We start from the raw sequence: 110,424 nt of genomic DNA, 5'->3' as shown, positions 1-110,424 counted from the left end.
TGCCCAGCAGGTCCTGGAACTCCTCACCCGGCTGCGCCTGCACCTCGCGCTTGAGCATGTTGGTGTAGTTGCCCGAGAACTGCAGCGAACCGAAGCGGCCGATCTCCTGCAGGTACTTGAAGCCGACGGTGACGGCCTGCAGGTTCTGGCGGGCGACGTTCATCTTCGGGGTGTACAGCGCGCTCAGATTGCCGGCGCTGTCACGGGTGACCCAGTCAGCCACGTTCTGGCAGGTGGCCGAGGAACCGTTCGGCAGGCCGTTGCGGCAGTAGTACTCGGCCAGCAGCAGCTGGTCGGTGCTGGCGGTGTCGACTTCGTTCTCGATCTTCCAGTTGTAGTAGTCGGCCGAGATCGACAGGTTCGCCATCGGCGCCCAGACGATGCCCGCGTTCCACACGTCGGCGGTGATCGGCTCCAGGTCCGGGTTGCCGGCGCGCTCGGAGTAGACCGAGACGCTGTCGGCGTAGCGGCAGGCGTCGGTGTTGCCCGGCACGTAGCCCAGCTCGCCGCAACGGTAGTAGTCGGTCGAGTTGGCAGCGTAGTAGCCGCTGCGGCCCTGGAAGGCGTCAGGCAGGGTCGGGGCGCGGAACGCGGTGCCGTACTTGCCGCGGAACAGCAGGCTTTCGATCGGGCGGAACTCGACGCCGACGCTGTAGGTGGCCTTGTCGACGGTGTTGTCGGCGATCTTGAACGCGTCGTAGCGACCCGAAGCGGTCACGGTCAGCGATTCCAGCAGCGGCATGCGCAGTTCGCTGGTCACCGCATAGTTGCTGCGATGGCCATTGCCGGCCACGGCCGACGAACCCCACACGTCACCGTCCAGCAGGCGCTGGTCGGGGCTGTAGTCCCAACCTTCGCTGCCACCTTCGACCACCACGGCCAGGCCGGCATCGCCGCCCGGCAGCGAGAACAGCGAACCATTGGTGACCTGGGCGCGGGCCAGGTTCTGCCAGGTGCGGCTGTGGTTGGTGGTGTAGCCGGTGAAGCCAGCGAAGTCTTCCGGCGAGATCGGGGCGTAGAACGCGGCCCAGTTGGTGTTGTAGATGCCGAAGCCATCGGCGGCGGTGCCCAGCTGCGGGCCCAGCACCTTGTCGGCGAAGTAGCTGTTGATGGCGTTGCCGAAGCGCTGGAACTTGCTTTCGTCCAGGCGGTACTCGCCACGGGTGAAGCTCAGGCTGTAATCCCAGTTGCCGACGGCGCCCTTGCCACCCAGGGTGACCTGGTAGGCGCGGCTCTTGTCGTTGTTCAGGATGCCCTTGTAGCCTTCACCGCCGATGTCTTCCGGAGCGAACGCGCGCTGCAGGTTGATCAGCTTGCCCGAGGCCTGGTCGTAGAAGCCGCCCATGCCGCTCTTGGTGCCCCACCACAGGTAGTTCGAGCCCGAGGTGTATTCGGTCTTTTCCTTGCTGTAGAGCACGTCGGCGAACAGCTGGAAGTTGTCGTTCACGTCGAAGGTCATCGACGAGTAGAACTGGCCGCTGTCCTTGCCGTTCTTCAGGGTCTTGTAGCCGGCGCCGTACACCGAGCCGCAGGACTGGCCGGTCGGACGGTTGCCCAGCACAGTGGTGCCACCGAACTGGCCTGCGACATTGGCGCAGTTGCTCGGGTCCATCATGTACAGCGCGTTGGTCTTGGCGTCGATGACGGCGAAGTCGTTCGACGGCAGCTGCGCGGTGTAGCCGTTCGGGTTGTTCTGCTTGGTCAGGTCGCGCTGGTAACCCCAGATCGGGTTGCTGCTTTCAACCTGCACGTTGACCAGGGCATTGAAGCGGTTGTCCAGCGCCGAGAAGCCATGCGCACCGCTGACGCGGAAGCTGCTGCCGCCGCCTTCGGTGCTGGTGCCGCCGCGCACGGACAGGCTGCCGCCTTCCATGTGGTCCTTCAGGATGATGTTGACCACGCCGGCGATCGCGTCCGAGCCGTACAGGGAGGACTGGCCGCCCGGCAGGACTTCGATGCGTTCGACGATGTCGATCGGAATGCCGCTGATGTTGTTGAACGCGTCGCCGCCGTTGTACAGCGCCGGGTAGGACATCATCGGGCGGCCGTTGATCAGGTACTTGGTGTACCCCGGATTCAGGCCGAACATGCCAGCGGCTTCAGCGCCCTGGGTGAACGAAGCGGAGGTCTGGCCGCCCTGGATGCCGCCGGTGGTCAGCGAGGACTGCTGCAGCACTTCGGCAACGCTGTTGAAGCCGCGCGACTGGATGGCTTCGGCGCTGATGGTCATGACCGGGGTCTGGGTCTCGACCTGGGTCTGCGGGATCAGCGAACCGGTGACGGTGATCTTGTCGAGGTTGGTGGCCTTGTCCTGGGCCATTGCCGGCGAGGCGGCGACCAGAGCGGAGATCAAGGCGACAGCGAGGGTGTTGCGACGTGCGAAATTGCGAAGGTCTTTCATGTAGTTCCGTTCAGAGAGCAAAAACGAGTACGGCACTGCGCATGCGCCATCGTGCGTGCTGCGGATCCAGCCGCGGAGCCCAAAACCAGTGCTCTGCGAACGTAACATGAACTTAACAATCTGTGCACGAATCTGTAGCAATCCTGAATTTCAGTCAGCGTACGTCCAGCTTGTATGATGTCGGGTTCAACTTTTCGATTTGCCCCGGAGCCCGCAGTGAACAGTCCCGCACGTCGTCCGCATGCCAGCCAGGTCCAGAAGGGACTGGCGCCGCATGCGCGCATCCGCAACGTGATCGCGGTGGGATCGGGCAAGGGCGGCGTGGGCAAGTCGACCACGTCGGTCAACCTGGCGGTGGCGCTGCAGGCGCTGGGCGCGCGCGTGGGCGTGCTGGACGCCGACATCTACGGCCCGAGCGTACCGGCGATGCTGGGCTTGTCCGGCCGTCCGGAAAGCCCGGACAACAAGAGCATCGAACCGATGCGCGCGTTCGGCGTGGACACGATGTCGATCGGGTATCTGGTGGAAGACGAGACGCCGCTGATCATGCGTGCGCCGAGGGCCACCGCCGCACTGACCCAGCTGTTCGAGGACACGTTGTGGGATGACCTGGACTACCTGCTGATCGACCTGCCGCCGGGCACCGGCGACATCCAGCTGACCCTGGTGCAGAAGATCCCGCTGGCCGGCGCGGTGATCGTCACCACCCCGCAGGACATCGCCACGCTGGATGCGAAGAAGGCGCTGAAGATGTTCGAGAAGGTGGAGGTGCCGGTGCTCGGCATCGTCGAGAACATGGCGGTGCACACCTGCAGCAACTGCGGCCACGTCGAGCACCTGTTCGGCGAAGGCGGCGGCGAGCGCATGGCCGCCCAGTACGGCGTGCCGCTGCTGGGCTCGCTGCCGCTGCAGATCGGCATCCGCGAGCAGGGCGATGCCGGCACCCCGATCACCGCCGCGCAGCCGGATTCGGCGGCGGCGCAGGCCTACCACCGTGCCGCCCAGCGCCTGGTCGAGGAAGTCGGCAAGCGCCCGCGTGCCTCCATCCCGATCCTGTCCTCCCTGCTGTAAGGCCACGGCGGCCGGGCTGCGGCGGCAACGCCGGGGGCCCTGCTAGAATCCTCGCGCGCCCTCGCACCCCCTCGCACCCAGGACAGAGCATGAGCATCAAGAGTGACCGTTGGATCCGCCGGATGTCCGAACAGCACGGCATGATCGAGCCGTATGAGGCCGGGCAGGTCAAGCAGGCCAATGGCGAGCGCATCGTCAGCTACGGCACGTCCAGCTATGGCTACGACGTGCGCTGCTCGCGCGAGTTCAAGGTGTTCACCAACATCAACTCGACGATCGTGGACCCGAAGCACTTCGACCCGGGCAGCTTCGTCGACATCGTCGGTGACGAGTGCATCATTCCGCCCAACAGCTTCGCGCTGGCACGCACCGTCGAGTACTTCCGCATTCCGCGTGACACGCTGGTGGTGTGCCTGGGCAAGAGCACCTATGCGCGCTGCGGCATCATCGTCAACGTCACCCCGCTGGAGCCGGAGTGGGAAGGCCATGTGACGCTGGAGTTCAGCAACACCACGCCGCTGCCGGCGCGCATCTATGCCAACGAGGGCGTGGCGCAGATGCTGTTCTTCCAGTCCGACGAAGTGTGCGAGACCTCGTACAAGGACCGCGGCGGCAAGTACCAGGGGCAGACCGGGGTGACCCTGCCGCGCACCTGAGCAACCTATCGGCAGCGCCGGGCCATGCCCGGCGTTTTCATAGGGGCCGCGTGTCGCGCTCGCCGGGCATGGCCCGGCGCTACCTTATTTGCCGCGACCGAACAGGATCGCGATGCCTACGGCCACCAGGCCCAGCGGCCACCAGGTCAGCAGCAGGCGGGACAGGTTCAGGTTGGTCCAGCCGAGATTGCTGGCCAGCATGAACAGGCCGATCAGGATCAGCAGGATGGCGGCGACGATATTGAATCGCATCGGGTCGGCACTGGCTCAGGAATGGGCCGGATATCCTAGCCGTTCCTTCCAGTAGGCGACATGCTGGTCCAGCGCCGCCGGTTCATAGCGGTGTGCCGGGCCGCTGCCCCAGACCGGTCCGGGCCACGCCGGATCGCCATCGTGGCGGCCGATCACGTGGAAATGCAGCTGGCGCACGATGTTGCCCAGCGCACCGATGTTGATCTTTTCGACCCCGTCGGCGCCCTTGAGCGCCTTGCAGGCGCGGTTGAGCTCGGTGCGCAGTTTGTCCTGCTGCTCGCCGTCCAGTTCGATCCATTCGGTCACCCCGCGCAGGCGCGGTACCAGCACCAGCCAGGGGAATCGTTCGTCGTTCATCAGTCGCACTTGCGACAACGGGCCTTCGGCCACCAGTACGCTGTCGGTGGCCAGACGTGAATCGAGTTCGAAATCGCTCATCCAAGATGCTCCGAGAAGAAGTCCAGGGTGCGTTGCAGCGCCAGGGTGGCGCTGTCTGGATCATACGCATGTCCGACCTCGCGGTTGAAGGCATGGTCGGCCGGATAGACGTAGGTGGCCATCTGCGGCAGCTTCTCGCGGTGCGCCTGCACGGCCTCCGGCGGGATGCTCCTGTCCTGGGCGCCGAAGTGGAAGATCACCGGGGCCTTGGCCGGTTCATCCAGGAACTGCACGTTGCGCGCGCCGTAGTAGCTGGCCGAGGGCAGGCCCAGGCGCAGGGCTGACAGCATCGCCACGGTGCCGCCCCAGCAGTAGCCGACCGTGCCGACCTTGCCGTGCGGCGCGAGCCGGGTCGCCGCGGCCCGGACCACCTCCAGTGCCCGCTCCATGCCCAGCGCGCCGACGCGTTCCAGGCCCTGCTTGACGCCCTCGGCGTCGTAGGCCAGGGCGTCCGGGTCGGCGTCGAGGCCGTCCAGCAGGTCGAAGAACGACGGCGCCAGCACCGCATAGCCTTCGGCCGCGAAGCGCTCGGCCACGCTGCGGATGTGCGGATTGGCGCCGAAGATTTCCTGCACCACCACCAGCCCGCCGCGCGGGGTGCCTTCGGGCAGTGCCTGCCAGGCCCGTACCGCGCCGTGGTGCGTATCCAGGGTGATCCACTCGGCCATCGTCTTCTTCCTCGTTGCTGGGAACAGAGCTGCATTGTCGGCGCTGCGCGGGTTAGCGCGGTGTCAGTGGCTGTGCGCGATCAGGCGGCTGGCCGTTCAGAGCGAGGCCGCCAACCCCGGTATACTGGCGCCCTTTCAGGCCCCGGCCCCCAGGAACCCCTGCCAAGACGGCAGGGGCCCAGGCCCCCAGAGTCCCGCGATTCCATGTCCCAGCTGAACCCCAAAGTCGGCTTCGTCAGCCTTGGCTGCCCGAAGGCCCTCGTCGATTCCGAGCGCATCCTCACCCAGCTGCGGTCCGAGGGCTACGACATCGTCCCGTCCTACGATTCGGCCGACGTGGTGGTGGTCAATACCTGTGGCTTCATCGATTCGGCGGTGACCGAGTCGCTGGATGCCATCGGCGAGGCGATGAACCAGAACGGCAAGGTCATCGTGACCGGCTGCCTGGGCAAGCGCCCGGAGCAGATCCGCGAGGCCTACCCGAACGTGCTGGCGGTGTCCGGCCCGCAGGATTACCAGAGCGTGATGGAAGCGGTGCACGAAGCGCTGCCGCCCCGGCACGATCCGTTCGTGGACCTGGTGCCCGACTACGGCATCAAGCTGACTCCGCGTCACTACGCGTACCTGAAGATCTCCGAAGGCTGCAACCACAAGTGCAGCTTCTGCATCATCCCCTCGATGCGCGGCAAGCTGGTCTCGCGTCCGGTCGACGAGGTGCTGCGTGAAGCCGAGCGGCTGGTGCGCGGTGGCGTGCGCGAACTGCTGGTCGTGTCGCAGGACACCTCCGCCTACGGCGTGGACGTCAAGTACGCCGAGAAGATGTGGCGCGACAAGGCCTACCAGACCCGCCTGAAGGCGCTGTGCGAAGGCCTGTCCGAGCTGGATGCGTGGGTACGCATGCACTACGTGTATCCGTACCCGCACGTGGACGAGGTGGTGCCGCTGATGGCCGAGAACCGGATCCTGCCGTACCTGGACATCCCGTTCCAGCACGCGAGCCCGCGCATCCTGCGCCTGATGAAGCGCCCCGGCGCGGTCGAGAAGACGCTTGAGCGCGTGCAGAACTGGCGCCGCATCGCGCCGGACATCACCGTGCGTTCGACCTTCATCGTCGGCTTCCCCGGCGAGACCGAAGCCGAGTTCGAGGAACTGCTGTCGTTCCTCGACGAGGCGCAGCTGGACCGTGTCGGCGCGTTTGCCTATTCGCCGGTCGAGGGCGCCACCGCCAACGATCTGCCGGACCCGGTGCCGGAACACGTGAAGCAGGAGCGGCTTGCCCGTTTCATGGAGAAGCAGGCGCAGATTTCCGCTGCGCGCCTGGAGGCCAAGATCGGCACGGTGCAGCAGTGCCTGGTCGATGCGATCGAAGGCGATATCGCCGTCGCCCGTTCCAAGGCCGATGCGCCGGAGATCGACGGTCTGGTGCACATCCAGAACGCCGACCAGGTGGCGCTGCGCGTGGGTGAGTTCGTCAACGTGGAGATCACCGAGAGCGACGAGCACGATCTGTACGGCGATGCCCTGCCGTCGAGCACGCGCCCGGCATTCGACCTCAAGGTGCTGTGACCGCATCGATGGCCGCCGGCGGCCATCGACGCTTCGTTCCGCCACCGCGCGCGGCGGTCGAGGCGCGCGTGTTCGGGCACCCACTGTTTGCCGGCTTGCAGGCATTCGCTGATCTGCTGGCCAGCCCGCGCTGGCCGTCCATCGCAGCACTTGATGCACGCCTGGCGCTGCCAGGCCTGCAGCTGGTCGAACAGGATGCCGCGCTGCTGGCCGATGGCCTGCACTATGAAGCCCGCATCGCGCAGGGGCGCATCGCCACCCGTGCCGACAACTGGCACGACCTGTTCAATGCGCTGGTGTGGGCATCCCACCCGCAGCTGAAGCATGCGCTCAACGAGCAGCAATGCCGCCATATCCAGACCGTGCCACCTGGCCAGCGCAACCGGGCGCAGGCCGCATTGACCCAGTTCGACGAAACCGGCGTGATCGTGCGCGTGCGCGATCACACGTTGCTGGCTCTGTGGGATGCGCATGACTGGCGCGCGTTGTTCGAACCTTCGCATTGGCGAAGCGGTGCGCTGGCCATCGTGACGGTGTTCGGCCATGCATTGATGGAGCAGGCGCTGCTGCCCCATCGCCGGCTGGTGGGCAAATGCGTGGTGGTCCAGGCGGACGCGGGCGACGCCTGCATCGACGCGGTTGCCGCGGCCATTGCCGCAGGCAGGGCGGTGACCGATCCGCTGCAGCTGCGCCCGCTGCCGCTGGCGGGCATCCCGGGCTGGCATGAAGGGCAGGTCCCTGCCTTCTACGCAGATGCAGCGTACTTCCGCCCACTGCGTGCCGGCCGCGCGTACCCGCCGCCGTTGCTGCTTGTGTAGCGTCGAGCCACGCTCGACTGCCTCAAGTTGTAGCGTCGAGCCATGCTCGACTGCCTCAAATTGTAGTGTCGAGCCATGCTCGACTGATGGATGACGCAGTCGAGCATGGCTCGACGCTACAACGGCTCGTACTCCACCCCGATCACCGCGAAGGTGAACTGCCCGCCGGGCAGCTCCACCGAGAATTCATCATCCAGCCGCTTCTTCAGCAGTGCGCGCGCCAGCGGCGAATCGATGCTGATCCAGCCCAGGCCGGCATCGGTCTCGTCCGGGCCGACGATGCGGTAGCGGCTGGTGTCTCCGCTGTCCACGTTCTCCAGCTCCACCCATGCGCCGAAGAACACCGCCTGCGGATCGGCAGGCGTGGTATCGACCACGCGCAGTGCTTCCAGCCGCTTGGTCAGGTAGCGCACGCGCCGGTCGATCTCGCCCAGCTGCTTCTTGCGGTAGGTGTACTCGGCGTTCTCGGAGCGGTCACCTTCGGCAGCCGCGGCGGCCAGGGCCTTGACCACTTCCGGCCGGCGCTGGCGCCACAGCTCGTCCAGCTCGGCCTTGAGCCGGGCATGGCCGTGCGCGGTGATCAGGGCGGTACTTTTTTCTGCGGGGGGACGCCAACGCGACATGCGGTACGGTTTCTTCTCAGGGCAACGAACGGGGTGGGGGGCGGACGGTCAGCGCTTGCCGCCGAAGATGCCGCCGAGGATGCCGCGCACGATCTGGTTGCCCAGCTTGGTGCCGACCGTGCGCGTGGTCTGCTTGGCCATGGTCTCGATCATGCCCTGGCGGCGCTTGGTGCCGAAGATCGCATCCTTGATCGCCTGGCCGAAGCCGCCTTCCTGCGCCTCGTCCTGCTCGCGGCTGCGCGCCGCAGGTGCCTCGGCCTTGTCCACGGCCTTCTGTGCACGCTGGGCCAGCCGTTCGGCGGCCGATTCGCGGTTGACCGCGGTGTCGTAGCGGGTGCCGACCGGACTGCCGGCGCGGACCTGCGCGCGCTCAGCCTCGGTGACCGGCCCCATCCTGCAGCGCGGAGGCGCAATCAGTGTCTGCTGCACCGGCATCGGCACGCCCTTGTCCTGCAGCGTGGAGACCAGCGCCTCGCCGGTGCCGAGCTGGCTCAACACCTTCACCACGTCCAGCTTCGGGTTCGGCACGAAGGTTTCGGCTGCGGTCTTCACCGCCTTCTGGTCGCGCGGGGTGAACGCACGCAGCGCGTGCTGCACGCGGTTGCCGAGCTGGCCCAGGATGTTGGCCGGCACGTCATCGGGGAACTGCGAGCAGAAGTACACGCCCACGCCCTTGGAGCGGATCAGCCGCACCACCTGCTCGATGCGCTGCACCAGTGCCGGCGGCGCGTCGTCGAACAGCAGGTGCGCTTCGTCGAAGATGAAAACCAGCTTGGGCTTGTCCAGGTCACCGACCTCCGGCAACTGCTCGAACAGTTCCGACAGCAGCCACAGCAGGAAGGTGGAATACAGCTTGGGCTTGAGCACCAGCTGGTCGGCGGCGAGGATCCCGATGACGCCGCGGCCGTCGTGATTGACCCGCATGATGTCGGCCAGCTCAAGCGCGGGCTCGCCGAAGAACTGCTCGCCACCGTCCTGCGCCAGGCGCAGCAGGGCGCGCTGGATCGCGGCCACCGACTGCGCGCTGACCAGGCCGTACTCGGTGGAGATGTCCTTGCGCTCCTCGGCCACCAGGCCGAGCAGGGCGCGCAGGTCATCCATGTCCAGCAACAGCAGGCCACGGTCGTCGGCCAGCTTGAATACGATGTCCAGCACGCCGGACTGGGTGTCGTTCAACTCCAGGATGCGCGCCAGCAGGGTCGGGCCCATTTCGCTGACGGTGGTGCGCACCGGATGCCCCAGCTTGCCGTACAGGTCCCAGAACACGGCAGGGCTGGCGGCGGGGGCGTAGTCGGCCACGCCGATCTCGGCGGCGCGCGCCAGCAGGTTGTCGGCGCCTGTGCCGGCCACGGCGAGGCCGGAGACATCGCCCTTCACGTCGGCCAGGAACACCGGCACCCCGATCCTCGAGAAGCCTTCGGCCAGGGTCATCAGGGTCACGGTCTTGCCGGTGCCGGTGGCGCCGGCCACCAGCCCGTGACGGTTGCCGAGTTTCGGCAGCAGGGTGACAGCCACTTCGTCGGTGATGCCTTTGCCGAGCAGAATCGGATCCATGGTCCAGCCCTTGTGATGAATGCGCCAATGTTAACCGCCGGCAGTGACGGGCCGATGGTCGGCTTGCCCCGACCTTGGCGGCGCCGCTACTCTGCCTGCCTGTTTCGCACACAGTGCCACCAATGCCCGTTCCTGTCCTGATTTCCCGCACCTGGCCGCTGCTGGCCCTGGCCGGCCTGGTTTCCCTGGCGCCCGACGCCCACGCACAGCGGGTCTCGGCCCGGGACAAGGTGAAGGTGGATGCGCTGCAGCAGCGCATGACCGCCGCCGAGAAGCGCTACAGCGACGCCCTGCTGCGGGTGGCCAACGCCGACCCCAAGGGCAGCAACGAGGCCGACGCCGCGCTGGAGGACATGGAAGATGTCATCAGCGAATGCGTGAAGCAGAAGGGGTGCCAGATGAGCAACATGCTGGCCACCTACAAGCGGCTGCTGAAGCACGATGCCGACGCCGCTGCCGACGATGCGGTGGCTGACGAGGCCGGCGACCGCCTCGAAGCGGACCCGGACCATGTCGGCCCGCTTGCCGCCGATGTGCCTGAAGCGGCGCGCGCCGCGGCCCTGCTCAATGACAAGCGGCATGCCTTCGACAGCATGGTCGAGTACAACCCGGCGGTGCAGGCCGGCATCCGCCGCTGGCTGACCGACATGCGCCCGGCGCTGATGACCACCTACGAGAACTACCAGAACCTGCGGGCCGTGATGTGGCCCGAATGGGAGAAGCGCGGGCTGCCCGAAGCGCTGCTGTTCGGCATCATGGCCAAGGAATCCAACGGCCGCGTGCATGCGTCCTCGCGCGCCGGCGCGGCCGGCCTGATGCAGTTCATGCCTGCGACCGGTCGTCGCTTCGGCCTGGGCCCGGACGGCACCGGTTTCGACACCCGCTTCGACGCGCGCAGCGCTGCCGAAGCCAGTGCGACCTATCTCAACGAGCGGATGCGCGAGCTCAACAACAATGTCGAGCTGTCGCTGGCCGGCTACAACGGCGGTGAAGGCCGGGCGGGGCGGGTCTACCGGCAGAACCCGGGGCAGAGCTTCTGGGTCGACAGCGTCTACAACCAGTTCCCCGGTGAGACCAAGGACTACGTGCCGATGGTGATCGCCGCCTCGTGGATCTTCCTGCACCCGCAGCAGTACGGCGTGGAGTTCCCGAAGATCAACGCGCAGCCGGCCACCATCCGCCTGGCCCGCTCCACCACCATCTACGAACTGACCATCTGCCTGGGCAGCCACGGTACCCGTGATGGCTACATGCGTGCATTGCGCAACCTCAACCCGCGCTACGAGGCCGATGGCTGGATTCCCGGCGGCACCCTGATCAATGCGACCACCCGCATTGCCGGACTGTATGCGCGCAACTGCGTCAGCGGCCCGCGTGCGGACCTGGCCCGCGCCCTGATCACCGCCGACCTCAACGCGGCGATCATTCGACCCAGCGCGGCCAGCTACACCGGCAGCGTGGCGGTGGGGGGCGTGGTGCCGGTGGTCGATCCGGGCGCTGCCAGCAGCGTGCCGACCACCCCGGTGGCGCCCGTGGCGGCGCCGCGCGCCGCGCCGGCACCGCGTGCCCGGCCGGCGCGCAGCTACAAGGTCGGCAGGGGCGACACGCTGGGCCGCATCGCGGCAAAGTTCCAGTGCGATGTCCCGGTGCTGGCGCGCGCCAATGGCCTGAAGGCGCCCGGCTACAGCCTGCGCCAGGGCCAGACCCTGAAGCTGCAGGGCTGTGACAGATAACCCCACTGGAACCGGTACACATGGACCTCGAAGACACCCGCAACCTGTTCGCCAACCTGCGCGAAAACACCGACTGGAACCTGGATGCGCCCTTGCTGTGGGGGTACTTCTTCGTGCACTCCAGCGCTGCACCGCTGCAGGCGCTGGCCACCCATCTGCAGGAACAGGGCTACGCCCTGGTCGAACTGTTCGAGCAGGACGCGGAAGAGGGCGATGCGCCGTTCCACGTGCTGCACGTGGAGCGGGTGGAAGTGCATGACGAGTCGTCGCTGGACGCGCGCAACCAGGAACTGGCGGCGCTGGCCACGCAGATGGGCGTGGAAGACTACGACGGCATGGATGTCGGCCCGGCACCGACCCTGCAGTAACCGCGCCATCGGCTGGCGCCGGCTGCGGCCGGCGTCAGCATGAATCCCTCGGAGCAGGGCGTGCGCCTCTCGGCCAGGCCCGGGCCGGCGCAGCCCGCCGGCATGCCGTCGTCAGCGCAGCCTTGCCAGCGCCTGGCCCAGCTGCACCGGATGCTCGGCGTCCAGGTGCGCGGCGAACTCGGCCACGCCCGGCGGCAGCAGCACGATCACCGTCGAGCCGTAGTTGAAGCGCGCCATCTCCTCGAAACGCTCCAGCCGGATGCCGCGGCCGCGGTAGTCCTTGCGGGTGATGCGGTCGCCGTAGTGCGGGATTTCTTCGCCGCTCCACACCGTTTCCACGCCGGATACCAGCAGTGCACCGACCATCACGCTGACCATCGGGCCAAAGCTGGTGTCGAAATGGCAGACCAGCCGCTCGTTGCGCGCAAACAGGCCGGGCACGTTGTTGACCGCGGCCGGGCCAACGCTGAACAGCCGGCCCGGTACATGCACGGTCTCGCGCAGGGTGCCGGTCCACGGCATGTGCACGCGGTGGTAGTCGCGCGGTGACAGGTACACGGTGGCGTACAGGCCGTCGTTGAAGGGCTTGGCATCTTCAGCGCTGCCCAGCAGCTCGGCGGCGGTGAACGACTGGCCCTTGGCCTGGAAGATGCGGCCGGCGTCGATTTTCCCGAGCTGGCTGATGCGGCCATCGGCCGGCATCACCAGGGTGCGCGGATCGGCATCGGCCACGCGCGCGCCCGGCTTCAGCGCGCGGGTGAAGAACTGGTTGAAGGTCGGGTAGCTGCGCGGATCCGGGTTGGCCGCTTCCTCCAGGTTGACGTTGAACTTGCGGGTGACCGTATCGATCAGCCAGCGCGACACGCGCGGGTTGTCCGAGTACGCCAGCGAACGCGCCATCGAGGACAGCAGGCGGTGGGGCAGGGCGTACGTCAGGGCGGTGGTCAGGCTCATGGGGCGGATTTCTCGGTCAGCTTCTGCAGGTCGCGGGCGATGGCCGGCGCGTTGAACGGGGGGCGAACCAGGCCGGCAAGCCGGCCCTGCGGGTCGAGCACGGCCAGGCTGGCCGAATGCTCGACGGTGTAATCCTCGAGATTCTCGTCGAAGTGCTTGCCCGGCACCTTCTGGAACACGAAGCCCAGGGCGGTGGCGAAGCGCTCCAGCGAGGGGATGTCGGCGGTGGCGGCCAGGGTGTCCTTGTGGAAGCCGTGCACGTACTCGCCCAGGCGGGTGGCGTTGTCACGGTCCGGGTCCACCGAAACGAACAGCACCCGGGGGCGCAGGGTGTCGGGCAGGGCTTCCCACTGGTTCTGCGCAGCGGCCAGATCGGCCAGGGTGGTCGGGCAGACGTCCGGGCAGAACGTGAAGCCGAGGAACACCAGGGTCCAGTGGCCCTTCAGCTCGCCGGGAATCAGCCGGGTACCGTCGGACTGGGCCAGGTTGTAGTCGGGCAGCGCGCGCGGCTGCGGGTACAGGGTGATCGCTTCGGTGGCCGGCTGTCCGGCTGGCGGCTTCGGCGCGAACACCTGCTGGGCGGCTAGCAGGCCAAGGCCCGCCGCCAGGGCGATCAGCAGGATGATGCCGACGTTGCGATTGAACATGGGATTCCGCCGCAGGAAGTGGCCACCATCATACCGGCTGCGGCCGGATCGTTTCTGCCGCAACGGATGCCGCCGCTGCCGGCAACCCCTATAATCGGGGGCCACTTTGCCCGCAGTACCGCCATGACCGCTGAAACGGCCGCCGAACTCCACACGATCATCGATCTGATCCGCTACGGCACCAGCCGTTTCAACGCTGCGGGCCTGACCTTCGGGCACAGCTACGACAATGCCCTGGACGAGGCCACCCAGCTGGTGCTGCACGGCCTGCACCTGCCGCACGACCTGGGCCCGGCCTATGGCCAGGCGCGCCTGCTGAAGGACGAGAAGCTGGCCGTGCTGGAGCTGTTCCAGCGCCGCATCGACGAGCGCATTCCGGCAGCCTATCTCACCGGCGAGGCCTGGTTCGCCGGGCTCAGTTTCAAGAGCGACACCCGTGCGCTGGTGCCACGTTCACCGATCGCCGAACTGATCGAGTGCGGTTTCGAGCCCTGGCTGGCTGGCCGCGATGTGCACCGCGCGCTCGACCTGTGCACCGGCTCGGGCTGCATCGCCATTGCCATGGGCCACTACTACCCGAACTGGGAGGTGGACGGCGTGGACCTGAGCGATGACGCGCTGTCGCTGGCCGAAGAGAACAAGGAGCGCCTGCAGGCGCACAACGTCACCCTGCTCAAGTCGGACCTGTTCAACGGCCTGACCGGTCGCCATTACGACCTGATCGTCACCAACCCGCCGTACGTCACCAACGACGAGACCGATGCGCTGCCGCAGGAGTACTCCTACGAGCCGGAGATGGGCCTGCGCGCCGGCGATGACGGCCTGGACCTGGTGCTGAAGATCCTGCGCGACGCCCCGCTGCACCTCAGCGAGGACGGCCTGCTGATCTGCGAAGTGGGTGAGTCCGAGCAGCACCTGATCAAGCTGCTGCCGGAAGTCGACTTCGCCTGGATCGAGTTCAAGGTCGGCCAGATGGGGATCTTCGCGGTCGAATGCCGCGAGCTGATCGCGCACAGCGCGCGCATCACCGAACTGGCGGCGCAGCGCCCGTGAGCTCCAATGCGTTCGGCAAGCTGTTCACCGTCACCACGTTCGGCGAATCGCACGGGCCGGCCATCGGCTGCGTGATCGACGGCTGCCCGCCGGGGCTGGCGCTGGACGCGGCCGAATTCGCCCACGACCTGCAGCGCCGTGCGACCGGCAAGAGCCGGCACACGTCGGCCCGCCGCGAGGCCGACGAGGTCGAGATCCTGTCCGGCGTGTACGAGGGTTTGACCACCGGCACCCCGATCGCGCTGCTGATCCGCAACACCGACCAGCGCAGCAAGGATTACGCCAGCATCGGCCAGCAGTTCCGCCCGGGCCACGCCGACTACAGCTACTGGCACAAGTACGGCATCCGCGATCCGCGCGGTGGCGGCCGTTCCTCCGCCCGCGAAACCACCATGCGCGTGGCCGCCGGTGTGGTCGCCAAGAAGTGGTTGGCCGAGCGCTTCGGCGTGACCGTGCGCGGCTACCTGTCGCAACTGGGCGACATCACCCCGGCCGGTTTCGACTGGTCGGCGGTGGAGGACAACCCGTTCTTCTGGCCGCACGCCGCGCAGGTGCCCGAGCTGGAGGCGTACATGGATGCGCTGCGCAAGTCCGGTGATTCGGTCGGTGCGCGCGTGGATGTGGTCGCCGACAACGTGCCGCCGGGCTGGGGCGAGCCGATCTACGGCAAGCTCGATGGCGAACTGGCCGCCGCGCTGATGAGCATCAACGCGGTCAAGGGCGTGGAGATCGGTGACGGTTTTGCCAGCGCCGCACAGAAGGGCACCGAACATCGGGACCTGCTGACCCCGCAGGGCTTCGCCAGCAACCACGCCGGCGGCATTCTCGGTGGCATTTCCACCGGCCAGCCGGTGGTCGCGTCGATCGCGTTGAAGCCGACCTCCAGCCTGCGCCTGCCGGGCCCGTCGCTGGACACGGCCGGCAACGTGGTCGAGGTGGTCACCACCGGCCGCCACGATCCCTGCGTCGGCATCCGTGCCACGCCCATCGCCGAGGCGATGGTTGCCCTGGTGCTGATGGACCAGGCGCTGCGCCATCGCGCGCAGTGCGGCGATGTCGGCACCATCACCCCGCGCATTCCCGGGCAGATCGATGGCTGACACGCGGCCGACCGTGTGGGTGAGCCAGCCGCTGATCGACGCGGCCATCGCGCCGCTGCGCGATCGCGTGCAGCTGCGCAGCACCGACACCGTCACCGCCTGGTCGCCCGACCAGATCGCCGGACAGCTGGCCAGCGCCGACGGCGCGATCATCACCCTCAACGAGCGCGTTGGCGCGGCCGAAGTGGCGGCTGCGCCGCAGCTGCAGGTGATCGCCAATGTCGGCGTGGGCTACAACAACCTGGATGTCGATGCGCTCAGCAGCGCCGGCATCCTGGCCAGCAACACGCCGGACGTGCTCACCGAAACCACCGCCGACCTCGGCTTCGCACTGCTGATGGCCACCGCGCGCCGGATCACCGAATCCGAACGCTGGCTGCGCGAAGGCAAGTGGGGGCAGTGGTCGTTCCAGACCATGCTCGGTGCCGATATCCACGGCAGCACGCTGGGCATCCTCGGCATGGGCCGCATCGGCCAGGGCATCGCCCGTCGCGGCGCGCACGGGTTCGGCATGAAGGTGCTGTACCACAACCGTTCGCAGCTGCCCGCCGCGACCGAAGCGGAGGTGGGCGCCACCTATGTGGACCTGGATACGCTGCTGGCGCGGGCCGACCATCTGGTCGCCGTACTGCCCTATACCCCGGCCTCGCACCACATCATCGATGCGGCCGCGCTGGCGAAGATGAAGCCCTCGGCCACGCTGGTGAACATCGCCCGCGGCGGCATCGTCGACGAGCTGGCGCTGGCCGACGCCCTGGCGCACGGCCGCCTGGCCGCCGCCGGCCTGGACGTCTACGAAGGCGAGCCGCGCGTGCGCCCGGAGCTGCTGGCACTGCGCAACGTGGTGTTGACCCCGCACATCGGCAGCGCCTCGCTGGCCACGCGCACGGCGATGGTACAGCTGGCCGTGGACAACCTGGTCGCAGCGCTGGGCCTGGATGGCAGCCCGTCGCGCATGCCGAGTGCGATCAACGCCGATGCGGCCATCGCCGCGCGCGCGGACCTGGGCAAAAAAAGCGGGAAACGATAGGGAACCTCCACGCGTCCCGTCCGAGGAGGTTCCCCGAACCCAGCTGTCGTGCGTGAGTTTTCCCCTTCCCGTTTTTCGTGAGAGTTCCCCCATGAGCAATGCACAACGCAGCTTCCACGTCGCGATCGTCGGCGCCACCGGTGCGGTCGGCGAGACCATGCTGGCCATCCTGGCCGAGCGCAACTTCCCGGTTGGCACCCTGAGCCTGCTCGCCTCCGAGCGTTCGGCCGGTGGCGAGATCGAATTCAATGGCGAGAAGGTCAGGATCCAGGACCTGGCCAGCTTCGACCCGAGTGGTGTGGAGATCGCGCTGTTCTCCGCCGGCGGCAGCGTGTCCAAGGAATACGCACCGAAGTTCGCCGCCGCCGGTGCGGTGGTGATCGACAATTCCTCGGCCTTCCGCTACGACGACGACGTGCCGCTGGTGGTGTCCGAGGTCAACCCGGACCAGATCGGCAACCGCCCGCGCGGCATCATCGCCAACCCGAACTGCTCGACCATGCAGATGCTGGTGGCGCTGGCGCCGCTGCACCGCAGGTACGGCATCGAACGCATCAATGTCTCCACCTACCAGTCGGTATCCGGTGGCGGCCGTTCTGCGCTGGAGGAGCTGGGCAAGCAGACCGGCCAGCTGCTGAGCTTCCAGGAGATCGATCCGCAGCGTTTCCCGGTGCAGATCGCCTTCAACCTGATCCCGCACATCGATGACTTCCAGGACAACGGCTTCACCAAGGAGGAAATGAAGCTGGTCTGGGAGACCCGCAAGATCCTTGGCGACGACAGCATCCTGGTGAACCCGACCGCCGTGCGCGTGCCGGTGTTCTACGGCCACTCCGAATCGGTGGCGATCGAAACCCGCGACAAGGTCACCGTGGCCGAAGCCCGTGCGCTGCTGGAACAGTCGCCGGGCATCGAGGTGGTGGACCGCCATGAAGCCGGCGGTTACCCGACCCCGGTCACCCACGCCTCCGGCACCGATGCGGTGTACGTCGGCCGCATCCGCGAGGACCTGTCGCACCCGCGCGGCCTCAACCTGTGGATCGTCTCGGACAACGTGCGCAAGGGCGCAGCCCTGAACGCGGTGCAGCTGGCCGAGCTGGTCGCCGCCGAACAGCGCTGATCCGCGCTTCCGTAGAGTCGAGCCACGCTCGGCTCTACGGGGCATCGCCCGCAACCAGTGGGTGCGGACCCTGGTCCGCACGCTTTATAGTGTCGCCCATGAATAAACGGGCCAAGGGCGTGAAGCGCCCGCTCACCTATCTTTCCGCCGCGCTGCTGGCGCTGGCCAGCAGTTCGGCCCTGGCCCTGGGGCTGGGCGACATCCGCGTGCTGTCGCGGCCGGGGCAGCCGCTGCTGGCCGAAATTCCGGTGATTTCCGCCGATCCGTCCGAGCTGGAGAACCTGCGCGTCGCGCTGGCCTCGCCGGTCACCTTTGAACGCGTCGGCCTGCAGCGTCCCAGCGGGCTGGTCAGCGAACTGCAGTTCGAACTCACCCGCAATGCGCAGGGCAGGGCGGTGGTGCGGGTCACCTCGCAGACGCCGGTTGAGACCCCGTCGCTGAGCTTCCTGGTCGAAGCCGACTGGGGCCAGGGCCGCCTGGTCCGTGAGTACTCGGCGCTGGTCGATGCGCCCGCCAGTGCGCTGGCCGTTGCCGAACCGGAAATCGTCGCGCCAGCCGGCGTGCTGTCGGACACCATCGTCCGTGAGCCACCGGCAGCCGCCAGTGCCGTGCCGGCGCCGGCCGTGGCCGCGCCCGCATCCACCGCAGCAGCGGCACCGCGTCCGCGCGCGGCCGCTCCGGCAACGCCGGCCGCTCCGGCAACGCCGGCTGCGCCGGCTGCCGATGGCAGCGTCACCGTGCAGCGCGGGCAGACCCTTTCGCAGATCGCCGGTTCGCTGGCGCGCAGCAGCCAGATCAGCCGCGACCGGGCGATGATCGCCCTGCTGCGCGCCAATCCCGAAGCCTTCATCCGCGGCAACGTGAACCTGCTCAAGCAGGGCGCGGTGCTGCGCATGCCGGGCAGCGAGGCGCTGGCGGCCGTGGATGCCGCCGAAGCCTCCGCCCTGGTCCGCGAGCATGCCGCGCAGTGGCGGCAGGCGCGCACGGTACCGCAGCCGGCCGGTGCGCCGCAGCCGCTGGCCGAGGCTGGCAGCAGCGCTGCCTCCGCCCCGGCGCAGGCCAGTGGCGCACGTCTTGAAATCGCTCCGGCGCTGGCGTCCGACGCCGCGCGCGCGGGCACAACCACCGGCACCAGTGCCGGCAGCGAGGGTGACATGCTGGGCAACGAACAACTGCGTCAGGCCCGCGAGGACATTGCCACCCGCGATGCCGAGATCGGCGATCTCAAGCAGCGCGTGGCGGAGCTGGAAAAGCTCAAGGAGCAGCAGCAGTCGCTGATCGCGATGAAGGACAACGACCTGGCCGCGGCCCAGCAGCGCCTGGCGCAGGCACCGGGCGCGCCCGGTGCCGGCACGCCGTGGTACTGGCTGGGTCTGCCGCTGGTGCTGCTGGTGGCTGTCGGCGCCTGGCTGCTGCGCCGCCGCAAGCCCTCGCCGCTGCCACCGCTGCGTGAAGAGCATGATGCCGCCGGCCTCGCCGCTGCGGTACCGGCCGGCGCTGCGCTGGACGCGTTGGCCGAGCAGGACCCGGGCAGTTTCGACGGTGCAGGGCGCCAGGAGCCGGCGATGCCGGCCTGGGCGCAGCATGCCGATCATGATGCCGCCGATGAGGCTGCCCCGGACGCGCCGCTGTCGCCCGACTGGCGCGCCGGCGAACTGGACGATGAGGCCGTGGTGGAACTGCCTGCGGCCGTGAGCGATGCGCCGCGCTGGGACGAGCCGGCTGCGGCCGAGCCGGCCGAGCCGGCCGCGCCGGTCGATGTGGCCGTACCCGATTACGCGCTGCAGGCCGAGCAGGATCCCGAGTTCCGCGGTGTCTTCGACCTGCCTGCCGGATCGCACGATGGCCATGACCAGGCCGAGGCCCCGGCGGCGCTGCCGGAGCAGGGCGCCACGCCGGCGCCGGGCAATGCCCACGACTGGACGCCACGGGTCGGCCAGGAGCGGCTGGAGCTGGCGATCGCCTATCTGGACCTGGGCGACGCGCAGACCGCGCGCACCCTGCTGCAGGAAGTGGCCGAGGGCGGCGACGTGCACTGCCAGATCCAGGCCCGCGAACTGCTGGCCCGCTTGCCCTGATGACCCACCACAAGGACCCGGCATGACCCGCGAACGCCGCATCGACTACGTTGAATTCGCCTCGCGCGATCCGGCCGCGAGCCGCGCCTTCTTCGAGCAGGTGTTCGGCTGGTCGTTTGTCGATTACGGCGCCGACTATACGGCCTTCGATGATGGTCGCCTGCAGGGCGGCTTCTTCCGTGGCCAGCCGCAGCGCGCCAGCGAAGGCGCGGCGCTGCTGGTGCTGTATGCCGAGCAGCTGGCGCCCATGCAGGCGGCGGTGCAGGCGGCCGGTGGCGGGATCGTGCGCGGTGTGTTTTCTTTCCCCGGAGGCAGCCGGTTCCAGTTCGTCGAACCCGGCGGCAACGAACTGGCCGTCTGGTCCGAGCGCGACCCGGCCTGAGCGCCGCCCATCCGCAACATCGAGGTAGCACATGCGTTACGCGCTTGGCGTCGAGTATGACGGCAGCGATTACAGGGGATGGCAGAACCTGGGCGAGGGCGGTCCCAGTGTCCAGGCCAGCCTGGAACAGGCCCTGTCATCGGTGGCCGACACGCCTCTGCAGGTGGTCTGTGCCGGCCGCACCGATGCCGGCGTGCATGGCCAGTGCCAGGTCGTGCACTTCGACACCGACGTGGTGCGCGACCCGCGCGCCTGGATGCTCGGCACCACCACCCGCCTGCCGCGGTCCATCGCGGTGCGCTGGTGCGTGCCGGTGGCCGAGGATTTCCACGCCCGTTTTTCCGCGCGTGCCCGCCGCTACCGCTACCGCCTGCTCAACCGCGAGGTGCGGCCGGCGCTGGGGCGGCAGACCCTGAGCTGGGAGCGCCGGCCGCTTGACGCTGCGCGCATGCACCTGGCCGGGCAGGCGCTGCTGGGCGAGAACGACTTCAGTGCGTTCCGCTCGGTACAGTGCCAGGCCCTGCATGCCCGGCGTGAACTGCAGTCGCTGCAGGTCAGCCGCCACGATGAAGTGATCGAGGTTGCCGTGCGGGGCAATGCATTCCTTCATCACATGGTCCGCAATATCGTCGGATCATTGATACTGGTCGGTAGCGGCGAACAGCCGGTGGAGTGGATCGCCGAACTGCTTGCCGGACGCGACCGCACCGTGGCCGGTCCCACCGCACCTCCGCAGGGGCTGGTGTTCCTGGGGCCGCTGTACCCCGACAACTGGCATCTGCCCGCCGAGGTAACGCTATGAGCCGCTCCTACTACCGTACGCGCATCAAGTTCTGTGGCATGACCCGCGCCGGCGATGTGCGCCTGGCCGGCGAGCTGGGCGTGGATGCGGTGGGTTTCATCTTCGCCCGCGAAAGCAGCCGGCGGGTGGCTCCGGCCGAAGCGCGTGCGATGCGCCAGGCGATCGCGCCGATGGTCGACGTGGTGGCGCTGTTCCGCAACAACAGCAAGGAGGAAGTGCGCGAAGTGCTGCGCACCGTACGCCCGACCCTGCTGCAGTTCCACGGCGAGGAAGACGAGAGCTTCTGCCGCAGCTTCAACATGCCGTACCTGAAGGCGATCGCCATGGGCGGTCGCGAGGACGTCAATGCGCGCACCCTGCAGCTGCGCTACCCCAGCGCGGCCGGTTTCCTGTTCGACAGCCACGCCCCGGGGGGCGGTGGCGGCACCGGCGTGGCCTTCGACTGGGCGCGCATTCCTACCGGCCTGCACCGTCCGTTCCTGCTGGCCGGCGGGCTGAACCCGGAAAACGTGAAGGACGCCATCCTTGCCACCCTGCCGTGGGGCGTGGACGTGTCCAGTGGCATCGAGGTCGAGCCGGGCATCAAGGACGGCTACAAGATGCGCACGTTCGTCGAAGAGGTGCGCAGCGCCGACTGCACCGTGCTGGAGTGACCGGGCGCGACCCCACGCGCGCCGTCGCCTGCGGGCGGCACGCGTCTTCACATTTGTCCCTGTACGCCCTCTTCACATAGGATGAAGGGCGAAGCCATGGCCATGAGGGCCGTGGCGGGATCGACGGAACCGCGTCCGGCGGATTCCGAACGGGGCGTCACGCGCCCATGGCCCAGGAAGGCAAAACGATGCAGGAGTTCCTCACCGTCGTATTTGGCTACCCGACCCTGCCGTACAGCGTCCTGCTGGCGGTGTCGCTGGTCTATTGGGGGCTTGCCGCTTCTGGCTTGGTCGGCGACGGGTTCGGCGATCTGGGCGCCGACGGTGCGCTCGACGGTGGCGCCGATCTCAGCGGCCTCGCGGCCCTGCTGCAGCGCTTCGGCCTCGGCGGCGTGCCGGTCATGGTCGTGGTCACCCTGCTGGCCTTCTTCGGCTGGACCTTGACCTACTTCGTCCACCTGTTTGTACTGCTGCCGCTGCCGGACCTGCTGCGCTGGGGCCTCGGTACGCTCGTGGCGGTACTCGCGCCGCTGCCGGCGGTGCCGATCACCGCGCTGCTGCTGCGGCCCATCCGCCGTTTCCTGCTGCGCCTGCAACCGGTCGCACAGGCCTCCCTGCTGGGGCGCGTGGGTGTGGTCGCCTCGCCCAGGGTGGATGCACGCAGCGGCCACGCCAGCGTCGATGACGGCGGCGCCGGGCTGGTCCTGCAGATCCGCAGCGACATCGAACTGCAGCGTGGCGAGCGCATCGTGCTGGTCGAGCACGTGGCCGCCCAGCACTACTACCGGGTGGTCCGCGCCGATGCGGTCGCCCTCGACTTCCAGGACAACCTGCTTCCGGGCAACAAGGAGAATCATCAATGACACTGGCTTCCGCGATCCCCTTCCTGATCATGGTGGGCGGCTTCCTGGTCCTGCTGCTGGGCATAGCCGGCCTGTTCAAGGCGTTCTACCGCAAGGTCGACCAGGGCGTGGCGCTGATCGTCAACGACATGAGCTCGACTCCGAAGGTGCACTTCACCGGCGCGCTCATCATTCCGGTGCTGTACCGCGCCGAACTGATGCGCATCAGCCTGATCACCCTGCAGATCGACCGCCGCGGCAAGGAAGGCCTGATCTGCCGGGACAACATGCGCGCCGATATCGCGGTGGCGTTCTACCTGCGCGTCAATGAGACCCAGGCCGATGTGCTGCGCGTGGCCAAGGCGATCGGTGCTGACCGCGCCTCCGACAAGCACGCCGTCGATGAGCTGTTCAACGCCAAGTTCTCCGAAGCGCTGAAGACGGTCGGCAAGAAGTTCGACTTCACCGAGCTGTTCGAGAAGCGCCAGGAGTTCCGCGACGAGATCATCGCGGTGATCGGCAATGACCTCAACGGCTACGTGCTGGAAGACGTGGCCATCGATTACCTGGAGCAGACACCGAAGGCGCTGCTGGACCAGTTCAACATCCTCGACGCACAGGGCATCCGCAAGATCACCGAGCTGACCGCCGCGCAGAACGTGGTCACCAACGAGCTGGAGCAGAACGAAAAGCTCGCCATCACCAAGAAGAACGTGGAGGCCCGCGAGGCGCTGCTGGCGCTGGAGCGTCAGCAGGCCGAGGCGGAAGCACGCCAGAAGCGCGAGATCGAGACCATCCGCGCGCGCGAGGAAGCCGAGACCGCCAAGGTCCAGGAAGAGCAGCGCCAGCTCTCGGAGAACGCGCGCATCGAGGCCCAGCAGCTGATCGAGATCCGCGATCAGAACCGCCTGCGCGAAGTGGAAGTGGCCGAGCAGAACCGCCAGCGTGCGGTGGCCATCGAAGCCGAGCGCGTGGAGCGCGCACGCCAGCTGGAGCAGGTCACCACCGACCGCGAGGTGCAGCTGCAGGGCGTGGAGCGTGACAAGGTGGTCGAGCAGGGCAAGATGGATGTGGCCAACATCACCCGCGAACGCATTTCCATCGACAAGACCGTGGCCCAGGAAGAAGAGCGGATCAAGGAAGTGCGTGAAGTCTCCGAGGCCGATCGCCAGAAGCAGGTGCTGATCCTGGAAGCCGAGGCCAAGGCACAGGAATCGCTGGTGCGCGAAGTGAAGGAAGCACAGGCGCGCGAGACCGCATCCCGGCATCGTGCGGTGGAACTGACCACGCTGGCACAGGCCGAGCACGAGGCGGCCGGCAAGCAGGCCGAAGCCAAGCGCCTGCTGGCCGATGCATTGCGCGCCGAGCAGGCCGCGCCGGGCCTGGCCGAAGCGCAGGTGCGCGAGGCGTCGGCGCTGGCCATCGAAAAGGTGGGCATCGCCGAGGCTCGGGTGATCGAAGCCAAGGCCGAGGCCGCACTGAAGCAGGGCAGCAACGAAGCACAGGTGCTGGCGCAGACCCTGCAGGCGCAGGCCCAGGGCGAAGAGAAGATGGGGCTGGCGCGTGCCACCGCCACCGAGTCGCTGGGCAACGCCGAAGCCGGCGTGGTGCAGAAGAAGCTGCTGGCGGAAGCCGAAGGCCTGGTCCGCAAGTTCGAAGCCATCGCTTCGCTGAGCGATCAGGCGCGCGGCCACGAAGAGTTCCGCATGATGCTGGACAACAGCCTGAAGCAGGCGCTGGCCTCGATCGAGGCCGGCAAGGAAGTGTCCCGCGAGAACGCCGGCGTCATCGCCAGCGCACTGCGCAACGCCGATATCGACCTGGTCGGCGGCGACGGTGGCATGTTCGAGAACCTGATCAAGGCGGTCTCGCTGGGCAAGTCGATCGAAGGCTTCGCCGGCAAGAGCCCGATCGTGCAGGAACTGATGCAGCGCTATCTCGGTGTCAACGCCACCGAGGCCGCACCGCGGCAGATCACCGAGGAGGTGGAGACGGTACCGGTCGTGACCACCGCCGTGGTCGAAACCGCCCGCTGATCCACCCGGCGATGGCTGCGGCCATCGCCCGTCCGTGCCGGCCGCACCGTCGGCCGGCCGTCCGTGAGCCGGAACCCTGCCGATGTCCGAAATCCGATCGTCCCCCGAATCCACCGTGCCGGAGGGCACCGCCGCTGGCGTCGACCAGGCCGTCGCACAGGGCGGCGCCTATGAGGTGCTGCGCCGCCGCCTTGGCGAGCAGGGCCAGCGCCTGCAGGCCCTGGCCGAGCAGCTCAACCGCCAACGCCTGGCCGAGTTCGGCGACAGCCGCCTGGAGGTGGCCGGACGCTTCCGCATCCGCAGCGAGAACAACTGTGTCGGCCGCGATATCGTGCAGGTCGGCCCGGACCGTCTGCTGTTCGGCTACAACGTGTTCATCGGGCTCAAAACCCAGACCCGCATCGAGGACGTGTTCGGCCTGTACCGGCTGGTGCAGGGCGGCGACGGCTACGACGTTGCCGCGCTGGAGCTGAAGGGCAGTTTCCTTGACCAGCCCGGTTTCGTGCACGACTTCAACGAGCTGTATGCCTACTACAAGCACGCGCGCCTGCTGCAGCTGATCGTGGTCGGGGACAAGCTGCTGGCCTCGTTCCAGATCGGCGAGCGCAGCAGCGATGTCCGCGTGTTCCGCTGGGCAGTGTCGGCTGATGGCGAGCTGACCTATCTCGATGCGCGCGGCGAGCGTGACATCGCTCTGCCGCCGCCGTTCGATTTCGAGTGGACCCGAGCCACCCGCGACCTCGCCGTCAACGGTCGTCATTCGCATCTCAACATCCTCGACACCCTGTTCGTTGAAACCACCGGCGGCGACCTGACCATCAAGGTCGAGAACAACACCGAGACGGGGCAGGGCATCTACAGCGAACCGGTGGAAGACAGCACCCAGTCGCTGGATGATGCCCAGTTCGAATTCGCCCGGGTCGGCTCGCTGGTGCTGCTGAAGGTGCTGCCGTACCGCGAGACGGTCTGGCGCGGGCTGATCTACAACACGCTCAGCGGCGACATCGTGCGCAACGATGCGATCGTGCAGGCCTGCGTGCAGCTGCCCGAAGATCACGGCATCATCTTCCCCGGCGGTTACTACCTGCAGGGGGGCGAGCACAAGGCGTTCGACGCCTCGATGGACGGCATGCAGTTCAAGCGCAGCCTGCGCTCGCCCAATGGCGAGGACGTGCTGTACATCTTCTACGAGCGCGAAGGCGGGCGCTCGGCGTTGTTCGTCTACAACACCATCCAGCGCGTGCTGCAGAACCCGGTGTTCGGTCACGGCTACGCGTTCCTGCAGGATGGACGCATGGTGCTGTTCCATGCCGAAGGCAGCGAGCCGACCCGCATCCATCCGATGCAGGTCTGGCAGACCCCGTTCAGCAGCGACGAGTTCGCCGCCAGCCGGCCACCGGGCAACACCTTCATGGGGCGCATCGGCAATGCCGAACTGGTGCGCGGCATTTCCAACCTGTTCAACCTGGCGCGCGCGATCGATGGCCAGGACGTGTCGGCGCAACGCTACCAGCGCCTGGTGGCCGACACGCGGCGACTGTTCGACAGCCATCACTGGCTGGGGGACGACGCCTGCGACGGCGCCGAGGCACTGCTGCGACAGATCAGCGCCACCGGCGAGGCGGTACTGGACGAGTACGAGAAGGTGCAGTCGATCCGCCAGCAGTCCGCGCAGGCGATGGCCGAGGCCGAGGCCACCTACAAGGCACTGCGGGGGCGGTTGCAGCCGGAGAACTGGAGCGATGTCCAGTCCTTCGTCGAGGCGCTCAATGCGATCACCGCGCTGCGTGGCCGCCTGCTGACCCTGCGCGAGCTGCGCTACATCGACAACGACCGCATCGACGTGATGGCTGCCGAGCTGGTGGCGGCGCATGATCAGGTGGGCGCCGCCACCGGCAGCTTCCTGGCCGGTGATGCGGCACTGGCGCCGCTGACCGCGCGCCTGCAGGCACTGGACGAGGCTGCGCAGCAGGCGCAGAGCGCACGCCAGCTGGATGAGCAGCTGCAGGGCCTGCGCGGCATGGCCACCGACCTGGACATGCTGTCCGAACTGATGGCGGGCCTGAAGGTGGATGACGCCACCGCGCGTACCCGCGTGGTCGAGGCGATCTCACTGTTGTACGGCCGCCTGAACCAGGTCCGCGCCCGGGCCGAGCAGCGCCGGCGGACACTGGGCTCGGCCGAAGCCGTGGCCCAGTTCGCAGCGCAGTTCGCGCTGTTCTCGCAGTCGATCACCAGCGCACTGGCGATGGCCAGCGACCCGGAGCGCGCCGACGAGCAGTTGTCGCGCCTGCTGGTGCAGCTGGAGGAGCTGGAGAGCCAGTTCGGCGAGCATGAGCAGTTCCTTGGCGACATCCTGAGCAAACGCGAAGAACTGGTCGAAGCGTTCGATACCCACAAGCAGGCCCTGCTGGATGAGCGCCAGCGCAAGGCGCGCTCGGTGCTCGACGCCGCCAACCGCATTCTGGATGGGCTGGGCAAGCGCACCGAACGGTTCGGCAGCGCCGACGAGCTGAACGCCTTCTTCGCCGGCGATGCGCTGATCCTCAAGCTGCGCGAACTGGCCGAGCGCCTGCGTGGCCTGCGCGACAACGTCAAGGCCGACGACATCGAGGCGCGCCTGAAGGGCGTGCGTGACCAGGCGGTACGCCAGCTGCGCGACCGCAGCGACCTCTACGAAGCCGGTGGCAACGTGGTGCGCCTCGGGCCGCGCCATCGCTTCAGCGTCAACACCCAGGCGCTGGACCTGACCCTGCTGCCGCGCGGCGACACGCTGGCCATCCACCTCACCGGCACTGATTTCCTGGAAACCCTGCACGACCCGGAGCTGGAGGCGCTGAAGCCATTCTGGCCGGTGACCCTGGATTCGGAATCGGAGACGCTTTACCGCGGCGAGTACCTGGCCGGCTGCCTGCTGCGCGCCGCCGAGGAAGGACGCGAGGGGCTGGATCTGCCGCAGTTGCTGCACGATGCCGCCGAGCCGGACGCGCTCGACCAGCGGGTGCGTGCGTTCGCCGCACCGCGCTACCGTGAGGGTTACGAACGCGGCATCCACGACCACGACGCCGCATTGATCCTGCGCGCGCTGCTGCCGCTGCAGCAGGCCGCCGGACCGCTGCGGCATGCGCCGCGGGTACGCGCCCTGGCTCAGTTGTTCTGGGCCGCGCGTCAACGCGACGATGCCGTGGCGCAGTGGCCCAGCCGCCAGGCCGGCGCTGACACCATTGCCCGTCTGTTCGGCTCCGACGAGGGCCGCCAGGCGCTGCGCGTCGAAATGGCCAAGGCCCTGCACGACTACGCGCAGGCGCAGGCCCTTCCGTGCGACGCCGACCTGGCAGGTGATGCGGCAGCCTATCTGGCCGATGAGCTGCGCAATGGTGAACCGGTCTTCAGCATCAGCCGACACGCACAGGCCTTGCTGGACGCCTTGTCCTCGCAGTTGGAGCAGGCCGGTCAGCGCGATGCGTTCGAACGCGCGCTGCAGCGCAGCCAGGACCCCTTGGCCACGCGTTGGGCCTTGGCCGGGCAGTGGCTGCGTGCGCTGGCCGGCCTGCCGGCGCACGCCGCGCACGCCGGCTACGTCGATGAAGCCGCCGCACTGCTGCTGGTGCACCGGCAGCTGCGCACGCGCGCCAGCGAGGCCACGCTGCGCGCCGAGGTGAAGGGGCTGCTGGGCGAACACCCGCGTATCCACGGCGGCACGCTGGTGCTGACGCTGGACGATTTCCAGTCGCGGCTGCAGCAGCACCTGCAGCACTTCGTGCCGGCCTTCCATGCCTACCAGGCAGTGCGGCAGGGCATCATCGGCCGCGAGCGCGAGGCGCTGCGGTTGTCTGAGTTCAAGGCACGTCCGCTGTCATCCTTCGTCCGCAACCGGCTGATCAACGAGGTCTACCTCGGCGTCATCGGCGACAACCTGGCCAAGCAGATGGGCACGGTCGGCGAGAACAAGCGCAGCGACCTGATGGGCCTGCTGATGATGATCTCACCGCCCGGGTACGGCAAAACCACGCTGATGGAATACGTGGCGCACCGCCTCGGCCTGGTCTTCATGAAGATCAACGGCCCGGCGCTGGGGCACGAGGTGCGCTCGCTGGACCCCGCGCAGGCACCCGATGCCACCTCGCGGCAGGAGCTGGAGAAGCTCAACCTGGCACTGGAGATGGGCAACAACACCATGCTGTATGTCGACGACATCCAGCACACCCATCCCGAGTTCCTGCAGAAGTTCATTTCACTGTGCGACGGTACCCGCCGCATCGAAGGCGTGTGGCGTGGGCGTACCCGCACCTACGACATGCGCGGCAAGAAGTTCTGCGTGGTGATGGCCGGCAACCCGTATACCGAGTCCGGCGAGGTGTTCAGGATCCCGGACATGCTGGCCAACCGTGCCGACATCTACAACCTGGGCGACGTGCTTGGCGGCATGGAGGCGGCATTCACCCTCAGCTACATCGAGAACAGCCTGACCTCCAACCCGGTGCTGGCACCCCTGGCCACGCGCGATATGGCCGACCTGTACCTGCTGGTCGACCGCGCGATGGGCAAGGACGTATCCAGCAACGGCCTCAGCCATGCCTACAGCGGTGCCGAGATCAATGAAATCACCGCCACCCTGCAGCGCATGCTGCAGGTGCGCGATGTGGTCTACAGGGTCAACCAGCAGTACATCGCCAGCGCGGCGCAGGACGACCGCTACCGCACCGAGCCGCCGTTCCGCCTGCAGGGCAGCTACCGCAACATGAACAAGCTGGCCGAGAAGATCTCGCCGGTGATGAACGAGGACGAGCTGCAGCAGCTGATCTCCGACCATTACCTGGGCGAAGCGCAGCTGCTCACCACCGGTGCCGAGGAGAACCTGCTGAAGCTGGCCGAGCTGCGCGGGGTGCTCGACCAGACGCGCGCGCAGCGCTGGGCGCAGATCAAGCGCGACTTCCTGCGCAACAAGGCGATGGGTGCCGGGGACGCCGATGTGGGCGGACGCGTGGTCGCGCAGCTGGCCGACATCGCCAGTGCGCTGCAGCTGCCCGCACCGGCGCCCACCGTGGTCGCCGCCCCGGACCCCGCACCGTGGCCTGCGCTGCTGGCGGCACTGCAGCGCCTGGCCGAGGCAGGCTCAACCCAGCAGACGGTGGCGGCCGCGCCGGCGGCCATGCCGCTGGCCGCAGACCTGCAGGCCGGACTGGCGCCGCTGCTGCAGCTGCTGGTTGCCTCGCAGGAGCAGCAGGTGCAGCTGTCGCAGACGCTGGCCGCATTCGCCGGATGGGCACGGCAGCAGGTCGGGACCGAGCTGGCCGGGGCCGACGCGCGTCGCCGCCCACGCGTGCGTCGGGCCGCCACGCCGGAGGAGCGCGCGCTGGATGAAGCGTTGATGCGCCACTTCTACGGGGAATCACTGCCCGCCGAAGCCGGGGGCGATGACAGCCCACGGCCGCCACCGCTGCCATGACGCCTGCATCGCTGCCGGCGCCCGTGCTGCCGCCGCCGGCCGATGTGGCGGCGCTGGCTGCGTATGGCGCGCCGCTGCTGCAGGTGCTGGAGGCGCCGGCGGTGGTGCCGGCCGACACCGGCGGCGAGCGCCTGGTGGCCGCGCTGGCGCGCATCGCCCTGGCCCTGCAGGCCAGCGATCCGGTGCGGCTGCGTCGGCAGGCGGGCTGGTGGGGACGTCTGCTCGGCCGCGATGTGGCGCGCGAAGCGCAGGCGCAGGCCCTGCAGGCGCAGCTGGGTGTGCTGGCGCTGCAGGCACGGGAACAGGCGCAGGCGTTGGCGCAGCGTGTGCAGCAGCGCGCGCAGGCGATCATCGACAACGACGCCGCCGCCAGCGCGCTGGATGCCTGGGCCGGTTTCGGCAGCACGCAGCTGCCGGGCCTGGCGGACGCCGCGCGGGCGGCACTGGCGCCGCGCGTGGACCATCTGCACCGGTTGGCCACGCTGCGGCGCATCGAGGGCGCGCAGTGGCAGCTGTTGCAGGCCCAGGATGAAGCCCTGCTGCAGCGGTTCGCGCGCATCCACGATGTGCTGCTGCCGGCCTGGCGCCAGGCGGCGCTGGCGCGCCTGGCGCAGGAGCAGGCCGCCCACGCCGGGCACGCGGCACAGCTGCAGGCGCAGATCGACGACGAAGTGGCCGCCGCTCAGGCTAGACTGCGCTGAGCCGGCCGCCGCTGCCGCTTATCCACCGCAAGGACACTGCCCGATGACCCAGGACAGCCAGAACGCCGGCACGCTCGTGCCTGCCACCACGCCCACCGCCGAACTCGACGACAGCACGCTGAAGGCCCTGGGCCTGGCACCCGACGATCTGCCCCGCATCGCCGAGATCGGCCGCGAGCTGCAGGACCTGCGCCCTAGCAACCTGCAGGTGTTCGGCCGCGAGGCAGCGGGACGGACCACGGCGTTCTCCAGCCAGCTGCTGGACCAGGTGCGCAATCGTGACCTGGATGCCAACGGCGAAAAGCTGGGGGAAGTGGTGCGCATCGCCCGTGAACTGAAACTCGATGGCTTCCCGCAGCGTTCGAAAGTGCCGCTGATCGGCGGCCTGATCGATCGCCTGCGCGCGTCCAAGGGCGAGCTGGTGCAGAAATTCAGCGATACCAATGCGCAGATCGAGCAGCTGCTTGGCGACGTTGGCGCGCAGCAGGCACTGATGGGCAGGCGGGTGAGCGATTTCGACCGCATGCACGATATCGTGCGTGAGGAACGCCACGCGCTGGGCCTGTACGCTGCTGCCGGCAAGCAACGCCTGGCCCAGCTGCAGAGCGAGCAGCTGCAGGGGCAGGGCAGTGATGATCCGCAGCAGCGCATCCGCCAGAGCGAGATCGACAACGCCATCCGCCTGATCGAAAAGCGTGTCTCCGACCTGCAGCTGATGCAGCACGCGGCCGACCAGTCGCTGCCGATGATCCGCCTGATCCAGGCCAATGCGCTGCAGCTGATCGAGAAGTTCAACACCGTCCGCGATATCACCATTCCATCGTGGAAGCGCCAGTTCGCCATCCAGCTGTCGCTGGGCGAGCAGAAGAACGCCGCCGAGCTGGCCCATGCCATCGAGGATGCGACCAATGAACTGATGCGGCGCAACGCCGACCTGTTGCGGCAGGCCTCGGTGGACACCGCGCGCAGCAACCAGCGCGGCGTGATCGATGTGGCCACCCTGCGCCACGTGCACGATCAGCTGATCGCCACCGTCGAGGAAGTGCGCAGCATCCATCGCGAGGGCATGCAGCAGCGGCAGCAGGCCGAGGTCGAGCTGGCGCGGCTGCGCGACGACCTGCAGCAGCGGCTGGCAGCACCGACCGAGGCGTAACCGGCGGCGCCATCGAAAGGGAAGCGGCCGGGACCGCGCGGCGGGCCCGGCAAGGCGCGGCGACGCGCCGCAGGGGTCAGCGCAGCTGTGCGCTCACCCAGTCAGCCAACGCGTCGACCCGCGCATCGGCCGGGCCCTCCGGCCGTGCCAGCACCCAGAAGCCGCCGGTGGCGGCGAACCCCCACGGCGCAACCAGCCGGCCCAGGGCGAGGTCTTCGGCCACCAGCGGCTCCGGTGCGATCGCCGGCCCCAGTCCCGCCACGGCCGCCTCCAGCAGGTAGTACAGATGTTCAAAACCGGTGCCCAGCTGCAGCCGCGCCGGATCCAGCCCGTGTGCCTGCGCCCAGGCCGGCCAGGCCTGGGGCCGGGAGCCGGTGTGCAGCAGGGTTTCCTGCAGCAGCGCCGTCGCGGGCGCGTGGCGCAGGCGCTGCGCGGCCGGATGCGAAGGCGCCACCACCACGCCGACCCGCTCCGGCGCCAGTTCGCGCACCTGCCAGCCACGCGGCCAAGGGCCCTGGGCCAGCAGCAGCACCGCATCCAGGCCGGCCTGCGCCTCGGTGAAGCTGCCGTCCAGGGCAGACCACTGCAGGCGCACGCCAGGCAAGGCCGCCTGCAGCGCCGGCAGGCGCGGAATCATCCAGCGTGCCAGCACGCTGCCGCTGCACCCCAGTACCAGCGCCGGAGAGGCCGTGGGGCGGCGCAGTTCGCGCACGCAGTCCTCGATACCGGTGAAGGCGTCACTGCAGGCGGCCTGCAGTCGCGTGCCTGCGGCGGTCAGGCGCAGGCCGCGCCCGGCGCGCTGGAACAGGGCCAGGCCGAGATGGTCCTCCAGCAGCTTCAGCTGCCGGCTCACCGCACCATGGGTCACATGCAACGCCTGCGCGGCGCGGCCGACCCCGCCCAGCCGCGCGGTGGCTTCGAACGCGCGCAGCGCATTGAGGGGCGGTAGCAGGGAGGTGCTCATGTGAGATTTCCTGACAATATGCGCCAGATAATATCCATTTTCCGGTCATGACCCGTGCGCTAGAGTATCCACCTGTCTGAACCACCGGTCGTCTCCATGCCTGCCTCCCCCATCGCCGACTACCACGCCTTCCCGGATGCCCAGGGCCACTTCGGCCGCTACGGCGGCAGTTTCGTTGCCGAAACCCTGGTCGGCCCGCTGCAGGAACTGGCCCAGGCCTATGATCAGGCCCGGCAGGACCCAACCTTCCAGCAGGCCTATGACCGCGACCTGGCGCATTACGTGGGCCGCCCCAGCCCGATCTATCACGCCCAGCGCCTGAGTGACCATGTCGGCGGTGCGCAGATCCTGCTCAAGCGCGAGGACCTGAACCACACCGGCGCGCACAAGATCAACAACACCATCGGCCAGGCCCTGCTGGCGGCACGCATGGGCAAGACGCGCATCATCGCCGAGACCGGCGCGGGCCAGCACGGCGTGGCCAGCGCCACCGTCGCCGCCCGGCTTGGCCTGGAGTGCGTGGTCTACATGGGCGCCACCGACATCGAGCGGCAGAAGATCAACGTCTATCGGATGAAGCTGCTGGGCGCGACCGTGGTCCCGGTCACCTCCGGCTCGGCCACCCTGAAGGATGCGCTCAACGAGGCGATGCGCGACTGGGTGACCAACGTGCAGGACACCTTCTACATCATCGGTACGGTGGCCGGCCCGGATCCGTACCCGCGCATGGTGCGCGACTTCAACGCCATCGTCGGTCGCGAAGCGCGCGAGCAGATGCTGGCCGAGTACGGCCGGCTGCCCGATGCGATCACCGCCTGCGTCGGCGGTGGCAGCAACGCGATCGGCCTGTTCCATGCCTTCCTCAATGACCGCCAGGTGGAGATCTTCGGCGCCGAGGCGGCCGGTGATGGCATCCACACCGGTCGCCATGCCGCCTCCATCGCCGCTGGACGCCCTGGCGTGCTGCACGGCAACCGCACCTACGTGCTGTGCGACGACGACGGCCAGATCATCGAGACCCATTCGGTGTCGGCCGGCCTGGACTACCCGGGCGTCGGCCCGGAGCACGCGTTCCTGGCCGACAGCGGCCGCGCGCGCTATCTGGGCATCACCGATGAAGAGGCGCTGCAGGCGTTCCACCTGCTGGCGCACACCGAAGGCATCCTGCCGGCGCTGGAATCCAGCCATGCACTGGCGCAGGCGATCAAGCTGGCACGTGAGCGTCCGCGCGACCAGATCGTGTTGTGCAACCTGTCCGGCCGTGGCGACAAGGACGTGCACACCATCGCCGCGCGCGAAGGTCTGGTGCTGTGAACTGCATGCTGCGCCACGGTGGCGCGCTGGTGCTGGCGGTCGGTCTGGGGGGCTGCACGCCGCCCGACCCGCCGGTGCTGGCGCCCGCGCCGGCCGCGCCCGCAGCGATCGCCCCGGCGCGGCAGGTGGCCAGCAATGATGATGACGCGGCCCATCGCCCCATCGAGGATGCACCGGAACCCCCGCCAGCCAGCGATGCCGTGGACGAAGCCGCCCCGGCGGTGGTCTCGGTGGCGCTGGACCATGCCGGCGAGGTGCTGATCGGCCAACCCTTCAGCGAGCTGGAGGGGGAGGCGCAGTGGTACTCGGCCGGCCTCGGCGAGGCGACGGCCGGGCGCTGCGATTACTACGAGCGCGGCACGCTGCCTGAAGGCGTGGCGATGATGGTGCAGGACGGCGACGTGGTGCGTTTCGACCTGGCGCCCATCGACGATTCGGGCCAGGTCGTGGTGCAGCCGGGGCCGTTCGGCCTGCACCTGGGCATGCCGCGCGCGCAGGCCCTGCAACACCTGCCAGCGGGCGCCACCGCCGAGCCCCATGGCGAAGATGCCGGGGCCGGCGAGACCCTGCTCTGGCAGGACCCCGGTTCCGACCTGGCGATCCGCGTGGAGATCGTCGACGGCACCGTATCCCGAATGTACTGGGGCGCCAGCGGCGCCGTTGACCTGATCGAAGGATGTACCTGACATGTCCGTTTCCCGACTCGATGACTGTTTCCAGCGCCTGCGCGCACAGCAGCGCAAGGCGCTGATCCCCTTCATCACGGCCGGTGATCCGTCGCTGGAGGCCACCGTGCCGGTGATGCACGCGCTGGTCCAGGCCGGCGCCGATGTGATCGAACTGGGCGTACCGTTCTCCGACCCGATGGCCGACGGCCCGACCATCCAGCGCAGCTCCGAGCGCGCGCTGGCCCGTGGGGCCGGCAGCCGCTACGTGCTGCAGGCGGTCACCCGGTTCCGCGAACGCGACGCGCAGACGCCGGTGGTGTTGATGGGCTATCTCAACCCGGTGGAGATCCACGGCTACGCGGCCTTTGCCAAGGCGGCGGTGGATGCCGGAGTGGATGGCGTGCTGCTGGTGGACCTGCCGCCGGAAGAGGCCGGCGAGGCACAGCAGGCGTTCGACGCGGCGGGCCTGGCGCTGGTGCTGCTGGCCTCGCCGACCACCAGCGAGGCGCGCGCCGGCAAGCTGCTGGCGCTGGCCCGCGGCTATCTCTATTACGTCAGTTTCGCCGGCGTCACCGGCGCCTCCGAGCGGCTGGACAGCGAGGCCGCCAGTGCGCGCCTGCAGGCGCTGCGCGCGCGCGCGTCAGTACCGGTGGTGGCCGGTTTCGGCATCAAGGATGCGGCCAGCGCCGCGGCCATGGCCCGCCAGGCCGATGGCGTGGTGGTCGGCAGCGCGCTGGTGGAGGCCCTGGCCGGCGCGCAGTCGGCCGAAGATGCCGCGCAGCGTGCCGGTACCTTCCTGGCCCCGCTGCGGCAGGCACTGGACCGCTGACCTTCACGCCGGGCGCGGCGGCGGCGGCCCGACCGCCGCGCACGGCCCGGCCCTCGCGGGCGCTGCTGCGGCGCTAAACGTACGTCCCAGCATGGTTTTTTCCGGCCTTGCACAGGCAGGCAAGGGGGTGCACGGGCGGGGAAAGCGGAGCTAGACTGTCCGCCTTTGCGGCCCCCGGGCCGCCCTGAACGGAAGTGTCCTCCCGCATGAGTTGGCTCAGCAAGTTGATGCCGTCTGGCATCCGCACCGACAACACCCCCAGCAAGAAGCGCAGCGTCCCCGAGGGCCTGTGGGAAAAGTGCAGCAACTGCGGCAGCGCGTTGTACCGTCCGGAGCTGGAAGAGAACCTGGAGGTCTGCCCGAAGTGCGGCCACCACATGGCCATCCGCGCCCGCGCCCGCCTGGCAGCGCTGTTCGACGCCGACAGCAGCACCGAGATCGCCGCCCGCCTGGGGCCGACCGACCTGCTGAAATTCAAGGACCAGAAGAAGTACGGTGAGCGCATCAAGATCGCGCAGAAGAACACCGGTGAGTACGACGCGCTGATCGCCATGCGTGGCCTGCTCAAGGGGCGCCCGCTGGTGGCCTCCTCGTTCGACTTCGCCTTCATGGGCGGCTCGATGGGCTCGGTGGTCGGCGAGCGTTTCGCGCTGGCGGCGGAAACCGCTGCGGAAATCGGCGCACCCTACGTGTGCTTCTCGGCCAGCGGTGGCGCGCGCATGCAGGAGGGCCTGTTCTCGCTGATGCAGATGGCCAAGACCTCGGCCGCGCTGGGCAAGCTGCGTGAAGCCGGCCAGCCGTACATCTCGGTGCTGACCCATCCGACCACCGGTGGTGTGTCGGCGTCGTTTGCGATGCTTGGCGACATCAACATCGCCGAACCGCAGGCGCTGATCGGCTTCGCCGGCCCGCGCGTGATCGAGCAGACCGTCCGCGAGAAGCTGCCGGAAGGCTTCCAGCGCTCGGAGTTCCTGCTCGAGCACGGCGCCATCGATCAGATCTGCGACCGCCGTGAACTGCGCGACCGCCTGGCCGACCTGCTGGCGATGCTGCGCCGCGAGCCGGCACCGGAGGTGGCTTGATGGCAGGCCGCAAGTACTTCGGTACCGATGGCATCCGTGGGCGCGTGGGGCAGGGGCCGATCTCGGCCGACTTCGTGCTGCGGCTGGGCAACGCCCTGGGCCGTGTCCTGGTCGCCCAGCGCGGCGCTGACGGCCGCCGCCCGATCGTGGTGATCGGCAAGGACACCCGCATCTCCGGCTACATGTTCGAGGCGGCGCTGGAGGCCGGGCTGGTCGCCGCCGGCGCGGACGTGCAGCTGCTCGGCCCGATGCCCACGCCGGCGGTCGCATTCCTGACCCGCACGCTGGGCGTGGATGCCGGCATCGTCATCAGTGCTTCGCACAATCCGCATTACGACAACGGCATCAAGTTCTTCTCCGCCCAGGGCGAGAAGCTCGACGATGCCACCGAACTGGCGCTGGAAGCGGCGCTGGACGTGCCGTTCTCCACGGCCGTGTCGGAGAAACTGGGCAAGGCGGCGCGTGCGCGCGAGGCGGTCGGCCGCTACATCGAGTTCTGCAAGTCGAGCGTGCCGCGTGCGTTCGACCTGCGCGGGGTACGCCTGGTGCTCGACTGCGCGCATGGTGCCACCTACCAGATCGCGCCGCTGCTGTTCCGCGAACTGGGGGCGGAGGTGATCGGCATCGGCGCCGAGCCCAACGGCCTGAACATCAACGACGGGGTCGGTTCGACCCACATCGACAATCTGGCCGCCAAGGTGCGCGAAACCCGCGCCGATCTCGGCATCGCCTTCGATGGCGACGGTGACCGCGTGCTGATGGCCGACGACCAGGGCAATCCGGTCGATGGCGATGACCTGCTGTACATCCTGGCGCGTGCCTGGCAGGCGCAGGGACGCCTGCGTGGCCCCGTGGTCGGCACCCTGATGAGCAACTTCGGCCTGGAAAAGGCCCTGGCCGAGCTGCAGATTCCCTTCCTGCGCAGCAACGTCGGTGACCGCTACGTGCACCAGGCGCTGGTCGAAGGCGGTGGCGTGCTCGGCGGCGAAGCGTCCGGCCATCTGCTGTGCCTGGACCGGGCCACGACCGGTGACGGCATCGTCAGTGCCCTGCAGGTGCTGGTGGCGCTGCGGCAGCAGGGGCAGAGCCTGCGCGAGGCGCTGCAGGCGCTGGAGAAGGTGCCGCAGAAGACCGTCAACGTGCGCCTGGGCGATGTGTCGGCGCGCTCCACGGTGCAGGCCGACAGCGTGCAGGCTGCGCTGGCCGAGGCGCAGCGGGCGGTCTCCGGGCGTGGGCGCGCGTTCCTGCGTCCGTCCGGTACCGAACCGGTCGTGCGGGTGACGGTCGAAGCCGACGATGCGACGTTGATGCAGGAGACCCTGGATCGCCTTTCCGCAGCGGTGACGGCAGCGGCAGCCTGAGCGTCGCGGTACCTGCGCTGATCCGAGCAACGCCCCGGGCAACCGGGGCGTTGCTGCATGTGCCGGGTGCTGCGGCCGTCAGGGGCCGGGCACCATCTTCTTCTGGCGCGCCTTGAAGCCGTTGAACAGCGGCGCGATCAGCGGGTTGTAGCTCCAGGCGATGCGCTTGCGCAGCCAGCTGGCCGGCCGGTTGCGGATGGCGAACCGGTAGATGCGCTCCGGATCGCCACCGACCACGTTGCGGCCGAACGGATGGGTCGTGTGCAGGTAGCGGAAACCCTGTTCACGTGCCACCTCGACATGGTCCTGGTCGAAATCGCCATAGGGCCAGCACAGCGTGTCGGAGACCTCGCCCAGTTTGTCCTGCAGCACCTGCCGGGCCAGGGCCAGGTCGCCGCTGAGGCCGGCGCGACGCTGCACCCGGTCCAGGTCCTGGCGGCGCAGCCAGCGGGTGTGGGTGTGGGTATGGCAATGGACCTCGAAGGTGCCGGCTGCAATCGCCGCGCGTGCTTCACTCCAGCGCATCATCACCTCGTCGCTGCGGCCGTGCTCGTAGATCAGCGCTTCGCAGGCGCGATGGTCCGGCGTCTGCGGCAGCGCGGCCCCGGCGATGCCGGCGTGCGGCCGCAGCGGGCCATCGTGCATCCAGCCGGTCACCACGAACACCACCGCGTGCATGCCGTATTTCTGCAGGATGGGGTGGGCGTAGACCCAGTTGTCCAGGTAGCCATCGTCGAAGGTGATCACGATCGACTTGCGCGGCACCGGCTTGCCGGCCAGGAAGCCGGCGTACTGCTCCAGCGTCAGCGAGGTCCAGCCGCTGCGCGCCAGCCAGGCGATCTGGCTTTCGAAATTCTCCGGCGACACCGTGATCATGCCGGGGGAGTTGCTGACGTGGTGATGCATCAGCACCGGTACGGTTCGGGCATTAGCCATGACCCAGCTCCTTCAGCCACTGGTGGTAATAGTATTCGGTGGTTTCGCCATGGCCGGCCGGGCTGAAGCAGTGCGCGTTGCGCATCCAGTCCCAGCCCGCGCGGCCCATCAGCTGGCGCCGCTGCGGGTCGTCCACCAGCAGGCGAAGCGCACCGGTCAAGGCCGCATTGTCGCCCAGCCGGGTGAGGATGGCATTGCTGCCTTCCACCACCATTTCCGGAACGCCGCCGACCCGCGTGGCCACGATCGGCACGCCGACATAGGCCGCTTCCAGGAACACGGTGCCGGCGGCCTCCTTGTGCGAGGCCAGGGCGAAGATGTCGAATCCGGCCATCAGCCGGCAGGCACCGTCGCGATAACCCAGCAGGTGGACCTGCTGCTGCAGGCCGTGCGCGTCGCGCATCGCCAGCAGGCGCTCCATGACCGGCTTGCCGTCGCCGACCACCACCAGGTGCAGGCGCGGGTTGGCCTTGCACAGTGGCGCGATCGCGGTCAGCAGATCGGCATGGCCCTTGGGTTCGCGCAGCACCGCCACGCATCCCACCACCACGTCCTGGTCGCCGAACCCCAGCTCGGCGCGCACCTCGGCACGCACGCTCTGCAGGCACTGCCACGGATCGTCCTTGCGCACGTCGCTCCAGCGCGGCGGCACCGCGATCGGCGGCACGATGCCGATGCGCTCGCCCGGCACGCCACGCTCGGCCAGCAGCTGCTTGACGAAGCGGCTCACGGTGATGACCCGGTGCGGAAGGCCGGTATAGGTCAGCAGCGAATTGACCGGGCTCATCAGATGCCGTGAGCGCACCACCAGCGGCGTGCCGCCCAGGCGTGCACCCGCGGCGGCAATCAGCGCGTCGCGCCGGCTGGTGGTGTTCACCACGTCGTAGCGCTCGCGGCGGACCAGCCGCGCGACCGACCAGATGCCACGCAGCATCCGCGCCATGCCGCCCATGCGCAGCGTGTGCACGGTGAAGCCATCATCGCGCGCAAGTGCAGCCAGGCGGGCCTCGGGCTGGCACAGCAGCGCGACATCATGGCCACGCGCACGCATGACCTGCATGTGGCGGAAGATGTAGACCTCCTGCCCACCCATGCCTTTGGCGGCTTTGGTGTGCAGGATGCGCAACGGGCGGTTCATGGTGGATCGTTCCTTGCAATCAGCGGTTGCGGAAGCGCGTCAGCGCTTCCCAGGCCGCGCGGATGCCGGCGGCGTCGGGGGTCTGTTGCGGCAGCGGCCGATAGCGCGCATCCAGCGCGGTGGCGTTGCCGAACTTGTCGAACACATAGATCGCGTCGCCATGACGGACCGCGCGCTGCGACCAGCTCTCCACCACCAGCGATCGCCCGGCGGCCGGTGCGGCCAGCAGGTCGTGTCCGGTGCTGTAGTCGGCCAGCGCGTTCTCGCAGCCCAGCCCATGGCGCATCAACGTCGGTACCCAGTCCTCATGCGAACTGACGCGCAGGTCGCGGCCACTGTCCTGGCCGGGCCAGTGCAGCACGAACGGCACCTGCAGCTGGTAGTCGGAGAAGTTGCCGTTGTGGCCCCAGTAGTTGAGCTTGAGATCGTTGAATTCCTCGGCGTGGTCGCCGGTCACCAGCACGATCGTGTCCTGCTCCAGGCCCTGCGCACGGAGACTGTCGAGCAGCGATCCGACCAGGCTGTCGGCGTAGTGCACGGCCGTGTGGTAACGGTTCAGTTCGGGTGTCGGGTCGTGCTCCGGCCCGAACTTGAGGAAGTCGATGTCGGACGCCATCGGCGTCGCCGTCGGCGGGTAGCCGTCCGGCATGTGATAGGGCGCATGGGTGGAATCGAGGAACACGAAGCCGAACCACGGGCGCTGCGCAGCCTGGCTGCTGCCGATGTCCTTCTGCAGTGCCTCGACGATGGCGCGGTCGCGGCCATCGGAGCCCAGCGCGGGCGGCCCCTGGTGCAGCTGGTCGCGGACGTCGGCGAAGGCCGTGCGGTCGAACTCGGGGCTGTACAGCGGGGCGCTGCCATACAGGTGCAGGTCGTAGCCCTGTTGCTGCAGCACCTTGAACAGCTGCGAGCCGCGCTGCTCGTCGAGCATGCTGGGCCAGTAGCCGCCGGGCAGGCCGTACAGCAGGCCGAACAGGCCATAGCGGGTGGCATTGCCGGTACTGAAGTGGTGCGCGTAGACGCGTGAGGTCTGTGCCAGGGCCGAAGTGTTCGGCATGAACTGCGGCGTCAGCACGTCATGGCGCAGTGATTCCAGCACCACCATCAGCACGTTCGGGCGCGTGCCACTCTGGCAGCGCAGGGGCTGCAGCGGGTAATTGAGCTGGGCATGGCGCGGGTCGGGCAGGCCCGCCTGTTGCTGGCTGACCACGCCGATCCTGCGCATCGCGCTCTTGGCGGTGATCGGCTGTGCCCAGGGCAGGTAGTTCCATTGGCTGATCACGGCGCGCTCGCCCAGCGCGTCGTAGTAGGCGGTGGCGACCTGGCCGCCGCCCATCAGCAGGGCGACCACCGCCCAGGCCTGCAGCACGCGCCGGCGCTGCGGTGCGGTCGGCAGCAGCTTCCAGCAGGCCCAGGCCAGCAGGCCCTCGGCGGCAAAGATCGCCGATACCATCGCGACGGCCTGCAGCCATGTCTTCCAGGACAGGCTGACCTGGTCGTGCAGGGCACCGCCGAACACCATGTTGGCGACCATGGCGTTGAGGTGGAAGCGATACAGCGCGAAGACCTTGGCGTCGACCAGCAGCAGGCACAGCCACAGGCCCTGGCAGACCACGGCCGAGATGCTCAGGGCGCGCGCGCTGCGCGGCCACAGCCCGATGGCCAGCGGCAGCAGGCCGGCCAACGCGCCGAAGGCCAGCAGGTGCCCGGGCAGCGCGACCGCCAGATAGGCCAGGCCGAGGGCGCCGCCGGGGTTGTCGCGCAGTGGTACGTTGCCCAGCGCGATGAGCGCGGCCAGCAGGGCGTTGGCGGCGATGAACAGGGACCACCAGGCCAGCCGGCGCCAGCGCCGGGCAGGTCCAGAAGCGACATAAGTGGGGGCGTCGAGGAAAGCGGCGTCCATGCGGAAGGCGGCAGGCAGGTTCAGCGGGGGGGCGGGGAGGGGACGGTGCCGGCACGGAAAATGGCCGTGCACCGCGCGCGGGTCGCGCATTGTATCGGTTTGTTTCAATGTACCGGTGGCGTACTCCGGTCGATCTGTCACAATGTTCAGGTGGGCCGCAGCCGATCGCCGGCCTCCATCGACCCAATGACAAGCCAGGAACCGCTGTGAGCCAGATCCCCACCCTCGACATCACCCGTTTCGACAGCGACCGCGAGGCCTTCGTGGCCGAGCTGGGCGCGGCTTACCGCCAATGGGGATTCGCGGGCATCCGCAACCACGGCATCCCGCAGGCCGACATCGACGCGGCCTACGACGTCTTCAAGGCGTTCTTCGCATTGCCGGATGAGACCAAGCGCAAGTACCACGTGGCCGGCAGCGGCGGCGCCCGCGGCTATACCCCGTTCGGCGTGGAAACCGCCAAGGGCTCCAAGCACTTCGACCTGAAGGAGTTCTGGCACATCGGTCGCGAGATCGCCGATGACTCCAAGTACCGCGAGGTGATGGCGCCGAACCTGTGGCCGACCGAGGTCGAGGGTTTCCGTGAGCGCGGTTACGGCCTGTACCAGGCGCTGGACAACCTGGGATCGCGCGTGCTGTCCGCGCTGGCCCTGCACATCGGCCTGCCGGAAGACTTCTTCGCCGACAAGACCAACTTCGGCAACTCGATCCTGCGTCCGATCCATTACCCGCCGATCACCACCGACGACATCCCGAACGTGCGTGCCGGCGCCCATGGCGACATCAATTTCATCACCCTGCTGGTCGGCGCCAGCGCGGCGGGCCTGGAAGTGCAGTCGCATGAAGGCGAGTGGGTGCCATTCACCTCCGATGCCGACACCATCGTGGTCAACATCGGCGACATGCTGCAGCGCCTGACCAACCACGTGTACCCGTCGACCATCCACCGCGTGGTCAATCCTCCGGGCGAGCTGGCCCGCCAGCCGCGCTACTCGGTGCCGTTCTTCCTGCACCCGAACCCGGACTTCCTGATCGACGTGCTGCCCTCGTGCATCACCGCCGACAACCCCAGCCGGTACCCCGAGCCGATCACCGCCCACGGGTTCCTCGAAGAACGCCTGCGCGAGATCAAGTTGAAGTAATGAAAAGGCCGCCGGAAGGCGGCCTTTTCATTACGGTAGCGCCGGGCCATGCCCGGCGAGCGCAGCGGAAGGCGGCCTTTCCATCCCGGTAGCGCCGGGCCATGCCCGGCGAGCGCAGCGGAAGGCGGCCTTTCCATCCCGGTAGCGCCGGGCCATGCCCGGCGAACGCAGCGGAAGGCGGCCTTTTCATTACGGTAGCGCCGGGCCATGCCCGGCGAGCGCAGCGGAAGGCGGTGGCCAACCCCCACGCCCCGCCACAATGGCTGCGCCCCTCGCTGAAAATCCATGTAACCGCTTACACGGAAACGGATTTTTGCCGTAACGGGTATCATGCCCGGCTGACTTCACACAGGAGCCACCCGCTCATGCGCCGCAAGATCGTCGCCGGAAACTGGAAGCTGCATGGCAGCCGTCAATTCGCCAATGAACTGCTGGGGCAGGTGGCCGCCGGGCTGCCGCTGGAGGGGGTGGACGTGGTGATCCTGCCGCCGCTGCCGTACCTGGGGGAGCTGGTCGAGGACTTCGGCGGGACCGGCCTGGCCTTTGGCGCGCAGGACGTGAGCAGCAACGAGAAGGGGGCCTACACCGGCGAGGTCTGCGCGGCCATGCTGGTCGAGGTCGGCGCCCGTTATGGCCTGGTCGGCCACTCCGAGCGCCGCCAGTACCACCATGAAAGCAGCGAACTGGTCGCGCGCAAGTTCGCCGCCGCCCTGCACGCGGGCCTGGTGCCGGTACTGTGCGTCGGGGAAACCCTGGAACAGCGCGAAGCCGGGCAGACCGAGGCGGTGATCGCCGGCCAGCTGGCGCCGGTACTGGCGTTGGTCGGGGCCGAGGGCTTCGCCACGGCCGTGGTGGCCTACGAGCCGGTGTGGGCGATCGGCACTGGCCGCACCGCGAGCAAGGAGCAGGCCCAGCAGGTGCATGCGTTCATCCGTGGCGAAGTCGCGCGCATCGATGCTAGAATTGCTGATTCACTGCCCATTCTCTATGGCGGTAGCGTGAAGCCCGACAATGCCGGGGAACTGTTCGCGCAGCCGGATGTCGATGGTGGGCTGGTTGGTGGTGCCTCGCTGGTGGCTGCCGACTTCCTGGCCATCGCACGGGCGGCGGCAAACACTTAGTTCAGGTCGCCGGTCCACAGCCGGCACTACAGTCCGAGGGCGGATTCCCAATGCTGATGTTGATCCTCAATGTCGTCTACGTGCTGGTTGCCGTAGCCATGATCGCGCTGATCCTGATGCAGCGTGGCTCGGGCGCGGCGGCAGGCTCGGGCTTTGGCGCTGGCGCCTCGGGGACCGTGTTCGGCGCGCGCGGCGCGTCCAACTTCCTGTCCAAGTCGACCAAGTGGCTGGCCGTGGTGTTCTTCGGCATCAGCCTCTTCATGGCCTGGTATGCCGGTCATGGCAGCCGTCCGGCCGCCGACCAGGACCTGGGTCTGATGTCCGCCCCGGCGGCCAGCGCCCCGGCCGCTCCGGCGGGCGAATTGCCGGCCGTTCCGAAGGCCGATGCGGTCCCGGCTGCCCCGGTTCCGGCCGCGACTGTGCCGGCCAAGGCGGAATCTTCGGTTTCTGGTGAAGAAAAGCCGTCGGAAGGCTCCCAGAAAGACTGAAGCCGGTTACAATACGCGGCGCATCGGGAAGATAGTCTGATGTGATCGTTTGCCCAGGTGGCGGAATTGGTAGACGCACTACCTTGAGGTGGTAGCGACTTAGGTCGTAGGGGTTCGAGTCCCCTCTTGGGCACCATTTGTAAGTAAAGCGGGTTCGTCTGGCGCGCAAGGCGCCAGGCAGATTCCCGTCCACTCCCCCATGCCAAAGCGCCTGCAGGCGCAGCGGCAGAGGCAAGAGAGAATCGCTGTGCTGGCCGAATATTTGCCGTCTCTGCTGTTTCTGATCGTTGCCACCGGTATCGGCATTACGCTGATGCTGGTTGGTCGATTCCTCGGTCCCCGCCGCCCCGATCTGGAAAAGCTGTCGCCGTACGAATGCGGCTTCGAGGCTTTCGAAGACGCACGTATGAAGTTCGACGTGCGCTACTACCTGATCGCGATCCAGTTCATCGTCTTCGACCTGGAAATCATCTTCATCGTGCCGTGGACCCAGGTCTTCATGGAGCTGGGCGCGCGTTCGCTCGTCACCATGGGCCTGTTCGTCGGCATGCTGTTCCTCGGTTTCATTTACGTCTGGAAGAAGGGAGCGCTGGAATGGGAGTGATTCAGACTCTCGATGGCCTGATGACCAATCCTGTCCCGGAAGGGCGGGTTGATGACATCCTGCGGCCGGAAGGCGACAACCCCTTGCTGGAAAAGGGTTTTGTCACCACCAGCGTCGACGCCCTGCTGAACTGGGCGCGCACCGGCTCGATGTGGCCGATGACCTTCGGCCTGGCCTGCTGTGCGGTGGAAATGATGCATGCGGGCGCGGCCCGTCTGGATCTGGACCGTTACGGCGTGGTGTTCCGCCCGTCGCCGCGTCAGTCCGACGTGATGATCGTGGCCGGTACCCTGGTCAACAAAATGGCCCCGGCGCTGCGCAAGGTCTATGACCAGATGCCCGACCCGAAGTGGGTGATCTCCATGGGCAGCTGCGCCAATGGCGGTGGTTATTACCACTACTCCTATTCTGTGGTGCGCGGCTGTGATCGCGTGGTGCCGGTGGACGTCTACGTCCCGGGCTGCCCGCCGACCGCCGAGGCGCTGGTGTACGGGATCCTGCAGCTGCAGAAGAAGATCTGGCGTACACAGACCATCGCCCGCTGACCCCTTCACCTGACAAGAGCGCGCCAAGCCCCCATGGCAGAGCAAGCATCCTTCATCGACCGACTTTCCGCACGTTTCGCTGCTGCGAAGGTCATCGTGGTCGAACCCCGCGGCGAAGTGACGCTGGAAGTGCCTGCCGCCGAGTGGCACGCCACCGCCCTGGCGCTGCGTGACGAGTTTGGTTTCGAACAGGCCGTGGATCTCTGCGGTGTCGACTACCTGGGCTACGGCTCGGACGAGTGGGACACCGCCGATGTTTCCTCGCAGGGCTTCAGCCGTGGTGTCGAAGGCAAGGCCCAGGGCCGCTTCGCCTGGGGTGAATTCCCCAGCGAAGAGAGTGCTGACGGTGCCCGTCCGCAGCACATGCCGACCCAGCGTTTCGCCGTGGTCGCCCAGCTGCGTTCGTACCAGCACAACCTGATGATGCACCTGCGCTGCTTCGCCCCTGACGAAGCGCTGCCGGTGGTGTCTTCGCTGACCGGCATCTGGCCGGGCCTGAACTGGTTCGAGCGCGAAGCATTCGACCTGTACGGCGTGATCTTCGAGGGCCACCCGGACCTGCGCCGGATCCTGACCGACTACGGTTTCGTGGGTCATCCGTTCCGCAAGGACTTCCCGCTGATCGGCAACGTCGAAGTCCGCTACGACGAAGAAAAGAAGCGCGTCATCTACGAACCGGTCACCTCGGTGGAGCCGCGTGTCGGCGTGCCGCGCGTGATCCGTGACGACGCCCGCCTGCAGACCGCTGCCGGCGAGCGCGCGCAGGAGGCAGTGAAGTGAGCAGTCAGTTCCACCAGGCAACCGAAGCGTTCGCCAGCAATCCCGCCGAGAGCCGGCAGGAGATCCGCAACTACACCATGAACTTCGGCCCGCAGCATCCGGCCGCGCATGGCGTGCTGCGCCTGATCCTGGAAATGGACGGCGAGACCATCATGCGTGCCGATCCGCACGTGGGTCTGCTGCACCGTGGTACCGAGAAGCTGGCCGAGTCCAAGCCGTTCAACCAGTCGATCGGCTACATGGATCGCCTGGACTACGTGTCGATGATGTGCAACGAGCACGCCTACGTGCGCGCGATCGAGACCCTGATGGGCATCGAGGCGCCGGAGCGTGCGCAGTACATCCGCACGATGTACGACGAGATCACCCGCATCCTGAACCACCTGATGTGGCTGGGTTCCAACGCGCTCGATCTGGGTGCGATGGCGGTGATGCTGTACGCCTTCCGCGAGCGCGAAGAGCTGATGGACTGCTACGAAGCGGTCTCCGGCGCGCGCATGCATGCGGCGTACTACCGTCCGGGCGGCGTCTACCGCGATCTGCCGGATCAGATGCCGAAGTACAAGGAATCGCGCTGGCACAAGGGCAAGGCCCTGAAGAACCTCAACGCTGCGCGCGAGGGTTCGCTGCTGGACTTCCTGGAGAACTTCACCGTCGAGTTCCCCAAGCGCGTCGACGAGTACGAAACGCTGCTGACCGACAACCGCATCTGGAAGCAGCGTACCGTGGGTATCGGCGTGGTCACCCCGGAGCTGGCCCACCAGTGGGGCATGACCGGCGTGATGCTGCGCGGCTCGGGCATCGCCTGGGATCTGCGCAAGAAGCGTCCGTATGCCAAGTACGATGCCGTCGATTTCGACATCCCGCTGGGCAAGGAGGGCGACTGCTACGATCGCTACCTGTGCCGCGTGGCCGAAATGCGCGAGTCCAACCGCATCATCAAGCAGTGCGTGGCGTGGCTGAAGGCCAACCCCGGCCCGGTCATGGTCAAGAACTTCAAGGTCGCTCCGCCCAAGCGCGAGGACATGAAGGACGACATGGAAGCGCTGATCCACCACTTCAAGCTGTTCAGCGAAGGCTACTGCGTGCCGGCCGGCGAGACCTACGCAGCGGTTGAAGCGCCCAAGGGCGAGTTCGGCTGCTACCTGGTGTCCGACGGTGCCAACAAGCCGTTCCGCGTGCACCTGCGCGCACCGGGCTTCGCCCACCTGTCCTCGATCGATTCGATCGTGCGCGGCCACATGCTGGCCGACGTGGTGGCGATGATCGGTACCTACGATCTGGTGTTCGGCGAGGTTGACCGGTAATGCCGTCCGCCACGCCAACGCCTGCTGCAGGCAGCCGGCGCAAGCCGGCGCCGCAGTTTCTGCAATTCCACGTTATGCATTTCGCTGAGGTCGGCCGATGAAGGCGACAGGTAATTTCGAGGCGGCGCGCGACGTCGACCCGATGGTGGTGTTGAGCGACAAGACCCGTGCTCACATCGATCACTGGCTGTCCAAGTTCCCGCCGGACCGCAAGCGCTCTGCCGTGCTGCAGGGCCTGCATGCGGCCCAGGAGCAGAACCAGGGCTGGCTGACCGACGAACTGATCGCCGGCGTGGCCAAGTACCTGGACCTGCCGCCGGTGTGGGCCTACGAGGTCGCCAGCTTCTACTCGATGTTCGAGACCGAGAAGGTGGGCCGCCACAACGTGGCCTTCTGCACCAACATCAGCTGCTGGCTGAACGGTGCCGAGGACCTGGTCGCGCACGCCGAGAAGAAGCTCGGCTGCAAGACCGGGCAGTCCACCGCCGACGGCCGCGTCTACCTCAAGCGCGAAGAAGAGTGCCTGGCCGGCTGCGCCGGTGCGCCGATGATGGTCATCAACGGCCATTACCATGAGCGCCTGACCGTCGAGAAGGTCGACGAGCTGCTGGACGGGTTGGAGTAAGACATGGCACATCATCACGCACCCAAGGGTCCGGTCGGTCCTGCGCCGTTGCCGCACCAGGTGGTCTACACCACCCTGCACTACGACACCCCGTGGTCGTACGAGAACTACCTGAAGACCGGTGGTTACGCTGCCCTGCGCAAGATCCTCGAAGAGAAGATCCCGCCGGAGCAGGTCATCGAGATGGTCAAGCAGTCGAACCTGCGCGGCCGCGGCGGCGCGGGTTTCCCGACCGGCCTGAAGTGGTCCTTCATGCCCAAGGGCAACATGCAGAAGTACATCCTCTGCAACTCGGATGAATCCGAGCCGGGCACCTGCAAGGATCGCGACATCCTGCGCTACAACCCGCATTCGGTGGTGGAGGGCATGGCGATCGCCTGCTACGCCACCGGTTCGACTGTGGGCTACAACTACCTGCGCGGCGAGTTCCACCATGAGCCGTTCGAGCACTTCGAGCAGGCCCTGGCCGACGCATACGCCAACGGCTGGCTGGGCAAGAACATCCTCGGCAGTGGCGTGGACATCGACATCTACGGTGCGCTGGGCGCCGGCGCCTACATCTGCGGCGAAGAGACCGCGCTGATGGAATCGCTGGAAGGCAAGAAGGGCCAGCCGCGCTACAAGCCGCCGTTCCCGGCCAACTTCGGCCTGTACGGCAAGCCGTCGACGATCAACAACACCGAGACCTATGCCTCGGTGCCGGCGATCATCCGCAATGGTCCGGAGTGGTTCCAGAGCCTGAGCCTGACCAAGAACGGCGGCCCGAAGATCTTCTCGGTCTCCGGCTGCGTGCAGAAGGGTGGCAATTTCGAAGTGCCGCTGGGCACCACCTTCGACGAGCTGCTGGAAATGGCCGGCGGCCTCAAGCCGGGCCGCACGCTGAAGGGCGCGGTCCCGGGCGGCGTGTCGATGCCGGTGCTGAAGGCCGAAGAGCTGAAGGGCCTGCAGATGGACTATGACACCCTGCGTGCCCTCGGCACCGGCCTGGGGTCGGGGGCCATCGTGGTGCTGGACGACAGCGTCTGCTGCGTCAAGTTCGCCTGCCGCATCAGCCAGTTCTTCCACAAGGAATCCTGTGGCCAGTGCACCCCGTGCCGTGAAGGCACCGGCTGGATGCACCGGGTGCTGGAGCGCATCGTCGCCGGCAAGGCCACGATGGAAGACCTGCACCAGTTGAAGGCCGTGGCCGGCCAGATCGAAGGCCACACCATCTGTGCGTTCGGCGAAGCGGCGGCATGGCCCATCCAGGGTTTCCTGCGCCAGTTCTGGGACGAATTCGAGTACTACATCGTCAACGGTCATTCGATGGTTGACGGCAAGAAGGTGGAGGCAGCCGCTGCATGAGCGCGCAACCCATAAACCCGAGCGTGCCACCGGACCACGTCACCATCGAGATCGATGGCAAGTCGCTGGTCGTGCCGAAGGGTTCGATGATCATCCAGGCCGCCGACAAGGCGGGCATTTCGATCCCGCGCTTCTGCTACCACGAGAAGCTGCCGATCGCTGCCAACTGCCGCATGTGCCTGGTGGACGTGGAAAAGTCGCCGAAGCCGGCGCCGGCCTGCGCCACGCCGGTGATGGACGGCATGAAGGTCGCCACCCGCAGTGAAAAGGCGCTCAAGTTCCAGCGTTCGGTGATGGAGTTCCTGCTCATCAACCACCCGCTGGACTGCCCGATCTGCGATCAGGGCGGCGAGTGCGAACTGCAGGACGTGTCGCTCGGCTACGGCCGCTCGGTCAGCCGCTTCAACGAGCGCAAGCGCGTGGTGCCGGACGAGGACATGGGCCCGCTGGTCGCCACCGAGATGACCCGCTGCATCCAGTGCACCCGCTGCGTGCGCTTCACCGCCGACGTGGCAGGCACCTATGAACTGGGTGGCATGTACCGCGGCGAGAACCTGCAGATCGGCACCTACGACGGCAAGCCGCTGACCACCGAGCTGTCCGGCAACGTCGTCGACGTCTGCCCGGTCGGTGCGCTGACCAACAAGGTGTTCCAGTTCCGCGCCCGCCCGTGGGAACTGACCGCGCGCGAATCGCTGGGCTACCACGATGCGATGGGGTCGAACCTGTTCCTGCACGTGCGCCGCGGCGAAGTGCTGCGCACCGTGCCGCGCGACAACGAAGCGGTGAACGAGTGCTGGCTGTCCGACCGTGACCGCTACTCGCACCAGGGCCTGTACAGCGAAGACCGTGCGGTCAAGCCGCTGCGCAAGGTCAATGGCGAGTGGAAGGAAGTGAGCTGGGCCGAAGGCCTGGCCGCCGCTGCCGACATCCTCAAGGCGAACCAGGGCGACAACCTGGGCGTGCTGGTGCACCCGTCGACCTCGAACGAGGAAGGCGCGCTGCTGGCCCGCCTGGCCAAGGGCCTGGGCTCGAGCAACATCGACCACCGCATCAACAACCGCGATTTCTCCGACGCCGCCACCGCCGAAGTGTTCGGCCTGCCGCTGGCCGAGATCGAAGGCGCCGACCGCATCGTGGTTCTGGGCAGCAACATCCGCCACGAACTGCCGCTGCTGCACGCCCGCCTGCGCAAGGCGCAGACCACCAACGGCGCGAAGATCCACGTCGTCAACCCGGTGGACTTCGACTTCGCCTTCAGCATCGCCGGCAAGCAGATCGTGGCACCGTCGAAGTTCGCCGATGCGCTGGCCAACGCCGAGCTGCGTTCGGCAGTGCAGGGCGGCAACAACACCGTGCTGATCGTCGGTGGCATCGCCGAAAACCACCCGCAGGCCGCCGCGATCCGCGCTGCCGCGCGTGACTTCGCTGCCGCCACCGGTGCCAAGCTGTGCCGCATCCCGCAGGGCGCCAACGCCGTTGGCCTGACCCGCGCCGGCGTGTTGCCGGCCGGCAGGGACGTCGCCGCGATGCTCGCCGATCCGCGCAAGGCCTATGTGGTCTATGGCCTGGAACCGGGCCTGGACTTCGCCGATGCTGCCGCTGTGCGCAAGGCGCTGGCCGGCGCCCAGGTCGTGGCCTTCAGCCACTTCGCCTGTGCTTCGACCCGCGATGTCGCCGACGTGATCCTGCCGATCGGGGCGCTGCCGGAAATCGACGGCACCCTGACCAACCTCGATGGTCGCGAGCAGTCGGCACGTGCCGGCGGCAAGCTGCCCGGCGAGGCCCGCGAAGGCTGGCGCGTGCTGCGTGCCCTGGGCGGTGAACTGGCGGTAGCCGGTTTCGAGTTCGTCGACCTGGCAGGCCTGCGCGCCAGCCTGGCGCCGGTGACCGTGCAGGTGGCCGCGTCGGCCCAGCCGGTGTCTGCGGGCGAGGGGCTGGAAGTGGCCTCGACCGCCGCGATCTACCGCACCGACGCCGTGGTGCGTCGTGCGCCGGCGCTGCAGTCGCACCCGCTCAACAACGCGCCGCGCATCGTGCTCAACGCCGAAGACGCCGCCCGCCTGCAGCTGCAGGAAGGGCAGATGGCCAAGGTCGGCACCGATGCCGGCAAGGCCACCCTGCCGGTGGTGGTCGACGCCCGCGTCGCCGCGGGTTCGGTCTGGATTGAATCGGGCCACGGCGCAACCGCGCCGCTGGGTGCCGCTCGTGTCTCGGTGGTGGCTGCATGAACGAATTGCTGATTAACGCGGTCGATCCGCTGCACCAGTGGCTGCTGGGCCTGGGTGACATCGGCGCGCTGCTCTGGATCATCCTGAAGATCCTGGTGATCACCGTTCCGGTGATCATCGCGGTGGCCTTCTACGTGGTCTGGGAACGCAAGCTGATCGGCTGGATGCATGTCCGCCATGGCCCGATGTACGTGGGCATGGGCATCTTCCAGGCCTTCGCCGACGTCTTCAAGCTGCTGTTCAAGGAAGTGGTCCAGCCGAGCAGCGCCAACAAGGCGATCTACCTGCTGGCCCCGCTGATCACCCTGGCCCCGGCGTTTGCGGCCTGGGCGGTGGTGCCGTTCGACCAGCAGCTGGTGCTGTCCAATGCCAATGCCGGTCTGCTGTACCTGCTGGCGATGACCTCGCTGGGCATCTACGGCATCATCCTGGCCGGCTGGGCGTCCAACTCGAAGTACGCGTTCCTGGGCGCCATGCGCGCCTCGGCGCAGATGATCAGCTACGAAATCGCGATGGGCTTCGCCCTGGTCGGCGTGATGATCGCTTCGGGCAGCCTCAATCTGAGCAGCATCGTGATGGCGCAGGCCGGCAACTCCGGCTTCTTCGACTGGTTCCTGCTGCCGCTGTTCCCGCTGTTCGTCGTGTACTGGGTGTCCGGCGTGGCCGAAACCAACCGCGCGCCGTTCGACGTGGTGGAAGGCGAATCGGAAATCGTCGCCGGCCACATGGTCGAATACTCCGGCGGCGCGTTCGCGCTGTTCTTCCTGGCCGAGTACGCCAACATGATCCTGATCAGCTTCCTGATCTCGATCTTCTTCCTCGGCGGTTGGCTGAGCCCGATCCAGGGCTGGATCAACCCCGGCGAGATCTCGCCCTTCGTGGACTGGATCTGGAAGGGCGGCTGGCCGTGGCTGTTCATCAAGGTGTTCTTCTTCGCCAGCGCCTACATCTGGTTCCGTGCGAGCTTCCCGCGCTTCCGCTATGACCAGATCATGCGCCTGGGCTGGAAGGTCTTCATCCCGCTGACCATTCTCTGGATCGCGGTTACCGCCGTCATGGTGTTCTTCGGCGTGATTCAAAAGGGCGTCTAAGTGATGAACAGAATTACCCATTACTTCAAGAGCCTGCTGCTGCTCGAACTGCTGGCCGGTCTGTGGCTGACGCTGAAGTACAGCTTCAAGCCCAAGTACACGATGATGTACCCGATGGAGAAGTTCCCGCAGTCGCCGCGCTTCCGTGGCCTGCACGCCCTGCGCCGTTACCCCAACGGTGAAGAGCGCTGCATCGCCTGCAAGCTGTGCGAAGCGGTGTGCCCGGCCCTGGCCATCACCATCGATTCGGCCAAGCGCGAAGACGGCACCCGCCGTACCACCCGCTACGACATCGATCTGTTCAAGTGCATCTTCTGCGGCTTCTGTGAGGAAAGCTGCCCGGTGGACTCGATCGTCGAGACCCACATCCTCGAGTACCACTTCGAGAATCGTGGCGAAAACATCGTTACCAAGCCGCAGCTGCTGGCCCTGGGCGACCGTCTCGAAACCGAGATCGCCGAGCGTCGTGCCGCCGATGCCGCTTACCGCTGAGGTCGAGAGATGGATTGGGTAAATATCGCTTTCTGGGTCTTCGCCATCGCGGCAACGGTTTCGGCCGGTGCGGTGATCAGCGTGCGCAACCCGGTGCACGCCGTGCTGTGCCTGGTGCTGACCTTCTTCTCCATCGCCTGCGTGTGGCTGCTGGTCGGCGCCGAGTTCCTCGGCGTGGCACTGGTGCTGGTCTACGTCGGTGCGGTGATGGTGCTGTTCCTGTTCGTGGTGATGATGCTCGACATCGACCCCACCAAGCTGCGCGAGGGCTGGGTCCGCTACCTGCCGGTCGGCCTGGTGGTGGCGGTGGCGATGCTGGCGCAGATGCTGATCCTGATCGGCGTGAAGGGCAGGGCGGTCAACCCGTTCCCGGCCGACAACGCCGCCGCGCTGGCCGCCGACAGCTCCAACGTCACCTGGCTGGCACGCAGCCTGTTCACCGAGTACCTGCTGCCGTTCGAGTTCGCCGCCGTCATCCTGACCGTGGCCGTGGTCGCCGCCGTCATGCTGACCCTGCGTCGTCGTGAAGGGCTGAAGACGCAGAACCCGTCGCAGCAGACCATGGTCAAGGCGCACGACCGCCTGCGCGTGGTCAGGATGGATGCCGAAACGCCGGTCGTCCACAGCAGCAATCCGCCGGCCGCGGGCGAACAGGAGACCAAGGCATGATCACTCTGGGCCACATCCTGGCGCTGGGCGCGGTGCTTTTCTGCATCAGCCTCGCCGGCATCTTCCTCAACCGCAAGAACATCATCGTCCTGCTGATGTCCATCGAGTTGATGCTGCTGTCGGTCAACATCAATTTCGTCGGGTTCTCGCGGGAACTGGGAGACACGGCCGGCCAGCTGTTCGTGTTCTTCATCCTGACCGTGGCTGCCGCCGAGGCCGCCATCGGCCTGGCGATCCTGGTGACCCTGTTCCGTACACGCCGCACGATCAATGTCGGCGAAGTCGATTCGTTGAAGGGCTGATCCACAGATGGAAATCACTCTCTCCAAGAGTCTGTTGATCGCAGTGGTGCTTGCGCCGCTGTTCGGCAGCATCATCGCCGGCCTGTTCGGTCGCCAGGTCAAGCGCTTCGGCGCGCAGACCATCACCATCCTCGGTGTGGCTGTCAGCTGCGCGCTGTCGATGTACACGCTGTACCAGCTGTTGTGGGGCGGGGCGCAGCCCTTCAACCAGAACATCTACACCTTCTTCGAGGTCGGCCAGTACTCGGCCCATGTCGGCTTCATGGTCGACAAGCTGACCGCGATGATGATGGTGGTGGTGACCTTCGTGTCGCTGCTGGTGCACATCTACACCATCGGCTACATGGAAGAAGACCCGGGCTACCAGCGCTTCTTCAGCTACATCTCGCTGTTCACCTTCTCGATGCTCACCCTGGTGATGAGCAACAACTTCCTGCAGCTGTTCTTCGGCTGGGAAGCGGTGGGCCTGGTGTCGTACCTGCTGATCGGCTTCTGGTTCAAGCGCCCGACCGCGATCTTCGCCAACATGAAGGCGTTCCTGGTCAACCGCGTCGGTGACTTCGGCTTCCTGCTCGGCATCGCCGGCGTGCTGTGGGTGTTCGGCACCCTGGACTACTCGCAGGTGTTCTCGCAGGCCGGCATGCTCGCCGACCCGCGCGCCCAGCTGCAGATCTGGGACGGCACCGTGCTGGGCATGCAGCTGCTGAACGAGCCGGTGATCTGGTCGATCGCCACCGTGATCTGCATCTGCCTGTTCATCGGCGCCATGGGCAAGTCGGCCCAGGTCCCGCTGCACGTGTGGCTGCCGGATTCGATGGAGGGCCCGACCCCGATCTCGGCGCTGATCCACGCCGCGACGATGGTGACCGCGGGCATCTTCATGGTCACCCGCATGTCGCCGCTGTTCGAGCTGTCGCAGACCGCGCTGAACTTCATCCTGTTCATCGGTGCCACCACGGCCTTCTTCACCGGCCTGATCGGCATCGTGCAGAACGACATCAAGCGCGTCGTCGCGTACTCCACGCTGTCCCAGCTCGGCTACATGACCGTCGCGCTGGGCGTGTCGGCCTACTCGGCGGCCGTGTTCCACCTGATGACCCACGCCTTCTTCAAGGCGCTGCTGTTCCTCGGTGCCGGCTCGGTCATCATCGCGATGCACCACGAGCAGGACATGCGTAAGATGGGCGGCCTGCGCAAGTACATGCCGATCACTTTCGTCACCATGTGGATCGGTACGCTGGCCCTGGTCGGTACGCCGTTCTTCTCCGGCTTCTACTCGAAGGACACCATCATCGAGGCGGCCGAGATCCACGCCCACATGCAGAACAGCTGGGTGGCCACCTATGGCTACTGGGCCGTGCTGGGTGGCGTGCTGGTGACCAGCTTCTACAGCTTCCGCCTGCTGTTCCTGACCTTCCATGGCAAGGAACGCTTCCGTGATGCCCATCATGACGACCATGCGCATGACGGTCACCATGACGACGCGCATGCGGCAGATGCCCACCACGGCGATGCGCACCATGACGACCACGGCCATGGCCACGGTCCGCATGAGCCGCACGAAACCCCGTGGGTGGTGACCCTGCCGCTGATCCTGCTGGCCATTCCGTCGATCGCCATCGGTTTCTTCAGCATCGGTCCGATGCTGCACGGCACCGACTGGGCCGGCCACCACGCGCACGCAGCGATCAAGGGCCAGGTCAACACGTTCTTCACCGGCATCGTCGACTTCTACGATCCGGCCAAGAACACCGTGGCCTTCCTGGGCGAGGAGTTCCATGGTCCGGTGGCGTTCGCGCTGCACGGCATGATGCTGCCGCCGTTCTGGCTGACCCTGGCAGGCTTCGTGCTGGCCGCGCTGTTCTACCTGTGGAAGCCGGACCTGTCGGGCAAGGCACGCAAGACCTTCGCCCCGCTGGTGTCGGTGCTGGAAAACAAGTACGGCTTCGACAAGCTGTGGATCGATGGCTTTGCCGGCGGCAGCGTCAAGCTGGGCAAGGTCTCGCGCTGGATCGACAGCAACATCGTCGACGGCGTGGTCAATCTCTCGGCACGTGTTGTGGACGTCGCAGCCGGCGTGCTGCGTCGTACCCAATCCGGTTTCCTCTATCACTACGCCTTCGCGATGATCATCGGCCTGATTGCCCTGCTGGGCGTGCTGATGCATTACCTGCGTTGATGACCTGTACGGAATAAGAAGACGTGTCGAACTGGCCTCTACTCAGTGTCCTCATCTGGCTGCCGATTCTCGGCGGTGCCCTGATCCTTGCGATTCGTGATGCGCAGACCGCCCGTTGGGCGTCGCTGGGCGTCGCGGTGCTGACCTTCGTGGCGAGCCTCTCGCTGCTGAGCGGCTACGACCCGGGCATCGACGCGCTGCAGTTCGTCGAGACCCACGCATGGATCCCGACCTACAAGATCGGCTACAACCTGGGCGTGGACGGCATCGCCGTGGCGCTGATCCTGCTGACCACGCTGGTCAGCGTGCTTGCCCTGATCGGCGCCTGGAGCGCGATCGACAAGCGCGTCAACCAGTACGTTGCCGCCTTCCTGATCCTGGAAGGCGTCACCGTCGGCATCTTCGCCGCGACGGACGCGATGCTGTTCTACGTGTTCTTCGAGGCGATGCTGATCCCGATGTTCCTGATCATCGGTGTCTGGGGTGGCCCGCGCCGCATCTACGCCGCGCTGAAGTTCTTCCTGTACACCTTCCTCGGCTCGGTGCTGATGCTGGTGGCGCTGATCTACCTGTACCTGAAGGGCGGCAGCTTCCAGCTGGCCGACCTGTACGCGCTGCAGCTGTCGGGCAAGGAACAGACCTGGATCTTCTTCGCCTTCCTGATCGCCTTCGCGGTCAAGGTGCCGATGTTCCCGGTGCACACGTGGCTGCCGGACGCGCACGTGGAAGCACCGACCGCCGGTTCGGTGATCCTGGCCGCCATCGCGCTGAAGATCGGTGGCTACGGCTTCCTGCGCTTCAACCTGCCGATCGTCCCCGACGCGTCGCAGGAATGGGCCTGGCTGGTCATCACCCTGTCGCTGATCGCGGTGATCTACGTTGGCCTGGTCGCGCTGGTGCAGGACGACATGAAGAAGCTGATCGCCTATTCGTCGATCGCGCACATGGGCTTCGTCACCCTCGGTACCTTCATCGCGCTGTGGCTGGTGCGTGAGGCCGGCAACGCCGATGCCGCCCGCCTCGGCCTGCAGGGCGCGATGGTGCAGATGATCTCGCACGGCTTCGTGTCCGGCGCGATGTTCTCCTGCGTCGGCGTGCTGTACGACCGCATGCACAGCCGCCGCATCGCCGATTACGGCGGCGTGGTCAACGTGATGCCGTGGTTCGCCACCTTCGCCATGCTGTTCTTCATGGCCAATGCGGGCCTGCCGGGCACCAGCGGCTTCGTCGGCGAGTTCATGGTCATCCTGTCGGCCTTCCAGCGGAATCCGTGGATCGCCCTGGGCGCCGCCACCACCCTGATCATCGGTGCGGCCTACACCCTGTGGCTGTACAAGCGCATCTTCTTCGGCGAAGTGGCCAACAGCCACGTTGCCGAACTGAAGGACATCAACGGCCGCGAATGGCTGGTGCTGGGCGTGTTCGCCATCGGCGTGCTTGCCCTGGGCATCTACCCCAAGCCGCTGACCGACCTGATGGAGCCCTCGATCGCCAAGCTGGCCCTGCAGATCGCCTCCAGCAAGCTGCTCTGACCGGGCCCAACAGCGAATTGATTCCAGGATTTGATAATGACCACCTCGCCGCTGCTGCCACTGACCGCCGCTGACCTGCCGCCGCTCGCTCCCGAGCTGGTGCTGATCGGCAGCGCCTTCGCCCTGATGATCCTTGACCTGTTCGTCAGCGAGCGGAACAAGATCGTCACCCACCTGTTCTCGCTTGCCGCACTGGCCGTGGTGCTGTTCATGCTGGCCACCGGCGTGGGCGGGCAGGGCGAGGTCTTCCATGGCATGTTCGTGCGCGACACCGCGGCGGACGTGATGAAGACCGGGATCGTGCTGCTCAGCGGCCTGACCCTGATCTACGGCTGGGGCTACCTGCGCGAACGCAAGTTGTTCCAGGGCGAGATCCCGGTGCTGATCCTGTTCGGTACCGCCGGCATGATGATCCTGGTCTCGGCCGGCAGCCTGCTGATGGTGTACCTGGGCCTGGAGCTGCTGGCGCTGTGCTCCTACGCGCTGGTTGCCAGCAACCGCGACAGCGGCCTGGCCTCGGAAGCGGCGATGAAGTACATCGTCCTCGGTTCGCTGGCTTCGGGCCTGCTGCTGTACGGCATGTCGCTGATCTACGGCGCCACCGGCAGCCTGCACCTGGATGCCATCCAGGCCGCCATTCCGCATTCGGAAGAGCGCGTGCTGCTGATCACCGGTGCGGTGTTCATGATCGCCGGCGTCGCCTTCAAGCTGGGTGCCGCGCCGTTCCACATGTGGCTGCCGGACGTGTATCAGGGTGCGCCTGCCCCGATCGCGCTGTTCATCAGCTCGGCACCGAAGCTGGCCGCCTTCGGCATGGCCTACCGCCTGCTGGAAATGGGCGTCGGCCCGCTGTCGACCGAACTGAAGCTGCTGATCGCCGGCCTGGCCGCGCTGTCGCTGGTCATCGGCAACCTGATGGCGATCGCGCAGAGCAACCTCAAGCGCATGCTGGCCTTCTCCACGGTCTCGCACATCGGCTTCCTGCTGATGGGCATCGCCGGTGGCGGCGCGCAGGGCTACGCCGCGGCGCTGTTCTACGCACTGGCCTACGCGATCATGTCGACCGCCGCGTTCGGCGCGATCATCGCGCTGTCGCGTGCAGGCTTCGAGGCCGAGAACATCGAAGACTTCAAGGGCCTGAACGCCCGCAACCCGTGGATGGCCGGCCTGGTGCTGTGCATCATGGCGTCGCTGGCGGGCATCCCGCCGTTCCTGGGCTTCTGGACCAAGCTGGCGGTGCTGGGCGCAGCGGTCAATGGCGGCCTGCTGTGGCTGGCCATCCTCGGCGTGCTGTGCGCGGTGGTCGGTTGCTTCTACTACCTGCGCGTCATCAAGGTCATGTACTTCGATGAGCCGGTGGGCGAGGCGATGCCGCGCAGCAACGACCGCGTGCTGGGTGTGGTGCTGGGCGTGAACGCACTGGCGCTGCTGGCGCTGGGCCTGGCCTGGAACCCGATCATGGTCTGGTGTCAGAACGCTTTTGCGCATCTTGCATAAAAGTTGACACAAAGCTGCGCGATTCGTGTAATATGCGCAGCCTGAGTTGTCACTGCAGCGGTTCAGCCAGAACATCGTTGCGGTAGCCCTCCTCGAAAGAGCGGGGCAGCAGTTCAAACACTTCCGGTGCGGGGTGGAGCAGTCTGGCAGCTCGTCGGGCTCATAACCCGAAGGTCGCAGGTTCAAATCCTGCCCCCGCTACCAACACATCGAACGGGCGCCAACCGGTTCGATGAATGAGGAAAGGCTTGCAGGTTTTGAAGTCATGCCTCATAATTCCGCTTCTGATGCGGGGTGGAGCAGTCTGGCAGCTCGTCGGGCTCATAACCCGAAGGTCGCAGGTTCAAATCCTGCCCCCGCTACCAAGTAAGAATGCGCCTTCGAAGTCCTGCTTCGAGGGCGTTTTTCTTTGGGGGTTCCGCCGGATCCGCCGGGCATGGCCCGGCGCTACCACCGCGTGTTGTCCCGGCAGCGCCGGGCCGTGCCCGGCGAGCGCAGCGGTCGGTTCAAGGCGGTCCAAGCCTTGCACCAGTGCGGTGCAGCCGCTATCATCAGCGGCCTAGGCAGTACCCCTGAAGGCGGCCTCCCCACGGGAGACCCGGTCCGGAAGGAGGGCTCGCAACACGCTTACGCAGCGCGTTGCAACCGGAATCCAGTCACCGGAGTCTTTCCGGAAAAAGGGGCCCTGCGGGCCCTTTGTCGTTTCCGGGGCGTCATGTTTTCACGCCGGCCAAGGCCGGCACCCAACCAAGAGATCAAGGCAGGCTGTGAGCGACAAGGCAACCGACATCGCGAATCTGCTCGCCCCGACCGTTGTGTCGCTGGGCCTGGAGCTGCTGGGCGTTGAGTATCTGCCGGCCCCCGGCGGTGCGACCCTGCGCCTTTACATCGACGTGCCGCTGGCCGAACAGCCGGAGCGCATCATCAATGTCGACGACTGTGAGCGGGTCAGCCGCGAAGTGTCGGCGCAGATGGACGTCGAGGACCCGATCAGTGGCAATTACACGCTGGAAGTGTCCTCGCCGGGCGTCGACCGTCCGCTGTTCAACCTCGAGCAGTTCGGCCGTCACCTCGGCGAATCGGCCAAGGTCACCCTGAAGCTGCCGCAGGACAATCGCCGCCGCCTGCAGGGCCGCATCGAGGCGATCGATGAGGCGCAGGGCAGCATCACCTTCATCGTCGACAACGCCGCGCTGGTGGTGTCGGCCGACAACATCGACAAGGCGCGGATCATGCCTGACTGGGTGGCGCTGGGGCTGGCCCCGAGCAAGCCGACCGGTCCGGCGCCGAAGCGTCCGAAGCCGAACAAGAATTCTTCTTCCAACGAGCCGGCGGCAAAGAAGCCGCGCGCGGAGTGAGCCAATGAGCAAGGAACTGTTGCTGGTAGTGGACGCGGTCGCCAACGAGAAGGGCGTGCCGCGTGAAGTGATCTTCGATGCCATCGAGGCCGCCCTGGCCTCGGCAGCGAAGAAGCGCTATCCCGACGAGGAAGTGCTGACCCGCGTGGTCATCGACCACAAGGATGGCAGCTATGAAACCTACCGCCGCTGGGAAGTGGTGGCCGATGACGTGGTCATGGAATCGCCTGATCGCCAGATCCGCCTGATGGATGCCGTCGACGAAGCCGAAGGCGTGGATGTCGGCGACTACATCGAAGAGCAGATCGAGAACCCGGACTTCGGTCGCATCGCCGCCCAGGCCGCCAAGCAGGTGATCGTGCAGCGCGTGCGCGAAGCCGAGCGCCAGCAGGTGGTGGATGCCTGGAAGGATCGCGTTGGCGAACTGATCACCGGTGTGGTCAAGCGCGCCGAGCGCGGCAACATCTATGTCGACCTCGGCGGCAACGCCGAAGGCTTCATTCCGAAGGACAAGGGCATCCCGCGTGACGTCCTGCGTGCCGGCGACCGCGTGCGCGGCTACCTGGCCGAAGTGCGTTCGGAACCGCGTGGCCCGCAGCTGTTCATCAGCCGCGCCGCCCCGGAATTCATGATCGAGCTGTTCAAGCTGGAAGTGCCGGAAGTCGGCCAGGGCCTGGTGGAAATCAAGGCCTGCGCCCGCGATCCGGGCGACCGTGCCAAGATCGCCGTGCTCGCCCACGACCAGCGCACCGATCCGATCGGCGCCTGCATCGGCATGCGCGGTTCGCGCGTGCAGGCGGTGTCCAACGAGCTCAATGGCGAGCGCGTGGATATCGTCCTGTGGAACGAGAACCCGGCCAACTTCGTCATCAATGCGATGGCACCGGCCGAAGTGCAGTCGATCATCGTCGATGAAGACAAGCATTCGATGGACCTGGCCGTTGCCGAAGACCGCCTGGCCCAGGCGATCGGCAAGGGCGGCCAGAACGTGCGCCTGGCCAGCCGCCTGACCGGCTGGCAGCTCAACGTGATGACCCAGGACCAGGTGACCGCCAAGTCCGAAGCCGAGCAGGCCGCGGCGCGCCAGCTGTTCATGGACAAGCTGGAAGTGGACGAAGAGATCGCCGGCATCCTGGTCAGCGAGGGCTTCGGCACGGTCGAGGAAATCGCCTATGTGCCGGTCGGCGAACTGCTGGCCGTCGAAGGTTTCGACGAGGACATCGTCGAAGAGCTGCGCGCACGTGCCCGCGATGCGCTGCTCAATGAGGCCCTGGCGGTCGAGGAAGGCCTGGAAGACGGCCAGCCGGCGCAGGACCTGCTGTCCCTGAAGGGCATGGACGAAGCCACCGCCTACGCGTTGGCCGGCCACGGCGTGCGCACCAGCGAGGACCTGTCCGACCTGGCCGCCGACGAGGTCATGGACTTCGGCATCGAAGGGCTGGACCAGGAGCGCGCCGCGGCGCTGATCCTGGCCGCGCGTGCCGAGGAGATCGCCCGACTGGAACGCGGCGAATGAGCCGGCAATGAACAGGGCCCTGAGCCGATCAGGGCGTAGAATCCGCGCCACCTCCAGATGCGGGGGGGCGCCCACAAGATCATAGGATCCGAATGTCGCAGCAAACCACCATCCGCAAGCTTGCCGAACTGGTCAATACACCGGTCGAAAAACTGCTGGAACAGCTGGCCGGTGCCGGCATGAAGTTCAGCGGTCCCGACCAGGTCGTGACCAGCAGCGAGAAAGTGAAGCTTCTGGGCTTCCTTCGTCGTTCGCACGGCAAGCCCGAGCAGGCCCCGGAAGAGACCGATCAGTCCGCAAAGAAGATCACGCTCAACCGTCGGAAGCAGCAGGAAGTGACGGTCAATTCCGGTCGCAGCAAGACGACCGTGAATGTCGAGGTGCGCCAGAAGCGTACCTACGTCAAGGCTGATGGTGGTCGCGCGATGACCCCGGACGAAGAGCGCGCGGACATCCTGCGCAAGCTCGAAGAGTCGCGTGCGCGCAACCTTGCCGAGCAGCAGGCGCTGGCCGAGAAGGACCGCCTGCGTGACGAGGCCATCGTCCGTGCACGCGAGGAAGAAATCGCCGCCAAGGAGCGTGCCGAGGCCGAGAAGAAGGCGGCCGAGGAAGCTGCGGTTGCCGCCAAGGCGGCCGAGGCGCTGGCCGCCAGCCAGCCCAAGGTGCGCGCGCCGATCGACGAAACCGCGCCGCGCCCGCCGCGCACCCCCGCGGCAGCCCCGGCTGCTCCGCGTGGTGCGCCGCCGCGCAGCGACGACCGCAACAACCGCAGCGCGCCGCGCAACGAGCGTGGCCCGGGCGACCGTTTCGCCGGCCAGATGCATCTGTCGGCCGCCGACCGTGCCCGTCGTGGCAACAGCAACAGCAACAACCGTGGCCGTCCGGGCAGCCGTCCGTCGTCCGGTCGCCGCGACATGTCGCGTGGCGGTGGCAACGCCGGTCCGCACGCCTTCGAGCGTCCGACCGCCCCGGTCGTGCGTGAAGTGGCGATCGGCGAGACCATCACCGTGGCCGACCTGGCGCAGAAGCTCGCGCTGAAGGGCGGCGAGGTGGTGAAGGCGCTGTTCAAGATGGGCGTGATGGCCACCATCACCCAGTCCATCGACCACGACACCGCGGCGCTGGTCACCGAGGAACTGGGCCACAAGGCCATCCGTGCCAACGACAACGATGCCGAAGACGCACTGCTGGCGTCGGCGGGTGAGGCCCAGGGCGAAGCCGTGCAGCGTCCGCCGGTGGTCACCATCATGGGCCATGTCGACCACGGCAAGACCTCGCTGCTGGATTACATCCGCCGCACCAAGGTCGCCACCGGCGAAGCCGGCGGCATCACCCAGCACATCGGTGCCTACCACGTCGATACGCCGAAGGGCGTCATCAGCTTCCTGGATACCCCGGGCCACGCCGCGTTCACCTCGATGCGTGCCCGCGGCGCCAAGCTGACCGACATCGTGGTGCTGGTCGTGGCCGCCGATGACGGCGTCATGCCGCAGACCAAGGAAGCGATCCAGCACGCCCGTTCGGCGGGTGTGCCGCTGATCGTGGCGATCAACAAGATCGACAAGTCCGGTGCCGACCCGATGCGGGTCAAGAACGAGCTGCTCTCCGAGCAGGTCGTGGCTGAAGAGTTCGGTGGTGACATCCAGATGGTGGAGATCTCGGCCAAGACCGGCCTGGGCATCGACGATCTGCTGGACGCCGTCTCGGTGCAGGCCGAGCTGCTGGAACTGAAGGCCGTGGACGAAGGCCGCGCCAACGGCGTGGTCATCGAATCCTCGCTGGACAAGGGCCGTGGCCCGGTCGCGACGGTGCTGGTGCAGCAGGGTCGCCTGAAGAAGGGCGACTACCTGGTGTGCGGCATCCAGTACGGCCGCGTGCGCGCCCTGTTCGACGAAACCGGCAAGCAGCCGGAGTTCGCCGGCCCGTCCATCCCGGTGCAGGTGCTGGGTCTGTCCGGCGTGCCGGAAGCCGGTGACGACTTCGTCGTCGTCGACGACGAGCGCCTGGCCAAGGACGTTGCCCAGCAGCGCGAAACCAAGCGCCGTGAATCGCGCCTGGTCGCCACTGCGGGCAGCCGCATGGAAGACATCATGGCCACCCTGGGCAAGGGCGAGGGCCAGCAGGTCCTCAACCTGGTCATCAAGGCCGACGTGCAGGGTTCGGTGCAGGCCCTGAGCCAGGCACTGGTCGCGCTGTCCAACGAAGACATCCGCATCAACGTGATCCACTCCGGCGTGGGCGGCATCACCGAGTCGGACGCCAATTCGGCGGCCGCTTCGAAGGCCACCGTCATCGGCTTCAACGTGCGTGCGGATGCGTCGGCCCGTCGCATCATTGAATCCAACGGCGTGGACCTGCGTTACTTCTCGATCATCTATGACGTGATCGATCAGGTGAAGCAGGTGGCCTCCGGTCTGCTGGGCGTGGAGATCCGCGAAGAGATCATCGGTATCGCCGAGGTCCGCGACGTGTTCCGCAGCTCCAAGCTGGGCGCCGTCGCCGGTTCGATGGTCATCGAGGGCGTGGTCAAGCGCAACAAGCCGATCCGTGTCCTGCGCGACAGCGTGGTGATCTTCGAGGGCGAGCTGGAATCGCTGCGCCGCTTCAAGGAGAACGTCGAGGAAGTCCGCAACGGTACCGAATGCGGTATCGCGGTGAAGGCCTACAACGACGTCAAGCCGGGTGACCAGATCGAGTGCTTCGAGCGTATCGAAGTGCCGCGCACCCTGTAATGCTGCAAAGGACCGGCCCCTGCGGGCCGGTCCTGTTTCATCCCGTAAACTGCAAGAACGCAACCCATACGAGCCTGACGCGTGCCCAAGACTTTCCATCGAACCGACCGTGTCTCCGCCCAGCTGCGCCGTGAACTCGGCACCCTGGTGCACAACGCCGTGCGCGAGCACGGGTTGCCCTCGGTGAGCGTGTCCGACGTGGAAATCACCCGCGACATGGCCCATGCCAAGGTGTTCGTCACCGCGCTGATGCCGGAACGTTCGGCCGAAGCGGTGAAGGGCCTGAAGGAACTGGCCTGGGGCCTGCGCATGGAACTGGCGCGGGCGATGAAGCTGCGCCACGTGCCCGAGCTGCACTTCCACTACGACGACTCGGTCGATCGTGGCGAGCGCATCGACAACCTGCTGCGCGATCTGCCCGACACGGTCGCCGCCGAGAAGCGCCGCGAAGGCGACGACGAGTAACCGAGCGCCGGGCCGTGCCCGGCGTTGTTCTTTCCGCGCCGCGCTGGGCGATGTCTGATGCAGACCGCGCTGCGCGCCCGCCGGGCATGGCCCGGCGCTACCCGTACCTGTCATGACCCGAATTCAGTTCCGACGCCTGGATGGCATCCTGCTGCTCGACAAGCCGACCGGCATGAGCTCCAACGCCGCACTGCAGGTGGCCCGTTGCCTGTTCCGCGCCGAGAAGGGTGGCCATACCGGCAGCCTGGACCCCTTGGCGACCGGCCTGCTGCCGCTGTGCTTCGGCGAGGCGACCAAGATTGCCGGCCTGCTGCTGGGGTCGGCCAAGGCCTACGACGCCGAGATCGTGCTGGGCCGGACCACCGATACCGATGACGCCGAAGGCCAGCTGCTGCTCGAGCGTCCGGTGCCGGCGATCAGCGCCGAGGCGCTGCAGGCGGCGATCGCGCCGCTGCTCGGCGAGATCCTGCAGCGCGCGCCGATCTATTCGGCGCTCAAGCAGGGCGGCGAGCCGTTGTATGTGAAGGCCCGCCGCGGCGACGCCATCGAGGCGCCCGAACGCCGGGTCCAGGTCCATGCCATCGACGTGCTGGAGCAGCACCCCGAGCGGCTGCGGCTGCGGGTGACCTGTGGTTCGGGCACCTATATCCGCAGCCTGGCCCGTGATCTTGGCGAGACCCTGGGCTGCGGCGCGCACATCAGCGCGTTGCGGCGGTTGTGGGTGGACCCGTTCCGGGCGCCGGCGATGGTGACCCTGGAGCAGCTGCGCGGCCTGCTCGACGCCGGTGACCAAGCGGCCATGGAGGCCCTGCTGCTGCCCGTGGCCGCGGGCCTGTCCGAGTACCCCCGGGTCGACCTCGATGCCGACCAGGCACAGCGCTTCTGCGTGGGCCAGCGCCAGCGCGACCCGGCCTGGCCACGTGGCCTGGTGGCCGTGTACGGACCTGAATCGGCCCTGCAGGGTCTGGGCCAGGTCGACGACAGCGGCCTGCTGGCGCCGCAGCGCCGCTTCAACCTCTGAACGGGGCAGGGCGGTTCAGTCCCGGACCTTGTTCCGGAGGCCCCCGACCGTTACAATTTCGCGGCCGTTTTCCGGCAGCCTGCGCAGGCAGGTTTCATCCCAAGTAGTCCACGGCGAGCCAGGCGGTGCGTGAAAGCGCGTTCCTGCCGGCCACGCATCACAGAGAAAACAGAAATGTCGATCGACACCCAGAAGGTCATTGAAGACAACAAGCGCAGCTCGGCTGACACCGGCTCCCCGGAAGTCCAGGTTGCACTGCTGACCGCCCGCATCGAACTGCTGACCGGCCACTTCAAGACCCACAAGAAGGATCACCACAGCCGCCGCGGCCTGCTGCAGATGGTCAACCGCCGTCGCAGCCTGCTCGACTACCTGAAGAAGAAGGACGTCGAGCGTTACAAGGCCCTGATCGAGAAGCTTGGCCTGCGTCGCTAAGCAACGAATCCCCCGCGGCGCAGCGATGCGCCGCGGTTTTGTTTTGTAGCACCGCAATCCCGATTCAGACCGGAACGATCCGGTCACCCGCTGGCGGCAAGGGTCGCCGACGGTCCAATTCGCAGACAGCATCCCCAAGGACATCCATCCGTGGCAAAAATCACCAAAACCTTCCAGTACGGCAAGCACACCGTCACGCTTGAGACTGGCGAAATCGCCCGCCAGGCCGGTGGCGCCGTCATCGTCAAGTTCGACGACACCGTGCTGCTGGTCTCCGCCGTCGCCGCCAAGAGCGCGCGTGAGGGCCAGGACTTCTTCCCCCTGACCTGCGACTATCAGGAGAAGTTCTACGCCGGTGGCCGCATCCCGGGTGGCTTCTTCAAGCGTGAAGGCCGTGCGACCGAGAAGGAGACGCTGATCTCGCGCCTGATCGATCGTCCGATCCGTCCGCTGTTCCCGGAAGACTACAAGAACGAAGTGCAGATCATCGCCACGGTCATGTCGTTGAACCCGGAAATCGACGGTGACATCCCGGCGCTGATCGGTGCCTCGGCAGCACTGTCGCTGGCCGGTACCCCGTTCAAGGGCCCGATCGCCGCCGCCAAGGTCGGTTACAAGGATGGCCAGTACATCCTCAACCCGACCGTGTCCGAGCTGAAGGAATCGCAGCTGGAGCTGGTCGTGGCCGGTACCGCCAACGCCGTGCTGATGGTGGAATCCGAAGCCGCGCTGCTGTCCGAAGACGTGATGCTGGGCGCCGTGACCTTCGGTCACCGCGAAATGCAGAAGGTCATCAACGCCATCAACGAGCTGACCGTCGAAGCCGGCACCAAGCCGTCGACCTGGGAAGCCCCGGCCAAGAACACCGCGCTGATCAGCGCCGTGCAGGAAGCGGTCGGCGCGCGCCTGGGCGAAGCCTTCCAGGTGCGTGACAAGCTGCAGCGCCGCGACGCCATCTCGGCGATCAAGAAGGACGTGGTCGAGTCCCTGGCCGGCCGCGTTGCCGCCGAGGGCTGGAACCCGGCCGAACTGTCGAAGGAATTCGGCGAGCTGGAATACAGCACCATGCGCAACTCGGTGCTGGACACCAAGGTCCGCATCGATGGCCGTGCGCTGGACACCGTCCGCCCGATCACCGTGAAGACCAGCGTGCTGCCGCGTACCCACGGCTCTTCGCTGTTCACCCGTGGCGAGACCCAGGCCATCGTGACCATCACCCTGGGCACCGCCCGTGATGGCCAGGTGATCGATGCCGTCTCCGGTGAGTACAAGGAAAACTTCCTGTTCCACTACAACTTCCCCCCGTACTCGGTGGGTGAGACCGGCCGCATGATGGGCCCGAAGCGTCGCGAGATCGGCCACGGCCGTCTGGCCAAGCGCGGCGTGCTGGCAGTGATGCCGTCGCTGGAAGCCTTCCCGTACACCATCCGCGTCGTCTCGGAAATCACCGAGTCGAACGGTTCCTCGTCGATGGCCTCGGTCTGCGGTTCGTCGCTGGCCCTGATGGACGCCGGCGTGCCGGTGAAGGCGCCGGTTGCCGGTATCGCCATGGGTCTGGTCAAGGAAGGCGATCGCTTCGTCGTCCTGTCCGACATCCTGGGTGACGAAGATCACCTGGGTGACATGGACTTCAAGGTGGCCGGTACCGCTGAGGGCATCTCCGCCCTGCAGATGGACATCAAGATCGAAGGCATCACCGAAGAGATCATGAAGCAGGCACTGCAGCAGGCCAAGGCCGGTCGTCTGCACATCCTGGGCGAGATGGCCCACGGCCTGACCGCTCCGCGCGAAGAGCTGTCGGACTACGCGCCGCGCCTGCTGACCATCAAGATCCACCCGGACAAGATCCGCGAAGTGATCGGCAAGGGTGGCTCGACCATTCAGGCCATCACCAAGGAAACCGGCACCCAGATCGACATCCAGGACGACGGCACCATCGTCATCGCCTCGGTCAATGCCATCGCTGCGCAGGCCGCCAAGGCCCGCATCGAGCAGATCACCTCGGACGTCGAGCCGGGCCGCATCTACGAAGGCAAGGTCGCCAAGATCATGGACTTCGGTGCGTTCGTCACCATCCTGCCGGGCAAGGACGGCCTGGTCCACGTGTCGCAGATCTCCAGCGAGCGCGTCGAGAAGGTCGGCGACAAGCTGAAGGAAGGCGACGTGGTCAAGGTCAAGGTGCTGGAAGTCGACAAGCAGGGCCGTATCCGCCTGTCGATGAAGGCCGTGGAAGAAGGCGAAGGCGTCAGCGCCGAGTAATCAACGGCGGGTGTCAGCCATGGTTGACACCTCCCCGTTGACATCGCTGGAATGAAAAAGCGGGCTTCGGCCCGCTTTTTCTTTGCCTGTCGTCCTGCATGCAGGATCGCGGCGAGGGGCCGGCAGGGTCGCGTATGCTTCGCCCATGGAGACGCTGCGCCTGCTCGACCTGGAGATCGATCGATCCGCGCAGCGGGTCGAGCGTGGCGGCGTCGTGCTGCCGGTGCAGGGGCTGAGCTGGCGCCTGTTCGAGGTGCTGCTGGCCCACGGCGGCAACGTCGTCGATTTCGACACCCTCGCCGGACAGGTCTGGGCACCGGCGGTGGTCGGCGAGGACGCGATCAGTCAGCGGGTCAAGCTGCTGCGCCAGGCGCTGGGCGATGACGGCCGGCGTCCGCGCTACATCCGCTCGGTGCGGGGGCGCGGCTACCAGCTGTGTGCGGCGCCGGCGCCGCTGCAACCGCCAGCACCACCGCGCCGCCGATTGCGGAGGTGGCCGTGGATCGTCGCTGCCGGCAGCGGGCTGGCGCTCGGCGTCGTCGCGCTGTGGCCGCGCCCCGCACCGCCCAGTCCGGCGCAGACCCTGCTGCAACGCGCGGACTACTACGCCGGCATCGGCCAGGCCAGCAACAACCAGCGCGCGATTGCCCTGTACCGGCAGGCGCTGCAGGTCGATCCCGAGTCCAGTCCGGCGCGTCGGGGGCTGTCACGTGCACTGTCCGCGCAGGGCTGCCTGTTCAACGGCCCGGCCGAGCAGGTGCGCGAAGGCCTGGCGCTGGCCGGGCAGGAGCTGCAGCGGGCACCGGGGCAGGGCGCCACGCACGCGCTGCGCGGGTATGCCTACGACTGCCTCGGGCGGATGGCAGAGGCCATTGCCGACTATGAGCGCGCGGTGGCGCTGGACCCGGGCGACGAGCGCACACGGGCGTCGTTGGCCTACCTGCAGCAGGAGCGCGGCCAGCTGGCACGCGCACTGCGTGACAACCTCGCGCTGAAGGCACCCGAGCGGATCCGTTTCCGCGATGTGCAGGTGGCGCGTGAACTGGAGCTGCTCGGCTTCACCCGCGCGGCGGCACAGCGCCACGCGCGCAATTTCCAGCTGTACCCGGACAACGTATTCGCCAACATCGCCTGGCCGCGCAGCCTCTACGTGGCCGGTGCCATCGAACCGGCGCGGCAGGCACTGGCCGAGGCGATGGCGCGTGGCACGCCGCATCCGCAGCTGCTGCGGCTGCAGGGGGAGCTGGCGCTGCAGGCAGGGGATCGCGCGGCAGCGGCCGATGCGTTCGAACGCGGCCGCCGCTTGCGCCCGCAGCAGTCGCTCGGACAGACCCTGGCCGCCCTGCATGCGCAGCCGGCGGCCTCGCCGGCATGGATCGCCCGGCGCCTGGCGGCGCTGCAGGGGCAGCCCGATGACGGCTGGTCCGATGCAGCGCTGGAACGGGCGCTGCTGCAGCAGGCGGCGGGCGATCCGCAGGCGGCGCTGTCCGCCCTGCAGCAGGCGGTCGACGGCGGCTTTCGCGATGCGGCGTGGCTGCGTGCCACGCCGCTGTTCCTGCCCCTGCATGAGGCGCCGGGCTGGCCGGCGTTGCTGGCGCGGATCGATGCCGATGTCGCCGCGCAGCGCGCCCAGGTGCTGGCCGCCGCGTGGCGCCCGGCCGAGCTGGCTGGCCTCAGCGCAGCGCCGGCAACAGGAACTCGGTGAGGATGCGCCGCGACTGCGGGTGGGCGAAGCTGCGGTTGTAGGCCTGGCTGGTCACCACGGCGACCGCCCGCTGCCGGGGAAGCACGAACACATAGTTGCCTCCGTTGCCGGACATCGCCCAGACCGTCGGTGTGTCCTGGAGGCCGAGTTTCAGGCCCCACCACTGATAGCCGTAGTCGCTGCCGTCACCGGCCTGCGCCTGCGCCCGGGTCATCGCAGCGATGTAGGCCGCTGGCACCAGCTGCCGCCCCTGCCAGCGGCCGCCATCGAGCACCAGCTGTCCGAACCTGGCCAGGTCACGGCTGCGGTAGCGGGTGCCGCCACCGCCCATGCCGATGCCCTCCGGCGAGCGGTTCCAGTGGCTTTGGGCAATGCCCAGCGGCCGTTCCAGTACGCGTGCGGCATAGTCGGCCAGGGCTTCGCCGGTGGCGCGTTCGAGTACTGCACCCAGCACGAACGAATCGGCGGTGCAGTAGGCGAACGCTCGCCCGTGCGGGCTGTCCACGGGGCGCTGCATCCACGGAGCGAACCCCTTCACCGGCAGGGCCAGGGCGAAGTCGCGCCAGTGCTCGGTCACGTACATGCGCTCCTCGTGGCCGGTCGAGAACGGGTTCTCGTCATCGCACTCCCACAGCGTGCTCATGGTCAGCAGATCTTCGACAGTGGTGCCGCGCAGGCGCGGGTCCACCTCGTGGCGGGCGGTGAAGTCGGGGAAGTAGTCGTAGACGCGGGCCTGCAGCCCCGGCAGATGGCCATCGCCGATGGCCGCACCGACCAGCAATGCAGTCACGCTTTTGCTGGCCGAGCGGACGTCGTGCAGGGTGTGGGCATCGGCGCCATTGAAGTAGCCTTCGTAGACCACCGTGCCATCGACCTGCAGCAGCACGCTGCGGATCTGCTTGAGCTCATCGCGGGCGATGGCCTGTTCCAGGGCCTGCAGGCGCGCCGGATCGGGTGCGCGCGGCGCGGCATGGCAGGGGGCGATGCACAGGCCCAGCAGCAGGCCGCAGACAGTCAGGGTCGAACGCATGATCAGGCTCCATCGAAAGGGAGCCCCATGCCGCCACAGCGTGGAATGAAGTGCTGGAAAATCCCCTGAAGAATTCTGAAAGCGCTGTGCTGCAAGGCTTCCGGCGCGTCCGCTTCAGGCTTCGGAATCGTCCTGGCCCAGCCACCAGACCTGGCCCGGCTGCGGCGCCGACAGCGGATGCTCGCGTTGCTCGATGCCCTGCAGCACGCGCCCCGGGGCGGCCGCGGCCCAGCTCGCCATCAGGTGCTGGACCGCCACCCGGCCCTGGGCGGCAATGCCGAGCGAGCGCTCGTCCTGCCAGCCCGCTTCGGCCTCCGCACCGTCATCATCGTGCCGGTGCGGGGTGCCGTAGCTGCAGCGCAGGCACAGGTGGCGGACCGAGTGTGTCCAGTCCTCGACCAGGCCGATGCCGGGCAGCGCCATGCGTTGCAGCGCGGCGATGTCCTCGGCGCTGTCGCACTGCACGAACACCGTGTAGGTGGCCATGTCCGACTGCTGCAGCCGCTGCATGGCATTGAACACCGGAACCTCATGCTCACCGTAGCGCCGGCGCCCGGTGGATGCCCCGTCATGCAGCACGATGTCGCCAAAGCGGAAGCCGCTTTCCGGCAGTGGCACGTTCTCCACCCGCGCGCGCACCGGATCCAGCCGCCGCATGTACACGGTCTCGCCGTCCGACCAGGGGTCCAGGCTCAGGCAGGCGACACCGAAGTTGCCGTCGATGGGACCTTCGGCGTCGTCGATCGCAATGCCGCAGCGACGCCACTGCCGGCGCGCTTCGGTCCAGTCACCGGCACCGGTGGCGGCGATGCCGGCGTTCCATGCCGTGCCCTGGTCGAACTCGTCGCGCAGCTGTTCCGCGCGCAGATTGTCCTGCAGCGAGGCCGGCCAGTCGCGCAGGTATTTGTGGGCCAGTCCCCGCATGTAATGCAGGTAGGCGATGTCGGGCGTGCCGGCAATGAGGTCGCCGAACAGATCTGCGGCCTCCTGCAGCTGGCCGGCATCGAACGCCGCATAGGCACGCGCCTCCAGCGCCTGCAGTTTCTCCAGGGTCGGGTCGTCGGGTCCGGTGAAGCCTGCGTCGGAATCTGCGGTCATGTCCCTGTGCCGATGAAAATCGAGGGACACCTTAGCCCAGGCGGGTACCGGTTTGTCCTGCTGCGCTGCACGCGCACGTCCGATGGGCCACCGCGATGTCGTGTCGACAGGGTGCCCGGCTGTCCACGGGACGACATGCGCGGACATCCGCGCAGGCGGGCAGTGTGTTTGCTACCGTGGCTGCGCCTTCGACCCGGGAGATCCCATGTTCCGCAAGACCGTGGCCCTGCTTGCCGTGCTGACCGCCGCTGCGCTGCCCATCGCCGTGCGGGCCGCGCCGCCCATTTTCGGTGCCTACTACCCCGGTGGTTCCGCCGAGCGTTATCCGGTATCGAGCATTCCGGCTGACCGCCTGACCCATCTGTTCTACGCGTTCTCCACCATCGAAGACGGGCGCTGCGCGGTGGGCGCGGAGGCGCCGGCGAACTTCGCGGCGCTGGCCGAGCTCAAGCGCGCGCACCCGCACCTGCGCACGCTGATCTCGATCGGTGGCTGGGGCGCCGGTGGCTTCTCCGATGCCGCGCTGACCGACGCCAGCCGCAGGCGGCTGGTGGATTCCTGCATGGCGCTGTTCTTCGAACGGTATGCCGGCAGCTTCGATGGCGTGGACCTCGACTGGGAGTTTCCGGTCAGCGGTGGCCCGAAGGAACTGGCGCACCGGCCGCAGGACCGCGCCAATCTGACCCGGCTGGCCCAAGCGTTCCGTGTCGCACTGGATGCCCGCGCGCGCGCGCAGGGGCAGCCGATGCTGCTGACCGCTGCGCTGGCCACCGGGCGGCTGCAGACCGACGGTCCCTACGACCCGGCGGCCAGCTACGACCTGCCTGCGCTGGCCGGGGTGTTCGACTTCATCAACCTGATGAGCTACGACATGGGCACCGGGTTCTCGGCGGTGTCGACCTTCAACGCACCGCTGCACGAGGTGCCGGCCGATCCGCTGGCACCGGCGTTGCGGCGCTGGAACAACGTCGCAGGTGCCGTGCAGTACTACCGCGAGCACGGCGTGCCTGCGCAGAAACTGGTGCTGGGGGTGCCGTTCTATGGGCGCGGCTTCAAGGTCAGCGGTGAATCCAGCGACGGCCTGTTCCAGCCCTACAGCGCACCGGCCGATGCCGGCGACTGGCGGGTGATCAAGGCACGCTACCTCGACCAGCCCGGCTGGGTGAAGCATTGGCAGCCGCAGGCGCAGAGTCCGTGGCTGTACAACGCGGAGCAGAAGATCTTCATCAGCTACGAAGACCCGCGCTCGATCGGCCTGCGCGCGCAGTTCGCCCGCGAGCAGGGCCTGGCCGGCGTCTTCATGTGGGAACTGACCGGCGACGACGAGCAGGCCAGCCTGCTCAACGCGATGCTGGCGCCGTGGCACAAGGCCCGCGTCGGCGATTGACCGGCAAGCGGGCGGGCGAGCGCCGGGTCATGCCCGGCCTCGGCTCACCCGGCCCAGACGCTGTTGGGATCGCCGCTGCGTGCGCGGCGCTGGCTGGCCACCGCCAGCCGCGCGAAGCCGAACGCCATCGCGATCGCCACGGCGTCGATCCAGAACAGCGGCCACTGTCCGCGTGCAGCGGCCCGCCACAGCCAGTCGCCATTGAGCGCGCCGTGCGCCACCGGCACCAGCACGGTGCTCAGCGCCGCCGCCCACAGCAGCTCGCGTGCGCCCTGCGCGGGCCGGCGCCATGCGGCCCACAACGCACAGGCCGCCCAACTGCCGAAGCAGGCCCAGCGGATACCACGGTCGACCGCCGCCGGGGCCACCCGTTCCAGCACCAGGGCGGCCAGGAAGGCGACCGAGATCGCCACGCACAGGCCGATGCAGACGCCGACGGTGGCCCGCGCCATGTTGATCGCCGCGCGCGACTGCTGCGGCTGCCGGCGTTTGCGCCGGGATTCGATCCACAGCAGGTTGCCCGAATAGAACAGGAAGGCGCCCCCCAGGCCGAGCAGGAAGTACAGCCACACCACCACGCCATTGCCGAACTCACCGAAGTGCAGGGCGTAGGCGGCGCTGAGGGTGGCATGGTTGGCGTCGCGCTGGCCCGGCAACTGGCTGGCCAGCAGCGAGCCGGTGGCCACATCCAGTGCCACCGCGCCGAGCGGTCCGAGCGTGCCGCTGGCTTCGCCGGTGATCTCGATGGTGGCATTGGCATCGCCGCCGTTGGCCAGTTTCAGGTAGGCCGGTTCGAAATCGGCCACGCCCTGCGCGCGTGCCACTTCCAGCGCCCGCGCATGCAGCACGCGCAGGCTGCCCGGCGGCGCCGGAACGCCGCTGGCATCGCGCACCGGGGCGGTATCCATGGCGGTCGGTACCGCCTGCAGCACCTTGCCGTCGTAGATCAGCGGGTTGAGCAGCGCCATCTGGATGAATACCAGGCACAGCAGGGCGCCGGTCACCGCGAACATCAGGTGGAAGGGCAGGCTGAGCACGCCGATCACGTTGTGCGCGTCCTGCCACTGCTGCTTGAGGTTGCGGCCCGGGCGCAGTGCGAACAGGTCGCCCAGCAGCTTCGGCAGGTGGATCACCAGGCCGCTGAGCAGGGCCATGCCGTAGAGCAGGCTGACGATGCCCATCACGTACAGGCCGGCCACCGGCAGGCCCAGGCTGTAATGCAGCTCGTTGACCAGCTCGGCCAGCCCGGTCTGCGGTGGCGTGGCACTGCCTTCGGTGTGGCCCGGCCACGCGTACCGCCAGCTGCCGTCGTCGGCCTGCCAGTAGGCCAGCGGCTGCGGGTGGTCGGCCCCCGGGAAGGTCATGCCGACATGGCGACGGGCTTCCGGGTGGGTGGCCAGCACATCGTCGAGCAGGTACTGGGCATCATCCAGGCCCGCCGGCAGCGCCGTGGCCGCACCCGGGGTCTGCCACAGCGGCAGATCATGGTGGAACAGGGTCAGCGCCCCGGCATAGAAGGCCACGAACAGGCCGAAGCCGGCGACCAGGCCGACCCAGGTATGCAGGGTGGTGAACGTGCGCAGGGTCTGCGAACTGAATTTCATGCGTTCGATCTCATTGCACCGCGCCGGCCAGGCGCAGCAGGCCGAGCAGGGCGAAGCCGGCAGCGGCGCAGCCGGCCAGCGCCAGCCAGGCACGCAGTGCGCTACGGAAGCTGAAGGCCCACAGCGCGGCCAGCATCCACAGCGGCACGAAGGCGATCAGGCTGGGCACCAGGGCATTCTGCCAGGGCCCCGGCGGCAGCCAGGTCAGCAGGCCGGTCACCGCAGCGGCGAGGAAGAAACCGGGAAAGACACCGGCCAGCGCGCGCGCCCACATCAGCGTGGCTCCGCATCGGGGCGGTGCCAGGCCGCCAGTGCCGGCAGCAGCATCGCCGCCAGCATCCAGGTGCACAGCATCGCGACCAGGCCGGCGGCGAAGCCCAGTTCGGCCATCCACAGCCACAACGCGGCAGCGGCGGCGACCAGGCCGATCTGCCGGCCGAGGCGTCCGGCACGGCGCAGGCGCGGCCAGCGGCAGTGGGGCGAGGCGGCATAGAAGGCCAGCGCCGAGAACATCGCCGACAGCATGCCCAGGCTGCAGAAGCCCAGGGTCGACAGGCCAACGGTGATCATGGCCGGCCCCCGGCGTGGCGCTGGGCCGGTGAACGCGGGGCACGGGCGGGGCCGGCACAGGCCGGTCGAAGCGGGTGGCGCATTGCGGGGTCCTGGGGGAAAGCGGGCAGGCTGGCGCGGGCGGGCTGCGCGCACATGGTAATCATTGCGTTTTCACGCCGCCAGCCAGCGCCATTCAGGCGCCATCACCGCGCCGCTTGGGCTTTGTCGAGCGCTGGTTTAAGATCATGGCCATTCCCCGTCTGGAACAAGGTGGCCCGCGCCCAGCGCCGGCCGAGCGTGCGACATGAGCACTACCACCGCCCCCTGTTGACCCACCCCGAAGGCCCTGGGTTCCAGGCGCCCTCGCGGCGCTTTTTTATTGCCCGGACGCCGCTCCGGGAGCGCATTCCAGCCCGCCCAGGCGGGCCCCGCACGAAGCCATTGCGATGATCACGATTACCCTTCCCGACGGCAGCCGCCGCGAATTCGAAAACCCCGTCAGCGTCATGGAGGTCGCCCAGTCGATCGGTGCCGGCCTGGCCAAGGCCACCATCGCCGGTTCGGTGGACGGCGTGCTGGTCGATGCCAGCGACGTCATCGACCACGATGCCGGCCTGCGCATCATCACCGCCAAGGACGAGGAGGGCGTGGAGATCATCCGCCACTCCAGCGCCCATCTGGTCGGCCATGCGGTCAAGCAGCTGTACCCGGATGTGAAGATGGTGATCGGCCCGGTGATCGCCGAGGGCTTCTACTACGACATCTACTCCGAGCGCCCGTTCACGCCGGAGGACATGGCGGCGATCGAGAAGCGCATGGGCGAGCTGATCGCCCAGGACTACGACGTCATCAAGAAGATGACCCCGCGCGCCGAAGTGATCGAGATCTTCAAGGCCCGTGGCGAGGACTACAAGCTGCGCCTGATCGAGGACATGCCCGATGACATCCAGGCGATGGGCATGTACTACCACCAGGAATACGTGGACATGTGCCGTGGCCCGCACGTGCCGAACACCCGTTTCCTGAAGGCCTTCAAGCTGACCCGCATTTCCGGCGCCTACTGGCGTGGCGATGCCAAGAACGAACAGCTGCAGCGCATCTACGGCACCGCCTGGGCCGACAAGAAGCAGCTCGAGGCGTACATCAAGCGCATCGAGGAAGCGGAGATGCGCGACCACCGCCGCATCGGCAAGCAGCAGGACCTGTTCCACCTGCAGGAAGAAGCGCCGGGGCTGGTGTTCTGGCACCCCAAGGGCTGGGCCCTGTGGCAGGTGGTGGAGCAGTACATGCGCAAGGTCTACCGCAACAGCGGTTACGGCGAAGTGCGCTGCCCGCAGATCCTGGACGTGAGCCTGTGGAAGCAGTCCGGCCACTGGGACAACTACCAGGACAACATGTTCTTCACCGAGTCGGAGAAGCGTACCTACGCGGTCAAGCCGATGAACTGCCCGGGCCATATCCAGGTGTTCAACCAGGGCCTGCACAGCTACCGCGATCTGCCGATCCGCTATGGTGAATTCGGCTCCTGCCACCGCAACGAGCCGTCCGGCGCGCTGCACGGCATCCTGCGCGTGCGGGGTTTCACCCAGGACGACGGCCACGTTTTCTGCACCGAGGCGCAGATCGAATCGGAAGTGACCGCATTCCACCAGCAGGCGCTGGCGGTGTACCAGCACTTCGGCTTCGATGAGATCCAGATCAAGATCGCGCTGCGCCCGGAATCGCGCCTGGGCGATGACGCCACCTGGGACAAGGCCGAGGGCGCGCTGCGTTCGGCGCTGACCGCCTGTGGCGTGGAATGGCAGGAGCTGCCGGGTGAGGGGGCCTTCTACGGCCCGAAGATCGAGTACCACCTGAAGGACGCGATCGGCCGTACCTGGCAGCTGGGCACCATGCAGGTCGATTTCATGATGCCCGGCCGCCTCGGCGCCGAGTACGTGGACGAGAACAGCCAGAAGAAGCATCCGGTCATGCTGCACCGGGCCATCGTCGGCTCGATGGAGCGTTTCCTGGGCATCCTGATCGAGCACCATGCCGGCCAGTTCCCGACCTGGCTGGCACCGACCCAGGTGGTGGTGGCCAACATCACCGACGCCCAGGCTGAATACGTATCCGGCGTGACCAAAACCCTTGCGGAGCAAGGCTTCCGCGTCAGCGCGGATTTGCGTAACGAGAAGATCGGCTATAAGATTCGCGAGCATACGCTGCAGCGCGTGCCGTACCTGCTGGTCATTGGTGACCGCGAAAAGGAAAACGGCGCTGTGGCGGTGCGTACGCGTTCCGGCGAAGACCTGGGCAGCATGAGCCTGCAGGCCTTCATCGAGCGGCTCCGGGCCGAGGGCGCGTAAGCAAAGGTCCGGTCCGGGTGCACAGGCTCCCGGACCGGTTCGATACCCTTGGGAGAACGTAATATCAGCACCCCTGACAACAAACAGAACCGCAAGAATCAGGAAATCCGTGTGCCGCGCGTCCGCGTGATCGGCAGCGACGGAGAAATGATCGGCGTGTTGTCGCGCGACGAAGCGCTGTCCATGGCCGAAGATGAAGGCCTGGACCTGGTCGAAATCCAGCCGCAGGCCGATCCGCCGGTCTGCAAGATCATGGACTTCGGCAAGTTCAAGTTCGAAGCGCAGAAGAAGGCCAGCGAGGCCAAGAAGAAGACCAAGCAGGTCGAGATCAAGGAAGTGAAGTTCCGTCCGGTCACGGACGAGGGCGACTACCAGATCAAGCTGCGCAAGATGCGCGGTTTCCTTGAGGAAGGCGACAAGATCAAGGTCAACATCCGCTTCCGTGGCCGTGAAATGAGCCACCAGGAACTGGGGCGCGAGATGGCCAACCGGATCGAAACCGATCTGGGCGAAGACATCGTCATCGAATCCCGTCCGCGCCTGGAAGGGCGTCAGATGGTGATGATGATCGCGCCGAAGAAGAAGACCTGAGGCCTGACGGGCTGCCTTGCGGGGCGCCTGGCGGCTGAATGGGCAGGGTGAAGGGGCGCCGCGGGCGCCCTTTCGCTTGTCCGGGCGGGTAGCCGGTACCGATGTGAAAACGGTGTGGGGGCTGGTGGCAGCGGGGATTTCCCTGTATCATGCCCGGCTCGACCCACCCAGGACGGGTCGTACGCCGATCATGGCAGGACGGAAAGAGCGGCCCAGGCCGCCGCCAGATCAGTCAGAAACCAGGGTCATATCCCATCAAGGACATTGCAATGCCCAAGATCAAGACCAACCGGGCAGCGGCCAAGCGTTTCCGCAAGACCGCCTCGGGCAAGTACAAGTGCGGCCACGCCAACCGTAGCCACATCCTCACGAAGAAAGCGACCAAGCGTAAGCGTAATCTGCGTCAGACGGGCCATGTCCGTGCAGAAGACGCAGGCCGTCTGGACCGCATGCTCCCTTACCTCTGAGGAACTGAACAATGGCACGAGTTAAGCGTGGCGTACAGGCGCGTCGCCGCCACAAGAAGATTCTGGATCTCGCCAAGGGCTATTACAACGCCCGTCGCAAGGTCTTCCGCGTCGCCAAGCAGGCGGTCATCAAGGCACAGCAGTACGCCTACATCGGCCGTAAGCAGAAGAAGCGCAACTTCCGTTCGCTGTGGATCACCCGTATCAATGCGGCTGCCCGCATCAACGGCCTGAGCTACAGCCGCTTCATGAACGGCCTGCTGAAGGCCGGCATCACCCTGGACCGCAAGGTCCTGGCTGACATCGCCGTGCACGACGCAGCTGGCTTTGCTGCACTGGCCGAAAAGGCCAAGGGCGCACTGGCGGCATAAGTCCTTCCCGATGCCGTTGCCGTTCACGGGAACGGTGTCTGGTAGAGGCAATGCATGGGGAAGGGCGCAAGTCCTTCCCCATTCTTTTTTGGGTCCCGGCGCGGCCAAGCGGCAACGCGGGGACGGCGGTGGCGACAGGGGTCGGCCCTTCGCGCATCGCGATGGCAGATCGACTGGAGTTCCAGCCCCCCATGAGCGACATCCAATCCCTCACCACCCAGGCGCTGGCCGATGTGGCCGCCGCACAGAGCCCGGACGCGCTGGAACAACTGCGCGTGGCCCTGCTCGGCAAGAGCGGCAGCATCACCTCGCAGCTCAAGCAGCTCGGCGCCCTGCCGGCTGACCAGCGCAAGGCGGCCGGTGAAGCGATCAACCAGGCCCGCGATGCGCTGGGCAGCGCGCTCAGCGAGCGCAAGGCGGTGCTGGAGGACGCTGCGCTCGACGCGCGCCTGGCCGCCGAAGCCATCGATGTCACGCTGCCGGGCCGCAACGGCGAACGCGCCGGCCTGCACCCGATCACCCGCACCCTGGAGCGCATCACCGGCATCTTCGGCCGGCTGGGCTACGAGCTCTCCGAAGGGCCGGAGATCGAGGATGACTGGCACAACTTCGAGGCGCTGAACTTCCCGCCGCACCATCCGGCGCGTGCGATGCATGACACCTTCTACTTCGGCGACGGTCGCCTGCTGCGCACGCATACCTCGGGCGTGCAGGTGCGCTACATGGGCGAGCACCAGCCGCCGCTGCGCATGATCGCCGCCGGCAAGGTGTACCGCAGCGACAGCGACCAGACCCATTCGCCGATGTTCCACCAGGTGGAAGGCCTGCTGGTGGACGAGCATTCGACCTTCGCCGACCTGAAGGGCACCCTGGCCGAATTCGTGCGCGCGTTCTTCGAGCGCGACTTCGAGATGCGCTTCCGCCCCAGCTACTTCCCGTTCGTCGAACCCGGCGCCGAAGTGGACATCGCCTGGCAGCAGCCCGATGGCAGCACCCGCTGGCTGGAAGTGCTCGGCTGCGGCATGGTCCACCCGAACGTGCTGCGCAACGTCGGCATCGATCCGGAGCGCTACACCGGCTTTGCCTTCGGCATGGGCGTGGAGCGGTTCGCGATGCTGCGCTATGGCGTCAACGACCTGCGCGCATTCTTCGAGAACGACGTGCGCTTCCTGAAACAGTTCGCGTAACGCATTCGGTAACGCCGGGCCGTGTCCGGCGGACTCAACAACGCAGGCCCAGGCGCATGCGCCGGGCCCACCAGGGTGACACCATGAAATTCTCCGAAAACTGGCTGCGCAGCCACGTCCCGACCGGCGCCTCGCGCGATGAACTGAGTGCGGTGCTCACCGCCATCGGCCTGGAAGTGGAAGAGGTGACCGCGCTCGGCGGGGGGCTCGACCATGTGGTCGTGGCGCGCATTGTCGACGCCGTGCGCCACCCCGAAGCCGATCGCCTGCAGGTATGCCGCGTCGATGCCGGCCAGGGCGAGCTGCTGCAGATCGTCTGCGGTGCGCCGAATGCGCGCCCGGGCCTGGTTGCGCCGCTGGCGATGGTCGGTGCGCAGATCGGCGAGCTGAAGATCAAGCCGGCCAAGCTGCGTGGCGTCGAGTCGAACGGCATGCTGTGCTCGGCCAAGGAGCTGGGCCTGGACAACGATGCGTCCGGCCTGCTGGAACTGCCCGACGATGCACCGGTGGGCCAGACCCTGGTCGAGTACCTCGGCCTGCCCGATGCCAGCATCGAGATCAAGCTGACCCCGAACCGCGCCGACTGCTTCAGCCTGCGCGGCATCGCCTACGACGTCGCCGCCGCCACCCGCAGTGAAGTGCTGGCGTTCGCCGCCGACCCCGTTCCCGCCGCCGCGACCCGTGAACTGTCGATCCAGCTTGACGCCGGTGCCGACGCACCGCGCTACCTGGGCCGTGTCATCGAAGGCGTCAACGCCGCCGCCAGGACCCCGCTGTGGATGGCCGAACGCCTGCGCCGCAGTGGCGTGCGCCCGGTCTCGCTGCTGGTCGACATCACCCAGTACGTGATGCTGGAGCTGGGTCAGCCGATGCATGCCTACGACCTGGGTACCCTGCAGGGCAGCATCGGCGTGCGCCGTTCGCGCGCCGACGAAACCCTGAAGCTGCTGGACGGCCGCGACGCTGTGCTCGATGACAGCTTCCTGGTGGTCACCGATGCCGATCGTGCGGTCGGCCTGGCCGGCCTGATGGGCGGCTTCGACACCCGGGTCACCGACGCCACCAGCGCCGTGTTCCTGGAGGCTGCGCACTTCGCACCGGCCGCGATCATGGGCCGTGGCCGCAAGCTCGGCCTGCACACCGATGCCGGCCACCGCTTCGAGCGTGGTGTCGATCCGGCACTGCCGCGTACCGCCATCGAGTACGCCACCCGCCTGGTGCTGGACCTGGCCGGCGGTACTCCCGCGCCGGTCACCGAGGCCGTGCGTGAGGCCGATCTGCCGCAGCCGGCGTCGATCGTGCTGCGTCGCGCCCGCATCACCCGCCTGCTCGGCATCACCATCGACGACGCCGAAGTGGAGCGCATCCTGCGCGCACTGGGCATGCAGGTGGTTGCCAGCGCCGAGGGCTGGCAGGTCACGGCGCCGAGCCGCCGCTTCGATATCGCCATCGAAGAAGACCTGATCGAAGAACTGGCCCGCATCCACGGCTACGAGCAGATTCCGACCACGCTTCCCGGCGGGGCTGCGCGCGTGGCGATGCCCAGCGAGACCCAGCTGGATGCGCTGAGCGTGCGCCGCCAGCTGATCGCCCGCGATCAGCAGGAAACGGTCAACTTCGCCTTTGTCGACGATGCGCTGCTGACCCAGTGGCAGCTGCGCGACAACCTGGTGCCGCTGGCCAACCCGCTGTCGGCCGAGCTGGCGGTGATGCGCCCGTCGCTGCTGCCGGGCCTGGTCGCCACCCTCGGTCGCAATGCCGCGCGCCAGCTGGGCCGCGTGCGCCTGTTCGAGATCGGCCGCGTGTTCGCCCAGCAGCCCGGTGAAGGGCAACCCGCACCGCTGGAAACCCCGCGCGTGGCGGCTGCCGTCTGTGGCGACGCGCAGGCCGTACAGTGGGGCCTGCCGACCCGCAAGGTCGATTTCCATGACCTGAAGGGCGACCTGGAATCACTGGCTGCCGCCAGTGGCGCCGCGCTGACCTTCCGCCCGTCGACCCGCGCCTACGGCCATCCGGCCCGTTCGGCCGAGGTGTACCGTGACGGCGTGGCCATCGGCTGGATCGGGCAGATTCACCCGCGCCTGGCCCGGGCCATGCAGATCGACGTGGACGTCTACGCCTTCGAGCTGGAGCTGGAGCCGCTGACGGCGCGCGCGCTGCCGCGTGCCGGAGAACTGTCCCGGTTCCCGGCGGTGCGCCGCGACCTGGCCGTTCTGGTGCCCGAAACGGTGGCCTGGAGTGACCTGGCTGCCACCCTCCGCCAAGCCGCCGGCCCGCTGCTGCGCGAGCTGAACCTGTTCGACCGCTATGTCGGACAGGGGGTCGAGCCGGGATTCAAGAGTCTCGCTATGGGCTTGATTTTGCAGGACAAGTCGCGCACTCTGACGGACCGCGACGTGGAAGCGGTGGTGACCGAGGCGGTCACTGCCATCGAGCGTGAACACCACGCCCGGATCCGCGGCTGAGCGGGCAGCACTCGGGGGTAGCAGGCAATGGCATTGACCAAGGCGGAGATGGCGGAAAAGCTGTTCGACGAAGTCGGTCTGAACAAGCGGGAAGCCAAGGAATTCGTCGACGCGTTTTTCGATGTGCTGCGTGAAGCATTGGAACAGGGACGTCAGGTGAAGCTGTCGGGCTTTGGCAATTTCGACCTGCGGCGCAAGAACCAGCGCCCGGGTCGCAACCCCAAGACCGGCGAGGAAATTCCGATTTCCGCCCGTACGGTGGTCACCTTCCGTCCGGGCCAGAAGCTCAAGGAGAGGGTGGAAGCTTATGCTGGATCCGGGCAGTAACCGCGAACTTCCGCCGATCCCGGCCAAGCGCTACTTCACCATTGGTGAAGTGAGCGAGCTGTGCGACGTCAAGCCGCACGTGCTGCGCTACTGGGAAACCGAATTCCCCAGCCTTGAGCCGGCCAAACGCCGTGGCAACCGTCGCTACTACCAGCGCCACGATGTGCTGATGGTGCGGCAGATCCGCAGCCTGCTGTACGAACAGGGGTACACCATCGGTGGCGCGCGCCTGCGCCTGGATGGCCCCGACGCGCGCGAGGAATCGGCGCTGAGCAACCAGATCATCAAGCAGGTGCGGATGGAACTGGAAGAAGTGCTGCAGTTGCTGCGCCGCTGACCCATTTCCATCGTAATCCGCTATACTTCACGGCCCGCCGCACTGGCGGGCACATCGCAGCATCAGTCGGGGCGTAGCGCAGCCTGGTAGCGCATCTGCCTGGGGGGCAGAGGGTCGTCGGTTCGAATCCGGCCGTCCCGACCAAAACTGTTGATAGAACAAGGGCTTGCACCGTGCGGTGCAGGCCCTTTTTCGTTGTGGTCAGCAGGCGTCCCCCCGTTCATCGGCGGAATCCGGATGGCCGCACGCTATCGGATCGTTGACGAAGCGCGGCACCGCTTCGACATGCACCGCCTGGCCGCCCGACATCAGGACCCCCTGGCGCGGCGCCCTGTTCGCCAATCGCCCGGCACGAGCGCATGGTCGGAAGCGGATAAAATCGATGCCGAGTCCTTGCAACGTAGACAGACGGCATGAAGCAACCCGTGCAGTTCATCCCACTCAATCGGAGCAACGTCGATGAGTTGTCCGAACTTGCGGTCCGTGAATCCGAGCAGCACTTGATCTGTTCGAACCCGGAATGGCTGGCGCAGGCGGCATTCGTTGCCGAATCCCTCACGTTCGGGATCTTCAGGGAAGGCCGACCCGTGGGAGTCATCTCCTTCATCGATCCTCGCCTGGTGGATGAGGATGACGAGGACCAGGAGCACTATCAGCAGAATTGTCTGTACGTGTGGAGGGTGATGGTCGACAAGGGTTCGCGGGGCGCCAACGTTGGCGCTCAGGCGATCGGGTTTGCCCTGGGTTACGCCAGACTCGTGGGATTGGAAGGGGTATCGCTTACAACGATGGATCGGGAAGCCGGCAATGCGCTTCCTTTCTACGAGCGGCTCGGGTTTTCGGCGACAGGTCGTCGATTGGACGACGAGGCGGAACTGGTGTTCCGCTTCGGATGAGTGAAGCCGCCTGGCCGGCGGACAGCCCGGCCGGCTGCGAAGCGTGGGCTTTTCTGCTGCGACCGTGTATCCTGCGCGCAACTCGTACTACCGCGGCTGCTGAACCCGGTACTCACGAGAACATACCCATGGAAATGTCCAGAAACCGCGCCTGGAGGCGCACGCAGGCCCGCCAGCACGGCGGCGACCACACGGCCCCGCGGCCGATCTGCAAGCCGGAAAAGAACTGGAAGCTGATGTATCTGCGCAGCGCCAAGCTGCTGCGGGCACGCCAGCTGGGTTTCACCTATCCGGTCGTCAGCCCGCGTCATTGGATGGATCAAGGATGATCAATCTGTTGTTCGTCTGCAGCCGCAACCAGCTGCGCAGTCCCACCGGCGAAGCCATGTGGCGGCAGCGGCCAGGCTTCAGCGCACGCTCGGCGGGCACCAGCCCGCATGCACGCAGGCCGATCCGCCCAGCGGATATCCGCTGGGCGGATGTCATCCTGGTGATGGAGGCCAAGCACCGGCAACGGCTGCAGGCGACCTTCGGCCGGCTGCTGCAGCACACGCCACTGCACTGCCTGGATATTCCCGATGACTACCGCTGCATGGAGCCGGCGCTGATGGCGCTGCTCGAAGAGCGGGTGGCGCGCTGCCTGGCTCAACCGCCGCTGTAGCGGAAGATCAGCTCGGGGTCCCCCTCATCCAGGCCATGCACGATGCCGCACTGCTGGAAGCCGGTGGCTGCAAGCAACCGCTGCATCGCGGCGTTGGAGTGGTTGCATGAGGTGAACAGCTTGGCGCCGGCGCTGCACGCGGCGGCGTGCGCGAGCAGTGCGGTACCCACGCCGTGGCCACGTCGTGGCGCGGCCACCATCAGCATCGCGATGAAGGCTTCGCCGAAGAACTGCGCGTGCAGGGCCAGGTAACCGGCCAGCTCGCCATCGCGCTCGGCGACCCACTCCGCACCCTCGGCCAGCCACCCGGCAATCTGCCGGGCGCGCTGTGGGTCGGTCGCGGCGATGCTGTCCAGCGCGACCAGTGCCTGCAGGTCACTGCCCGAGGCTGCATGTATCTGCCAGCGGCACGCCTGCCCGCTCATCGCGTGCGCCACTGCAGCAGCAACGCGATCAGCGCTGCGCGATATGCGCGTTCCATGCCGTGCTTCCTGCCGGGAAATCGGCATGCTAACCGCTGGCGGCACGGCCGGGACTTCAGTAGACGCGGAACTCCGCGCGACAGCCGTCGCTGACCCACACGCCACGCCGGTCCCAGCCCCAGTTGCGGTCCTCGATGCAGGCGGTGACCGATGTCTGCCTGACCAGGCGCACTTCGTCACGGACACGGATGCGGCACTGCTTTTCCTTCCGTGCGTAGGATTCACAGAGCAGTCGCTGGCCACCCTCGTTGCGCTCGCCGCGGTGACCGGGCCAGCGGCTGCGGCCGCGCCTGTCGGCGACGAACTCGGCGCGGCAGCCATCGGTCACCCACAGCATGCCGCGCCGCTGTCCCCAGTTGTCATCTTCCACGCATCGGGTCACCGACAGTTGCCGCACCAGCCGCGCGCGGCCCTCGAACGGGCAGTGCTGGGTCTTGTTGAAATGCGATTCGCAGGTGGTGCGCGCGGCGCTGTCGGTGTCGTAGGCGTGGGCCGGGACGGCGCTGACGGCCAGCAGCAGGGCGAGCGGCAGGCTGCCCAACGGCAGCAGGCAGATGTTCATGGCAACCTCGAAAGCGGGGGACGGGGCGCAAGAATGGCGCACCTGCCGCGCGCTGCGGTGCGGGCGCCGCGCGCGGGCTCAGGGCGGATTTAGAAGTGTCCGCCGGCCCATGCAGCCGGTTACATCCCGTATCATTCCGGGCACTTCCGATTGCATCGGTTTACATTTTTTCACATGTTCCAGCACCCGCCGACGGCGCCCTCCGGCACGGTCGGTGGCTGTTGTGACGCGTGCGCGAACGGATGCGCGGACCACGACGACCACAGGGGGTTGCGTTGATCAGCAGTATCGTCATTCATCGTTCGGCCGGCGCAGGTGCGGCTGGCGTGCAGGTCCTGGACACCACGTTCAAGGGCAAGCGCATTTTCGTTGCGTGGGGCCTGCGCGGCCCGGAATTGAGCCGCGAGGCCGAGCCGGAGGACACCGTTGCCGCCCGCCAGGCGCTGCAGCGCATATCACGGCAGGCCGACGGACCGCGCAGCGGCGAGGTCTTCATCGCCAGCCAGTCCGGGGTGGCCATCAGCGTCTACCGCATGTTGACCGAAGCCCGCAGCGGCGACGCGATGTTCTTCCTGTGCGATTCACCGGCGGTGGTGGAATGGCTGGTCACCGCGCTGGACGTCCAGCCGGGCTGAGCGCCTCACTGCAGCGCGGCCTCCACGGCCGCGCACGCATGCAGCGCCGTGGTGTCGAACAGGGGCACCGGGCTGTCTTCAGGGCGCACCAGCAGCATGATTTCGGTGCAGCCCAGGATGATCGCCTCGGCGCCGCGCGCGACCAGGCGCTCGATCACCTCGACATAGGCCTGCCGCGAGCGCTCGCTGACCACCCCGGCGATCAGTTCCTGGTAGATGATCGCGTGCACGAGGTGGCGATCGTCCGCCTCCGGTACCAGCACGTCCAGGCCGAAGCGCTCGGCCAGGCGGCCCTTGTAGAAGTCCTGTTCCATGGTGAACGCCGTGCCGAGCAGGCCGACCCGGCGCAGGCCGGCCTGCACGATCGCGGTGGCGGTGGGATCGGCGATGTGCAGCACCGGAAGCGGGCAGGCCGCTTCGATCGCGCCGACCAGCTTGTGCATGGTGTTGGTGCAGATCAGCAGCAGCTCGGCGCCACCGGCCTGCAGCCGCTGCGCGGCATCGACCATCTCGGTTGCCAACGCCTCCCAGTTGCCGTCGTGCTGCAACTGCTTGATGCGGGCGAAATCCAGCGACCACAGCAGCAGCGGTGCCGAATGTGCGCCGCCCAGCCGGGTCCGCACGTGCTCGTTGATCAGGCGGTAGTACTGCGCCGAACTCTCCCAACTCATGCCACCGATCAGGCCAAGCGTCTTCATGGGGTTCTCCGTGCCGGGGAGTGCCATTGCAGCACAGCCGCGGGCTGCAGGCGCGTGCCAGGCAGCGCACGGGGCAGCGGGGCGCGCTGTACCCATCGCTGTGAGCGCACTCTGTGCGTATCGGGAAAGCGGCCGTCGCTCTATCCTTGAGCGGTTTTCCGGCGGACGCATGCATGGCCCTGCATACCTGGTGGTGGTTCCTGGCGACGGTCTTCGTGCTGTGCGGCACGCCGGGCCCGAACATGCTGCACATCCTGGGCCGCAGCGTCGGGCTGGGCTTCCGCCGCAGCGTGCCGGCCATGGCCGGTTGCCTGCTGGCGATGCTGCTGGTGCTGGCCGCGTCGGCGGCGGGCCTGAGCGCCGTGCTGCGCTCCTCGCCGATGTTGTTCGACGTGCTGCGCTATCTGGGCGTGGCCTACCTGGCCTGGCTTGGCATCAAGGCGTGGCGTGACAGCCTGCGACCGGCACCGCCGGTCGTGGCCGAGTCCGATGCGCCGCTGGCAGCGGTGCACGGAGCCGGCGCGGTGTTCCGGGGCGGCCTGCTAGTCGGGTTGAGCAATCCGAAGCTGCTGCTGTTCGCTGCGGCGTTCCTGCCGCAGTTCGTCGATCCGGCACGCGGCCAGGCATTGCAGTACACGGTGCTGGTGGCCACGTTCGCAGCCTGCGAACTGTTCTGGTACGTGATGTATGCCGCCGGTGGCCATGGCCTGCGACGCTGGCTGGCGCAGCCCTTCGCGCGGCGCTGGTTCGAGCGCCTGGTGGGCAGCGTGTTCCTGGCCTTCGCGGTTGCGCTGCTGCGCTTCCGGCCGCGCTGACCGCTGCGGTTTCACATCGCGCCTGCGGCCTGTTCACGTCTGCGGGATCGCCGCCCGCCTAGCCTGATCACACCGTTTGCATTCCCGCCAGGGGAAAGGATCGACATGATCAAGTGGGCCATCATTTTCGCCATCATCGGCCTGATCGCCGGCGCGCTGGGCTTCGGTGGCATCGCCGGCGCTGCAGTGGGCATCGCCAAATTCCTGTTCTGGGCCGGCATCATCATTGCCGTGGTGTTGTTCGTGCTGGGCATGACGGTGGCCAAGAAGGTCGCCTAGGCGCTGCCGGTGCTGCTTGGCCGCTGCAGCGCCAGGCTCAATGCGTGCTGCTGTTGGAAAACAGGTTGATCACCAGGACCCCGGCGCAGATCAGGCCGATGCCGATCAGCGCCGGGGCATCCAGCCGCTGCTTGAACACCAGCAGGCCGATCAGCGAGATCAGCACGATGCCCACGCCGGACCAGATCGCATAGGCGATGCCGGTGGGAATCGACTTCATGGTCAGTGACAGCAGGTAGAAGCACACGCCGTAGCCGACCAGCGCGCCCACCGTGGGGGCCAGCCGCGTCATGCCGTCGGAGGCCTTCAACAGCGACGTGGCGATCACTTCCAGTACGATCGCGCCGGCCAGGTAGACATAGGCATTCATTGCAGCACCCTGCTCATTCCAGTTCGCACAGTTTCAGTGCCTCATGCGCCATGGCCCGCGCATTGATGCGTTCGTCCTCATCCAGCGGCCGGCCGTAGGCGGTCGCCCAGTAGCCGTCGGCAACGCAGCGCGCCGCATGCAGGCGCGGGTCGCGTGCTTCATCGGGGAACTCCAGCAGCATCTGCCGCATCCACGCCCGCCAGCAGGACAGCAGCGCCGGCTCCAGCAGGTTGCCCATGGTCAGCCCGATGTCATTCACGGTTTCCTGCTGCAGCAGGTGCTCGAAGCTGACCTGCACATAGGCGCGGCTGAAGCGGCCCGGACCGGCGGGTGCGTGTTGCAGCACCTGGCGGATCCTGCCTTCGAATTCGGCCACCAGCGAGGCCAGCGTCGCCTCGATCAGCGCCTGCTTGCTGCTGAAGTGATGGAACAGCGCGCCTTTGCTGACCCCGGCCGCGCGCGCCACATCCTGCACGGTCAGTGCCGCCAGTCCGTTCTGGCCGATGGTGCGCGCGGTGGCCAGCAGCAGCGCCTGGCGCACGTTGTCCGGTGCCTTGCGGCGGGAGCGGGGGGGAGAGTCCGGCATGGGAATGAAACCGACTGGGCGGTACGAGTGTAGCGCGTGCCGCCGCCTGTCAGTCCAGGTAGAACGCGATGCCGGTTGCCAGCTGCAGGTCGGGGCTGTCGCGATCCAGGCCGACATCGAAGGAGGCATCCAGTTGTACGTTCGGCCGCAGCATCCAGGTCAGCCCGGCGCCGGCAACGGACAGGTCCGGTTGGTGACGGGCGCGGGTGAAGCCGGCTTCCAGGTAGAGGCCGATGCGGTCACTCGCCGCCAGCGCCACGCTGGGGGACCAGGTGGTGCTGCGCTGGCCGTCGCCGCGCTGGTGGCTGGCATACAGTGCGCCGCTCCAGCGGTCGGTGATGCTGTGCTCGACACTGGCGGCGAGGGCGTACTGGCGGCCATCGCTGAAGGCCGCATCGCCGCGCGCGACAACGCCACTGGCCAGCAGGGCCCAGGCGGTGCGATCGGTGCTGCCGGGGCCGGCCCACTTCAGCCCGACCACGCTGTCGCCGGCACCGCGCTGCCGCGTGCGCGGCTGATCGGGGCCACGTTGCCGCTGCCGCAGCCACGGTGTCGAGGACAGCTGCAGTTCCAGCCCGGGCGCCAGACCGGTGCGCAGCAGCAGATCGCTGGACAGTGTCGTGCTGCGTTGCCCGTCGCGGTCGCGCTCGCGCTGGAAACCGGGCAGGCCGATCTCCACGGCAAGGGCGCCGCGCGGCACGCTGTCGGTGCCGAAGCCGATACCGGGGCGGTCGAAGCCGGGAACCTCGTCGGCCAGCGCCGGCGGACTGGCCAGCAGGAGGGCGAGCGGCAGAGCAATCGGCAGGGCGTGGCGCATGCGGGATCCGTGCTGCGGGCGTAGCGCAGCATGCCGCGTGGCGCCGTGCGCACGGCGTGAGAAGTGCCGGTCAGTCGCCGATGCGGGCGAAGCGCGGTTGCGTGCCGCTGTCGCCGGCGACCTGCTCGACGAACATCGCGAAGGGCCGCACCCACAGGCCACCGGCACCATACAGCGCGCGGTAAAGCACCAGCGGTTCCAGCGTTTCACTGCTGCGGACGATCCCGATCACGTCGTACTCGCCACCCTTGAAGTGGCGGTAACGTCCCGGTGCCAGCGTGGGGAGCGGCGGCAGGTCGGTCATGCGGCGTGTCTCCTACCGGCGCGCGGGCGACGCCGGTGCCGCGCAGTAGCTGTCGATGGCCTCGGCCGTGTTGGCCAGTCCCTGCGCCTGTGCCAGTTCCCAGGGGCGCTCGCAGCGTTGGCTGCGCGCGCACCACTGGTAACCGGCTGACCCGATGCATCCATGGGCGTCGCGGTCGCCACCTACCGGCGGTGCCGGATCGGTGGCGACCGGCGCGTCGGGCGCCCTGTCCGGGCTGGCGCAGGCGGTGAGCGCCAGCAGCGCGCTCAGCAACACGATTCTCATGGGATGCCTCCAGGCCTGGATCGGCCACATGCGGGATGCCCGCACTGGCGAAGCGCACCGGCGGACGGAGTCTTCAGCTTAGCGTGGCGCGGACCAGTTCCTCGATCAGGACAACGTAGCTGGCAGCAAAATAGAACTTCAGCAGCGTCGAGCGCTGCAGTGGAAGGGAGGTGCGCATGTGGAAGGGGCCCCTGTTGGTGACAGTAGTGTGAAGCTCCGTTAAGTTCGTGACAAGGGTCACGGAATTAATTCGCTAAATGCCGTCAGCGATGTGACGGCTGCCGCCTTTCCCACCCTCTGGCAGGCACTTTTCGGATAAGTCCGATAGGCCTTTCCTCAGCGGCTGGCTAGGCTGTTCAGCATCGGGAGACCGGCGTCCTGCCGCCCCGCACCTTCCTTCCCCGCAGGAGCCCGACATGGTCATCACTGTCCAATGCAACGCCCAGCGCTGGTCCGTACTGGACCCGCAGACCCGTGCGGCCGAGGCGTTCAGCAGCGGCGCCGCGGCGTTCGATGCGGCCGTGACCCTGGCCAGCGAGCATCACCACCGTACCGGCCAACGCAGCGTGGTGCGGGTGGAAGCACTGGGAAACACGCTGGACGCGCTGCAGTTCGGCCACTGACGGAGGCCGGCGCAGTCAGGTGCGGTTGGGTTGGTTGAATGGCGGGAAACCGCCATTGCTGGACCCATTGTGCGCCGTGGCGCCAATCCCGGATGCTTGCCTCCACCGTATTCATGTGGAGACGTTGAATGGGCAAGGGACTTACATGGCGCGCTGCAGCCTGCGCGCTGGTGCCGATGCTGGCTGCCGCGGGTGGCGCGCAGGCACAGCGCTATGGCTACGACGACCGCTATGACGATCGAGGCAGCGGCATCGTGCGCTGCGAATCGATCAAGAACCGCAGCAATGAATGCCGGCTCGAAGGGCGCGCGCGGATGATCCGCCAGCTGTCCGGTTCCCCGTGCGTGGAAGGCGAGACCTGGGGCCAGTCGCGCGCCGGCGTGTGGGTCACCCAGGGCTGTCGTGCCGAGTTCGTCGGCGAGTACCGGCGCCCGGGCGGTGGCGGCTGGGGCGGCGGTGGCAACGGGTGGGGCGGCAGCCCGTGGGGCGGCGGTGGCCAGGTGATTGCCTGCCATTCCAACGATCACCGGCAGAAGTACTGCGAAGCGAGCATCCGCCGCGGCGTGCGCCTGGTACGGCAGGAATCGCGCAGTGCCTGCGTCGAAGGCCGGAGCTGGGGATGGGACCGCCGTGGCATCTGGGTCAGCGACGGCTGCCGGGCGCAGTTCCAGGTGAACTGATCGGCCAGGGCACGCGGCTCAAGATCAGATAAATCTGATAGCGATCACACTTCTTTCCTCGTATTGTCGGCAGCCGGGGACGCCGTTGGCGTCCTGGCCGCGCCGGGGCTTCCCGGCGCGATGTCCGCCGTCATCGATACGTTGTTCAAGGAGTGAGCATCGCATGTTGATCCGACTTCAATGCGAGCAGCGCCAGTGGCGCGTGCTGCATCCGGACAAGCCCGAACCGATCGAGTTCCGGGATGGTGTCCGCGCCTTCGACTTCGCCGAAACCCTTGCCCGCCTGCACTACGCCGATACCGGGCAGCGCGCGGCGGTGCGTGTGGAAGCCAGCGGCGCCTTCGTCGAGGCCGTCAGCTACGGCTGAGTGCGCCATCCACCCATGGCATGGAGCTACCGGTCGCGGTAGCGCCAGGCCATGCGTGGCTGGCTCTGCTCAGCTGGCCGCGCTCAGCGGCGGCGTGCCTGCGGCCAGCTGCGGCCAGCGCGCGAGGACCGCAGCCCGGATGCCGGCGGCATCGATTCCGGCTTCGGCGAGCAGGTCTTCGCGGCTGGCATGGTGCTGGAAGGCATCGGGCAGGCCCAGGTGCAGGATCGGGCGCAGCACCTGTTCGGCATTGAGCAGTTCGGCCACGGCCGAACCGGCACCCCCGGCCACCACGTTGTCTTCGATGGTCACCAGCATCTCGTGCTGGTGGGCCATGGCCAGCACGCACTCACGATCCAGGGGCTTGATGAAGCGCATGTTGACCACGCTCAGCCCCAGTTCGCGCCCGACCTGCTCGGCGGCGGCCACGGTGCTGCCAAAGGCGAGCAGGGCGGCACGGCTGCCCTGCAGGCGCTGCTCGGCCTGGCCGATCGGCAGCGTCGACAGATCGTGGCCGGCCTCCACGCCGGTGCCGCTGCCACGCGGGTAACGCACCGCGGCCGGGCCGGGGTGCTTCAGGCCGGTGCTGAGCATCTGCCGGCACTCGGCCTCGTTCGAAGGCGCCATCACCACCATGTTCGGCACGCAACGCAGGAAGCTCAGATCCAGGTTGCCGGCATGGGTCGCGCCATCCGGGCCGACCACGCCGGCGCGGTCGATCGCAAACAGCACATCCAGGTCCTGGATGGCCACGTCATGCACCAGCTGGTCGTAGGCGCGCTGCAGGAAGGTCGAATAGATCGCCACCACCGGCTTGCCGCCCTGGGTGGCCATGCCCGCGGCCAGCGTCACCGCATGCTGCTCGGCAATGGCGACGTCGAAGTAGCGCTGCGGGAACTCCTTGCTGAAACGGACCAGGCCGGAGCCCTCGCGCATCGCCGGGGTGATCCCGTACAGGCGCGGCTCGGCGGCGGCGGCATCGCACAGCCAGTCGCTGAACACATCGGTATAGGTGGGCTTCTTGGCCCCGGCCTTGGCCACCAGGCCCTTGTCCGGATCGAACGGGCCGACCGCGTGGTAGCCGATCTGGTCCCCTTCGGCCGGCTCGTAGCCCTTGCCCTTGGTGGTCATCACGTGCAGCAGCTTCGGGCCCTTGGAGGTGCGCAGGGTCTTCAGTGCCGACAGCAGCGCGGGCAGGTCGTGGCCGTCGATGGGACCGGTGTAGTGGAAGCCCATTTCCTCGAACATCGTGGACGGCACGAACATGCCCTTCCAGTGCTCTTCCCAGCGCTTCACGAAGCGCGCGGGATTGTTCTTCTTGTCCCCCAGGATCTTCTTGCCACCTTCGCGCAGCGCATTGAGCGTGCGGCTGCCGGTAGCGCGCCCGAGCATCTTGGTCAGCCCGCCGACGGCCTCGGAGATCGACATGTTGTTGTCGTTGAGGATCACCAGCAGGTTCGGTTCCGGTTCCATGCCACCGGCGTGCATCAATGCTTCGAACGCCATGCCGGCGGTCATCGCGCCGTCGCCGATCACGGCCACCACCTTGCGGTCGTCACCCTGGGACTGGCGGGCGATGGCCATGCCGAGCGCCGCCGAGATCGAAGTCGAAGAGTGGCCGACGCCGAAGGTGTCGTACTCGCTTTCTTCGCGCTTGGGGAACGGTGCCACGCCGTCCTTCTGCTTGACGGTGTGGATCTCGTCGCGGCGACCGGTAAGGATCTTGTGCGGGTAGGTCTGGTGACCGACATCCCAGACCAGTTGATCGACCGGGGTCTGGTACAGGTAGTGCAGGGCCACGGTGAGTTCGATCACGCCCAGGCCAGCGGCGAAGTGGCCGCCGCTCTTGCCCACCGATTCGATCAGGTAGGCGCGCAGTTCATCGGCGACCGCCGTCAGTTCGGATTCGTCGAACGTGCGCAGGTCATCCGGCGTCCGGATGCGCGCAAGGCGGGGATAGCGGGCAGAGTCGATCATCATGTTCGCACTTGTTCTGAACGCCCATTTTCGCCCTCAAACCGGGGTGGGGCAAGCAAACGCCGCCGCCCGTGACAGGACGGTGAGGGTTGCATTTCCGGGCATTCAGGTGCAGAGCTTGGAGCGCTTGGGCAGCTGGGCCTTCAGGAACGCCATCTGGTCGGCCAGGATGTTGCGGTTGGACAGGATCAGATGCTCGATCCAGCTGGGCCGGTAAGGCACGGCCAGCAAGGGCATGCCGGCCTGTTGCGGCGTGCGGTCGCTCTTGCGCGAGTTGCAGTGGAAACACGCGGTCACCACGTTTTCCCAGGTATCCAGGCCGCCCTTGGACAGCGGCATGACGTGGTCGCGGGTCAGGGTAGGGCGGCCGAACTGCTGGCCGCAGTACAGGCAGAGATGCGCATCGCGGGCGAACAGCGCCGGATTGGTCAGGTTGGGAGTGGGGTCGATGGCGCGCGAGCGGGCGTGGCCGCGGGCGGCGATGATCGGGTGCAGGTCCATGCCGCTCTGCAGGCCGCTGCGACGATTGGTCCCACCGTGGATGTGCAGGCAGGGATCGCCGAGCGTCCAGGCGACCGCCTCGCGGGCGTAGAGGCAGGCGGCGTCCTGCCAGGTGATCCAGTCCAGTACGCGTCCGTGGGCATCCAGCGAGAGCAGCCGGACCGTACCGGGGCGATGCAGCGGGCTGGCATTGGGCGATGCTTCGGCGCCCGGAGCGGAAAGCGAGGCTCCGGCTTCGATCAGACCCAAGCGTGTAGTGTCTGTCTCCATCGGGAAAACAGCTTATACCTGAATCATTGCGATTTGGATATCGCCTGGAGGGCGATATCCAAATCGCAATGATTCAGGTCCGCGCATTCCTCCTATCCCCCGCGCCTTCGGCGCGCCCCCCTTAACAAAGGGGGGCTTTTCTCCAGATGGTTTCCGGTGGTTTTCATCCGCGCGTGGCGTGGATCTATTGGCCACCGGAGATCTGTCGAAGGCGGGATGGGTCCGGTTGCGGGGGCGTGAGCCGCATGGCCCGAGGCATGCCTCGGGCGGGTTGGGCAGGACGCCCAACCCCGGTCTTGCCGTGTGCGCAGGACAGCGCACACGAGCAAGCGGCGACCGAGCTTACATGGACGTACTTGCAGCGTCCCCCGCAATTGGACCCGCCCCGCCATCCCGCAGGAAACCAGCTGTTGCTCCAGCGGTTGCGGTTGCCGGCCAGCGGCCGGCATTACCGCGGGTGCCGGGCGGCCGCCCGGCTCAGGCGCCGAAGCGCTCGTCGTCCATCGCCATCAGTGCGGCGGCGCCGGCCTGGATCGCGGCGGCGTGGCTGAGCGTGCGCGGCAACACGCGGGCGAAATAGAACCGCGCGGTCTCGCGCTTGCCCTGGGCAAAGGCAGCGCCGTGTGCACTGGCATCGGCCGCAGCCACGCTGCGCGCCCACCAGTACGCCAGCACGACATAACCGGAATAGAACAGGTAGTCGTAGCTGGCTGCACCCAGTTCGTCCGGATTGGCGGCTGAGCGCTGCAGCACGTCCAGGGTCAGCTTTCCCCATTCGGCGGCCTTGGCACGCAGCGGGCCGATGAACTCGGCCAGCGCTTCGTTGCCCTCGTGTTCCTTGGCGAAGGCCTCGATCTCGGCCAGCATCAGCTTCAGCCCGGCGCCCTGGCTGGCGGCCGTCTTGCGGCCGATCAGGTCCAGCGCCTGGATGCCGGTGGTGCCTTCATACAGCGTGGTGATGCGTGCATCGCGGGCCAACTGTTCCATGCCGTGCTCGCGGATGTAGCCGTGGCCACCGAAGCACTGCAGGGCGTTGTAGGTGTTCTCGATACCCCATTCGGTCTGGCAGGCCTTGGAGATCGGGGTCAGGAAGCTCACCAGCGTGTCGGCGCGTTCGCGCTCGGCGGCATCCTCGGCGTGGTGGGCGACGTCGATCAGGGTGGCCGCGTGCAGGGCCAGCAGGCGGCTGCCTTCGACCAGCGACTTGATGGTCAGCAGCATGCGGCGCACATCCGGGTGCACCAGGATCGGGTCGGCGGCCTTGTCCGGGAACTTGGCGCCGCTCAGCGAACGCGACTGCAGGCGCTCACGGCTGTACTTCAGCGCGTTCTGGTAGGCACGCTCGGACAGGCCGATGCCCTGCAGGCCCACACCCAGGCGCGCGGTGTTCATCATGGTGAACATGGCCTGCAGGCCCTTGTGCGGCTGGCCGACCAGGTAGCCCTGGGCGCCGTCGAAGTTCATCACGCAGGTGACCGACCCCTTGATGCCCATCTTGTGCTCGATCGAGCCGCAGCGCAGCGCGTTGCGCTCGCCGAGGTTGCCATCGCGGTCGACCTTGAACTTGGGGGTGACGAACAGCGAGATGCCCTTCGCGCCCGGCGGGGCGTCAGGCAGCTTGGCCAGCACCAGGTGCACGATGTTTTCAGTCAGGTCGTGCTCGCCGGCGGTGATGAAGATCTTGGTGCCGGTGATCGCGTAGCTGCCATCGGCGTTCGGCTCGGCCTTGGTCTTCAGCAGGCCCAGGTCGGTGCCGCAGTGCGGCTCGGTCAGGCACATGGTGCCGGTCCAGCGGCCTTCGATCAGCGGCTTCAGGAACGCTTCGTGCTGCCAGGCTTCGCCGTGCTGTTTCAGTGCTTCGATGGCGCCGTGCGAGAGCAGCGGGAAGTTGCCCCAGGCCAGGTTGGCGGCGTTGATCATTTCGTTCAGCGGCACGCCCAGGGTATGCGGCAGGCCCTGGCCGCCCAGGTCCGGCGAAGCGGTCAGGCCGGTCCAGCCGCCGTCGACGAACTTGTCGTAGGCCTGCTTGAAGCCGGGCGGGGTGGTCACTTCACCGCTGGCCTGGTCAAGCACGCAGCCGATCTCATCGCCCACGCTGTTGAGCGGCGCCAGCACGCTGGCACTGAAGCGGCCGGCCTCTTCCAGCACGGCGTCGACCACGTCGGCGGTGGCATCGGTGAAACCCAGGCGGGCGAACAGCGGCTCGACCTTGAGCACGTCGTGCAGGCCGAAACGGAGGTCGGAAAGCGGGGCGGTGTAGCTGCTCATCGGTGCGTCTCGAATTGATCAGGGGCAGGGGAGCGGCGCCACGCACCGCGGCGGAAAACGGGGATCAGCGCAGCACGCCCGGCAGGCCCGGTGCCTGGTTGAGGGTGCTGCGGCTGCTGATGTCGAAGGTGCGCTGCTTCTTTTCCTGCGGGGTGGCTGCCACGGTGCCCTTCAGGCCGTAGGCGAGGGTGCGGTTGCCGGCCAGGGCGTCGGCCACCACCAGGCGGGCGGCGGAGCTGGGCACCAGTTTGAGGTTGATGACGTCGGCCGAGGTGCCGCCGATGGAGATGGCCGGCTTGGCCTGCAGGGTGCCCGCTTCGGTGTCGCCGACGGCCAGGGTCAGTGAGACATCGTCGAAGGTCATGGGCATCGAGCTGTAGTTCTGCAGGCGCAGGGCCACGGTCCAGTTGCCGTCGGTGCCCACGGTCAGCTGCTGCAGGCGGGCTGCCGGTTCCGAAACACGCTTGACGATGCCATCGCCGCAGGCGGCCAGGGCCAGGGTGCACAGAACGATCAAGGTGGTACGGAAACGGAGACGCATGGGCGCAGGTCCTCTGGAGGCGGTGCGTGGAATAAGCATACTACGGCGTATGGAAGAATGGATCGCCCGCGGCGACCCGTCGCAGAGGGTAGCGCGTGAAGATGGCTGCAAGGCGTGCGTGATGCCGTTGTGCGCACGTGGCGTGCGCCGGTTCGGTGGCCGTTCAACCGGCAGGCGGCTCACGCAGCGGCGCCATCACGCGCAGGGGCGCCAACGCGTAGCCCATCGCTTCGGCCCTGGCCTTGAGCTGGTCGAACAGGGCGCGATCCATCGAGGGAGCGCGCGAGAGGATCCACAGGTACCTGCGGTCGGGCTCGCCCACGACGGCCCACTGGTACTCCGGATCCAGCGCGATCACCCAGTAGTCGGCCCAGACCAGCGGCACCCAGCTCAGCCAGTCGGGGGCGAAGCGCACCTGCAGCTGGCCGGGCTGGCCTTCCACCGGGCGTGCCACGCCCTCGGCGACGATGCGTTCGCCGCTGTCGATGCGGCAGGCATTGGTGACGCTGATGCGTCCATCGCCGCGCAGGCTGTAGGTGGCGGTGATGTCGCCCACGCAGTTCTTCTGGAACGACACCGGCAGATGCGCGATTTCGTGCCATTGGCCGGCATAGCGGTCGATGTCCAGGGCCTCGACGGCGCGCACGGGTTCGGCAGCGAAGGCCGGCGCGGCGGCCAGCAGCAGGCAGGTCAGCAGGGCAGGGCGCAGGCGCATCGGCATGGGCGGGCTCCGGGCGAGAGCTTCGAGCGTAGGCGAGTGGCGGTGGTGGGGTGTGAATGCCCCCGGCGGGCGATCCGAGGCTACTGGCCGAACGGCGCCTGGCTGGATTCCTCGCCGTCGTGGGTCAGGCTGCGGGTATGCAGGATGCCTTTGTCCATGTCCCACTGGAACAGATCCACGCCCCCGCCGCCTTCGCCATTCGCGCGCAGGCGCACCACGCCGCGGGTCTGGTTGTCGGTCAATAGAACCTGTGACGAGCCGTCGGTGTCGACCGTCAGGCCGATGCGGTCACGAAGCGGGGCCTCGCCCCGACCCACCGGCGCATCCAGGGCAATGCCAACGCCGCCATCGTCGTAGGTGGTAAAACCGCCGCGCTCGGCGCCGGTGTGGTCAAAGATGAGCAGCCCGGCGGACCGGCTGCGCCTGCCGTCATTCATGGCGGCCTGGCTGATCTCCACACGCACGATTCCACGATCGTCCAGCACCTGCAGCCTGCGGGTGGTCAGCTCATCGATGTGCAGCGGGGCCTGGCGCTGCAGAAGCAGCCAGAGGGTCGTCGCGGCCAGGGTAGCCACCAGCAGGGCAAGGCCGGCGACCAGCCACTGAAGGCGTCGCAGCGATCGCTGCAGTCGGGGCAGGGCGGGGCTGTCGTCCATGTCATCGTCGCTCCATGCGGTCAGCCAATGACCGTACTACAGATGCGTGGGCGGCGAAGGGGCAAAAAAAAAGACCTGCATTGCTGCAGGTCTTCAAACTGGTGGCCGAGGACGGAATCGAACCGCCGACACGGGGATTTTCAATCCCCTGCTCTACCAACTGAGCTACTCGGCCAGTTTGGCTGGCCAACCGCGCAGGACGCAGTGGCCGGAAAAAAAAGACCTGCATTTCTGCAGGCCTTCGAACGTGGTGGCCGAGGACGGAATCGAACCGCCGACACGGGGATTTTCAATCCCCTGCTCTACCAACTGAGCTACTCGGCCACGTGTTTCGTTGCAGCGTGGTCGCTGCCAAGGACGCGCATATTACGGAGGTTGGACGCCTTCGGCAAGCGTTTTGGCAAAAAACCTTCACATTGCCGTCTGCGCACCGACGCGCTACCTGCAAGTGCTTGATCCTGCGTCGCCCGATCGCATCCGCCGCGCACCGGACCCGCGGCAGGGGCAGGGGGCTGATGGCGGAAATCAGCGAGCCGCCGCCGTTGCCAATGTCGCTGCCGCAACGGCTGCACGCGGCGGCCAGCGCGCAGACCGATGGAACGCTGTTTTCGCCACCTCCGCCGCGCTGCGCGACGGCGTACTGTCGGCGTTCCTTTCCCACGCTGGCAACAGCAGAGCTGCTGGACATGTCCGAGATTCCGACCACTACTGCCCGCATCGTGCTCGCCTCACGCCCACAGGGGGCGCCGGTGGCCGCCAATTTCCGCCTGGAGCAGGCGCCATTGCCTGCGCTGGCACCGGGCCAGGTGCTGCTGCGCAACCGCTATCTGTCGCTGGACCCGTACATGCGAGGGCGCATGGACGAAGGCCCGTCGTACGCACCGCCGGTGGCACTGGATGCGGTGATGGAAGGGCAGACGGTGGCCGAGGTGCTGCAGTCGCGGGCGCCCGATGTGGCGGTGGGTGAGCTGGTGCTGGCCGGCGGCGGCTGGCAGACCCACGCGGTGGTGGACGCCGATGCGATCGGCCGCCGCCTGGACCCGGCCGGGCTGCCACTGAGCACGGCCCTGGGCGTGTATGGCATGCCCGGTTTCACCGCGTATTCCAGCCTGATCGAAATCGGGCAGTTGCAGGCCGGCGAAACCCTGGTGGTGGCCGCCGCCAGCGGCCCGGTCGGCGCGACCGTGGCACAGCTCGCCAAGCTGCAGGGCGCGCGCGTGGTCGCCATTGCCGGTGGCGACGCCAAGCGCGCCTATCTGCAGACGCTGGGCGTGGACGTGGCGCTGGATCATCGTGCGGCCGACTTCGCTGCGCAGTTGCGGGCTGCAGTGCCGAACGGCATCGATGTGTACTTCGAGAATGTCGGCGGCCATGTGCTCGATGCCGTGCTGCCGCTGCTCAACGATTTCGCACGCATCCCGGTGTGCGGCACCATCGCCACCTACAACGCGCGGGGCGTCGAGCAGCCCGGCCCGGACCGGTTACCCGCACTGTTCAGCCAGATCCTGCGCCAGCGCCTGACCGTGCGTGGGTTCATCGTGCACGACTTCAACCATCTGTGGCCGGACTTCGAACGCGAGATGCCGCAGTGGCTGCGCGATGGCCGCATCCAGTACCGCGAGGACGTGGTGGAAGGGCTGGAGCATGCGCCGGAGGCGTTCTTCGGGCTGTTGCAGGGGCGCAACTTCGGCAAGCTGGTCGTGAAGCTGGATTGAGCATTCGCCGGGCATCGCCCGGCGCGACCGCAGCGTGTGCCGGACCGGTCGTGTCAGCCGTTGGCTGCCTTCTCCCGGCGCAGCAGTTCGCGCTTGCGGGCCACGCCCCAGGCGTAACCGGACAGATCGCCATCACGGCGCACTACGCGGTGGCAGGGCACGGCCACCGCCAGCGGATTGCTCGCGCAGGCGCGCGCCACCGCACGGCTCGCGCGCGGCGCACCGATGCGTGCGGCGATATCGGCATACGATGCGGTCTGCCCGCGTGGGATCTGCTGCAGCGCCTGCCAGACGCGCTGCTGGAAGGCTGTGCCACGGATATCCAGCGGCAGGCGCGCAGCGCGTGCAGGGTCTTCGACCAAGGCGACGACCCGTGCCACCAGCTGCTCATAGCCGGCATCGGCGCCGACCAGCTCGGCCTGGCGGAAGCGCTGCTGCAGCGACCGCAGCAGCGCTTCGGGGTCATCGCCCAGCAGGATCGCGACCACGCCGATGCTGCTGCTGGCCACCAGCACACTGCCCAGGGTGCTTTCGGCAATGGCGAAGTGGATCACCTCGCCACGGCCGCCGGCACGCCATTGCTTCGGGGTCATGCCCAGCAGCCGCGGCGCGTTTTCATAGAAGCGCCCGCTGGAACCGAAGCCGGCGTCGTGGAAGGCATCGGTGATGCGCTCCTGTTGCTCCAGTCCGGTGCGCAGGCGGTCGGCGCGCAGCGCGGTGGCGTACTGCTTGGGGGTCAGCCCGGTGGCCTGCTTGAACAGGCGATGCAGGCGGGTCGGGCTGCAGCCGGCGATCTCGGCCAGTTCCTGCAGCGAGGGTTCTTCCGGGCTGGCCTGCAGGTGGCGGCAGACCCGTTCGACACGGGCATCGAGGGCGAGAGTGGCGGTGCTGTCCATGGCGCGATTCTGGCACGCGCCCGGCCTGCGGAAACTCCGTTTCCTGCACCGGCGTGCGAGGCCCGGAAACGGAGTGTTGGCGGGCCGCAGGCACGGCATCGTGGCGGCCACTTCACAACCGGTACCACGACCATGCGCCTGAACAACAAGATCGCCCTCATCACCGGTGCCAGTGCCGGCATCGGTCGCGCCAGCGCGCTGCGTTTCGCCGCAGAAGGCGCAAAGCTGGTGCTCAATGCGCGGCGGCCGCAGCCGCTGCAGGAACTGGCCGGACAGATCCGCGCCGCCGGTGGCGAGGTGGTGGTGCATGCGGCGGATGTGGCTGATCCGGGCACGGCGCAGGCGCTGGTCGATCTGGCCCAGCAGTCATTCGGTGGCCTGGACATCGCCCTCAACAATGCCGGCATGCTCGGGCCCGGCGTACCGGCTGCGGAGTTCCCGGTGGACGCCTGGCGCGAGGTGATGGCGACCAATCTGGATGCCGCCTTCCATGCCGCCCGCGCGCAGCTGCCGGCGTTGCTGGCGCGCGGCGGTGGTTCGCTGGTGTTCGTGGGAACGTTCGTTGGCCACACCGTGGGTTTCCCGGGCATGGCCGCCTATGCATCGAGCAAGGCCGGGCTGATCGGCCTGAGCCAGGTCATCGCTGCCGAATATGGCGCGCGCGGCGTACGCAGCAACGTGCTGTTGCCCGGTGGCACCGATACCGAGATGGGCCGACAGGCGGCACCGACCGGCGATGCCCGCGACTTCGTGCGCTCGCTGCACGCACTGAAGCGCATGGCCGAGCCGGAGGAGATCGCCAACGCCGCGCTGTTCCTGGCCAGCGATGAAAGCAGCTTCGTCACCGGAACCGCGATGCGCGTGGAAGGCGGGGTGTCGATCACCCGTACCTGAGGCCCGCGTCAGGGGCCGTAGCGCACGCCACTGCTGGCCATGAAGCCCTTCGGGTCGAACACCGCCCAGATTTCGCCCCAGCGGAAGCAGGCGCGGCCTGAGGTGAGTGGGCTGCCGAATGCCTTGGCCAACGCGCGGCGCATGAAGGCGACCTCCGCATCGATGGCGGCCTGGGTGGGCCAGCCCTCCTGCATCGGCGCACCGGGAAGCTGGACGCCGAGCGATACCATCGACAGTGCCTGCCCGTGGAAGCACAGCGCAACGCCCGCCGCCACGCCCTGCAGCTGCAGGCCGCCCAGCTGCAGCCACTGGTAGCCGTTGCCCAGGTCGCGCAACTGCTGCGGCAGTGCGCCGAAACCGGCGCGCGCCGGGTCCAGCCGCAACCCGGGGCCGATTCTCGGCGTCAGCTCTCCCAGGCCGATGCTGCCGTCGGCGGCATCGAACTGAAGCGACCGCAGTGCACTGCCGGGCGCACTCACGGCGCGAAACGCACCTGGCGCGGATCGCTGACGCTGACCTGCGTCTGGTAGTAGTACTTGCCGCTGGGCTGGCCGCTGGCGGTGATGAAGTCGATGCGGACCCGGCGCGCGGTGCCGCGCACCAGCAGGCGGCGGTTCTGCAGGTGCTCCAGTTTCAGGCCCAGAGCGTTTTCCAATGCAGGGCGCAGTGCCGCATCCAGGTTGAGGGTGATGTTCAGCGGGTGCCGGTAGTCGCGTTCGCTGTTGAGGTAGATGCGGCCCTCGTCGCTGCCGACGGCCTGTACGGCCAGGGCGAACGTGCCGGAAATGCCGCGTGCCGGATCGTCCTGCGCCGCACGCACGGCTTCCTCGCTGCCGATGTAGCCGGGTGGCGGCGCGGCAACCAGGCGGTGCGCACAGCCGGTCGTGAGCAGCAGCGGGACCAGCAATGCGGTCAGCAGGGCGGGGCGATTCATGGCGCGTCCTTGTGCGTCGGTGGATGTGCCGATTGTGGCCACGCAGGGGCTGCAGCCACAAGCGCGCTGTCCAATCGGCCCGCCGATGGGTCATGCTGGGCGCCTGCCGCATCGACCAGGGAAGGACATGCCCACGACCGCACACATTGATGCCATCGATTGGGGCGCGCTGCAGTGTGCCTATGGCGACGCCTCTGAAGCGGGAGCACTGCTGGCGTCGCTGATGGACCCGCAGCACCAGCAGGACTGGAACGACATCTGGTCGCATCTGTGCCACCAGGGCACGGTGTACACGGCCAGCCACGCTGCACTGCCCGTGCTGTTGGCGATCGCGCGCCAGAGCGGACGCCGCGATCGCGATGATGCCTTGCTGCTGGCCGGTGCGATCGTGGCCGGTTCGGACGTGGGGGATCCCGGCCTGGTGCCGCACGGCGATGTCATCCAGGCGCTGCGGGGCAAGGTGCAGCAGCGCCTGCAGAGCAGTGGCAAGGACGCGGTGCCACTGTCCGATGACGGCCACGGCGAGCGCGGCTGGCTGCGCCAGGCGTGGTTAGGGCTGAGCGGCGAGAAAGCGTGGTCGCTGCATCTGGACCGGCTGGCCGAAGGCGAAATCGCGGGCGAATGCGCGGCCTGCTCGGCCGAGCTGTACTGCTCGCTGGTTGCCGACGCACCTTATGTCTGCCATGAGGACCCGGTGTCCGGCGTGCCGTCGGCGATGACGGCGCTGCTGCCGGGTGAACCGGTTGGCGTGGCCGAGCACTGGCTGATGCAGCAGGTGCGCGGCGATGGCGACGTTGTTGCCGAGCGGTTGCTGGGACTGGCGTTCGGTCATTCCACCTGCAGCGCCTGCGGGCATCCGTTCGCCGTGCGCGACTGCATGCAGGCCTGAGGTGCGCATTGCCCGTGCACGCGGCGCTCGCGGCGGTCTGACGAGCGCATCACCGGCGCCTGTCTAGCGTCCAGTGGCAGGGCCGGCCTGTCGCCGGCGGGAGCCCAGCCATGAACGACAAGCGCAACCACAACCAGCAGCAGGCCCGTGAGGGCACCGAGGAAAGTCGCCAGGATCGCCGCCAGGATGAGGTCGCAAAGCAGCGGCCGGGGCAGCAGGATCAGCAGGTGCATGATGCCCATTCGCGGCGCCCGCAGCGCAAGGACGGCAGCCAGGATCCGGCCTGAGGTGCGGAACCGTTGCGCGCGGTCATGCAGGTGATGGGGGTGGCGGGTGCGGTCGGCAGGATGGCCGCCGCGACCTCGATCGCGCCGTACCCCGGTGCCGCCCCACGGGGCGGCCAGATGGGAGGGCAGGGGATTTCCCTGGCACAGCGGGGCGGCCATCTGCCCAAAGAAAAAGCCCGCAGATCGCTGGGATCTGCGGGCTTTCTGAATAGTGGTGGAGCCAAGGAGGATCGAACTCCTGACCTCGTCATTGCGAACGACGCGCTCTCCCAGCTGAGCTATGGCCCCACGGCACGGCCAGTGTAGCGCTGGCTCCCGGCCTTGCCAAGCGCCGGGCCGGAATGACCGCCGCGGGGGATCGGTGCCTTCGCGGCCGATTCAGCGCGGGGCGTGTGCGCACCCGGCGCGGGCGGCCGCATCACTGCCTGACCGCACATCGGTGCAGGTATACGATGGGGGCAGCCGTGAACCCCTGCTCGCGCAGCTCGGGGTCGCGTTTGCGCTGCTGCCCGGTGCAGACGCCAGCCACCGGGAGCGCGCCGGCTCCGGACGCCGTGCATCCACCCATGAAGGACGCCGCATGACCGACTACCGCCCGCTGGACTGCGATCTGCACGATGTGCTGGAAATCGCCTGCCTGCACCGCGCGCTGCTTCAGGTGGAACTGACCGGCGGCGGCACCTTCGTGGCCCGCGCGCGGACCACGCTGAGCACGCCTGACAAGGAAGAATTCCTGCTGCTGGATGCGGCCGACGGCGAACGCCGCATCCGCCTGGACCAGCTGCATGCCGTGACCACCGTGGGCGCCGATGGCGTCGCAGGCCAACGCACGGTGCTGGGGCCGGGATCCTTCGATACCCGCGGCGACGCCGAACAGAACGTCTGAATCAAGGGAGAGCTGCGGCAGCACCGAGGCGGACGCTGACCATCGCAACACGGCTGGCGCTGCCGAGGGTGGCGATTCCCCCGTGGCCCTCCGCTTCGCGCCTGAGCGCCGCCTCGCAATGGCAACGGTGCAGGCAGCAGGGCGCAGGAGGCGGTGGCCCAGGCCGCCGCCTTCCATCTGCGCACTTTGCCGCAGCAGGCGGGACGCTGCCTGCAACGGGCTGCGCAACGAAATCGTAACAATTCGGGCGATAATGAACGCTTGCGCAGTGTTCTCCTTTTCTGCCGCCCGGCTCGCGCAGGCCGCACGGACGCCCCCCCTCAGAGCTTTCGATGCCTTCCCATTCCGATTCCCGCCGTTCGTCGGGCTTGTCGTTCTCCGCTGTTTCCTTCCGCCGCCATCCGCTGGCGATGGCCTGCGCGGGCGCCGCGCTGGTTGCCAGCTTCGCGGCCACCGCACAGGACAGCACCCCCAGCGCCACCGCGCTGGACACCATCACCGTGACCGCCGAACACCGCGAGCAGAACCTGCAGGACGTGCCGGTCTCGGTCGGTGTGGTGCAGGGCGAGCGCATGCGCGATTTCACCGCCGGCGGCGACGACACCCTGCTGGCGCTGTCCGGCCGCGTGCCGAGCCTGTATGCGGAAACCACCACCGGCCGCATTTTCCCGCGCTTCTACATCCGTGGCCTGGGCAACATCGACTTCTACCTGGGTGCCTCGCAGCCGGTGTCGATCATCCAGGACGACGTGGTGCTGGAGCACGTGGTGCTGAAGTCCAACCCGGTCTATGACGTGGACCAGGTGGAAGTGCTGCGTGGCCCGCAGGGCTCGCTGTTCGGCCGCAACACCACTGCCGGCATCGTCAAGTTCGACACCCTGAAGCCGACCCAGGACTACAGCGGCCGCGTCAGCGCCAGCTACGCGACCTACAACAGCGTGTCGATCGACGGCGGCTTCGGCGGCCCGATCAACGACATCGCCTCGTTCCGCGTGTCGGCGCTGTACCAGCACCGCGACGACTACGTGGACAACACCTACAGCGGCCCCAGCGCCGATGGCACGGTGAGCCCGAAGAAGAACGCGATGGGCGGCTTCGACGACCGCAACGTGCGTGCGCAGCTGCTGCTGACCCCGAGCGACCAGTTCTCGATCCTGGCCTCGGCGCATGCCCGCGACTACGAAGGCACCTCGACCCTGTTCCTGCGCAACGCGCTGACCAAGGGCTCGAACCAGACCGACGTGCCGCGCGACCAGGTTGCCTACGACGAAGCCGACAACAACCCGCAGGCCTACAAGACCTACGGCGGCTCGGTGAAGGCGCGCTATGACTTCGGCGCCGTCGACTTCACCTCGATCACCGCCTACGAAACCACCTCCGGTTACAGCCGCGGCGATACCGATGGCGGCGCGGCGGTGAACTACCCGGTCAATGGCGTGCCCAACGGCTACGGCCAGTCGATGGGCCAGATCCGCGACCTGGACCAGTGGACCCAGGAATTCCGCCTGGCCAGCCATGACGACAGTGCACTGCAGTGGCAGGCCGGTGCGTTCTACTTCAATGGCAGCGACACCACTGACTTCTACCAGCGCGCCTGGTTCCTGAAGGGCGCTGCGCGCAATCCGAACAACTGGGTTCGCCTGCGCAACAAGAACACCTCGTGGGCCGGTTTCGGCCAGCTCAGCTACGCGTTCACCGACAGGTTCACGGTCACTGCCGGCCTGCGCCAGACCAGGGACGAGAAGCACACGCGCCTGCTGAAGACGGCCGATACCGCCGCCGGCGCAGTGACCTACCGGGGCCGCACCGACGTCAAGATGTCCGACACCACCCCGAGCTGGGATCTGAGCGCGATGTACCAGATCACCCCGGACGTGAGCGTCTATGCCAAGGTGGCCCGTGGCTTCCGTGGCCCGACCATCCAGGGCCGTTCGGCGGTGTTCAACGCCGATTTCACCACCGCCGATTCGGAAACGATCCTGTCGTGGGAAGCGGGCGTGAAGAGCAGCCTGTGGGACAACCGCCTGCGCCTGAACGCCACCGCGTTCACCTACACCGTCAACGACATCCAGCTCAACGGCAACGATTCGGACGGCAACGGCGTGCTGTTCAACGCCGACAAGGCCAAGGCCTACGGCTTTGAAGCGGACATGGAACTGCGCCCGATCCCGAACCTGACCCTGAGTGCCGGCTTGAGCCTGCTGCACAGCGAGATCCAGGACAAGCGCGTGTATGCGCAGGTCTGCGGCCTGAATGGCCAGGTGGTGTGCACGGTGGACGATCCGACCATCAAGGTCGGTGCCAACACCTTCGCGCAGATCGATGGCAACCCGCTGCCGAACGCACCGAAGTACAACATCAACCTGGCAGCACGCTACGACT

The 110,424-nt window shown here is 67.5% G+C and carries 108 protein-coding genes and 7 tRNA genes (2 of these 115 running past the window's edge); 78 read left to right on the top strand and 37 right to left on the bottom strand.

Going from position 1 to position 110,424, the window contains the following annotated elements:
- A protein-coding gene (locus tag Q5Z10_RS15260; protein ID WP_303636240.1) for a TonB-dependent receptor domain-containing protein crosses the window boundary here: on the bottom strand, positions 1-2,401 show its 5' portion. 398 nt of this gene lie to the left of the window's left edge; 2,401 of the gene's 2,799 nt are visible here — the first part of the coding sequence; the start codon lies at positions 2,399-2,401; its stop codon lies beyond the left edge, outside the window.
- Positions 2,402-2,578: 177 nt separating this feature from the next.
- Between Q5Z10_RS15260 and apbC the strand changes: the two genes are divergently transcribed.
- Positions 2,579-3,472: an iron-sulfur cluster carrier protein ApbC gene (apbC, locus tag Q5Z10_RS15255; RefSeq protein WP_440138122.1), complete on the top strand. Its 894-nt coding sequence runs from the start codon at positions 2,579-2,581 to the stop codon at positions 3,470-3,472.
- A gap of 89 nt (positions 3,473-3,561) precedes the next feature.
- Entirely contained in the window at positions 3,562-4,128 is a 567-nt protein-coding gene (gene dcd, locus Q5Z10_RS15250; RefSeq protein WP_025876117.1) for a dCTP deaminase, read from the top strand.
- 84 nt (positions 4,129-4,212) lie between these two features.
- Here dcd and Q5Z10_RS15245 read toward each other — a convergent pair whose 3' ends face one another.
- The 3 genes from Q5Z10_RS15245 to Q5Z10_RS15235 are packed head-to-tail and all read right to left on the bottom strand — an operon-like array spanning position 4,213 to position 5,486.
- Entirely contained in the window at positions 4,213-4,380 is a 168-nt protein-coding gene (locus Q5Z10_RS15245; RefSeq protein WP_025876120.1) for a LiaI-LiaF-like domain-containing protein, read from the bottom strand.
- A 15-nt stretch (positions 4,381-4,395) separates the two neighbouring features.
- A complete protein-coding gene (locus tag Q5Z10_RS15240; RefSeq protein WP_303636238.1) occupies positions 4,396-4,818 on the bottom strand; it encodes an HIT domain-containing protein in 423 nt (140 codons plus the stop codon).
- Entirely contained in the window at positions 4,815-5,486 is a 672-nt protein-coding gene (locus tag Q5Z10_RS15235) for a dienelactone hydrolase family protein (protein ID WP_303636237.1), read from the bottom strand. The genes Q5Z10_RS15240 and Q5Z10_RS15235 overlap by 4 nt, the downstream gene beginning before the upstream one ends.
- 204 nt (positions 5,487-5,690) lie before the next feature.
- Here Q5Z10_RS15235 and rimO point away from each other — a divergent pair, with 204 nt between their 5' ends.
- Together rimO and Q5Z10_RS15225 are read left to right on the top strand one after the other, a co-directional pair.
- Positions 5,691-7,052, top strand: a complete 1,362-nt coding sequence (rimO, locus tag Q5Z10_RS15230) for a 30S ribosomal protein S12 methylthiotransferase RimO (RefSeq protein WP_303636236.1) — start codon at positions 5,691-5,693, stop codon at positions 7,050-7,052.
- 8 nt (positions 7,053-7,060) lie between these two features.
- The gene (locus Q5Z10_RS15225) at positions 7,061-7,870 is read left to right on the top strand and encodes a DUF3025 domain-containing protein (protein WP_303639200.1); all 810 of its coding nucleotides are present in this window, start codon (positions 7,061-7,063) and stop codon (positions 7,868-7,870) included.
- 116 nt (positions 7,871-7,986) lie between these two features.
- Here the strand turns inward: Q5Z10_RS15225 and greB are convergent, their stop codons facing one another.
- Positions 7,987-8,493, bottom strand: a complete 507-nt coding sequence (gene greB, locus Q5Z10_RS15220) for a transcription elongation factor GreB (protein ID WP_303636235.1) — start codon at positions 8,491-8,493, stop codon at positions 7,987-7,989.
- Between the two features lie 48 nt (positions 8,494-8,541).
- The gene (locus Q5Z10_RS15215; protein WP_303636234.1) at positions 8,542-10,047 is read right to left on the bottom strand and encodes a helicase HerA-like domain-containing protein; all 1,506 of its coding nucleotides are present in this window, start codon (positions 10,045-10,047) and stop codon (positions 8,542-8,544) included.
- A 122-nt stretch (positions 10,048-10,169) separates the two neighbouring features.
- Here Q5Z10_RS15215 and Q5Z10_RS15210 point away from each other — a divergent pair, with 122 nt between their 5' ends.
- Both Q5Z10_RS15210 and Q5Z10_RS15205 read left to right on the top strand, forming a co-directional pair.
- Complete coding sequence (locus tag Q5Z10_RS15210; protein WP_303636233.1) at positions 10,170-11,780, top strand: transglycosylase SLT domain-containing protein; 1,611 nt, start codon at positions 10,170-10,172, stop codon at positions 11,778-11,780.
- Positions 11,781-11,800: 20 nt separating this feature from the next.
- On the top strand, positions 11,801-12,148 hold the full coding sequence (locus tag Q5Z10_RS15205; RefSeq protein WP_303636232.1) for a ribonuclease E inhibitor RraB: 348 nt from the start codon (positions 11,801-11,803) through the stop codon (positions 12,146-12,148).
- Positions 12,149-12,259: 111 nt separating this feature from the next.
- Here Q5Z10_RS15205 and asd read toward each other — a convergent pair whose 3' ends face one another.
- On the bottom strand, positions 12,260-13,102 hold the full coding sequence (asd, locus tag Q5Z10_RS15200) for an archaetidylserine decarboxylase (protein WP_303636231.1): 843 nt from the start codon (positions 13,100-13,102) through the stop codon (positions 12,260-12,262).
- A complete protein-coding gene (locus Q5Z10_RS15195; protein ID WP_303636230.1) occupies positions 13,099-13,749 on the bottom strand; it encodes an SCO family protein in 651 nt (216 codons plus the stop codon). Before Q5Z10_RS15195 ends, asd begins: the two co-directional genes overlap by 4 nt.
- Positions 13,750-13,872: 123 nt before the next feature.
- On the opposite strand from Q5Z10_RS15195, the gene prmB reads away from it, so the two are divergent.
- The 13 genes from prmB (at position 13,873) to Q5Z10_RS15130 (ending at position 32,148) form a co-directional block, all read left to right on the top strand.
- Complete coding sequence (prmB, locus tag Q5Z10_RS15190) at positions 13,873-14,802, top strand: 50S ribosomal protein L3 N(5)-glutamine methyltransferase (protein ID WP_303636229.1); 930 nt, start codon at positions 13,873-13,875, stop codon at positions 14,800-14,802.
- Positions 14,799-15,902, top strand: coding sequence for a chorismate synthase (aroC, locus tag Q5Z10_RS15185; RefSeq protein WP_303636228.1), 1,104 nt, complete (start codon positions 14,799-14,801; stop codon positions 15,900-15,902). Before prmB ends, aroC begins: the two co-directional genes overlap by 4 nt.
- A complete protein-coding gene (locus Q5Z10_RS15180; protein ID WP_303636227.1) occupies positions 15,895-16,932 on the top strand; it encodes a 2-hydroxyacid dehydrogenase in 1,038 nt (345 codons plus the stop codon). The genes aroC and Q5Z10_RS15180 overlap by 8 nt, the downstream gene beginning before the upstream one ends.
- Before the next feature lie 91 nt (positions 16,933-17,023).
- Positions 17,024-18,052, top strand: a complete 1,029-nt coding sequence (locus Q5Z10_RS15175; RefSeq protein ID WP_303636226.1) for an aspartate-semialdehyde dehydrogenase — start codon at positions 17,024-17,026, stop codon at positions 18,050-18,052.
- Between the two features lie 98 nt (positions 18,053-18,150).
- Positions 18,151-20,130: a type IV pilus assembly protein FimV gene (locus tag Q5Z10_RS15170; RefSeq protein WP_303636225.1), complete on the top strand. Its 1,980-nt coding sequence runs from the start codon at positions 18,151-18,153 to the stop codon at positions 20,128-20,130.
- 22 nt (positions 20,131-20,152) lie between these two features.
- The gene (locus Q5Z10_RS15165) at positions 20,153-20,512 is read left to right on the top strand and encodes a VOC family protein (protein WP_303636224.1); all 360 of its coding nucleotides are present in this window, start codon (positions 20,153-20,155) and stop codon (positions 20,510-20,512) included.
- 31 nt (positions 20,513-20,543) lie between these two features.
- The gene (truA, locus tag Q5Z10_RS15160) at positions 20,544-21,314 is read left to right on the top strand and encodes a tRNA pseudouridine(38-40) synthase TruA (RefSeq protein ID WP_303636223.1); all 771 of its coding nucleotides are present in this window, start codon (positions 20,544-20,546) and stop codon (positions 21,312-21,314) included.
- A complete protein-coding gene (locus Q5Z10_RS15155; protein WP_108747095.1) occupies positions 21,311-21,967 on the top strand; it encodes a phosphoribosylanthranilate isomerase in 657 nt (218 codons plus the stop codon). Before truA ends, Q5Z10_RS15155 begins: the two co-directional genes overlap by 4 nt.
- 188 nt (positions 21,968-22,155) lie before the next feature.
- Positions 22,156-22,830, top strand: a complete 675-nt coding sequence (locus Q5Z10_RS15150; protein WP_303636222.1) for an OB-fold-containig protein — start codon at positions 22,156-22,158, stop codon at positions 22,828-22,830.
- Positions 22,827-24,845: a hypothetical protein gene (locus Q5Z10_RS15145; protein ID WP_303636221.1), complete on the top strand. Its 2,019-nt coding sequence runs from the start codon at positions 22,827-22,829 to the stop codon at positions 24,843-24,845. The genes Q5Z10_RS15150 and Q5Z10_RS15145 overlap by 4 nt, the downstream gene beginning before the upstream one ends.
- A gap of 82 nt (positions 24,846-24,927) precedes the next feature.
- Complete coding sequence (locus Q5Z10_RS15140) at positions 24,928-30,294, top strand: DNA repair ATPase (protein ID WP_303636220.1); 5,367 nt, start codon at positions 24,928-24,930, stop codon at positions 30,292-30,294.
- Positions 30,291-30,995 (top strand): hypothetical protein, encoded by a 705-nt coding sequence (locus tag Q5Z10_RS15135; RefSeq protein ID WP_303636219.1) that lies wholly within the window; start codon positions 30,291-30,293, stop codon positions 30,993-30,995. Before Q5Z10_RS15140 ends, Q5Z10_RS15135 begins: the two co-directional genes overlap by 4 nt.
- A 43-nt stretch (positions 30,996-31,038) precedes the next feature.
- Positions 31,039-32,148: a toxic anion resistance protein gene (locus Q5Z10_RS15130; RefSeq protein ID WP_303636218.1), complete on the top strand. Its 1,110-nt coding sequence runs from the start codon at positions 31,039-31,041 to the stop codon at positions 32,146-32,148.
- A gap of 76 nt (positions 32,149-32,224) precedes the next feature.
- Here Q5Z10_RS15130 and Q5Z10_RS15125 read toward each other — a convergent pair whose 3' ends face one another.
- The gene (locus tag Q5Z10_RS15125) at positions 32,225-33,112 is read right to left on the bottom strand and encodes a LysR family transcriptional regulator (RefSeq protein ID WP_303636217.1); all 888 of its coding nucleotides are present in this window, start codon (positions 33,110-33,112) and stop codon (positions 32,225-32,227) included.
- A gap of 96 nt (positions 33,113-33,208) precedes the next feature.
- Here Q5Z10_RS15125 and trpB point away from each other — a divergent pair, with 96 nt between their 5' ends.
- The 5 genes from trpB to glmM all read left to right on the top strand — a co-directional run bounded on the left by trpB (position 33,209) and on the right by glmM (position 38,366).
- The gene (gene trpB / locus Q5Z10_RS15120) at positions 33,209-34,426 is read left to right on the top strand and encodes a tryptophan synthase subunit beta (RefSeq protein ID WP_303636216.1); all 1,218 of its coding nucleotides are present in this window, start codon (positions 33,209-33,211) and stop codon (positions 34,424-34,426) included.
- Positions 34,423-35,112 (top strand): hypothetical protein, encoded by a 690-nt coding sequence (locus tag Q5Z10_RS15115; protein ID WP_303636215.1) that lies wholly within the window; start codon positions 34,423-34,425, stop codon positions 35,110-35,112. Before trpB ends, Q5Z10_RS15115 begins: the two co-directional genes overlap by 4 nt.
- A gap of 1 nt (position 35,113) precedes the next feature.
- On the top strand, positions 35,114-35,923 hold the full coding sequence (gene trpA / locus Q5Z10_RS15110) for a tryptophan synthase subunit alpha (protein WP_303636214.1): 810 nt from the start codon (positions 35,114-35,116) through the stop codon (positions 35,921-35,923).
- 206 nt (positions 35,924-36,129) lie between these two features.
- Complete coding sequence (gene accD, locus Q5Z10_RS15105) at positions 36,130-37,005, top strand: acetyl-CoA carboxylase, carboxyltransferase subunit beta (protein ID WP_303636213.1); 876 nt, start codon at positions 36,130-36,132, stop codon at positions 37,003-37,005.
- Positions 37,005-38,366, top strand: a complete 1,362-nt coding sequence (gene glmM, locus Q5Z10_RS15100) for a phosphoglucosamine mutase (RefSeq protein ID WP_303636212.1) — start codon at positions 37,005-37,007, stop codon at positions 38,364-38,366. Before accD ends, glmM begins: the two co-directional genes overlap by 1 nt.
- 78 nt (positions 38,367-38,444) lie before the next feature.
- Here the strand turns inward: glmM and Q5Z10_RS15095 are convergent, their stop codons facing one another.
- The 3 genes from Q5Z10_RS15095 to Q5Z10_RS15085 are packed head-to-tail and all read right to left on the bottom strand — an operon-like array spanning position 38,445 to position 42,343.
- Positions 38,445-39,302: a polysaccharide deacetylase family protein gene (locus Q5Z10_RS15095; RefSeq protein ID WP_303636211.1), complete on the bottom strand. Its 858-nt coding sequence runs from the start codon at positions 39,300-39,302 to the stop codon at positions 38,445-38,447.
- Positions 39,295-40,440, bottom strand: a complete 1,146-nt coding sequence (locus Q5Z10_RS15090; RefSeq protein ID WP_303636210.1) for a glycosyltransferase family 4 protein — start codon at positions 40,438-40,440, stop codon at positions 39,295-39,297. The genes Q5Z10_RS15095 and Q5Z10_RS15090 overlap by 8 nt, the downstream gene beginning before the upstream one ends.
- Before the next feature lie 19 nt (positions 40,441-40,459).
- Positions 40,460-42,343 (bottom strand): DUF3413 domain-containing protein, encoded by a 1,884-nt coding sequence (locus Q5Z10_RS15085; RefSeq protein ID WP_303636209.1) that lies wholly within the window; start codon positions 42,341-42,343, stop codon positions 40,460-40,462.
- 206 nt (positions 42,344-42,549) lie between these two features.
- On the opposite strand from Q5Z10_RS15085, the gene Q5Z10_RS15080 reads away from it, so the two are divergent.
- From Q5Z10_RS15080 to Q5Z10_RS14945, 28 genes are all read left to right on the top strand, one after another.
- A complete protein-coding gene (locus Q5Z10_RS15080; protein WP_303636208.1) occupies positions 42,550-43,485 on the top strand; it encodes an isopenicillin N synthase family dioxygenase in 936 nt (311 codons plus the stop codon).
- A 365-nt stretch (positions 43,486-43,850) separates the two neighbouring features.
- On the top strand, positions 43,851-44,606 hold the full coding sequence (gene tpiA, locus Q5Z10_RS15075; RefSeq protein WP_303636207.1) for a triose-phosphate isomerase: 756 nt from the start codon (positions 43,851-43,853) through the stop codon (positions 44,604-44,606).
- 50 nt (positions 44,607-44,656) lie between these two features.
- Positions 44,657-45,094 carry a preprotein translocase subunit SecG gene (gene secG / locus Q5Z10_RS15070; RefSeq protein WP_303636206.1) on the top strand — a complete coding sequence of 146 codons (438 nt, stop codon included), beginning with the start codon at positions 44,657-44,659 and terminating at the stop codon, positions 45,092-45,094.
- Between the two features lie 51 nt (positions 45,095-45,145).
- Positions 45,146-45,230 (top strand) — tRNA-Leu (locus Q5Z10_RS15065).
- 111 nt (positions 45,231-45,341) lie between these two features.
- Entirely contained in the window at positions 45,342-45,698 is a 357-nt protein-coding gene (locus Q5Z10_RS15060) for an NADH-quinone oxidoreductase subunit A (RefSeq protein ID WP_005414075.1), read from the top strand.
- The gene (locus Q5Z10_RS15055; RefSeq protein WP_025876198.1) at positions 45,689-46,243 is read left to right on the top strand and encodes a NuoB/complex I 20 kDa subunit family protein; all 555 of its coding nucleotides are present in this window, start codon (positions 45,689-45,691) and stop codon (positions 46,241-46,243) included. The genes Q5Z10_RS15060 and Q5Z10_RS15055 overlap by 10 nt, the downstream gene beginning before the upstream one ends.
- A 33-nt stretch (positions 46,244-46,276) precedes the next feature.
- Positions 46,277-47,023: an NADH-quinone oxidoreductase subunit C gene (locus Q5Z10_RS15050; protein ID WP_303636205.1), complete on the top strand. Its 747-nt coding sequence runs from the start codon at positions 46,277-46,279 to the stop codon at positions 47,021-47,023.
- 77 nt (positions 47,024-47,100) lie between these two features.
- Positions 47,101-48,330, top strand: coding sequence for an NADH-quinone oxidoreductase subunit D (locus tag Q5Z10_RS15045; RefSeq protein WP_303639199.1), 1,230 nt, complete (start codon positions 47,101-47,103; stop codon positions 48,328-48,330).
- A gap of 97 nt (positions 48,331-48,427) precedes the next feature.
- The gene (nuoE, locus tag Q5Z10_RS15040) at positions 48,428-48,955 is read left to right on the top strand and encodes an NADH-quinone oxidoreductase subunit NuoE (RefSeq protein ID WP_303636204.1); all 528 of its coding nucleotides are present in this window, start codon (positions 48,428-48,430) and stop codon (positions 48,953-48,955) included.
- A 3-nt stretch (positions 48,956-48,958) separates the two neighbouring features.
- Positions 48,959-50,299, top strand: coding sequence for an NADH-quinone oxidoreductase subunit NuoF (gene nuoF / locus Q5Z10_RS15035; protein ID WP_303636203.1), 1,341 nt, complete (start codon positions 48,959-48,961; stop codon positions 50,297-50,299).
- Positions 50,296-52,530, top strand: a complete 2,235-nt coding sequence (nuoG, locus tag Q5Z10_RS15030) for an NADH-quinone oxidoreductase subunit NuoG (protein WP_303636202.1) — start codon at positions 50,296-50,298, stop codon at positions 52,528-52,530. Before nuoF ends, nuoG begins: the two co-directional genes overlap by 4 nt.
- Positions 52,527-53,621 carry an NADH-quinone oxidoreductase subunit NuoH gene (gene nuoH, locus Q5Z10_RS15025; RefSeq protein ID WP_303636201.1) on the top strand — a complete coding sequence of 365 codons (1,095 nt, stop codon included), beginning with the start codon at positions 52,527-52,529 and terminating at the stop codon, positions 53,619-53,621. Before nuoG ends, nuoH begins: the two co-directional genes overlap by 4 nt.
- A 3-nt stretch (positions 53,622-53,624) precedes the next feature.
- Complete coding sequence (gene nuoI, locus Q5Z10_RS15020; protein WP_042614967.1) at positions 53,625-54,113, top strand: NADH-quinone oxidoreductase subunit NuoI; 489 nt, start codon at positions 53,625-53,627, stop codon at positions 54,111-54,113.
- A 9-nt stretch (positions 54,114-54,122) separates the two neighbouring features.
- Complete coding sequence (locus tag Q5Z10_RS15015) at positions 54,123-54,782, top strand: NADH-quinone oxidoreductase subunit J (RefSeq protein ID WP_303636200.1); 660 nt, start codon at positions 54,123-54,125, stop codon at positions 54,780-54,782.
- A complete protein-coding gene (nuoK, locus tag Q5Z10_RS15010) occupies positions 54,779-55,084 on the top strand; it encodes an NADH-quinone oxidoreductase subunit NuoK (protein WP_033831640.1) in 306 nt (101 codons plus the stop codon). The genes Q5Z10_RS15015 and nuoK overlap by 4 nt, the downstream gene beginning before the upstream one ends.
- 7 nt (positions 55,085-55,091) lie before the next feature.
- Positions 55,092-57,263, top strand: a complete 2,172-nt coding sequence (nuoL, locus tag Q5Z10_RS15005) for an NADH-quinone oxidoreductase subunit L (protein WP_303636199.1) — start codon at positions 55,092-55,094, stop codon at positions 57,261-57,263.
- A gap of 23 nt (positions 57,264-57,286) precedes the next feature.
- Positions 57,287-58,795: an NADH-quinone oxidoreductase subunit M gene (locus Q5Z10_RS15000; protein WP_303636198.1), complete on the top strand. Its 1,509-nt coding sequence runs from the start codon at positions 57,287-57,289 to the stop codon at positions 58,793-58,795.
- Positions 58,796-58,831: 36 nt separating this feature from the next.
- A complete protein-coding gene (gene nuoN, locus Q5Z10_RS14995) occupies positions 58,832-60,292 on the top strand; it encodes an NADH-quinone oxidoreductase subunit NuoN (protein WP_303636197.1) in 1,461 nt (486 codons plus the stop codon).
- 127 nt (positions 60,293-60,419) lie between these two features.
- Positions 60,420-60,496: transfer RNA gene (locus tag Q5Z10_RS14990), tRNA-Met, on the top strand.
- A gap of 84 nt (positions 60,497-60,580) precedes the next feature.
- A tRNA-Met gene (locus tag Q5Z10_RS14985) sits at positions 60,581-60,657 on the top strand.
- A 402-nt stretch (positions 60,658-61,059) separates the two neighbouring features.
- Positions 61,060-61,650, top strand: a complete 591-nt coding sequence (rimP, locus tag Q5Z10_RS14980; protein ID WP_303636196.1) for a ribosome maturation factor RimP — start codon at positions 61,060-61,062, stop codon at positions 61,648-61,650.
- Positions 61,651-61,654: 4 nt separating this feature from the next.
- Complete coding sequence (gene nusA, locus Q5Z10_RS14975; RefSeq protein WP_303636195.1) at positions 61,655-63,166, top strand: transcription termination factor NusA; 1,512 nt, start codon at positions 61,655-61,657, stop codon at positions 63,164-63,166.
- 92 nt (positions 63,167-63,258) lie between these two features.
- A complete protein-coding gene (gene infB / locus Q5Z10_RS14970) occupies positions 63,259-65,898 on the top strand; it encodes a translation initiation factor IF-2 (protein WP_303636194.1) in 2,640 nt (879 codons plus the stop codon).
- 81 nt (positions 65,899-65,979) lie between these two features.
- Positions 65,980-66,363, top strand: coding sequence for a 30S ribosome-binding factor RbfA (gene rbfA, locus Q5Z10_RS14965; protein WP_303636193.1), 384 nt, complete (start codon positions 65,980-65,982; stop codon positions 66,361-66,363).
- 112 nt (positions 66,364-66,475) lie between these two features.
- Positions 66,476-67,384, top strand: a complete 909-nt coding sequence (truB, locus tag Q5Z10_RS14960; RefSeq protein ID WP_303636192.1) for a tRNA pseudouridine(55) synthase TruB — start codon at positions 66,476-66,478, stop codon at positions 67,382-67,384.
- 174 nt (positions 67,385-67,558) lie between these two features.
- Positions 67,559-67,819, top strand: coding sequence for a 30S ribosomal protein S15 (gene rpsO / locus Q5Z10_RS14955; protein WP_005410445.1), 261 nt, complete (start codon positions 67,559-67,561; stop codon positions 67,817-67,819).
- 150 nt (positions 67,820-67,969) lie between these two features.
- Positions 67,970-70,078 carry a polyribonucleotide nucleotidyltransferase gene (gene pnp / locus Q5Z10_RS14950; protein ID WP_303636191.1) on the top strand — a complete coding sequence of 703 codons (2,109 nt, stop codon included), beginning with the start codon at positions 67,970-67,972 and terminating at the stop codon, positions 70,076-70,078.
- 145 nt (positions 70,079-70,223) lie between these two features.
- Positions 70,224-71,783, top strand: a complete 1,560-nt coding sequence (locus Q5Z10_RS14945) for a winged helix-turn-helix transcriptional regulator (RefSeq protein ID WP_303636190.1) — start codon at positions 70,224-70,226, stop codon at positions 71,781-71,783.
- On the opposite strand, the gene Q5Z10_RS14940 is transcribed toward Q5Z10_RS14945, so the two are convergent.
- Positions 71,752-72,813, bottom strand: coding sequence for a serine hydrolase domain-containing protein (locus Q5Z10_RS14940; protein WP_303636189.1), 1,062 nt, complete (start codon positions 72,811-72,813; stop codon positions 71,752-71,754). The two genes, Q5Z10_RS14945 and Q5Z10_RS14940, sit on opposite strands and share 32 nt — an antisense overlap.
- A gap of 114 nt (positions 72,814-72,927) precedes the next feature.
- A complete protein-coding gene (locus Q5Z10_RS14935) occupies positions 72,928-73,911 on the bottom strand; it encodes a tetratricopeptide repeat protein (protein ID WP_303636188.1) in 984 nt (327 codons plus the stop codon).
- A 205-nt stretch (positions 73,912-74,116) separates the two neighbouring features.
- On the opposite strand from Q5Z10_RS14935, the gene Q5Z10_RS14930 reads away from it, so the two are divergent.
- Complete coding sequence (locus Q5Z10_RS14930) at positions 74,117-75,298, top strand: glycoside hydrolase family 18 protein (RefSeq protein WP_303636187.1); 1,182 nt, start codon at positions 74,117-74,119, stop codon at positions 75,296-75,298.
- Between the two features lie 44 nt (positions 75,299-75,342).
- Here the strand turns inward: Q5Z10_RS14930 and Q5Z10_RS14925 are convergent, their stop codons facing one another.
- Genes Q5Z10_RS14925 through Q5Z10_RS14915 form a run of 3 tightly spaced genes read right to left on the bottom strand, consistent with a single transcriptional unit; the run spans position 75,343 to position 77,472 of the window.
- Positions 75,343-76,902 (bottom strand): PepSY-associated TM helix domain-containing protein, encoded by a 1,560-nt coding sequence (locus Q5Z10_RS14925; RefSeq protein WP_303636186.1) that lies wholly within the window; start codon positions 76,900-76,902, stop codon positions 75,343-75,345.
- A 10-nt stretch (positions 76,903-76,912) separates the two neighbouring features.
- Positions 76,913-77,176 carry a hypothetical protein gene (locus Q5Z10_RS14920; RefSeq protein ID WP_303636185.1) on the bottom strand — a complete coding sequence of 88 codons (264 nt, stop codon included), beginning with the start codon at positions 77,174-77,176 and terminating at the stop codon, positions 76,913-76,915.
- Positions 77,176-77,472: a hypothetical protein gene (locus Q5Z10_RS14915; RefSeq protein ID WP_303636184.1), complete on the bottom strand. Its 297-nt coding sequence runs from the start codon at positions 77,470-77,472 to the stop codon at positions 77,176-77,178. The genes Q5Z10_RS14920 and Q5Z10_RS14915 overlap by 1 nt, the downstream gene beginning before the upstream one ends.
- A gap of 428 nt (positions 77,473-77,900) precedes the next feature.
- Between Q5Z10_RS14915 and thrS the strand changes: the two genes are divergently transcribed.
- The 13 genes from thrS to Q5Z10_RS14850 all read left to right on the top strand — a co-directional run bounded on the left by thrS (position 77,901) and on the right by Q5Z10_RS14850 (position 87,104).
- Positions 77,901-79,802, top strand: coding sequence for a threonine--tRNA ligase (gene thrS, locus Q5Z10_RS14910; protein WP_303636183.1), 1,902 nt, complete (start codon positions 77,901-77,903; stop codon positions 79,800-79,802).
- Between the two features lie 48 nt (positions 79,803-79,850).
- Complete coding sequence (infC, locus tag Q5Z10_RS14905; protein ID WP_079222586.1) at positions 79,851-80,393, top strand: translation initiation factor IF-3; 543 nt, start codon at positions 79,851-79,853, stop codon at positions 80,391-80,393.
- A 269-nt stretch (positions 80,394-80,662) separates the two neighbouring features.
- A complete protein-coding gene (gene rpmI / locus Q5Z10_RS14900) occupies positions 80,663-80,860 on the top strand; it encodes a 50S ribosomal protein L35 (protein WP_005410436.1) in 198 nt (65 codons plus the stop codon).
- Between the two features lie 11 nt (positions 80,861-80,871).
- Positions 80,872-81,231: a 50S ribosomal protein L20 gene (gene rplT / locus Q5Z10_RS14895; protein WP_005410435.1), complete on the top strand. Its 360-nt coding sequence runs from the start codon at positions 80,872-80,874 to the stop codon at positions 81,229-81,231.
- A 191-nt stretch (positions 81,232-81,422) separates the two neighbouring features.
- The gene (gene pheS / locus Q5Z10_RS14890; protein WP_303636182.1) at positions 81,423-82,418 is read left to right on the top strand and encodes a phenylalanine--tRNA ligase subunit alpha; all 996 of its coding nucleotides are present in this window, start codon (positions 81,423-81,425) and stop codon (positions 82,416-82,418) included.
- 83 nt (positions 82,419-82,501) lie between these two features.
- Entirely contained in the window at positions 82,502-84,883 is a 2,382-nt protein-coding gene (gene pheT, locus Q5Z10_RS14885) for a phenylalanine--tRNA ligase subunit beta (protein ID WP_303636181.1), read from the top strand.
- Between the two features lie 27 nt (positions 84,884-84,910).
- Entirely contained in the window at positions 84,911-85,210 is a 300-nt protein-coding gene (locus tag Q5Z10_RS14880) for an integration host factor subunit alpha (protein WP_005410432.1), read from the top strand.
- Positions 85,191-85,547 carry a MerR family transcriptional regulator gene (locus tag Q5Z10_RS14875; RefSeq protein WP_005410431.1) on the top strand — a complete coding sequence of 119 codons (357 nt, stop codon included), beginning with the start codon at positions 85,191-85,193 and terminating at the stop codon, positions 85,545-85,547. The genes Q5Z10_RS14880 and Q5Z10_RS14875 overlap by 20 nt, the downstream gene beginning before the upstream one ends.
- Positions 85,548-85,614: 67 nt before the next feature.
- Positions 85,615-85,691 (top strand) — tRNA-Pro (locus Q5Z10_RS14870).
- 93 nt (positions 85,692-85,784) lie between these two features.
- Positions 85,785-85,964, top strand: coding sequence for a hypothetical protein (locus Q5Z10_RS14865; protein WP_303636180.1), 180 nt, complete (start codon positions 85,785-85,787; stop codon positions 85,962-85,964).
- Positions 85,961-86,443 carry a GNAT family N-acetyltransferase gene (locus tag Q5Z10_RS14860; RefSeq protein WP_303636179.1) on the top strand — a complete coding sequence of 161 codons (483 nt, stop codon included), beginning with the start codon at positions 85,961-85,963 and terminating at the stop codon, positions 86,441-86,443. The genes Q5Z10_RS14865 and Q5Z10_RS14860 overlap by 4 nt, the downstream gene beginning before the upstream one ends.
- Positions 86,440-86,772, top strand: coding sequence for a hypothetical protein (locus tag Q5Z10_RS14855; RefSeq protein ID WP_303636178.1), 333 nt, complete (start codon positions 86,440-86,442; stop codon positions 86,770-86,772). Before Q5Z10_RS14860 ends, Q5Z10_RS14855 begins: the two co-directional genes overlap by 4 nt.
- The gene (locus Q5Z10_RS14850; protein WP_303636177.1) at positions 86,769-87,104 is read left to right on the top strand and encodes a low molecular weight protein tyrosine phosphatase family protein; all 336 of its coding nucleotides are present in this window, start codon (positions 86,769-86,771) and stop codon (positions 87,102-87,104) included. Before Q5Z10_RS14855 ends, Q5Z10_RS14850 begins: the two co-directional genes overlap by 4 nt.
- On the opposite strand, the gene Q5Z10_RS14845 is transcribed toward Q5Z10_RS14850, so the two are convergent.
- Both Q5Z10_RS14845 and Q5Z10_RS14840 read right to left on the bottom strand, forming a co-directional pair.
- Positions 87,089-87,529: a GNAT family N-acetyltransferase gene (locus tag Q5Z10_RS14845; protein ID WP_303636176.1), complete on the bottom strand. Its 441-nt coding sequence runs from the start codon at positions 87,527-87,529 to the stop codon at positions 87,089-87,091. The two genes, Q5Z10_RS14850 and Q5Z10_RS14845, sit on opposite strands and share 16 nt — an antisense overlap.
- 112 nt (positions 87,530-87,641) lie before the next feature.
- The gene (locus Q5Z10_RS14840) at positions 87,642-88,148 is read right to left on the bottom strand and encodes a DUF3011 domain-containing protein (protein ID WP_303636175.1); all 507 of its coding nucleotides are present in this window, start codon (positions 88,146-88,148) and stop codon (positions 87,642-87,644) included.
- A gap of 242 nt (positions 88,149-88,390) precedes the next feature.
- Here Q5Z10_RS14840 and Q5Z10_RS14835 point away from each other — a divergent pair, with 242 nt between their 5' ends.
- Entirely contained in the window at positions 88,391-88,783 is a 393-nt protein-coding gene (locus tag Q5Z10_RS14835) for a hypothetical protein (RefSeq protein WP_345783997.1), read from the top strand.
- A 5-nt stretch (positions 88,784-88,788) separates the two neighbouring features.
- Here Q5Z10_RS14835 and Q5Z10_RS14830 read toward each other — a convergent pair whose 3' ends face one another.
- Complete coding sequence (locus Q5Z10_RS14830) at positions 88,789-89,481, bottom strand: aspartate/glutamate racemase family protein (RefSeq protein WP_303636173.1); 693 nt, start codon at positions 89,479-89,481, stop codon at positions 88,789-88,791.
- A 173-nt stretch (positions 89,482-89,654) separates the two neighbouring features.
- Between Q5Z10_RS14830 and Q5Z10_RS14825 the strand changes: the two genes are divergently transcribed.
- Both Q5Z10_RS14825 and Q5Z10_RS14820 read left to right on the top strand, forming a co-directional pair.
- Positions 89,655-90,296, top strand: a complete 642-nt coding sequence (locus Q5Z10_RS14825) for a LysE family translocator (RefSeq protein ID WP_303636172.1) — start codon at positions 89,655-89,657, stop codon at positions 90,294-90,296.
- 105 nt (positions 90,297-90,401) lie between these two features.
- A complete protein-coding gene (locus Q5Z10_RS14820) occupies positions 90,402-90,575 on the top strand; it encodes a DUF1328 domain-containing protein (RefSeq protein ID WP_025876319.1) in 174 nt (57 codons plus the stop codon).
- A 37-nt stretch (positions 90,576-90,612) separates the two neighbouring features.
- Here the strand turns inward: Q5Z10_RS14820 and Q5Z10_RS14815 are convergent, their stop codons facing one another.
- The 5 genes from Q5Z10_RS14815 to Q5Z10_RS14795 form a co-directional block, all read right to left on the bottom strand.
- Positions 90,613-90,945 carry an SMR family transporter gene (locus Q5Z10_RS14815; RefSeq protein WP_303636171.1) on the bottom strand — a complete coding sequence of 111 codons (333 nt, stop codon included), beginning with the start codon at positions 90,943-90,945 and terminating at the stop codon, positions 90,613-90,615.
- A gap of 13 nt (positions 90,946-90,958) precedes the next feature.
- Positions 90,959-91,531 (bottom strand): TetR/AcrR family transcriptional regulator, encoded by a 573-nt coding sequence (locus Q5Z10_RS14810; protein WP_303636170.1) that lies wholly within the window; start codon positions 91,529-91,531, stop codon positions 90,959-90,961.
- A 49-nt stretch (positions 91,532-91,580) separates the two neighbouring features.
- A complete protein-coding gene (locus Q5Z10_RS14805; RefSeq protein ID WP_303636169.1) occupies positions 91,581-92,348 on the bottom strand; it encodes a transporter in 768 nt (255 codons plus the stop codon).
- Positions 92,349-92,418: 70 nt separating this feature from the next.
- Entirely contained in the window at positions 92,419-92,652 is a 234-nt protein-coding gene (locus Q5Z10_RS14800) for a DUF1653 domain-containing protein (protein ID WP_303636168.1), read from the bottom strand.
- A 12-nt stretch (positions 92,653-92,664) separates the two neighbouring features.
- Positions 92,665-92,937, bottom strand: a complete 273-nt coding sequence (locus Q5Z10_RS14795) for a hypothetical protein (protein WP_303636167.1) — start codon at positions 92,935-92,937, stop codon at positions 92,665-92,667.
- A 416-nt stretch (positions 92,938-93,353) separates the two neighbouring features.
- On the opposite strand from Q5Z10_RS14795, the gene Q5Z10_RS14790 reads away from it, so the two are divergent.
- From Q5Z10_RS14790 to Q5Z10_RS14780, 3 genes are all read left to right on the top strand, one after another.
- A complete protein-coding gene (locus Q5Z10_RS14790; protein WP_303636166.1) occupies positions 93,354-93,560 on the top strand; it encodes a hypothetical protein in 207 nt (68 codons plus the stop codon).
- Between the two features lie 128 nt (positions 93,561-93,688).
- Positions 93,689-94,240, top strand: a complete 552-nt coding sequence (locus Q5Z10_RS14785) for a DUF3011 domain-containing protein (protein ID WP_303636165.1) — start codon at positions 93,689-93,691, stop codon at positions 94,238-94,240.
- Between the two features lie 163 nt (positions 94,241-94,403).
- Entirely contained in the window at positions 94,404-94,607 is a 204-nt protein-coding gene (locus Q5Z10_RS14780; protein ID WP_303636164.1) for a hypothetical protein, read from the top strand.
- A gap of 69 nt (positions 94,608-94,676) precedes the next feature.
- Here Q5Z10_RS14780 and dxs read toward each other — a convergent pair whose 3' ends face one another.
- From dxs to Q5Z10_RS14740, 8 genes are all read right to left on the bottom strand, one after another.
- Positions 94,677-96,584: a 1-deoxy-D-xylulose-5-phosphate synthase gene (gene dxs / locus Q5Z10_RS14775; RefSeq protein WP_303639198.1), complete on the bottom strand. Its 1,908-nt coding sequence runs from the start codon at positions 96,582-96,584 to the stop codon at positions 94,677-94,679.
- Between the two features lie 105 nt (positions 96,585-96,689).
- The gene (locus tag Q5Z10_RS14770) at positions 96,690-97,355 is read right to left on the bottom strand and encodes an HNH endonuclease (RefSeq protein ID WP_303636163.1); all 666 of its coding nucleotides are present in this window, start codon (positions 97,353-97,355) and stop codon (positions 96,690-96,692) included.
- Positions 97,356-97,832: 477 nt separating this feature from the next.
- Positions 97,833-99,623 carry an acyl-CoA dehydrogenase C-terminal domain-containing protein gene (locus tag Q5Z10_RS14765; RefSeq protein WP_303636162.1) on the bottom strand — a complete coding sequence of 597 codons (1,791 nt, stop codon included), beginning with the start codon at positions 99,621-99,623 and terminating at the stop codon, positions 97,833-97,835.
- Positions 99,624-99,687: 64 nt separating this feature from the next.
- Complete coding sequence (locus Q5Z10_RS14760) at positions 99,688-100,164, bottom strand: LEA/WHy family protein (protein WP_303636161.1); 477 nt, start codon at positions 100,162-100,164, stop codon at positions 99,688-99,690.
- A 163-nt stretch (positions 100,165-100,327) separates the two neighbouring features.
- Positions 100,328-100,879 carry a lipocalin family protein gene (locus Q5Z10_RS14755; RefSeq protein WP_303639197.1) on the bottom strand — a complete coding sequence of 184 codons (552 nt, stop codon included), beginning with the start codon at positions 100,877-100,879 and terminating at the stop codon, positions 100,328-100,330.
- An 86-nt stretch (positions 100,880-100,965) separates the two neighbouring features.
- The gene (locus tag Q5Z10_RS14750; protein WP_303636160.1) at positions 100,966-101,541 is read right to left on the bottom strand and encodes a hypothetical protein; all 576 of its coding nucleotides are present in this window, start codon (positions 101,539-101,541) and stop codon (positions 100,966-100,968) included.
- A gap of 99 nt (positions 101,542-101,640) precedes the next feature.
- Positions 101,641-101,716, bottom strand: a tRNA-Phe gene (locus Q5Z10_RS14745).
- A gap of 73 nt (positions 101,717-101,789) precedes the next feature.
- Positions 101,790-101,865, bottom strand: a tRNA-Phe gene (locus tag Q5Z10_RS14740).
- A 362-nt stretch (positions 101,866-102,227) separates the two neighbouring features.
- Here Q5Z10_RS14740 and curA point away from each other — a divergent pair.
- Positions 102,228-103,256: an NADPH-dependent curcumin/dihydrocurcumin reductase gene (gene curA, locus Q5Z10_RS14735; protein WP_303636159.1), complete on the top strand. Its 1,029-nt coding sequence runs from the start codon at positions 102,228-102,230 to the stop codon at positions 103,254-103,256.
- 53 nt (positions 103,257-103,309) lie between these two features.
- Here the strand turns inward: curA and Q5Z10_RS14730 are convergent, their stop codons facing one another.
- The gene (locus Q5Z10_RS14730; RefSeq protein WP_303636158.1) at positions 103,310-104,152 is read right to left on the bottom strand and encodes a bifunctional transcriptional activator/DNA repair enzyme AdaA; all 843 of its coding nucleotides are present in this window, start codon (positions 104,150-104,152) and stop codon (positions 103,310-103,312) included.
- A 132-nt stretch (positions 104,153-104,284) separates the two neighbouring features.
- Here Q5Z10_RS14730 and Q5Z10_RS14725 point away from each other — a divergent pair, with 132 nt between their 5' ends.
- Entirely contained in the window at positions 104,285-105,046 is a 762-nt protein-coding gene (locus Q5Z10_RS14725) for an SDR family oxidoreductase (RefSeq protein WP_303636157.1), read from the top strand.
- Positions 105,047-105,054: 8 nt separating this feature from the next.
- Here Q5Z10_RS14725 and Q5Z10_RS14720 read toward each other — a convergent pair whose 3' ends face one another.
- On the bottom strand, positions 105,055-105,525 hold the full coding sequence (locus tag Q5Z10_RS14720) for a hypothetical protein (RefSeq protein WP_303636156.1): 471 nt from the start codon (positions 105,523-105,525) through the stop codon (positions 105,055-105,057).
- The gene (locus tag Q5Z10_RS14715) at positions 105,522-105,980 is read right to left on the bottom strand and encodes a hypothetical protein (protein WP_303636155.1); all 459 of its coding nucleotides are present in this window, start codon (positions 105,978-105,980) and stop codon (positions 105,522-105,524) included. The genes Q5Z10_RS14720 and Q5Z10_RS14715 overlap by 4 nt, the downstream gene beginning before the upstream one ends.
- 127 nt (positions 105,981-106,107) lie before the next feature.
- On the opposite strand from Q5Z10_RS14715, the gene Q5Z10_RS14710 reads away from it, so the two are divergent.
- Positions 106,108-106,869 carry a hypothetical protein gene (locus Q5Z10_RS14710; RefSeq protein WP_303636154.1) on the top strand — a complete coding sequence of 254 codons (762 nt, stop codon included), beginning with the start codon at positions 106,108-106,110 and terminating at the stop codon, positions 106,867-106,869.
- A 110-nt stretch (positions 106,870-106,979) separates the two neighbouring features.
- Positions 106,980-107,156: a hypothetical protein gene (locus Q5Z10_RS14705; RefSeq protein WP_303636153.1), complete on the top strand. Its 177-nt coding sequence runs from the start codon at positions 106,980-106,982 to the stop codon at positions 107,154-107,156.
- Positions 107,157-107,368: 212 nt separating this feature from the next.
- On the opposite strand, the gene Q5Z10_RS14700 is transcribed toward Q5Z10_RS14705, so the two are convergent.
- Positions 107,369-107,444 (bottom strand) — tRNA-Ala (locus tag Q5Z10_RS14700).
- Between the two features lie 292 nt (positions 107,445-107,736).
- On the opposite strand from Q5Z10_RS14700, the gene Q5Z10_RS14695 reads away from it, so the two are divergent.
- Entirely contained in the window at positions 107,737-108,042 is a 306-nt protein-coding gene (locus Q5Z10_RS14695; RefSeq protein ID WP_303636152.1) for a Rho-binding antiterminator, read from the top strand.
- Positions 108,043-108,452: 410 nt separating this feature from the next.
- A protein-coding gene (locus Q5Z10_RS14690) for a TonB-dependent receptor (RefSeq protein ID WP_442758961.1) crosses the window boundary here: on the top strand, positions 108,453-110,424 show its 5' portion. 281 nt of this gene lie beyond the right edge of the window; the window shows 1,972 of its 2,253 coding nt (coding positions 1-1,972); the start codon lies at positions 108,453-108,455; its stop codon lies beyond the right edge, outside the window.

Source organism: Stenotrophomonas sp. 704A1, from assembly GCF_030549525.1.
GTDB classification, from domain to species: Bacteria; Pseudomonadota; Gammaproteobacteria; order Xanthomonadales; family Xanthomonadaceae; genus Stenotrophomonas; species Stenotrophomonas tuberculopleuritidis.
The sequence above is the reverse complement of the archived record's forward strand: the minus strand, read 5'-3'. Positions and strand labels throughout refer to the sequence as shown.

Excerpts from the sequence above, each read along its gene's own strand:
- apbC (WP_440138122.1), top strand. The coding sequence starts at position 2,579 with ATGTCGGGTTCAACTTTTCGATTTGCCCCGGAGCCCGCAGTGAACAGT.
- dcd (WP_025876117.1), top strand. The coding sequence starts at position 3,562 with ATGAGCATCAAGAGTGACCGTTGGATCCGCCGGATGTCCGAACAGCAC.
- Q5Z10_RS15245 (WP_025876120.1), bottom strand. The coding sequence starts at position 4,380 with ATGCGATTCAATATCGTCGCCGCCATCCTGCTGATCCTGATCGGCCTG.
- Q5Z10_RS15240 (WP_303636238.1), bottom strand. The coding sequence starts at position 4,818 with ATGAGCGATTTCGAACTCGATTCACGTCTGGCCACCGACAGCGTACTG.
- Q5Z10_RS15235 (WP_303636237.1), bottom strand. The coding sequence starts at position 5,486 with ATGGCCGAGTGGATCACCCTGGATACGCACCACGGCGCGGTACGGGCC.
- rimO (WP_303636236.1), top strand. The coding sequence starts at position 5,691 with ATGTCCCAGCTGAACCCCAAAGTCGGCTTCGTCAGCCTTGGCTGCCCG.
- Q5Z10_RS15225 (WP_303639200.1), top strand. The coding sequence starts at position 7,061 with ATGGCCGCCGGCGGCCATCGACGCTTCGTTCCGCCACCGCGCGCGGCG.
- greB (WP_303636235.1), bottom strand. The coding sequence starts at position 8,493 with ATGTCGCGTTGGCGTCCCCCCGCAGAAAAAAGTACCGCCCTGATCACC.
- Q5Z10_RS15215 (WP_303636234.1), bottom strand. The coding sequence starts at position 10,047 with ATGGATCCGATTCTGCTCGGCAAAGGCATCACCGACGAAGTGGCTGTC.
- Q5Z10_RS15210 (WP_303636233.1), top strand. The coding sequence starts at position 10,170 with ATGCCCGTTCCTGTCCTGATTTCCCGCACCTGGCCGCTGCTGGCCCTG.
- Q5Z10_RS15205 (WP_303636232.1), top strand. The coding sequence starts at position 11,801 with ATGGACCTCGAAGACACCCGCAACCTGTTCGCCAACCTGCGCGAAAAC.
- asd (WP_303636231.1), bottom strand. The coding sequence starts at position 13,102 with ATGAGCCTGACCACCGCCCTGACGTACGCCCTGCCCCACCGCCTGCTG.
- Q5Z10_RS15195 (WP_303636230.1), bottom strand. The coding sequence starts at position 13,749 with ATGTTCAATCGCAACGTCGGCATCATCCTGCTGATCGCCCTGGCGGCG.
- prmB (WP_303636229.1), top strand. The coding sequence starts at position 13,873 with ATGACCGCTGAAACGGCCGCCGAACTCCACACGATCATCGATCTGATC.
- Q5Z10_RS15180 (WP_303636227.1), top strand. The coding sequence starts at position 15,895 with ATGGCTGACACGCGGCCGACCGTGTGGGTGAGCCAGCCGCTGATCGAC.
- Q5Z10_RS15175 (WP_303636226.1), top strand. The coding sequence starts at position 17,024 with ATGAGCAATGCACAACGCAGCTTCCACGTCGCGATCGTCGGCGCCACC.
- Q5Z10_RS15170 (WP_303636225.1), top strand. The coding sequence starts at position 18,151 with ATGAATAAACGGGCCAAGGGCGTGAAGCGCCCGCTCACCTATCTTTCC.
- Q5Z10_RS15165 (WP_303636224.1), top strand. The coding sequence starts at position 20,153 with ATGACCCGCGAACGCCGCATCGACTACGTTGAATTCGCCTCGCGCGAT.
- truA (WP_303636223.1), top strand. The coding sequence starts at position 20,544 with ATGCGTTACGCGCTTGGCGTCGAGTATGACGGCAGCGATTACAGGGGA.
- Q5Z10_RS15155 (WP_108747095.1), top strand. The coding sequence starts at position 21,311 with ATGAGCCGCTCCTACTACCGTACGCGCATCAAGTTCTGTGGCATGACC.
- Q5Z10_RS15150 (WP_303636222.1), top strand. The coding sequence starts at position 22,156 with ATGCAGGAGTTCCTCACCGTCGTATTTGGCTACCCGACCCTGCCGTAC.
- Q5Z10_RS15145 (WP_303636221.1), top strand. The coding sequence starts at position 22,827 with ATGACACTGGCTTCCGCGATCCCCTTCCTGATCATGGTGGGCGGCTTC.
- Q5Z10_RS15140 (WP_303636220.1), top strand. The coding sequence starts at position 24,928 with ATGTCCGAAATCCGATCGTCCCCCGAATCCACCGTGCCGGAGGGCACC.
- Q5Z10_RS15135 (WP_303636219.1), top strand. The coding sequence starts at position 30,291 with ATGACGCCTGCATCGCTGCCGGCGCCCGTGCTGCCGCCGCCGGCCGAT.
- Q5Z10_RS15130 (WP_303636218.1), top strand. The coding sequence starts at position 31,039 with ATGACCCAGGACAGCCAGAACGCCGGCACGCTCGTGCCTGCCACCACG.
- Q5Z10_RS15125 (WP_303636217.1), bottom strand. The coding sequence starts at position 33,112 with ATGAGCACCTCCCTGCTACCGCCCCTCAATGCGCTGCGCGCGTTCGAA.
- trpB (WP_303636216.1), top strand. The coding sequence starts at position 33,209 with ATGCCTGCCTCCCCCATCGCCGACTACCACGCCTTCCCGGATGCCCAG.
- trpA (WP_303636214.1), top strand. The coding sequence starts at position 35,114 with ATGTCCGTTTCCCGACTCGATGACTGTTTCCAGCGCCTGCGCGCACAG.
- accD (WP_303636213.1), top strand. The coding sequence starts at position 36,130 with ATGAGTTGGCTCAGCAAGTTGATGCCGTCTGGCATCCGCACCGACAAC.
- glmM (WP_303636212.1), top strand. The coding sequence starts at position 37,005 with ATGGCAGGCCGCAAGTACTTCGGTACCGATGGCATCCGTGGGCGCGTG.
- Q5Z10_RS15095 (WP_303636211.1), bottom strand. The coding sequence starts at position 39,302 with ATGGCTAATGCCCGAACCGTACCGGTGCTGATGCATCACCACGTCAGC.
- Q5Z10_RS15090 (WP_303636210.1), bottom strand. The coding sequence starts at position 40,440 with ATGAACCGCCCGTTGCGCATCCTGCACACCAAAGCCGCCAAAGGCATG.
- Q5Z10_RS15085 (WP_303636209.1), bottom strand. The coding sequence starts at position 42,343 with ATGGACGCCGCTTTCCTCGACGCCCCCACTTATGTCGCTTCTGGACCT.
- tpiA (WP_303636207.1), top strand. The coding sequence starts at position 43,851 with ATGCGCCGCAAGATCGTCGCCGGAAACTGGAAGCTGCATGGCAGCCGT.
- secG (WP_303636206.1), top strand. The coding sequence starts at position 44,657 with ATGCTGATGTTGATCCTCAATGTCGTCTACGTGCTGGTTGCCGTAGCC.
- Q5Z10_RS15055 (WP_025876198.1), top strand. The coding sequence starts at position 45,689 with ATGGGAGTGATTCAGACTCTCGATGGCCTGATGACCAATCCTGTCCCG.
- Q5Z10_RS15050 (WP_303636205.1), top strand. The coding sequence starts at position 46,277 with ATGGCAGAGCAAGCATCCTTCATCGACCGACTTTCCGCACGTTTCGCT.
- Q5Z10_RS15045 (WP_303639199.1), top strand. The coding sequence starts at position 47,101 with ATGAACTTCGGCCCGCAGCATCCGGCCGCGCATGGCGTGCTGCGCCTG.
- nuoE (WP_303636204.1), top strand. The coding sequence starts at position 48,428 with ATGAAGGCGACAGGTAATTTCGAGGCGGCGCGCGACGTCGACCCGATG.
- nuoF (WP_303636203.1), top strand. The coding sequence starts at position 48,959 with ATGGCACATCATCACGCACCCAAGGGTCCGGTCGGTCCTGCGCCGTTG.
- nuoG (WP_303636202.1), top strand. The coding sequence starts at position 50,296 with ATGAGCGCGCAACCCATAAACCCGAGCGTGCCACCGGACCACGTCACC.
- nuoH (WP_303636201.1), top strand. The coding sequence starts at position 52,527 with ATGAACGAATTGCTGATTAACGCGGTCGATCCGCTGCACCAGTGGCTG.
- nuoI (WP_042614967.1), top strand. The coding sequence starts at position 53,625 with ATGAACAGAATTACCCATTACTTCAAGAGCCTGCTGCTGCTCGAACTG.
- Q5Z10_RS15015 (WP_303636200.1), top strand. The coding sequence starts at position 54,123 with ATGGATTGGGTAAATATCGCTTTCTGGGTCTTCGCCATCGCGGCAACG.
- nuoK (WP_033831640.1), top strand. The coding sequence starts at position 54,779 with ATGATCACTCTGGGCCACATCCTGGCGCTGGGCGCGGTGCTTTTCTGC.
- nuoL (WP_303636199.1), top strand. The coding sequence starts at position 55,092 with ATGGAAATCACTCTCTCCAAGAGTCTGTTGATCGCAGTGGTGCTTGCG.
- nuoN (WP_303636197.1), top strand. The coding sequence starts at position 58,832 with ATGACCACCTCGCCGCTGCTGCCACTGACCGCCGCTGACCTGCCGCCG.
- nusA (WP_303636195.1), top strand. The coding sequence starts at position 61,655 with ATGAGCAAGGAACTGTTGCTGGTAGTGGACGCGGTCGCCAACGAGAAG.
- infB (WP_303636194.1), top strand. The coding sequence starts at position 63,259 with ATGTCGCAGCAAACCACCATCCGCAAGCTTGCCGAACTGGTCAATACA.
- truB (WP_303636192.1), top strand. The coding sequence starts at position 66,476 with ATGACCCGAATTCAGTTCCGACGCCTGGATGGCATCCTGCTGCTCGAC.
- rpsO (WP_005410445.1), top strand. The coding sequence starts at position 67,559 with ATGTCGATCGACACCCAGAAGGTCATTGAAGACAACAAGCGCAGCTCG.
- Q5Z10_RS14945 (WP_303636190.1), top strand. The coding sequence starts at position 70,224 with ATGGAGACGCTGCGCCTGCTCGACCTGGAGATCGATCGATCCGCGCAG.
- Q5Z10_RS14940 (WP_303636189.1), bottom strand. The coding sequence starts at position 72,813 with ATGCGTTCGACCCTGACTGTCTGCGGCCTGCTGCTGGGCCTGTGCATC.
- Q5Z10_RS14935 (WP_303636188.1), bottom strand. The coding sequence starts at position 73,911 with ATGACCGCAGATTCCGACGCAGGCTTCACCGGACCCGACGACCCGACC.
- Q5Z10_RS14930 (WP_303636187.1), top strand. The coding sequence starts at position 74,117 with ATGTTCCGCAAGACCGTGGCCCTGCTTGCCGTGCTGACCGCCGCTGCG.
- Q5Z10_RS14925 (WP_303636186.1), bottom strand. The coding sequence starts at position 76,902 with ATGAAATTCAGTTCGCAGACCCTGCGCACGTTCACCACCCTGCATACC.
- Q5Z10_RS14920 (WP_303636185.1), bottom strand. The coding sequence starts at position 77,176 with ATGTGGGCGCGCGCGCTGGCCGGTGTCTTTCCCGGTTTCTTCCTCGCC.
- Q5Z10_RS14915 (WP_303636184.1), bottom strand. The coding sequence starts at position 77,472 with ATGATCACCGTTGGCCTGTCGACCCTGGGCTTCTGCAGCCTGGGCATG.
- thrS (WP_303636183.1), top strand. The coding sequence starts at position 77,901 with ATGATCACGATTACCCTTCCCGACGGCAGCCGCCGCGAATTCGAAAAC.
- rpmI (WP_005410436.1), top strand. The coding sequence starts at position 80,663 with ATGCCCAAGATCAAGACCAACCGGGCAGCGGCCAAGCGTTTCCGCAAG.
- rplT (WP_005410435.1), top strand. The coding sequence starts at position 80,872 with ATGGCACGAGTTAAGCGTGGCGTACAGGCGCGTCGCCGCCACAAGAAG.
- pheS (WP_303636182.1), top strand. The coding sequence starts at position 81,423 with ATGAGCGACATCCAATCCCTCACCACCCAGGCGCTGGCCGATGTGGCC.
- pheT (WP_303636181.1), top strand. The coding sequence starts at position 82,502 with ATGAAATTCTCCGAAAACTGGCTGCGCAGCCACGTCCCGACCGGCGCC.
- Q5Z10_RS14880 (WP_005410432.1), top strand. The coding sequence starts at position 84,911 with ATGGCATTGACCAAGGCGGAGATGGCGGAAAAGCTGTTCGACGAAGTC.
- Q5Z10_RS14875 (WP_005410431.1), top strand. The coding sequence starts at position 85,191 with ATGCTGGATCCGGGCAGTAACCGCGAACTTCCGCCGATCCCGGCCAAG.
- Q5Z10_RS14865 (WP_303636180.1), top strand. The coding sequence starts at position 85,785 with ATGGCCGCACGCTATCGGATCGTTGACGAAGCGCGGCACCGCTTCGAC.
- Q5Z10_RS14860 (WP_303636179.1), top strand. The coding sequence starts at position 85,961 with ATGAAGCAACCCGTGCAGTTCATCCCACTCAATCGGAGCAACGTCGAT.
- Q5Z10_RS14855 (WP_303636178.1), top strand. The coding sequence starts at position 86,440 with ATGAGTGAAGCCGCCTGGCCGGCGGACAGCCCGGCCGGCTGCGAAGCG.
- Q5Z10_RS14850 (WP_303636177.1), top strand. The coding sequence starts at position 86,769 with ATGATCAATCTGTTGTTCGTCTGCAGCCGCAACCAGCTGCGCAGTCCC.
- Q5Z10_RS14845 (WP_303636176.1), bottom strand. The coding sequence starts at position 87,529 with ATGAGCGGGCAGGCGTGCCGCTGGCAGATACATGCAGCCTCGGGCAGT.
- Q5Z10_RS14840 (WP_303636175.1), bottom strand. The coding sequence starts at position 88,148 with ATGAACATCTGCCTGCTGCCGTTGGGCAGCCTGCCGCTCGCCCTGCTG.
- Q5Z10_RS14835 (WP_345783997.1), top strand. The coding sequence starts at position 88,391 with ATGCGCGGACCACGACGACCACAGGGGGTTGCGTTGATCAGCAGTATC.
- Q5Z10_RS14830 (WP_303636173.1), bottom strand. The coding sequence starts at position 89,481 with ATGAAGACGCTTGGCCTGATCGGTGGCATGAGTTGGGAGAGTTCGGCG.
- Q5Z10_RS14825 (WP_303636172.1), top strand. The coding sequence starts at position 89,655 with ATGGCCCTGCATACCTGGTGGTGGTTCCTGGCGACGGTCTTCGTGCTG.
- Q5Z10_RS14820 (WP_025876319.1), top strand. The coding sequence starts at position 90,402 with ATGATCAAGTGGGCCATCATTTTCGCCATCATCGGCCTGATCGCCGGC.
- Q5Z10_RS14815 (WP_303636171.1), bottom strand. The coding sequence starts at position 90,945 with ATGAATGCCTATGTCTACCTGGCCGGCGCGATCGTACTGGAAGTGATC.
- Q5Z10_RS14810 (WP_303636170.1), bottom strand. The coding sequence starts at position 91,531 with ATGCCGGACTCTCCCCCCCGCTCCCGCCGCAAGGCACCGGACAACGTG.
- Q5Z10_RS14805 (WP_303636169.1), bottom strand. The coding sequence starts at position 92,348 with ATGCGCCACGCCCTGCCGATTGCTCTGCCGCTCGCCCTCCTGCTGGCC.
- Q5Z10_RS14800 (WP_303636168.1), bottom strand. The coding sequence starts at position 92,652 with ATGACCGACCTGCCGCCGCTCCCCACGCTGGCACCGGGACGTTACCGC.
- Q5Z10_RS14795 (WP_303636167.1), bottom strand. The coding sequence starts at position 92,937 with ATGAGAATCGTGTTGCTGAGCGCGCTGCTGGCGCTCACCGCCTGCGCC.
- Q5Z10_RS14790 (WP_303636166.1), top strand. The coding sequence starts at position 93,354 with ATGGTCATCACTGTCCAATGCAACGCCCAGCGCTGGTCCGTACTGGAC.
- Q5Z10_RS14785 (WP_303636165.1), top strand. The coding sequence starts at position 93,689 with ATGGGCAAGGGACTTACATGGCGCGCTGCAGCCTGCGCGCTGGTGCCG.
- Q5Z10_RS14780 (WP_303636164.1), top strand. The coding sequence starts at position 94,404 with ATGTTGATCCGACTTCAATGCGAGCAGCGCCAGTGGCGCGTGCTGCAT.
- dxs (WP_303639198.1), bottom strand. The coding sequence starts at position 96,584 with ATGATCGACTCTGCCCGCTATCCCCGCCTTGCGCGCATCCGGACGCCG.
- Q5Z10_RS14770 (WP_303636163.1), bottom strand. The coding sequence starts at position 97,355 with ATGGAGACAGACACTACACGCTTGGGTCTGATCGAAGCCGGAGCCTCG.
- Q5Z10_RS14765 (WP_303636162.1), bottom strand. The coding sequence starts at position 99,623 with ATGAGCAGCTACACCGCCCCGCTTTCCGACCTCCGTTTCGGCCTGCAC.
- Q5Z10_RS14760 (WP_303636161.1), bottom strand. The coding sequence starts at position 100,164 with ATGCGTCTCCGTTTCCGTACCACCTTGATCGTTCTGTGCACCCTGGCC.
- Q5Z10_RS14755 (WP_303639197.1), bottom strand. The coding sequence starts at position 100,879 with ATGCGCCTGCGCCCTGCCCTGCTGACCTGCCTGCTGCTGGCCGCCGCG.
- Q5Z10_RS14750 (WP_303636160.1), bottom strand. The coding sequence starts at position 101,541 with ATGGACGACAGCCCCGCCCTGCCCCGACTGCAGCGATCGCTGCGACGC.
- curA (WP_303636159.1), top strand. The coding sequence starts at position 102,228 with ATGTCCGAGATTCCGACCACTACTGCCCGCATCGTGCTCGCCTCACGC.
- Q5Z10_RS14730 (WP_303636158.1), bottom strand. The coding sequence starts at position 104,152 with ATGGACAGCACCGCCACTCTCGCCCTCGATGCCCGTGTCGAACGGGTC.
- Q5Z10_RS14725 (WP_303636157.1), top strand. The coding sequence starts at position 104,285 with ATGCGCCTGAACAACAAGATCGCCCTCATCACCGGTGCCAGTGCCGGC.
- Q5Z10_RS14715 (WP_303636155.1), bottom strand. The coding sequence starts at position 105,980 with ATGAATCGCCCCGCCCTGCTGACCGCATTGCTGGTCCCGCTGCTGCTC.
- Q5Z10_RS14710 (WP_303636154.1), top strand. The coding sequence starts at position 106,108 with ATGCCCACGACCGCACACATTGATGCCATCGATTGGGGCGCGCTGCAG.
- Q5Z10_RS14705 (WP_303636153.1), top strand. The coding sequence starts at position 106,980 with ATGAACGACAAGCGCAACCACAACCAGCAGCAGGCCCGTGAGGGCACC.
- Q5Z10_RS14695 (WP_303636152.1), top strand. The coding sequence starts at position 107,737 with ATGACCGACTACCGCCCGCTGGACTGCGATCTGCACGATGTGCTGGAA.